Raw genomic sequence first — 115,343 nt, 5'->3', positions numbered from 1 at the left:
CTTACACCCTGCCGCCTGACCTCTATCAGAAAGCCCACGAGCGGCGCCGGATTCACTTTCGGTTGGACTTGGTCAACTTCTTCTATGGACTGTTTGCCCTGTGGCTTATCCTGCGGCTGAAACTGAGCGCGAAGTTTCGCGACTGGGCGGTTCACTTCTCGTCGCGGCGATTCCTGCAGGCCTGCATATTCGCTCCGCTGTTTGTTCTGGCTCTCGACATACTTACTCTCCCTATCGACATTTATGGCCAGATGGTCGAAAGGCGGTTCGGCATTTCGATCCAGGGATGGGGATCGTGGGCTGGGGACTGGGCGCTTGGGCAAATGGTCGCGGTGATTCTGGCGACCGTGTTCGTGTGGATTCTGTATGCGGTGATCCGCAAAAGTCCGCAACGCTGGTGGTTCCATTTTTGGCTGGCTTCCCTGCCGCTCGTCGTCCTGGTGACACTGATCACGCCCTGGGTAATCGATCCCCTGTTCCACAAATTTGAGCCTTTGCAGAAACGAGATCCCGCGCTTGTATCCGCCTTGGAGCAGATGGTGCAGAGGGCCGGCGTCGATATTCCACCGGAGCGCATGTTCTGGATGAACGCTGGTGAGAAGACTACTGCTCTCAACGCTTACGTCACCGGGATCGGCCAGTCGAAGCGCATCGTCGTATGGGATACCACGATCGCCAAGCTGAACGCGCCGCAAATCGTTTTCACCGCAGGTCACGAAACCGGACACTATGTTTTGCAGCACGTGCCTAAGGGCATTGCGGCGGCGGGCGTCGTTTTTCTTCTGCTGTTCTATGTCGGCTATCGTTTAGTGGGCTGGATGCTTGCGCGCTGGGGCGCGGGCTGGGGAATCCATGCGCTCGACGACTGGGCTTCGCTGCCGGTTCTGGTGTTGCTGCTCTCCATACTTCAGTTCGCAAGCAACCCACTTCTCAGCGGCTTCAGTCGCTATGCCGAACACCAGGCCGACCAGTATGGACTCGAAGTCACGCATAGTCTGACGCCCGACTCGGGCCAAGTGGCAGCACAAACGTTTCAGGCGATGGGCGAAGTCAACCTTGCCGATCCTGACCCTGATCCGCTTGACGTATTCTTGTTCTTTGACCATCCCCGCATTCGCGACCGTGTGCAGTTCTGTGTAACGTATGATCCGTGGTCGCAGGGTGGGGCGGGAGAGTTTATCAAGTAAGAAGAGGCTTCGAGCTACGTGCCGCGAGCTATCAATTCGCGCTACTGGCTGCTAGCTTCTAGCTGGTGGCAAGCAAAATCGGGAGTGTACTGTGAAGAAAATCGGACTTCTTTTTGGGATGGAGAATACGTTTCCGCCGGCGTTGGTGGAGAAGATCAACTCTTTGAATGCGGGAGTTGAGGCGGAGTTTGTGAAGATTGGCGGAATCCGGATGGATGAGCCGAAGAAATATGCGGTGATCCTGGATCGCATCTCGCAAGACATTCCGTTCTATCGCGCATATCTGAAGAACGCGATGCTGCAGGGGACGATTGTCGTGAACAATCCGTTCTGGTGGACGGCGGACGACAAGTTCTTCAACTACGCGATGGCGCACAAGATGGGCGTGGCGATTCCGCCGACGGTGATCCTGCCGCATCAGAAGCATCCGCCGGATACGACTGATCTGTCGATGAGGAACCTGATCTATCCGCTGAATTGGGAAGAAGTGTTTGAGTATGTCGGGTTCCCGGCTTTCCTGAAACCATACGCTGGTGGCGGGTGGAAGCATGTGTACAAGGTCGACACTCCGGAAGAGTTCTTCAACGCCTATAACCAGACCGGCGATCTCTGCATGACGCTGCAGCATGGCGTGGTATTTGACGATTATTTCCGGTGCTATGTGGTCGGTCAGGAAAAAGTGCACATCATGCGCTATGACCCGAAGGCTCCTCATCATGAACGATATGTGAAGGGGAATCCTGCGCCGGCGCCGGCCATGAAGGAACGCGTCGAGAAGGATGCTTTGGCTCTGTGCCGCGCCTTGGGGTATGACCTGAACACGGTGGAGTTTGCGGTCGAGGACGGCGTGCCCTATGCGATCGATTTCATGAATCCGGCGCCGGATGCAGAGATCACTTCGGTTGGTCCGGAGAATTTCAAATGGGCGGTTGAGAATGTCGCGGAGATGCTGGTGAAGACGGCTCTAAGCGACGAGAAGCCCTATGAAGAGATGCGCTGGGCGTCGTTTTTGACGGGGCCGAAGTGGGTGGATCTGAAGACGCCAAAGCCGCGGAAGAAGGCGTAGGGCCAGGAGTAGTTCTTTTCACCGGGGAGGCACAGAGAGAGTTGGAAGGCTTTGCGAACTTTCGCTGCAGTTTTGTTTGTTGTTTTGGCTGTTCTCGTGTTCTTGGCATTCCTTGTTGTACCTGCTTACATCGACGCGCGACACTGGTGGCCTCGCCGAAGGAAGAAATAACCTAGACCGATCTCTTGTCGGTCGATACAACGAGCCTGCCCTCACGGGCTGAAGCCCGCGTTTTTGTAGACCGATAGCGGCACGATTGAAATCGTGCCCTCCCGAAAACCTTTTGTGAGACCGGCTCTAGGCAATCTCAAAAATCTTGACCAGCCCGTTTTCGCACGTGAAAACGTGCTTCACCATCTGGTCGGCAAGCACAGAGCCGTCCATGTCCCGCACCACCTGGTGGACATCCACGGTGACTTTGTCGCCGTCAATGTGGAAGCCTTGCGGATCCACGCGTGGATTTACCTGTTTCCACTGGCGCGTCCAATACTCTCGTACGCCGGCGTGGCCGTGAACACTGCCTCCTTCCATGCCGTTGGCCCAGATCACATCTGGCAGCATGCCGGTCAGGCAGCGATCGATGTCGCGGGCGTTGAAGGCGGCGTAGAGGGCGGTTAGCAGTTGGTGTTGTTGGACTTCCATTAGATTTGCTCCCCCTGAAACTGCCGGGCTTTGCCCGGCTGGACAGGTCGGAGACCTGTCCCCACATGAGCTTAGCCAGGTAAGGCCCCTCCTAAACACTGTTATACTATCTGGACTTTGGCTGGCCCCCTCCGGCTGGCTTGTGGTGCCGCTATGAAACCTACGTTCACGCTGGGCATTGAAGAGGAGTATCAGACAGTCGATCCCGAGACTCGGGATCTGCGGTCGCACATTCATGCCGAGATCATCGAGAAGGGCAAACTCATCCTGCAAGAGCGCGTAAAGGCTGAGATGCACCAGTCGGTGGTGGAAGTGGGAACTTCGGTCTGCAACAACATTACCGAGGCCAAGGACGAGCTGAAAAAACTACGGCGCGACATGATCCGGTTGTCGCGGGAGAACGGGCTGCGGCTGGCGTCGGCGGCGACGCATCCATTTGCCGATTGGCGATTACAGGAAGTGACTCCCGACGAGCGTTACAAGAACATTGTCGAAGACCTGCAACTGGTGGCGCGCGCGAACCTGATTTTTGGACTACACGTACACGTTGGCGTGGAGGACCGCGAGACCGCGATCCACCTGATGAACCACGCGCGGTATTTTGTGCCGCATCTGCTGGCGCTGTCTTCGAATTCGCCTTTCTGGCTGGGGATGAACACGGGTTTGAAATCGTACCGCTGCAAAGTGTTCGACAAGTTTCCGCGCACGAACATGCCCGACTACTTTCCGAGTTGGGGCGAGTACGACAACTACATCAAGCTGCTGGTGAAGACGAACTGCATCGATAACGCGAAGAAGATCTGGTGGGACATTCGACCGCATCCATTCTTTAACACGCTCGAGTTCCGCGTATGCGATATCCCGATGCGGGTGGACGAGACGATTGCGCTGGCGGCGCTGATCCAGGCGACGGTTGCTAAACTGTATCGTCTTTATTCCGCCAATACCGGATTCCGCTTGTACCGGCGATCGCTGCTGATGGAAAACAAGTGGCGGGCAGCGCGCTACGGCTTGGATGGAAAATTGGTTGACTTCGGCAAACAGACCGAAGTGCCGGAACGCGAACTGATCGAAGAGTATCTGGAGTTTGTGGACGACGTGGTGGACGAACTGGGTTCACGCAAGGAAGTGGAGTACATCCGCCAGATCATGAAGATGGGCACGGGCGCGGACCGGCAACTGAAAGTGTTCCGTGAAACAGGCGATATGAAAGCTGTCGTGGACTACATCATTGAGGAGACTGAGGTTGGCCTGGGCGAAGAAGCGCTCGAACTCCCCACTGCCAGGGCCGTCTGATTCGTGGATGAAGACCGTAGAGACACAACCGAAACGACAACTCAACCAATTGGCATTTGATCCGGAACTCGCGCAGGGCGCGCGAAATGCCGTGCAAGTGTGCCTGCGCATACAACCTTCGGAAAAAGTTACCGTCATCACCGATGAAGTGACGCTGGAAATTGCAGCGGCGCTGGTACATGAGCTGGAAGCGTTGGGCTGCAAGTACAACTCCTGGGTACTGGAAGACTGGGCGACGCGTCCTCTGACGGATTTGCCGGCGCCGATAGTCGAAGATCTCGAGACCAGCCAGGTCAGCATCTTCGCCGTGCAAGCGCAAATGAACGAACTGAAGTCGCGCATGCAGATGACGGATGTTGTTAATCGCCAGAAAATCCGCCATGCGCACATGGTGAACATCAACAAGCAGATCATGCTGGAAGGCATGCGTGCGGACTTTCTGAAAGTCGACCGTCTGAGTGCCAAGGTGATCGAACGCGTCAGAAAGGCAAAAAAGATTCGTGCCACGACTCCGAGCGGCACCGACCTGACTGCGGACTTGAATCCCAAGTATCGCTGGGTGAAAACCAGTGGGATTATCAGCCGCGACAAGTGGGGCAATCTCCCAGGCGGCGAAGTGTTTACGACTCCGGGCGAGGTCAATGGGACATTCGTCATCGACGGTGTGGTCGGCGATTATCTGTGCGCGAAATTTGGCGATCTAAAGGCGAACCCCCTGACCATCAAGGTGAAAGGCAATCGCGTGGTCGAAGGGCATTCCTCCAATCGCGAGTTGCAAGACGATTTCTGGGCTTACACCCATACCGACGAAAACAGCGATCGCGTGGGAGAGTTTGCGATCGGGACCAACATCGAACTGAAGGACGTCATCGGGCAGATATTGCAGGACGAGAAATATCCGGGCGTGCATATCGCCTTTGGAAACCCGTACGGCGCCCACACCGGAGCGGAGTGGTATTCCGTGACGCACATCGATGTGGTCGGTCGAAAATTTGATATCTGGGTGGATGACGAACAGATCATGCGGGGCGGGCAGTTTTTGATTGAGGCGTAGGGGCAGTGTTTAGTGGTTGGTGATTAGTGGTTAGTCGGGATGAGCGAGGTCTCGCAAAGACTTCGGGAAGGCACGGCTTCAGCCATGCCGCTCCGATACTCACATCACAGCTGGCGAGGACGCCGGCGCTACGTTATGATTCCCTCCTTTCGGCAGGCCTTCAACTCGGGCTTCACTCCAGAAAAATACAAGGCATTTCGGCGCGAACTGGCTTCTCGATGCGGGATGGAAGTGCCGTTTCAGATTTCGGAGACGCCTTGCTTCTTTCCTTCTTCGCTCGTGGCGCGCCTCTGCGAAGACGGCAAGGATTTGATCCGGCAACTTGTGGACAACCCCGATTATCGGGCGCGTTCGGAAAATACAATTCCCGCGCACTTTCGAGTTCCGAATGAGGCATCGCACCCGATGTTCATTCAGGTTGATTTTGGACTGGTGCGCGATCCCGCCGGAGACTTCCATCCAAAACTAGTCGAACTGCAGGCATTCCCCTCTCTGTACGCATACCAGCCAGTTCTGTCGCAGACCTACATGGACGTATTCGGTCTCGACCCTGCGTTGCGGTATCACTTGAGCGGGCTCAATCCCGATTCGTATGCACGGTTGCTGCGCGATGCGATCGTCGCCGGTCATGATCCGGAGAACGTGGTGCTGATGGAAGTGCATCCCGAGGAGCAGAAGACGCAGCCGGATTTTCTGCTGACAGAAAAGTTGCTGGGCGTGCGGACGGTCTGCATCACGAAAATTAGAAGAGAAGACCAGCGTTTATTCTACGAACGGGACGGCCGGCGAATCCCGATTCATCGCATTTACAACCGAACGATCGTGGACGAACTGGAGCGGAAGGGTGTCGCGTTGCCCTTCGATTTTCGCGATGACTTGGATGTGGAGTGGGCGGGACATCCGAACTGGTATTTCCGCATCAGCAAATATTCAATCCCTTATCTGAAACATGCGAGCGTGCCTCGCACGTGGTTTCTCGATCAGATGCCCGCGGTCCCTGACGACCTGGAAAACTTCGTGTTGAAGCCTCTTTATTCGTTTGCGGGCTTGGGTGTAGTGATTGCGCCTTCGCGGGCGGATATTGACGCAATTCCTGCTGCTAAACGGGGCGAATACATTTTGCAGGAGCGAATCAGCTTCACACCAGTGATTGAGACTCCGCATGGTCCGACCAAGGCCGAGTTGCGAATCATGTACATCTGGCTGAAGGAACTCACGCCGGTGCTGATCATTGTCCGCATGGGACGCGGGCTGATGATGGGCGTGGATCACAACAAGAATATGGAGTGGGTGGGATCGTCAGCGGGGCTAGTGGGGTAAGGGCGTTGTCGGCGGTCGTTCGCCGTTCGCAAGGAGCAGTCATGATCAAGGTCAGCGTGTTCTATCCCAATTCACAGGGATGCAAATTCGACATGGCGTACTACCTCAAGCATCACATGCCGCTTGTGCAGAGGCTGCTCGGCACGCCGCTGAAGGGGATGGCCGTCGAAGAGGGTCTTGCGGGCGGAGCGCCCGGAGTGCCTCCCACGTACGTCGCCCTGGGGCATCTTTACTTCGATTCTGTCGAAACGTTTCAATCCTCGTTCGGGGAAAATGCGGACGCGATTCTGAACGACATTCCCAACTACTCGAACGTCCAACCGACGATTCAAATCAGCGAAGTGAAGCTGTGATGAGGGCGCCCGCGAACCGGACGCTCAGTTGACCCAACTCCAACGTCCGCCTAACATTACGCCTTCGCGGGCGGGGGCGCCTGCGCCACACGGATATCGCGCCCTCCGCTAGAATCAAAGGGCAACTGCAACACCAACAGCAACTGCGGCGGACGAGGGCGTCCGCCTTACACGTACCTCACTATGGACATGCTCGGCCAGATGGTTTCCCACTACCGCATTGTGTCGAAGCTGGGCGGCGGCGGAATGGGAATTGTGTATGAGGCCGAGGATATTCGGCTGGGCCGGCATGTTGCGCTGAAGTTCATTCCTGATCATCTTTCCAACGACAAGCGGGCGCTGGAGCGGTTTACGCGCGAGGCGCGGGCGGCGTCGCAACTGAATCATCCGAACATCTGCACGATCCACGACATTGAAGATAACAACGGGCATCCATTCATCGTGATGGAGAAGCTGGAAGGCGAGAGCCTGAAGGCGCGCATCAAGGGCAAGCCGATGGACGTGGATCACCTGGTGGACATCGCGCTGCAGGCAGCGGATGCGCTTGCCGCTTCTCATGCCAAGGGGATCGTGCATCGCGACATCAAGCCGGCGAATATTTTTCTCACCCCGAGCGGGCAGGTGAAGATTCTCGACTTTGGTCTGGCCAAACTCGCCAAGGTCGGCGAAGTGGGGACGACGACCGACAGTTCGCTGGAAGAATCGCTGACGCAGGTAGGAGTGATCCCGGGCACCGCCGTGTATATGTCGCCGGAGCAGGCGCGCTCGGAAACGCTGGATGCACGCAGCGATATTTTTTCGTTCGGCGTTGTCTCGTACGAAATGGCAACCGGTAAGAAGCCGTTCACCGGAACGAATGTGGTAACCACGCTGCACGCGGTGATGAATCAGAAGCCAGCCTCGCCTTCACAAATCAATCCATCGGTACCAACAATCCTGGAAACAATTATCGGCAAGGCGATGGAGAAGGACCGCGACCAGCGGTATCAGAATGTTTCCGAGATGAAGGCCGATTTACAGCGGCTGAAAAAGGAAACGGAATCAGGCGTCACGCGCAGCAAGCATTCCGCGCTGCCAAAATCGACCACGCATACGTTCCAGAAGAGAAGTTCAAAACAGATGTGGGTAATCCTGGTGCTGGTGGCGGTATTACTCACGGTCTTGACTGCGGTCGGTGCATGGTGGTTCCGGACGCGGGAAATTGCGGTCAAGTCGAGTAACCGGACGATTGCTGTCCTGCCGCTCCAAAACATTAACAATGACCCGAAGAGCGAGTTTCTGCGCTACGCGCTGGCGGACGAGATAGCGAATACGCTTACGTACGCTCGGACGCTGGAGATCCGGCCTTCATCGTCGACTCGAAAATACGCGAACGCCGAAGCCGACGCGGAAAAGATCGGGCGCGAACTCCAGGTGGGAACGGTTGTGACCGGACATTTCCTGCAGCAGAACAAGAAAGTCATGCTCACGCTGGAAGCAGTGGAAGTAAAGGACAACAAGCTGATTTGGACGAGTACGCTGACGGCACCCGACGACAACGTCATCGCTTTGCAGAGTCAGTTGGAAAAGAAGGTCCGGCAGGAACTCCTTCCGGCGCTAGGCGTGGCGCGCGCAGCGGTCGAGAACAGCAGCGCTCCCGCGAACAAGCAGGGCTATGACTGGTATATGCGCAGCTTGTCGATCGCCCATGAGGCAGCGCCGAACAAAGAAGGAATCAAGATGCTGGAACAGGCGGTGGCGCTCGATCCGAAATACGCGCCGGCCTGGGAGGCGCTTGGCCGGCGATATTATTTCGACGCGATCTATGCGAATGGCGGCACGGCACAGTATGAGCGCTCGAACAACGCTTACCAGAAGGCTTTGACCCTGGAGCCCGGAAGAGTAGGCGCAGCGGGCTTTCTCGCCGCCAATGAAGTCGAGATGGGTCAACTGGATAAGGCATACCGGAGTGCCCGCGACCTGGTGGCGCGGCGTCCGGACAACGCGTTTGCGCACTATTCACTGGCGTACGTATTGCGGTATGCCGGAATGCTGGATCAGGCGCAAAAGGAATGCGATGCTGCGGCGGCCATCGATCCGGGGAATTACAACTGGCGATCGTGCGCATTTGCGTTCTTTGAAGTGGGCAAGATGGCGTTCGCTAAACAGTATCTGGACAAGGACACGGGATCGGAATGGTCGAACGCGGTGATGGTGTCGGTGCTGATGCGCGAGGGCAGAATGAAAGAGGCGCGCGAGGCAGCGGACAAGTTGACGACCAATCCCACATGGATGCGCGAATTTCTTTTGGGCTGCTTGAACAAAGCTCCAGCGGAAGCAGTCCACAGCATGGCTGAGCGGGCGCAAGACGATTTGCTGTGGGAGCAGGATTCTGAGCTGAAGTATTACCAGGGCGCATTACTGGCGCAGTGCGGCGAGAAGAAGATCGCTTACACATTTCTGCGCAAGGCTGTCGAGCAGAAGTATTGTGCCTACCAGGCACTGCAGGCAGATCCGCTGTTGGCGGGAGTCCAGGGCGATTCGGAATTCCAGCAGATTGTGAAATCAGCGCAGGAGTGCCAGAAGAAGTTTATGGACTCGAGCGGAGCGCGGTGAATTGTTGTTGTTTTGTTGCTCACTGGTGCAAGGACATCGAGTCCAATGGAACAGCGCTGACACTGGAATTGCGACCGCTATTTGACGTCCGAGTGGGTCGCAGGACGACGGTGAAATGCTCGTAGCGAATATACTTGGTCCTTTCTTTGGGGAAACTCCATCACATGGGAATGTCTGATTTTGAGCTGCATGGGTCCAGAACTCTGAGCACTGGAAAGCGCGCGGCCACGGCGCTATGGGCGATTCTGCTGTTGCTGGCGGCCGTGCCATTTTCTTTCGCGCAGGCGTCCGAAACACCCACCACGGGCGATGACCGGTATTACGAACCCCTTCCACAAGAAACTGGAACAGCCGGGCTCAAGCTGATGCTGCGCCGGCTGCAGACAACCGGTCGGCTGATGCAGGTTACGGCGCATCCAGATGATGAAGATGGTGGCATGCTGACACTCGAGTCGCGAGGCAAGGGTGTCTCGACTTTATTGATGACGCTCACGCGGGGTGAAGGCGGACAAAATAAACTGGGCAGCAATCTGTTTGACGTGCTGGGCGTGTTACGGACTCTGGAACTCCTAGCGTCCGATCGATACTACGGAGTGGAACAGCGTTTTTCTCGCGTCGCGGATTTTGGATACTCGAAGACTCCGGAAGAGACCTTTCAGAAATGGCAAGGTCACGATGTCGCACTGGCCGATCTGGTGCGCGTGATTCGGACGTTTCGTCCGGATGTGCTGGTGGCGCGATTTTCAGGAACGGATCGCGATGGACACGGACATCACCAGGCATCGGCGATTCTAACGAAAGAAGCATTCCGGGCGGCCGCCGATCCGAAGCGTTTTCCCGAGCAGATCGCCGAGGGATTACAGCCCTGGCAGGCAAAGAAACTCTATAGCGGAAACGTGTGCGGCTTCTTTTCGAGCACGTGCGACGCGGCGAACTACTCCGTGCGGATCAACACGGGCGTGAAGGATCCTGTGCTCGGGACTTCATACATTCAGTTTGCGATGAAGGGATTGCGGCATCAGCAATCGCAGGGCACAGCGAACTGGACAATTGACGACGGGGATCGATTCACTCATTACAAGCTGCTCGACTCGGTGGTGGAATCTCCGAAAGATAAAGACGGACACGAGCAGGATTTATTTGCGGGGATTGATACGTCGTTGCCAGGGTTGGCGTCGGGTCTCGGAGAGGAAGAGAAGAAGGCTCCGTGGCTACGAGCGGGACTGGCTGAAATAAAGACGAAGCTGGAAGAGGCTGCGGCGGCAGCGGAGAAGAATCCTGCATCGGCTGAACCTTTTTTGGCGGCTGCGGCCGGCATGGTGCCAAAGCTGTTCAATCAAATTGCGGGCTCGGGTGTGTCTGCCGAAGCGAAAACGTATTTGCGGGTCCATCTGCTGGAAAGTTTGTCGGCTGACATTGAAAAAGCCCGAGCACTGGCGAACGGAGCGAATTTACATGTCGTGGTCGACGCACCGGCCGGCGCGAATCCTGAAGATGCCTTCATGGCTGTGCCCGGACAATCATTCGAAGTCACGGCGACTTTCACCGCGAGCAATTCCGCGGTGCGTACGACTGACCTCAGCCTGCAGCTTCCACACGGCTGGACATCCACCGTACTCGGCAGGGAGCATTCACCTCATGATGTCAGTAGGTTCAAAATCACCGCTCCTCTAGATGCCGCGATCACGCGGCCTTACTGGCATCGCAACGATCCGGAAACCGAGGCGCTCAACATCATTGATGATCCGCAATATCGTGGCCGGCCGTTCCCCCCGCCACCGGTAAAAGGAGTTGCAGCGCTGGGCAAGTCCGGCGTCATTTCGAGCGTGTGCGTGGTCCGGTACAAGGATTCTGCCGGGAATATTAAGGAACGGCCGCTGGCCGTCGCGCCTGCTTTTGCGGTCACCGTGCAGCCCTCGACGGCGGTCGTACCGTCGCACCAGAATGCCCGCACCACAGTCGAGGTGAGTGCGCGAAATCAAGGCAACGACACCAACGCCGACGTGGCGCTGAAAGTGTCGGACGGCTGGCGCTCGGATCCTCGCGACGTGCAATCGACGATCGCGAAGGGGCAATCAAAGGACGCGGCATTCGAAGTATTTCCGTCCGTGTCGAATGAGGGCCGCAAGGACATTCACGCCGAATTACGGAGCAACAACCACGTGTACAGCGAAGGCTACTCGATCGTCACTCGGGACGATCTGGGAACCGGGTACTACTACCAGCCGGCCGTGCAACGCGTTTCGATTGTCGACGTGAATGTGCCAAAAAATCTCCGGCTGGGATACATCATGGGTGCGGGCGATGAGATTCCGACCGTACTCCGGCAGATCGGCATGAATGTGACTCTCATCCCATCCGACAAATTGACCAATGAAGACTTGAGCAAGTACCAGACAATCGTGCTGGGCATTCGCGCATACGACAATGAAAAAGCTGTGATCGCGAATAACAAGAAGCTGCTGGCGTTTGTCGAAGCCGGCGGACGGCTGGTGGTGCAGTACAACGCTTCCGCGAGTGACTTCAATGACGGGAAGTTTACGCCGTACCCGATGACGTTGAGCCGGGCACGCGTGTCTGCGGAACAAGCGCCCATTGCGATGTTGGATCCTGCAAATCCGATCTTTCATTCGCCCAATGAAATCACTCAAAAAGATTTTGAGGGATGGGTCCAGGAACGCGGATTGTACTTTGCTTCGCAGTGGGATCCGAAGTTTACGCCCCTGCTGGAAACGCACGATCCGGGCGAAGGTGAGCAAAAAGGTGGATTACTTGTGGCGCAATACGGCAAAGGGAAATACATCTACACGGGACTCGCATTCTTCCGGCAACTGCCGGCGGGCATTCCGGGAGCGGTGCGTTTGTTCGTGAATGTGGTGAGCGGGGAATGAAAACGTGGTTAGTGGTTAGTGGTTAGTGATTCGCTCCTACGCTGATGGGCGCTGCATGGGAAATCAGATCCTTTGCTGCGCTCAGGATGACAAGTTCTTCAGAATGACAATTCCGAAAGATGACTACGACTCCTTCCTCCGCTAGCACGCCGGGAAACGGAACGCCGCTCGTGCGCGGCATTGGTCTGGGGTCGGCGACTGCGCTGAACATGATCGACATGATCGGCGTGGGGCCGTTCATTACGATCCCGCTTGTCGTCACTGCCATGGGCGGGCCACAAGCCATGATCGGCTGGATTCTGGGTGCGGGGCTGGCAATCTGCGATGGATTGGTGTGGGCCGAACTGGGGGCGGCGATGCCGGGATCGGGCGGATCGTACCGTTATCTGAAAGAAATCTACGGGCCACAGAAACTAGGGCGGCTGATTTCCTTTCTATTCATCTGGCAGATTTCGTTTAGCGCGCCGCTTTCGATTGCTTCCGGATGCGTGGGGCTGTCCCAGTATGCGGCATTCTTCTGGCCGGGCCTGGAGAAGGTTTGGGCCCAGCGGACATTCAGTCTCGACATGCCGTTACTGGGAAAGTTTCAACTCAGCTGGGTGGCCATGCCGGCCACACTGGTTGCGATCGGCGCTTGCCTGTTTACAGCATTCCTGCTGTACCGGCGGATTACGGTCATTGGGCGGATCTCGAAAGTGCTCTGGGTCGGCGTGATGGGGACGATTGCGTGGATCATTTTTGTCGGCCTAACTCACTTCAATGCACGGCAGGCTTTTGATTTTCCACCGGGAGCGTTTACGTTCTCCAAGGATTTCTTTGATGGACTGGGCGGCGTGATGCTGATCGCGGCCTATGACTACTGGGGCTACTACAACGTCTGTTTTCTGGGAGATGAGATTAAAGAGCCAGGCAAAAACATTCCGCGGGCGTTATTGCTATCCATTATCGCGGTGGCCTGTCTATATGTAGTCATGAACATCAGCATCCTGGGCGTGGTGCCCTGGCGCGAGATGGCGCAGTCGGGGGCTTCCAACAGCAAGCTCTACGTGGTCTCGACCTTCATGCAGCGGACCTACGGGCAAGGGGCAGCCGCCATAGTCTCGGCGCTGATCATGTGGACGGCCTTCGCCTCCGTCTTCTCCCTGATGTTGGGATATTCTCGCGTCCCTTATGCAGCAGCGGTGGATGGAAATTACTTCAAGGCATTTGCGAAAGTTCATCCAGAGCACAAGTTTCCCTACGTTTCCTTGCTGGCCCTGGCAGGAGTGGCGGCACTCTTTTGTTTCCTGCGGCTCGCGGACTTGATCGCGGCACTGGTGGTGATCCGGATTCTGCTGCAGTTCCTGGTGCAGAGTATCGGCGTCATCGTATTGCGGATTCGGCAACCAGACATGCCGCGCCCGTTCCGGATGTGGCTATATCCGGTGCCCGCGCTGGTGGCGGCTTGCAGCTTTATTTTTATTTTGTTTTCGCGCCGGGATTTTGGACGCGAGATTCGATACGCTGTTGTGATCCTGGTAGTGGGATTGGTCATTTATTGCGTACGAGCATTGCGGCGCAGGGAATGGCCGTTTGGTGGGGCGGTGGTTAGTGGTTAGGCGCTCGTCGTTGGCTATTCGTCCTTCGCTTAGCAGCGAAGCGCGAACGACGGATAGCGAACGACGTCCTTTTTATGGCTGAGATGATCAAGATGCCGATGGCGGAGCAGGAGGCGGTACGCGGAAACGCTTCGCCCTGGGCGCCGCTTGGCGAAGCTCTTTTCCGATCGCTGTGGATCGCCTCGGTCGTCTCCTACACGGGCACGTGGATGCACAACGTCGGTGCGGGCTGGTTGATGACGCAGATGACAACCGACCCGTTGATGGTCGGACTGGTACAAGCTGCGGGAGCGCTTCCGGTGTTCCTGGTCATTCTGCCTGCGGGCGCACTTGCCGACATGGTAGACAGGCGAAAATTCTTGCTGGTCACGCAGGGATGGATGGTCCTGGCATCGGCAACGCTAGGCATTCTGACGCTCACCAGTTGTGTTGGCCCATGGGTGCTTATCCTGTTTACGTTCCTGCTCGGCCTGGGCTCAGTGATGAACGATCCGGCGTGGCAGGCGATTACACCGGAGTTGGTGCCTCGCGAGCAGCACGCCTCCGCGGTGGCGCTGAACTCGGCAGGCTTCAACGTGGCGCGTGCGGTTGGGCCGGCGATCGGCGGGATCGTGGTCGGCGCACTGGGAAGCGGGACGACATTCTTGTTGAATGCGGCCTCTTTTTTTGGGGTCATCATTTTTCTCTATCGCTGGAGAAGGCCGATCGAGACTTCGCTCGCGCGACGCCGAGTATGGGCGGCGGTCGGTGACGGTTTCACCTACGTTCGCGGCAGTTCCCTGGCGAAATCGGTGCTGCTACGCACGGGCACGTTCAGCGTGGCGGCGGCTTCGATGCTGGCCCTGATGCCGATCATCGCCAAGCCTTTTGGAGCGCGCGGATACGGTGTGTTGCTCGCCTGCTTTGGGTTAGGCGCTCTGATCGGAGCAGCGGCCTTGCCCCGATTGAGAGAAAGACTCTCTGTCGATGGAGTGGTGGTGGTGGCGATCATGATTTTCGCGGGCATGACAGTGGCATCGGGACGTGCCCAGACTTTTGCGCTGCTCTGTGTCGTGATGCTGATCGCAGGCGGCGCATGGATTGGAATTCTGGCGTGTTTGAATGTTGCCGCGCAAACCATGTGTCCGTCATATTTGCGGGCGAGGGCACTCTCGTTATACCTTCTTGTACTGCAGGGTGGGATGGCAATCGGCGCAACGCTGTGGGGAGCGCTGGCGAAACAGATCGGAATCGCGAATGCCCTAACGGTAGCTGCCGGCGTGTTGGCGTGCGGAGTGCTGGCACTGCGCGGGCATCGAATCACAGCGACTGAACTGGAAATGTCTCCTGCCGTCGTACGTGACTGAATCCAATTCCCACAAAGAATTTTTCTAGTTTGCGATCCACAAATTGCTCGGGAGGCGACATGAAGAAGATTGCATTGATGTTGGCAGCAATGTTCGTGTTTTGCGGTTTAGCGCTGGCACAGGCTGCCGATGAAAAGAAGACGACCACGAGCGTGCTCGACGGCACGGTCAAGACCATTGAGAGCGAACTTGTTCCGGCTGTGGAGGCGATGCCGGAAGACAAGTTCGGATTCGCGCCAACCGGCGGCGAATTCAAGAAAGTACGCACCTTTGGAGAACAGGCCAAACATATCGCTGCCGTGAACTACATCGTAGGCGCATCGATTTTGGGCGAGAAGCCGCCCGTCGAACTAGGCGGAGAAAGTGGCCCAGACAGCGTGAAGTCAAAGGCTGACATCGTAAAGTTCCTGAAGGACTCATTCGCCTACGCGCACAAGGCTGTGGCCTCAATCAACGAAGCCAACGCGCTCGGGCCGATCAAGAATCCGTTCGGCGAAGGCACAGCGACTCGGCTGGGCATGGGCACGGTATTTGCCTGGCACGGTTTCGATCACTATGGACAGATGGTCGTCTATCTGCGGATGAACGGGGTTGTTCCACCCGCGAGCCGGTAGGGTTCATCTGATCGTCTGAGACCAATCAACGCCCCGCGCGACTGAGGAACCCAAAATGGTTTTCAGCGACGCGGGGATTTTTTCGTCTACTACGATCCGTGCTTCTTCTTCCAGTCGACGCCATCGCGACCGCCATGCGTCGCAATCTGGGTGAGCAGGAGTTCGGCCGGGAGACGGCGTTTCGCCAGGTGAGCCGCGATCCGTTGCTTGACTCGCTTGGGATTTGCCTTCGCATCCAGAAACACCAGCACCGATGGTCCCGCACCGCTGAGGGCCGCTCCCAGGATGCCGGATTCGCCAGTTAACTCCTTGATCGCGGGCAACAAGGGACAGAGCGGTGCTCGATAAGGCTGGTGGATGCGGTCTTCGAGCGCCGACGGCAGAAGATCGGGGCGGTCGTAAACAAACGATGCAAGCAGCAACATCGAATTCTGAATGTTGGTGACAGCATCGGCGCGGGAATACTGAAATGGCAAGGCGCGCCGCGCCTGCTCGGTGGAAAGCGGCGCTTCAGGAATGGCTAGCAGTAGTGGCCACTTCCCTTTCGGTTTCACTTCAACGATCTGCGCTTGTACTTGGTTGGCCATGCGAGCAACGGTGATCCCGCCCATCCAACAAGCGGATGCATTGTCCGGATGGTGCTCGCGCATGGACGCTTCGCCCACGATACGATCGGCCTTCCAGCGAAGATGTCCGTAGTGCACGGCGAGCGCGATGCCGGCCAGGCGGGCGCATGCTGAGGAGCCGCAACCCTTGCCGATCGGAATTTCGTTTTCAATATGAATGCTGAGAGGAACCACCTTGCGGTTCTCGGATTCGAGGACCTCGCGGTAGGTCGTGAGGACCAGGTGATCTTCCATCCGGCGGCAGATATGGGCGTCGCGGCCTTCAGCGGTGATAAAGAAATCGGGAGCGCGCTCGGCGTGCAGGCGCAGATAGAAGTCCATGGCCAGGGCGGCACTGTCGAAAGCCGGACCCAGGTTGGCCGAGGTCGCCGGCAGAGCCAGGCGGATGGAACGGTCCGAAGATGCGGGACGCGAAGGCATTTAGAGGCACAACCTCAGGGGATAGACCCCAAATCAATCTAAAGGAAGTGAAACCGAGTCTTATACACGTTTTCGAGCGGAACTGCTACGACTTTCTCTCAGCTGCTTCAAGGGCGCCAACGACGGCCCTTAGATCGGCATCGAGGACAATCGGAGCCCGCTGCAAAGGGCTGGAGTACGGAGTTGGCTGCTGGTCAGGCGTTCCCGCAAACAGGTCGCCACGATGGAACTTAATGGTGAAATCGGGGTCTTTGAGCAGGTGCCCGGTCAGGATCAGGACGACGCGATCGTTCCTCTTCACAAAGCCCGCCTTCGTCAGTTTTTTCAGTCCGGCCAGAGTAACGGCAGAAGCAGGTTCGCAGCCAATTCCATCGGCGCCAATTTCAGCTTTGGCTTCGGCGATTTCTACTTCGGTTACCTGCTCAACTTCCCCACCGGTCTCGCGGAGAACGCGCAGCGCCTTTTTCCACGAAGCGGGGTTGCCGATGCGAATGGCGGTGGCTTGCGTGTCGGCGGTCATAGGCTCGATCTTCGTACCGCCCAATTCTCTTACGCTGCGGTAGAAGGGGTTCGCGCCCTGCGCCTGGATGATAGAAAGTTTCGGCAGCCGCGATATGAGTTTCAGATCGCGCATTTCGAGCAGCGCCTTGCCGATCGCCGAACTGTTTCCCAAATTTCCGCCGGGAACAATGATGTGATCGGGCGGTTCCCATTCCAGCTGTTCCATCAGTTCGATGGCGGCCGTCTTCTGTCCTTCAATGCGATACGGATTGACTGAATTCAAAAGATAGACAGGCTTACGTCGCACCAGTTCGTTGAGGATCTGCACGCAGCCGTCGAAATCGGTGCGGAGCTGGCAGGTGAGCGCTCCGTAGTCGAGAGACTGCGAGAGCTTGCCCCATGAAATCTTCCCTTCGGGAATCAGCACCAGGCTGTGCATGTTGCCACGAGCGGCATAAGCCGCCATTGAGGCCGATGTATTTCCCGTGGACGCGCAGGCTACCCAACTAAATCCACTTGCCTTCGCGGACGACGCTGCAAAGGTCATACCCGTGTCCTTGAAGGATGCGGTGGGATTCATGCCTTGATGCTTGGCCTGAAGCGCATCGAGACCGGCAATACGAGCGCAGCGCGGCAGGTCGTAAAGCGGCGTGTTGCCTTCGCGCAAAGTGATCGCGTGCTCCTCCGCAATGCCAGGCAAGAGTTCGCGAAAACGCCACACGCCGCTCTGGTCAAGGGGTTTGAGGATAGTCTTGCGATTGGCCCAGAGGGACTTCAAGGCCTGGGGATCGTGACTGCGGTCAAGAAATACGAATTCGAGGAGATCGCCACAGCTCGTGCAGCGGAAATCCTGCGCGGCGGACGCGGGAGTCGCGCCGCAACCGATGCAGCGAAGAACTGAGGCCGTGATGACGGAAGTCAAAGACATTGTTGGCATCGGTGGCGCGAAGACGGTCTACCGCAGGTACACATCCGTTCCGCTCATCCAGTCGGCACGGGGCGGATTGAAGACATCGAAGTCAACGGTGTCTTCGAGCGCTTCCGCTTTGTGAGGCATGTTCGGTGGAATGGTCAGCACTTCGCCGGCATTGACGACGATGATTTTGCCGTCGATCCAGAACTTGAGTGCGCCCTCGGCAATGAACGTGAGCTGCTCGTTGGGATGGCTATGTTCCGGCACGATGCAGCCTTTCTTCAGCAACACACGCGCCAACATGACATTCTGCCCGACAATGAAATGACGCCCCAGCAGAGGATTCAGCGCTTCCACGGCCACTGAGTTCCACGGAACGTGGCGTAACTCGGCTTTCCGCCTGGCTTTTGAGACGGTGCCTTTGAGCGCTACTTTACTCGCTGGGCTCGTCGCTCTTCTTTTCGAGGCCTTGACGGCAGATTTTTTGCTGGCACGCTTCTTCGATTTCGTCTTTTTCATGTCAGTGGCTCAATGAAGGATACAGGCTAACCGCGGTGTCGTGAAGATAGGCATGCGCCATCTCGATGGCTTTAGCGTCCGTGATTTCGCCGGAGGAAACCATTTCGGCAAGCGCGGCTGCCAACGACTGGCGCGTGGAGACATTTCCAAGCCAGTAGCTCTCTTCCGATCCGAGAACATCGTTGTAGGGGAAGCAGTCCGTGCCGAACGTGATCTTGTCGGGGAACGTCTCAAGCCATTGCCGGAGGGAATTCTTGAACGCGGCTGGGTACATGATGATTTCCTGAATGGAGGAATCCATGTACACGTTCTTCATCGACGCCAGCCAGATGGCTTCGCGCTCGAGCGGGTATCCACCGTGAATCATCACGAACGTGGTTGCCGAGTAGCGCGGATCTCGCAGAATGTTCTCGAGTTGCATGATGTTGCTCTCGGAGATGTTGAAGTAGTCTCCGATGCCGACCGCGGAGTGGATGTGCACCGGCAACTTCAGGCGTCCGCCTTCGGTGATCAGGTAGCGGAAGATGTAGTCCTGAAACGTGCGGTACTCGGGTTCGGTGGGAACCCCACCTTTGGCGTACTTCTTATAGATGGCTTCAGCCTCATCGCGCGGCGGATCGTTGAAATGCAGAGTCCGAAAGTAGGCAACTTCAAACTTCATCGCGATTGCGTTCTTGTTTTTCTGATTGTCTTCGAGAGTCTGGGTGATGAACTTCAGGTAGTCGGCGAAGCCGGCGGGAAGGGCGCTCACTTTTTCCTGCTGCATCCAGCGCTTCAGCATCTTTTCCTGCAGCGGAATGTACACCTGTTGATCGCCGTTACGGGCCGTCTGCTGCGCGTTGTCGAACGGCCACATGAAGGCGTCGGAGAAGAAAACCCACGGGAACCGTTTGGCGTCGAGGTAATCCGGCATCATGGCGCGGTTGGCAACGCCGCGATCGAAATTCATCTTGTCGAGCAGCATGTTGAAGTAAGCGGTGCCGGGATACTGCTTCTTGATCTCGGCCTTTTTCTGGACGAGCCACTTGGCATGCTCGGCTGAAAAATCAGAATACGGATAACCCCAGAGCGCTCGGGCGGCAGCGACCAGTTCCGGATTGGTATCGCGCTCACGGAACGCGGAGCTGCCCGGAGGCGCGGCCATGGCGTCGACATCGGGATCGTCGGCGAAGCCGGGATGGGCGTGATGGTCAAACGCCGGGATGTTATTCACGATGTCCAGATAATGTTGGTAAAGCTGCGGAAGGTCAGCGCCCGGGTAGGGGCGTGCCTGGGCAAAGGCAGGGAGAGTCGCAAAGCAAAAGAACAAGACCCAAAGGGATTTCATTTGTGTCGCTCCAGAGCTCAGACCCTCAGGGGCTGAAGCCCTCATCATTTCCTGGCTCGATCGCAGCGCTGAAGCACTGCGCCACCCAAAGGCGGCTCTACTTTGTGGCCACCACTGATTGCCAAACGGCTGCTGCTTTGTGAATGCGCTCGACGGCTTCTTTCAAGATCGCCGGCGAGGATGCGAAGGAGAAGCGGACGAAATTCTTCCCCATGTCGCCGAAGGCCGCGCCGGGAATGCCGGCTACGCCCGCATCTTCGAGCATGATACGGCAGACTTCTTCGGCGGTGGTCCCGGTTTCTTCAATGTTCACCCACGCGTAGAACGCTCCCTCGGGCGGGATGCATCGGAAGCCGGGAACACGGTTCAAGTCCGCAATGAACTGATCGCGGCGCTTCTGGAATTCGCCGACCATGCGCGGCGTGGCACCGGTCGAATCGCGCAAGGCTTCAATAGCTGCATATTGCGTGAACTCGGCGGTACAGGTGTAACTATTGATCGCAAGCATCACCAGATGCGGCACGAGTGCAGGCGGCGCGATGGTGTATCCCAGGCGCCATCCCGTCATCGCAAAGCTCTTCGAGAAGCCGTCGATGATCATGGTGCGCTCGTGCATTCCGGGATAACTCAGCATGGAATGGTATTTCTGGCCGTAAATGATGCGCGCGTAGATTTCGTCGGAGATTACATATAGATCGTGCTGCACGGCCAGTTCCGCGATGCGGCGCTGGACGGCGTCCGAGTAAACGGAACCCGTCGGATTGCACGGCGAGTTCAGGATGATCGCCTTGGTTCGAGGCGTAATCTTCGCGGCGATTTCATCGGGATCGGGCTGGAGATTGTTCTTCTCCTCGATGCCGAACGAGACAGGGATGCTTTCGAAGCCGCGGGTAATGGACGCGTATCCCGGAAAGCCGGGGTCGGGCCAGAGAACTTCGTCGCCCGGCTCAAGGATCGTCATCAGCGCGAAGAAGAGAGAAAGTTTGCAGCCGGGGGCGACGACGACGTTCTCCGGCGATACGCTGATGCTGCGAGTGCGGTGGAGATAGGTGGCAATTTCTTCCTTGAGGGCCGGCAAGCCAGCCATCGGACAGTAACGGTCCTTGCCGTCGCGCACTGCTTTTTCGAGAGCAGCAATTACGGGCTCAGCGGGATGGAAGTCGGGTTCGCCGAGTTCGAGATGGATGATGGAACGGCCCTGGCGCTCGAGTTCCTTGGCAGCGAGGTAGACCGAGAGGGCTCCTTCGCCGGTGAGTACATTGAGTCGGGATGATAAGGGCTTCATGGTTCGCAACCAGTTTACACAACCGCCGCCTGCCGAGCTTCGCTCGGCTGGACAGGTCAGAGACCTGTCCCCACAACGGTCAGTGGGATGCGCAGAGCGTCTACGAAGCGGGGAAACAATTCGAAGGCCGCAGCGGTTGCAATCAGTTCGATGATTTGTGGGTCGGTGAAATTTTGCTTGAGCTCGGCGAAGAATTCGTCGGTTATTTCTGAGGCAGACTGGTGAAGGCGGTCGGCGGCACGGAAACCGATTTTTTCAGCATCGGTGAAGGGGCCGTTTTCAAAGTCGGCTTGGGCGGCGGCGATCTGGACTTCGTTTGCGCCCTTCTGACGGGCGGAGAGCGCGTGCGCTTTGACCGCGTATTCGCTCGCGAGATGGACGGAGAGGCGCAGAGCAATCAATTCTTTGTAAAAGCCGGGAAGCGCGCCGTCGCTGAGGAGTGCTTTCAGATATCCGGCCGTAGCCAGGGCGAGCGCTGGAGTGTGCGCCAGCGTCTTAAACATGTTCGGCACGACGCCCCGCGTTTTCTGCAGGACGTCGTAGATGTTCGCAACTTCGGGAGTGACCTGATCCCGCTCCAGGAGCGGGATCCGTGGGAGCGCCTCTCTTCCGCTCACTAGAACGAGTACCTCAACTGGAGCTGGACGAGACGCGGGGTTCCGACCGTACTGAAGATCTTCCCAAATGCGCCGGGGTTTTCAACATCGTTCAAAGTGGGGCTGGAGAAATTGGCGTGATTCCAGATGTTAAAGAAATCCGCCGTAAAGCGCAGGGATTGCTTTTCCCCAATCCGGAAGTTCTTGATCAGGGAGAAGTCCCAGTTCTGCTGGAACGGCCCTCGGTAGATGTTGCGACCGAGGTTGCCGAAAGAAGTGGTGCAAGCGGCGCCTGTCGGATCCGCGTTACAGCCAGCGGGATCGGCAGGCGGAGCAGGCACAAAATTCGCCGGGTTCAAATACTGATCGAGGCGGTCGTGAATGTCGCCGGAGGTACGTCCGGCGCCAATGGAGCCGCCGTCGGCGAGTTGAGCGCCCAGCGTGGCGGACGCGAGGCCAGCGCCGAGATAGGCCGTTCCCGCTCCGGAATCGGTCACCGAGAACGGAGTCCCCGACTGGAAGATGGTGATGCCGCTGATGGCCCAATCCGCCAGGATCCAGCGTTTCGCGCCGGTCGCCGAGGAGAAGAAAGGCAACTCATAACGATAGCTGACCGTGAGGCGATGTTTGCGATCGTAGTCCGAAAGGCCACGAGAGAAGCGCAAATCGCTTTCATCGTTGAATGCAGTGTTAAGAGCCGTGTTTCCACTCGACGTGGCGTCCGTTGACCGGGCGAACGTGTAGGCGCTCTGGAAATAGCCCGCGCCCCACCGCCGGGAGAGAGTGGTCTGGAAGGAGTGGTAGTGAGAGTAGGCGTCGTTGGCGAAGAGCTGCATCCCGCTGTAGCCGTTAACGCCCGTAAGGGTAGAGCGAGCGGGACCGTTCGCGGCAGTGCTGCTGGTGATGGTTGCCGGACCATCCAGAGTCTGAATGGTCAGCGGATTTGCAGCGGTCGCTAAACGAGCCTGCACATTGGTGCGAGTCTCGCGCAGGTGAATTGCGTGGGTTCCGATGTACCCGACTTCCAAGACCCAATTCTTTCCCAGATCGCGCTGCATCGTCAGATTCCACTGCTGGGTGTGAGGGGCCACAAAGTGGCGCGGGACGGCAAGAGCAAACAGGAATTGCGAGGGAACAACTCCGGGGCTGCCTGCAGCGCAGCCGATATTCGGGAATTGCGTTGTGTCTCCATCCGGAAAATTCTGGATTGTGCCAAGGCACGGCAAGAAGTTGGGATCGATGATTTTGGTACTGGCGGCAGGCAAGCCGTTCGGGTTGTTTGGCTGTGGATCGGGACAACTGTTGGTTGGAGTCCGATCGATCTTGAAAAATTGGGCCATGCATCCTGCGGGCCCGCCACTGAAGGCGATGGGCAAAATGGGGGCCTGGAAGGAGAGCTGGTCCACGGTTCCGACATCTTCGCGTACGAAGTAATCGCCGAAGCCGCCGCGAATCGTTGTGTTGTGATGTCCGAAGACGTCCCACGCGAAGCCGATGCGTGGTCCGAGGCCGGTGGAATAGTTATTTTTCAGCGTCGTGTCATTGCCGGATCCGGTCATTCCTTCGACGCCCAACTTGTTGGCGCAACCACCATAGATCAGCGGATACTGGCCTGCGTTCGCGAGGTCCAGGTCGAAGTTCCCGATGTGGCAGAGATTGTCGTGGAACGCGCCGATGAGCTCGGTGCGAAGGCCCAGATTGAGCGTGAACTGCTGGTTTACCTTCCAATCGTCCTGGGCAAAGAATGAGAAGTTGTTCGTCCGGTATTGATGGTTGTAAACACCACCGCCGCCAAAACTGAAGTCGACCTGGCCCGACAACAGTTTCTGAAAATCGGTCTGTCCACCGATGCCGCCGGGCACACCGCCATCAATGGCGCCAGCCGGCGGGGCTACGCCAGCGGTATTGACGAAGAACAGCTGTCCGTTGAAGACCTGCGGGAAGAGCTTGTCCAGATTGACGCGTGTGTATTCCCCGCCGAAGCGGAACGTGTGTTTGCCCTTCACCCAACTCAGCGTCTCTACGAAGTTGAAGTTGTTCTGGGTCTGCGCCTGGTCGGCGGGAGGGGTCGGGCCGATCTGAATTCCAGAACTGCCCAACGTGAATTTGTAGATTGAGTTCGTAATGTTGCTGGTCGGACGATCGATGCCCACCGCGTCGGCGGTCACTCCGCCAGGAGCGACATTGATCAGGCTGTTGTTGATGCGCACGAACCCGAAGCGAAAATCATTGACCAGAGCGGGCGAGAACAGATGCGTTTCCGCAATGCTGAGGAATCGGCTGTTCACCGGGAGATCGTAGGGAAAATTCAAATCGGTGGCGCTAATACTGCTGGCCAGCGTTCCGCCCAGGGAAGCCTGAAGTCCGCCCGCGCCGAAGGGCAGGAGCGATTCATTGTTGGAAAAGAAAAATCGGGCCCCCAGCTTGTCGTTCCCGCTGTTGAACTCCTTGTCCCAGGTGGTCGTGAACTGATCATCCGTAAATTTGCCGGGCTTGCTGATAATGAATTGCGCGGTGTTTACGCTCGCGTTGCAGGTTGCATCGTCCACGGTCACGCCCGGAGTGCCGGGTAACGATGGAAACAGGAATCCATTGGCATCGCCGCCAAACTGGCCGCTCTTCAGATTGAATAAAGCCAGACTTACATCATCGATGGAAATTGGATTCGCGGCACAGTTGGCCGAGGCAGGAGTGCTGAAGATGGCAGCCAGATTTTCCGGCGATCGGTCCGCCGGTAGGATCGGAAGGCTGGTGCTAATCAGCGTCCCCGGCGACAAACCGCTGCGCTGGCGCGTCCCCTGATAATTCACAAAGAAAAAACCAAACGGGCCGAGCGGCCCCCCCAGGCTGCCGCCAAAGATGTTCTGCTTGACGGGTGGCCGCTTGAGACCGGCGCGGTTGAGGAAAAATTCATTGGCATTCAATACGTCGTTGCGGAAGAACTCGTAGGCATCGCCGTGAAAACTCTTCGTGCCTGATTTGAGAATGGCGTTTACATTGCCACCGCTGTTGCGTCCCTGGCTGGCGTCGTAGAGCGAGGTCTGAACTTTGAATTCCTCGATGACGTCGGGATTGGGCAGCGGTACGTTGGTGGACTGCGACACGTTGTAGTCAGTGGCGCTGATGCCTTCGATCAGATAGTTATTGTTGTCTTCGCGCTGGCCGTTGACGATGACGCGGGCGTTGCCGCGTCCGAGTTGAGCGGAGGCGTTCAGTTCGCTTTGCGCTCCAGTGGAGAGCGTCAGTAGTTGCTGGAAGTTCTGCGAAGCGAGAGGCAATTCACGAATCGTCTGTTCTTCGATTGCCTGGCCGGTGGTCGCAGTGGTGGTCTCAATCGTCTGGACCGTGGCCTGCACTTCAACTTTCTCCATCACCTTCAAAGGCGCAAGCTTGGCGGTCAGACGGGTCGTTTCGGTGATGCGGACGGCGATGTCCTTGAAGTTCCCTTCCCCAAGACCAGTGGCGGCCACCTTCACGGAATACGTCGCAACGGGCAGCAAGGGAGCCGTGAACGCTCCATTGGCGTCCGTCTTCAGAGTGCGCGCGACGGCGGCGGTGTCCTGATTTATGATCTGGACCTGAGCGCCGGCGACTACAGCTCCGCTGATATCCGTGACGGTACCGCTGATCGCACCGGTGGCACCGCCTTGTGCGGCGGCAAGCGCTCCCAAAGCGAGCAGGGCCAACACACCAACTGTGAGTGATCTCAGATTCCGCATACACATACCCCCTGAAAAAGACTGTTGGAACTCGCCCAAATGCTAAAAAAAAAATGATTTCAGCGCACTCCGCCACATTGCGGGATAAGCAACTCAAAGCGCTCACGCCAGCCATGCATTGCATGGAGCTGTTTTTCTCATCCGCGTGTTGCGGATCATTCGCAAAATCATGTTCTGGATGGGCGAAAGCTTACTTTAAAACAACAAACGTTGCAATAGATTCGGGGCAATTCGCGAGCAGAAAAGTTGGAGCGACCGCGCAGCGAGGGGAAATAGTTTCCGCGAGTCACACTCTTGAACGCGGAAATTCAGTCGAGTGAATCGATTTTCCAAATAATGGATTTTCTGAATGCAATTTTTTACAGTCCTTTGTAAACACCGCCATCCACCAGGATCGTCTGCCCGGTGATGTAGGAGGCGCGGTCGGAGGCAAGCCATACGATGGTGTCCGCCAGTTCACGGGGATCGCCCAGGCGCTTGAGGGATGTATCGGCTGCAAAACCTTCAAGGATTTCCTTCTCCGATTTCCCGGAAGCGGCGGAGCGGGATTTCGCCAGGCTCTGCAGGCGATCGGTCGCGGTGAAGCCTGGCCCAACGTTGTTGACGAGGATGCCGTCCTTGCCGAACTCGTTGGACAGGCTCTTAACCAGTCCCACAACGCCGGCGCGAACAGCGTTCGAGTACACAAGGTCGGCGACGGGCTGTTTCGTTGATACCGACGTAATGGTTATGATGCGCCCCCATTTCTTCTTCTGCATGTGGGGGATCACCTGATGAGCAAAGTAAACCGTGCTCATGAAATTGACGTCGAAGGCGCGTTTCCATTCTTCGATCGTGGTCGCGAGAAACCCCTTGGCAGGCGGGCCTCCCGCATTGGTCACACAGATGTCGGCGCTGCCAAATTTGCTGACGACGGCGCTGACAAAATCGCGGACCGCACCAGCGTCGGTGACATCAAACGGTTCCGCCAGAACTTCGGCGTTGTGCTGTATACGAATTTTCTCGGCGGCGTCATTCAGCGATTCGCGGTTGCGCGCGCACATGGCGACACGGCAACCTTCGGCGGCAAATGCTCCGGCAGTGGCGCGGCCGATTCCCTGACTGGAGGCGGCGACGATGGCAACACGATTCTTGAGTCCAGTTTCCATAATTAGGTTCAGTGGTTGCTGCCGATTATAGAGAAGAGAAAAACGCTTTGTCTTGTCATCTGCCTTGCACCTTGCCGTGTTCTGGCTGCGGCAGGTAATCTTCTTAAAGAAGAAGTTAGCTTGTCTGAGGGTAATCATGGGAACAGCCCGTTATATCTGGATTGATGATTCTTTACGCCCTGCCAGCGAAGGCGTCGTGCCTTTTCTGAGCGCCGGTGTGCAGTATGGCTTCAGCGTGTTTGAGGGTATCCGTTGTTACTCGACTGACCAGGGACCGGCCGTGTTTCGTCTCGACGAACATGTGGAACGACTGCTGGACTCAGCGCACATCGTGGGCTTTCGCGATCTACCCATCAGCGCAGAACAGGTCCGTACGGCAATCCACCAGACGATTGCGGCCAATGAGTTTTCCGCGTGCTATATCCGTCCCATGATTTTTCTGGACGGCGCGCTGACCATGACTGTGGAAGCGGGCAAACCGCGCTTCATGGTGGCCGTGTGGGAGTGGAAGTCGTTTCTTGGAGTGGAAGCGAAGGAGCGCGGCATTCGCGCGAATATCGCGTCGTTCACCCGGCTGCATCCGAACATCATGATGACCAAAGCCAAGGTCTCAGGAAATTATGTGAGTTCGATTCTCGCGAAGACGGAATCGCAACGCGCCGGGTTCGATGAAGCCATCATGCTCGGACCCGATGGATACGTGGCGGAGTGTACGGGAGAAAATCTATTCGTCGCCCGCAACAACGTCATCTATACCACGCCGCGGGCGGGAATTCTGGAAGGGATCACGCGCGATAGCTTGATTACGCTGGCGCGGGATTTGGGGTACAAGGTTGTGGAAGAGCCGATCTCCCGCGATCAGCTCTATATCGCGGACGAAGTTTTCGTTTGCGGGACGGCCGCCGAGGTGATTGGACTGCGGGAAATTGATTTCCGGACGATTGGTTCGGGGAAAGCCGGTCCGGTAACGCGGGCGCTGCAGCAGGAGTTCGACAAACTGGTGGCAGGACGGCATGCGCGGTCGGCGGCTTGGTTTGCCCTCGTTCCAACGTCGAACACCGTTGGGGTTAAGTAACGCCGTCCACTCGACAACTGTCATCTTGAGCAAAGCGAAGGACCTGCTGCCCTGTGCTGCACAAGAAAGCAGATCCTTCGCTCGTCCTCGGCTCCGCCTCCGGACGGCTCAGGATGACAGTTCTATGAAAGTATTGCGATATTTCGGAGAATTCGACGATGAAAAAACACGAGTTCCATCAGGAAACCGAAGCAGTCCGCGGCGGGACGAGTTTGCACAAGAAAAACGGCCCCCTGGCGACACCGATCTATCAGACGTCGACATTTGAGGTCACCGATTCGCAGGAGCAGTTGCGGGCGACGCATACAGACCGGTTCTACACTCGTTACGGAAACCCGACACACACGGTGGCGGAGAATGCGATTGCCGAGCTGGAGGGAACGAAAGCGGCATTGCTGTTCTCCTCTGGGATGGCGGCGATCACGACTTCCATTCTCGCGCTGGTCAAGGCAGGCGATCATATCGTGGCGCAGCGCGACATCTATGGCGGCGTAACGAAATTTCTCTCGCAGTGGCTGCCGAAGCTCGGGATTGAAACTACATTTGTCGACACGAACGACATCGAGCAGCACGCTCGGGCAATCCGTCCGAATACGAAAATCATTCACCTTGAGTCCCCCACCAACCCGATTGTGAGAGTAGTGGACCTGGAGAAGATTGCGGCGCTGGCGAAAGAGCGCGGCGTGATCACGACGATTGACGCCACCTTTGGAACGCCGATCAATTGCCGTCCGGCGGAGTGGGGGATCGATCTGGTGCTTCATTCCGGGACGAAATACTACGGCGGGCATGGCGACATCATCTGTGGGATGGCGGCAGGGCGGCGGGATTTAATTGAGCAGGTGCATGGTCTGCGAACGACGCTCGGCTGCTGCATGGATCCGCACGCGGCGTTTTTGCTGCTGCGGGGAATCAAGACGCTGGCGGTCCGGGTTCAACGACAGAATGACACCACGCTGCGAATCGCGGAGTTCCTAAGTGGGCACCCAAAAGTGACGCGGGTGCACTACCCGATGCTGAAAGGGCATCCGCAGTACGAACTGGCGCGGAAACAGATGGCTGGAGCAGGCGGCGTATTGAGTTTCGAAATTGACGGTAGCGGTGAAGACGCTTGCCGGGTGAGCGAATCGTTAAATCTGTTCACGTTGGCTCCCAGTCTAGGCGGCGTGGATTCATTGGTATCGCTGCCCGTGCTAACCTCGCACGCCATGATCGACGCCGAGTCGCGCAAGAAGATGGGCGTGACGGAGCAGATGATCCGTTTGTCGGTGGGAATAGAGAACGTTGACGACCTGATTGCCGACCTAGGAAAAGGTCTCGCTGTGCTGAGCCGGAAACGGGACCAGGTGGGCGTAGCCGGATAATTGCACTCCCGATCGACTTGCATGCCTACCAAGTAAAAAGCCTGACCTCTCGCGAGGCCAGGCTTTTGTGTTAGGGAGAAATATTGGTCTAGAAGATGAACTTCGCGCCAAACTGCATGATGCGTGCAGCGTGAGCGGAAGTGGCCTCTAGGAAAGTCGAGCTCCCCAGGCCGGAGTCAATCCCATTGAACTGAGTGTGATTGAACGCATTGAAGAGATCCCAGCGGAACTCGAATGCGGCCTTCTCATGAATCGGGAAGAGCTTGAACAGGCTCAGATCGAAGTTGGTGCGACGCGGATTCAGCAGCGAATTGCGTCCTGAGTTGCCGAACGTAAGGCCCTGCGGCCCCTGGCAGCTTCCGTCGACAATCACGCCGCTTGGGTCTACCTCACACCGGAAAGCTGCTGGGTTGTAAAGCCGAGGCCCCGCATCACCGACATTTCGGATGACCCCTGAGTTGGGATCGCCAACCCGATCCGCAAAAGATGCCGTGCCCACGCCATTCCCTACTCCGGCAGCGTCCGCAAAGCTCGTCCCGTTGGTCACGCTAAAGGGCGTTCCCGTCTGGATAGTTGTGATTCCAGAGACTCTCCATCCGCCCAGAGCATAACTCCCGGCGGTTCCCCATTGCTTGAAGGCTGGCAAGTCATAGACGTAGCTGAGCGTCAAAATATGCCTTTGGTCGAAGTTGGAACTGGCTCGCGTACGGGCCAGGTCGTAGGAGTCGAAGAAGTTGGTGTCAAAGCGATCCGATGAATTGTCGATCGAATGCGCGTAGGTGTAGGCAACACTCAGATTCAGGGCGCCAACCGTGCGGCGGGCCGAGAACTGCAGTGCGTTGTAGTTGGAATTCGCGGTGTCTTCAATGCGAGTGATATCTCCGTACCCAGGATTGGGACGGAAGATGTTGGCACTGACACCGCAAGCTGCGACGGCAACGTTCTGCGCAACCTGCCCAGTAACGATATTGCCATTGACCACAATGTTGTTGAGGTCGCTGCAGTCCGTGTTGGAGCCGTCAATCGCCTGGCCTGCATTGTAAGGATTCTGCGCTGCAGGCACGGGATGGAGCTGGTTGAGGTTGCGCTGCAGCGTGAGGTGGGTACCCTTGCTGCCCACATACGACAGCGTGGCCACGATGGCCTTCGGCAACTCTTTCTGAATGTCGAAGTGCCACTGCTGCACGTAGGGCCAGATCGCCTTGTTGGGAATGGACTTCACCGCCAGCGGCAGTTGAATCGCGCCGCCAACGCCGTCATACGTGCCGACGTTGTTTTGAACCGGGCTCAACACCAGTGGTGGCGTACCTTCCAACGATTCGCTGTTACCCTCGTTGCCATTGGTGTGTTCGTAGAAGATTCCGTATCCGCCGCGGATCGCCATCTTCCCGTCACCCTTCGGATCCCAGGCAAAGCCGATACGAGGAGCGGGGTTCCAAAGGTGGCCTTCCATGCAGCCAGGCTTGGAACTGCCGCCCGATGCTGCATTTGGAAATCCCGCAACATCGACTGAGCCGCCGGGGCCGCCGCATTGCACGATGCCATTGAACGGGTTTCCAGGGCCGGGGATCAATGCCCCTGGTGTACCGGTGGCCTCGCCATCGACATCGATCACGGGAGCGTTGTCGATGTTGAATGCGGAAGGCTCAAAGCTGTATGCCTGCCGATATCGTTCGCGATAGGTTCCGAACAAACTCAGGCGCAGCCCAAGATTCAGGGTGAGTTTGTTGGTGATGTGCCAGTCGTCCTGCAGATAAGGCTCGACGATCTTGTAGCGGTTGTAATACTTGAGTTGCTGGTTCTCCTGTTGAAACTGGGAAACCCGGCCGATCAGGAGATCCGCAAAGGCATTGCCCGTGGTGACTCCCGACGTGTTGTCGGTCGTGATGAATCCGTTGTTCGAAGGTTCGAAACCATCCATTTCATTCTTCTGGCCGATAGCAAAATAGGCGCCGAACTGGAGGTTGTGTTTTCCGAAAATCTTGCTCACATTGTCACGGAAAGTGTAGGTCGGGTTAGAGTTCTTCCAAGGAATGTAGCTCGGATCCTCCCCAAAGCCGTCTCCGTAAGGCGCGCCGCCGTTGACTTGAAAACCGGGCAGCTTTCCCCCGAATCCGTTCTGGAACAAGCCGATATTGATTCCTTCCGGCCTCTGCCACGGGCCGCTATTGGTCAGCGTGATGTGATCGGTTGTGTAGCTGAAAACGAATTCATTCAGCAGCGTAGGCGAAACCGTGGCAGTAAGCCGCGTCACCAGGCTGACACCCGGCCCAAGGAAGTTGGTTTGGATAGTCGGGAAGTCGCCAGTGCTCCAGAGAGGAGTCGGCGTGACCGTGTTCCAGGAGTCATGGATGTAACGGAACGTGAGGCGCACCTTGTCGGTGACGTTGTGATCGACCTTGATCAGTTCTTCACGCCAGGTTGTCGGAGTAGAAACAGAAGCCTGATACGCGGGGAATCCGCCGTTGTCGGTGTTGGCTAGCGGAATCAAGGGGAGCAACGCGGCTCCGACCGGATCGATCGTTACCTGATTGTTCGCAAATCCGGAAAAAGTGGGCACGTTGTAGGTACCGTTGTTGGGACCCGCACCGCTGGCTGGACAATCGGGATTGACAGCAAAGCCCTCCGGAAGGCTGTCGTCGGCTACTCGAGCAAACTCGACTCCGGGAGCCGGGCAGAATTCCGTGAAATCTCCTGAGCGGCCCGCGTCGGACGGCACGTTGTGCAGAAACGTTGTGGGGTTACGCTCGCGCCGCCACTCCTGGGACCAGAAGAAGTAGGTGTGATCCTTCCAGATCGGGCCACCGATTGTATAGCCCCAGTCGTGTTTCTTGTACGACGGTTTGGGTGCGCTGTGGTCGTCAAAGTAGTTATAAGCGTTGAACAACTGGTTCCGGCCAAAGTAAGAGGCGGTACCATGGAACTTGTTCGTGCCGGACTTGGTCTCGACCTCGATGGTTCCCGAAGCATTCCGGCCATATTGCGCGCCGTAATTCGAGGTGAGTACTTTGACCTCACCGATCGCATCTGCGTTGGGATAAACGTTGAGGGTCGAATTACTGCCATTATCCATATTGTCGCCGCCGTCAATTTCCCAATTGTTGTATTCGACGCGGCCACCATTGATGCTGTAAGAGACGTTTCCGTAGATTCCGACGGTGCCTTCATCCTGGCCGGTCTGATTGCTCACGCCGGGCACCAGTGTGACCAACTGCGTGAAGTTGCGACCATTCAGCGCCAATTCGGAAATCTGCTTTCCGGTAACAGTGCCAGCCAGATCCGAGGACTGCGTTTCCACCTGGGCAACGCTCGACCCTTCGACTGTCACCTCGGTAGTGGCGGCCCCGACTTGCAGGGGCACATCCACGCGGGCCTTTTGGGCGACGCGCAGGACCACATCCTTCGCCTGGAATTTTTTGAAGCCCTGGACAGTTACAGCGATGTTGTAGGATCCGGGCGGAAGGGCTGCCACCGAATATTCGCCGTCCGAGTTGGTGGTGGTTTCCCGATTGATGCCGCGGTCAGCGGCGGAGACGACGACCTTCGCGTTCGCGACGCTCGCACCGGACGCGTCACGTACCGTTCCAGTTACGGAGGCTGAATCCTGGGCGTAAAGAATCGACGCCGAGAACAAAGCGATCACAAAAACGATTTTGTTGAAGAGACGGATGTTCATGCGTAACTCCCTGGAAGCATCGAGATGAAAACCGAGACCTCGGCGGATCGACTGCCAACGCCGACGAGTTGAGTTTGTAGACTGCATTGCAATTTTGCCTGGCCCGGCGTTCTGAGCCATTCCCCCACGGAATAGCAAAATCCCTTTATTAAAACGTATCAATACTGCGTTAGTTGGCTTTTCGTGTCAAGTAAAATGGCATACAGTTTTTGGTAGGCGAATCACTTCAGGCTACGGGTTGACTCGCGCACGATCAGGTCGGGCACGAGCTTTCGATGAATAGCACGGACGGGTTTCTTTTCCAGACCGGCGTTAATTGTCTCCACCACGATCGCTGCCGCGGCGGTTCCCATCGCTTCCATCGGCTGGCGAACGGTAGTGAGCGCAGGAGAATAGAGCGCGGCGGGAGCAATGTCATCGAAGCCGATGACGGAACATTGTTCCGGAACACGCACGCCGGCTTTGGCCAGCGCTCGAATCGCACCGAATGCGGTCATGTCATCGAAGGCCATCAGCGCGGTGAACGGACGGCGACGATGCAGCAATTCTTCAGTCAGTTTGAAGCCATCTTCGAAACTGGAAAAAGGATCGCGCGACTCGGGCAGATCGACTATCAGTTTGGGATCGATCGAGAGATCATGCTCACGGGCAACAGCACGTACACCTCGCCAGCGCGGTTCGGTATCGGATAGTTGACGCGGACCGCGAATGAAAGCAATTTTGCGATGGCCGAGAGAAATAAGATGCTCAAGCGCGGCGCGAGCACCCTGGGCGTTGTCCACGATCAGCGAACTGATATGGTCGTTCTTAAGTTCGCATCCGACAATCGCCGTCGGGATCTTACTTTTCTCGATGTCGGCGAGCACGTTGATGTCGAGAAAGAGCCAGTTCGCGAGCACCACCAGGCCTTCGATGCGGCGATCCAAAAGCATTTCCAGATAACGCTCAAAACGGCTGCGCTCGTTATGAACATCTGTAAGGATGGGGAGGAACGAAGATTGATAGAGCGAGTTTTCCATCCCGCGCAAGACCAGCGTGCAGTAGGGATCGGTCATGTCGGAAACCATGATCCCGACGGTGTGGCTGCGCTGGCTGCGGAGCGAGCGCGCAAACAGATTGGGACGGTAGCCAAGCTGGGACGCAGCGCGCTGGATGCGCGTCTTGGTGGTATCGGGAATATACCGGGCGAGAGGCGCGTTATTGAGGACGATAGAAACCGTCGCGGAGGAAAATCCGCTCTTCTCGGCAACATCGCGAATGGTTACTGCAGTCGATCGCGAACGCTTGCGGCCAGGCTCCGGTCGATTGGCAGCGGGTGGCTGTTTGGGAGATTTCGAATCAGTAGACCCCATGGACTCCTTGCTCTTCGGGCTCTTGCTGGCGGACACTACAGCACGATGAATCGAGTGTCAAGCGCGAGCGTTACGGCAGCTATTTTTCTGGCGCTTCTCTGTCCGCTAGAGATCATTGCACAGAAGGCAGGAGGAGGAACAAGTGTTCCTCCGGCTTCGGGTAACCCGCAGAAATTGTTTACCGCCGGCGAAACTGCATTGCGCGAAAACAAGTTGGAGGAAGCGGAACGTAATTTTCGCGCTGTACTCGCGCTCGACCCAGGGGCTGCGGGCGCCTATGCCAACCTCGGCGTGGTTCAGATGCGACGCAAGCAATGGCCGGCGGCAATCGCGATGCTGCGCAAAGCGGAGAAACTGGCGCCGAACGTTGCCGGCATCCGTCTCAACATCGGGCTGGCGTACTACCGGCAAAACGATTTTTTGTCGGCGATCCCGCCCTTCGAAAGCGTTGTGAAGCAGCTTCCGGATTCTTACCAGGCACGGTATCTGCTGGGGTTGTGCTACTTCTTCAATGATCGTTGGGCGGATACCATTGACGCGCTCGAACCGCTGTGGGGACAAGCGTCGAGTCAGGTCTATTACCTTTATGTGCTCGCGCACGCCGCCGAACAAGCGCACAACCCGGCTTTGGTGGAAAGAGCGCAGAGCCGGTTGGTCGAAGTCGGACAAGATACGCCACAATATCGCCTGATCCTCGGCAAAGCGCATTACAACCGCGGCGAATACGACGATGCGCTGCGGGAACTGGAAGCGGCAGTGCTTGCCGATCCCAAACTTCCGTTCGTGCATTTCAACCTGGGCTTAACCTATGTCCGAAAACAGGACTACGAAAGGGCCCACGCGGAATTCAAGAAAGATCTGGAAATCGATCCGGACGTTGCCTTTACGTATGAGCAGTTGGGGAGCCTGGAATCCACATTGCGGCAGGACGACGAAGCGTCAAACAATTACCGGCGCGCGGTCAAACTGGATCCGCGGTTAGCCAGCGCGCACATGGGATTGGCAAAGATCGAAGAGCGCCGCAAGAATTATCCAGCAGCACTTGCGGAACTGGACCAGGTAATCCGGCTCGACACGGCCAATGCGAGTGCCCGCTATTTGCGAGGACAGGTTCTGCTTCGCGTAGGACGTGAGAAGGAAGGACGTGAGGAGCTGGCGGCCGCTACGAAAATGATGAACCAGCAACGCACCGCGAGGCAAAAGGAATTGGAAGGGGAACGGGCGCCGAGTCCGGAGTTGGCGAGAGAGCCGGAATAGCATTCCGCTCGATCGATTGAGGGGAAGCTGGAGTGGTAAGATCGCACTCAACCACGGTGAGCATTTTGATTTCCGCGAAGAGCATTCTCCCGCGCCGAATGCCGGAATTGGACACACTGCGCGGAATTGCGGTGTTGCTGGTCCTTTTCTTTCACGGCTTCCATCTCACTCCGATTCATGCCGCGCATCCTTCCGCTGTGACACGTTTGTTCTTGCTGGTGACAGCGGGAGGCTGGTCGGGAGTACGTCTCTTTTTTGCGCTTTCCGGTTTCCTGATCACAGGAATCCTGCTAGATGCGCGCAGCTCGCCGCGCTATTACGCGGATTTCTACTACCGTCGCGCCCTCCGGATTCTGCCTGCCTACTACCTGATCTTGATTGTGCTGGCAGTGGTGAGTTACCTCGGAATTGCAGATCGTCGGGTCGGCTGGCCTTTTCTGGGACTCAGCGCAATCTACCTGGCAAACATGACGGCGTTTTTTGGCGTGGTTTCGCAATACTCCGTGCTCTGGTCCCTGGCGGTTGAAGAACAGTTTTACTTGTTGTGGCCGGGAGTGGTGCGCCTTTTCACGCAGCGAGGGTTGCTGGTCGTATGCGCGGTACTGCTGATCGGTTGTCCATCGCTGCGCGCCTATTACTACCTGCACGGATACGAAGCTGGGGCGGGATATACGTGGCTGGTTGCGGATTCTCTTGCCGGAGGAGCGGTGCTCGCGATCCTGGTTCGCGGATCGCTTCGTTCGCCGAAAGAGCTCGGATTCGTAGCCATCGGCGTGGGCATTGCAGCCGTTGCCATCTTCATGGCTGGAATTCCCTATGGCATCTATCTGTCGCGCACCATGGCGGGAAATGTCGTTCGACAGACTTTCCTGAACTTATTTTTCACGACTCTGGTCGCCGCTGCGCTTGCGCTCGGATCGACCCGATACGGCTACCTTTTCAGAATTCGGTGGCTGAAATTCTTTGGGGACATCAGCTACGGACTCTATCTGATCCACATGCTGACCTTCGATATGGTCGATCATTTTGGGCGACGAGTGGTGCCATGGGCCTACAGCACTGCACAGGAATTCCCCACCGTCGTGGTCCGGTTCCTGGTGGGAAGCGGGCTTTCCATCGCCCTCGCCTATTTGTCTCGCTGGTACTTTGAGGAACGTTTTCTGGAATTGCGCGACAGGGCAAAATCGACTCCGCCGGTTGCCATCCCTACAGTCGAAGAGCAACCGGCAGCTTCGTAGCAGGCCATTGTTGTTCCGATGCTCATGCCTGCATGCACGAGAGAATTTCCGCTTCGGTCAACGTGTGGTCGCTCGCCTTGGCGCGGCGGTAGATACGTTCGACCAGTTCATCAGTCGCGGGATAACCCCGGCGCTCCAACCAGAACTGCACATTTGATTTCCCGCTCATCGGACCCACGTCGATGATTTGCTCCATCCCGAAGACGTGCGAAGGAACGCCGGAATAGACGGTATTCGCAAGTTCGACATCCTTCTTCTTATAGGCCTTGATGAGCGCGGCGGCGTGCACGCCAGTGGCAGTGCGGAACGCATCGTCCCCGACCACGGGATAATTTACTGGGATCGCAACGCCGGTCGCGTCCGAAACCGCTTCGCAATATGCTTTGAGTTTGGTCAGATCCTGATCGTCCCAGGGTGCAATGCCCATGAGTTTCAAGTTCACCAGCATCTGATCCATTTGCGTATTACCGACGCGTTCGCCGAGGCCGAGCGCGCACGCGTGCACGCAACTCGCGCCGGCGACCAGCGCGGCAATTGAATTCGCAGTGGCCAGGCCGCGGTCACAGTGGCCGTGCCAGTCCACGCGAATTTTCTCGCCGGACGGCTTGACGACTTCTTCCATGACAAATTTCACCAGCGCGAGAGTGCCCATGGGAGTGGCGTGCCCCGCCGTATCGCAGAGGACGATGGCGCGCGCACCGTTGTTAATCGCCGCCGAATAGAGCCGCTTGATCATCTGCGGATCGCAGCGGGTCGTGTCTTCCGTGACGTACATGACTTCAAGACCAAGCGACACCGCGTATCGGATGGCCTTTTCCGTGGTCTGAAGCAGAAAATCATCCGTCCAACCTTCGGTATAGCGGCGGATCGGACTGGATCCGATGAAGGTCGCGGCCTCGATGGGCAAACCGGTCTTCTGAACAATTTCGGCAATCGGCCGGATGTCGTTCTCGTGAGTGCGGGCGGCACAATTCGCCTTGATCGTCATCTTGTGGCTGACGATTTCCCGGGCAAGAGCAGTGACATGCTCCACCGCGCGCGGACCGGCACCGGGCAGGCCGAGGTCGAGTGAGTTGATCCCTAACCCCTCCATCAGGTGAAGAATCGTAATTTTTTGTTCGATCGAAGGATCGCGAACGGACGGCGACTGCAGTCCATCCCGTAAGGTCTCGTCATTCAATAAGACCGGGCCGGGCGGATGGATCGACTTCGGGTAGAGAGTGTTCCAGTCGTAGATGAGTTCAGGATGATTCATGGCAACGGGCGATAGTCATTGTACCGATGGATGCGAAGTAGGCCCAAATCGCGGACGTTGCTCAGCCGAATTCTATGCGCGGGGCGGCCTGTTCGTGACCGACCCGTCCCGCCGAGATATCGGCGACAAAGTAGTTTTCGCCTTTTACCGGCACTTCTGCCAGTCGACGCAGCATGTTGATTTGTCCGACATGAGTGAGCGCGTCGGCTACGGGACCCTGGAACAGTTTTTCTTCGGGCACGTGGAGCGGCTCTTCGGAGGCAAGGTAGTCGTCGAATTTCTTTAGGGCGGCGAAGAAACGATCGACTTCCTGTTCCCACGGAAGGGGAATGGCGTTGTTCCATTTCTGTTGGCCTGCCGCGATGCTGAGGCCCCAGTCCATCAGATCGCCGATGTGAGCGAGAATCTGTCCAGGTGTGCGGGAGGATTCTCCGCAGCTGTAGTCGGCAAAGCTGGCAGGGGCGTTGCGGACGGCTTTACCTCCGCGATATGCAAGCGTCGCTACGGTGTGGCGCAATAAAGTACGGGCATCGGTCATGAGTCCTCGGTGTGTTGTGGCCTTCACCTCGCCAGTCTTGCCTCCAGATTGCGAAGGCTGGCGCTCCACTCGTTCAGGCCGTCGGCTTCGAGCCACAAATCTTTGAGTTCGGAATCCGTCCTTACCCTTTGGACCGCCCGGATCGCAAGTGCGCTGACGTCGGCCTGCGGTTGGGCGTTGTTGTTGTTCACCCACTCCACGATCGCGCGCGGTGCCGCCTCTGCCGGCGCGCCTTGCAGCGCGGCAATCGCTTCAGCCGCGGCCACGATGACGCTACTTTCGGGGGCTTCGAGGTAGTCGCTTCTGTCCGCACGGGACAGCAGAGTCGTCAGATCCCCTGCTGTCAGCTGAGCAAGCTGCTTCAACCATTCCTGTGCATCCTCGTTATCGAACGTACCGGAGCCCCACGCGGCCATGCATCCTCCCATTTCAAACTTCTGGTGTATCACGCGTCCCACATTGCCTTCCAGTTTCAGTTGCCCTATTTTACCCGGCGGCACCGAAGGGCAGAATGACCGAGATGACCGTGCGGGTCGAGACTAAGATTTGCGCCGCTCCAATTCGTCCAGAGGCGGAATGGAGTACGACGTCGTCGTGGCTTGGGCCGGGGGCTGCTTTCCAGTCTTGACGGCGTTCGCAAGAATTTCAATGGCCTGCCCGGCGAAGGGAGGAATGTAGATCGTCGCCGTGAGGAATCCGTCGCGCACCCAGGCCTGACCCGTCGCAGGCTGGCCGTCGCAACCTGTGAAGGGCAACTTCAACCAGCGTTGTTGCTCTTTCAGGTCAACGATTTCCTGAAAAGCCCTGCGGGACCCCATTGCCATCGTGTCATCCTGCGCACCGATGAGATCGATGGCTTGATTTTGCGAGGTAGCAAGTTTCAGCCATGACTGTACCGCCCGCCGGGCGCTTTCCTCGGTCCAGTCACCCTTCAGCGTTACAACCTGGATATTAGAAGGTTTCGTTTCCAGCATCCCCGCGCTTCGTTTCTGCGCGGAGGAACTCCGGGAAGGCCCTTCTAAATACAGGACTGTTCCCCCTTTGGGCAGCAGCGCCGCAAATTGCCGGCCTTGAATGCGGCCGATCTCGACGTTGTCCATGCCAACGGCGAACACTGCGGCGGTGCCTTTTAACCGCAGTTGCGCGATGTAGTCGGGCGTGCGATTCAAAACTGCCCAACCAATGCCGGCCGCGGCTGCAGCACCCGCAGCCTGCGGCAATGCGATGTTGCTCACGGGCTCGAGGATGATGGCATCCGGCCTGAACTCGGTCCGGCCCTGAATGGCATTCAGAATCTGCGTGCTCTGGGTCACGGCATCGCTATTGGCGTAGACGATTTCCAAATCGATGCCCAACTTGCGCGCAATCTGCTCAGCCGAAGATGCCTGGGCGATCTGGAAATCGTTATGGCTGGTATGAAGCGATAACAGGAATCTGAGTTTTTTCATGAACCTCACACGCCCCAGACGCCGCGACCATTCGCGGCTCGGTCAACTTCTCGGGCTGGACAAAATTGTCAACGCTAGACGGCAGTCCTGTCTAGGCCCAGAACGTGCGATCGAGGGTTCGGTACTGAATGGCTTCGGCGATGTGCTTTGGTTCGATGTTGGGGACGCCTTCGAGATCGGCGATGGTGCGGGCAACTTTGAGGATACGATCGTGCGCCCGGGCACTGAGTCCCTGCTGGGTCATGGCGCGTTCGAGCAGGCGTTCGCAATCCTGGGATAAGTCGCAGAAAGCGCGAATCTGCCGGGGTGACATCTGGGCGTTGCAGTAGCGTTTCTCGCGTCCGGCAGTGAAACGCGTGAGTTGGATTTGCCGCGCCCGGATGACACGTTCCAGGATCCGCGCGGAATTTTCCGGTTCATTCGTACTACGCATTTCTTTGTAATTCACTGCAGGGATATCGATGTGGATGTCGATACGGTCGAGCAACGGGCCCGAGATTTTCGAAATATAGCGTTGAATCATAGGCGGGGTGCAATGGCATTCGTGGGTGCGGTCATTGTGAAATCCGCAGGGACAGGGATTCATAGCGGCCGCCAGCATGAAGCGCGCTGGGAAGGTCAACGACATGGCAGCGCGAGCGATGCAGACAGTGCCGTCTTCGAGCGGCTGGCGCATCACTTCGAGCACATTGCGAGGAAATTCCGGGAGCTCGTCGAGAAAGAGTACGCCATTGTGCGCAAGCGAGACTTCGCCGGGACGTGGAATCATTCCACCACCAATCAGTCCGGCGTCCGAGATGGTGTGATGCGGCGCGCGGAAGGGACGCATGCCGACCAGCCCGGCGCGTGGATCGAGCACTCCAGCGACGCTGTGAATCTTGGTGGTCTCCAGGGCTTCTTCGAAACTCAGCGGCGGAAGAATCGTGGGAATGCGCTTGGCGAGCATCGTTTTCCCGGAGCCGGGAGGGCCGATCATCAGGATGTTGTGTCCGCCGGAGCAGGCAATCTCCAGCGCGCGCTTGGCAGTCTGCTGGCCACGGACTTCCTTGAAGTCCACGTGGAACTGTTGCGCTTCGCTCAGTAGTTGGTCGCCATCGACCTGCAGTCGGGCGATGCCGTTGCCGGAGTTGATGTAGTGGATCACATCGAGCAACGATTTGACTGGATAGACTTCCAGCCCCGTGACCATTGCGGCTTCGCGAGCGTTGACTTCCGGGACAATCAATCGCCTGATCTTCCGGTCTCGCGCTTCAATTGCGATGGGCAAGGTGCCGCGAATTCCGCGCAGCCCCCCGTCGAGAGAGAGTTCGCCAACGAACAAAGCATCGGTGATCTCCTTCTTGTTGAGCCCACCATAGGCGCCGAGGATGCCGAGTGCCATGGGAAGATCAAAACCGGAACCCTCCTTTCGTATATCGGCAGGCGCGAGGTTGATTGTTATGTTGGTGGCCGGAATGTCGTAGCCGCAGTTTTTTAGAGCCGCACGGACGCGGTCACGACTCTCGCGGACTGCTGCGTCGGGCAAGCCGACGGTATGGAAATAGTCTTCTTTCGTTTTTATGTTGGAAACATCCACTTCCACGTCGATAATGCTGGCGTCAATGCCGTACACGGCGGCACTGATGGTTTTGTAAAGCATAGGGACACCGGTGGGCACAGGGAGGGATGATGCAGGCGGGAGAGCCAGAAGCGATCATAGCAGCCGGCCAGCTATCCGGTGTGATCTCGGTCACTCGTTACCGTGATGGAACGTTGCGTTCGTCGAGAAGGATGTTCGATGCTACGCTAGTTTGACGTTGGCGGGAGTAGCTGCGCGATCCCCCGAGAATGTTTGCGCGCTTGCGAGGTATCCCGAATGCCCGAGCAAGGAAGTAACCCGGGTCAGCCGAACCGTCCGCCCACACAATTTGAGCGGGAGGAGAGCCAACTCTGGCGATGGGCGCTCGGCCTCATGGTGCTGCTCGCCACCGGCGTGGCAGTCCTTTCTTACGAACAGTTTCGAACTCTTCCCTACAGGCTGTGGGCAATCCCAGCTGGGCTGCTGATCCTCTCCATCCTGTTCGCGGTGTATGTCTCGGGGCGCAAACGCGAAGTCGGCGAACTGAAGCACCTCCTGAAGAATCTGCAGGACCGCGCCGGGGTGATGCCTTCGGACGAGCAATTGGATCAGCTGACCCAGATGATTGCGCGCTCGCAACGCAATTTCAAAGAGCTGATCGACTCCATTGAAGATGTGGCGCTGGCCATCTCGCTCGACGGGACGTTGCGCACGGTAAACCGCCGGGTCGCAGAAATTATAGGAGCAAACTACACCGAGATCGTCGGACACAAGCTGTCGGATTTTCTGAGCAGCGACCCGCGCACGGAAAGCGACGCAAGCCTGTCACGCTTTCTGGAAAAGCGTCACTGGTCGGGAGTGGTCGAGATCACCCTCAAGAACGCAGTGGCTCCGAAGTACTACGATTGCGTGGTCAATGCGATTGTCAAAGATGATGAGGTAGTGGGCGCGAGTGTCCTGGCCCGCGACATTACGGATCAGCGGGAAAAAGAACGCCGCTTCACTCAGCTCTTCGAGACTCTGCAGGAAGGCGTCTACTTCAGTACGCCGCAAGGAAAGCTCCTCGACGTGAACCCTGCCCTCATTCAGATCCTGGGGTATAGCAGCCGGGAGGAACTGCTGAGCCTCCCACCGGCAGGCCTGAACGTCAATCCCGAGGATGAACCGGTTCTGGGCAGAGCGGGGAGCCAGAGTGGGAGCACGCGCACTCGCGAAATCCGGATACGAAAGAAGAATGGCAGTGTGGCGATTTGCGTGGACACGTCCACCGGCGTGGTCGATGCAGGAAAAATTGTGCGTTACCAGGGCACGCTCGTCGATGTCACGGAAAAGCGAACTATGGAGCGGCAACTGCGCCGGCAGGAAGAATTCCGCCGCCACCTGCTGGAAAGTTTCCCTGACCTGATCCTGGTGCTCGATCCGAAGGCCACCTACACGTTCGTCAGCTCACGCATTCGCGACCTGCTGGGCTACGGCCCAGAGAAGTTGATGGGCAAGAACATCGAGGAGAGTAATGACAATTCGCCGGAGTTGGTAAGCCTGTACCGCTCGGTCGCCAACGGGCAGACCGCGCTGGCGGCCTCTGAATATGGCGCACGACATCACGACGGCAGCTGGCGGACCATGCTGGGCACGGCGAGTCCGATGCTCGATACGGAAGGCAAGCCGGCGGGTGTCATCATTTCGGTCCGGGACGTAACCACCGAGAAGAAACTGGAACAACAGATCATTCAGAGCGAACGCCTGGCTGCGATGGGACAGATGATCGGCGGCTTCGCTCACGAACTGAACAATCCGCTGACCAGCATTCTCGGCATGACCGAGTTGCTACAAGACCACGAGATCGCCGAGAACACACGCAAGCAGCTGGTGTCGTTGCATCAGCAGGCCCGGCGCGCGGCTGAGATTGTCCAGAACCTGCAGTACTTCGCGCGTCCACCAGCTCCTGGGCGGAGTCCGGTCAACCTTGGTGAATTGATACAGCGGACGCTGCATTTGCAGGCGTATCCACTTCGCAAGAGCAATATCACCGTGGACTTTCTGCGCGAACCGACGGTTCCGCCGATCATGGCCGATCCGAATCAACTGATGCAGGTATTTCTGAACCTGATCCTGAACGCAGATCAGGCGATCCGCGAGAGCCGCGACAAGGGTACGATCCGCATTCGCATGGGACGCAACCCGGATTCAGTGTGGGTCATGTTTCAGGATGACGGGCCCGGCATCGCCACGGAAGTCCTGCCGCACATTTTCGATCCATTCTTCACCACCAAACGGCCGGGGCGCGGAACCGGTTTAGGTTTGAGTATCTGCAAGACTTTGATTCGTGAGCACTCCGGAAACATCGACGCCTCGACCGCACCGGACGGAGGCGCCGTTTTCACGATCACTCTGCCCGTGTCGAATGGACAGGATCCGAGCCCAGAGCACGCGCCCCAAACCTAACGCAGCCGCTCCGGGCCGTCCAACAGGCGATTCCGGCTTTCGCTCGCAGGGCAGAGGGCCGTGCGGGTCCACTCAGTTAGCGCTCCACTGCCATCGCTACGGCATTGCCGCCACCGAGGCAGAGTGCGGCAATACCGCGGTGAACATCGCGGCGGATCATCTCATAGATCAACGTGACCAGCACCCGCGCTCCGCTCGCTCCGATCGGATGACCCAAGGCAACTGCGCCGCCATTCACGTTGACGCGGTTCATATCAAGGCCGAGTTCTCGAATCACTCCCAGGGCCTGCACCGAGAAAGCCTCGTTCAATTCGTACAGGTCCACGTCGTCTTTCTTCCATCCAGTCTTCTGCCAGATCTTCTGGACGGCACCGACGGGCGCCATCATCACCCACTTTGGCTCAACGCCGCTTGTCGCTTGCGCGACAATCCGCACCAGAGGAGCCGCCCCAAGTTCCTTCGCGCGGGCTGCGCTGGTTACGACGAGTGCCGCCGCGCCGTCGTTGACGCCGGGTGCGTTTCCAGCAGTGACGGTTCCGTCTTTCTTGAATGCAGGCTTGAGGGCGCGCAGCACTTCGATGGTCGTGTCCTCGCGTGGACCTTCGTCCTTATCGAAGATCACAGCCGGCTGCCCTTTCTTCTTGGCAGGGATCTCGACGGGAACGATCTGTGATTTGAAGCGGCATTCTTTCTGCGCTGCGATTGCCTTGCGATGAGAATTGACTGCGAACTCGTCCTGATCTTCGCGAGTCACTCCATATTTCTCTGCGACATTCTCACCTGTGATTCCCATGTGGTAGTCGTTGAAGATGTCCCACAAGCCATCGTGGACCATGGAATCGATCAGTTGACCGTTGCCGAGACGATAGCCTTTACGCGCGTTCGGAAGCAGGTAGGGAGCGTTGGTCATCGACTCCATGCCGCCTGCAACAACGATGGAACTGTTGCCGGTCTCGATCGCCTGCGCGGCGAGAGCGACTGATTTCAATCCGGAGCCACAAACTTTGTTGATTGTCATGGCACCTACCTCGGGAGCGAGTCCACCGAAGAGTGCGGCCTGACGCGCGGGATTTTGTCCGAGTCCCGCCGACACAACGTTGCCCATGATGCACTCGTCAACCAGTTTCGGATCGAGATTGGCGCGCTTTACCGCTTCGCGGACAGCCACCGCACCGAGTTGGGGAGCGGACATGTCACTCAGACTTCCCTGGAATTTTCCGATTGGAGTGCGACATCCGGAAATGATCACAACATCATTGGAACCAGCCATACATGCGCTCCTTCGCGTTCGTGCGTGCGTGCAGAATTCCTCCCATTATAGATGGAAGGAGTCGATGGAAAGATGCGAGCGATGCAAGAGGTGCATTGCGTAGCGGGCTTCACGCAATCCTGAGCGAGCGACGAAAGAAGGCGCGAAGAACGAATGCGAAACGCATTGAGTGCGTCGAAGTGTTGTCGTGAAGTTCGATTTTTCCGCTCGCGGATGCGTGCGGTGACTTTGGTACAGCGTTGCGCGACGCTCGCGCACGCATTTTTCTCTTGACTTCACTGTGTGCTGACTCTATACAATCAAACAGTTGCGACAGAAGATCGTTGCAAGATTCCATGAAAAATGGAAAGGGAGAATAGAAAACCATGGCAACCAAAAAGAAAGCAAAGAAGAAAAGCAGCAAAAAGCACTAAGCACTTGCAATAAGGCAACGACGGGGACGCGATGAGCGTCCCCTAAGTTTTTTGTGGTGAATTCTGATTTGCAGGTCGGGATCGATTCAGTTCGCGCGAGCAGGTTTTTTCTGAGGGGCGAAAATCGCCTTTTCAGTTTCTGGGCATAAGTTCCGATACGGGCAAAAGACGCAGTGGTAGCCCGGTTTGGCGGTAAACCTTCCTTCCGCAATACTCGCCGCAACCTTCTCAACAACCAATTTTGCCTCCTCCAGTTGCGCTCCATTGCGGGTCGTCGTGATCGCCGAATTGTTTTCCAGATTGTAGAAAACCAGCTCGGCGACACGATGTCCCCAGACTTGTTCGGCAGCGAGCGCGTACAGGGAGAGCTGTAGACTCTCGTCGGCTTCTTCCTGCGACTTTGGCTTTCCGGTCTTGTAGTCGACGATCGCGACCTGGTCGGAACCGATCCGGTCGACCCGATCGACTCGTCCCCTTAATTTCGTCGCGCCTACCTGCAAATCGAAATTCTGTTCGGTCTGGAGGACATCAGGCTGGGGAGTGGTCCGCGACAGCTCGAGAAACTGTTCCAGCTGTTCAGTTCCCTGCTTGAGATACAGCTCGTATTGATAGCGGTCGGGAATGCCCGCGTCCGCAAGTCCCTGCCGCAGCTGCTCGCGAAGATCAGCGTCGCTGATCGCACGCCCCATGCGGCGGGCGTCGTAAAACGTGCGCAGAACATCGTGCATGACCTTGCCGTAGTGCAACGACGCTGGCACGTCGCGCGGCAGGTTCCACTCTCGCTCCAACTTGAAGCGAAGCGGGCATTCCTGATAGGTCGTGATGGCGGATGCGCTGAGTCCGGTCACGAAACTTGCAGAGGGCGGCATACGCAGCCACCCGGCAACGTTGGAATTCTCGATGGCAAACTTCTCTTCTTCTGCGAACAGGTCGTCCTGTACCGCGGCAGCGGTGCGGAGATGCCAAAACGGCTTGAAGGCCGGGTTCGGGATGAAATCGCGCAGGAACTTCGTCGGCATCGGATCTTTCTTGGCGCGTCCCTGATGGCTGTAGATCGCGAGTGTATCCTTCGCGCGGGTCATCGCGACGTAGAACAATCGCCGCTCTTCCTCTTCATTCAAGGCTTTGTCATCATCCTCGTTCCCGGAAGTCCGCAGCTCGGGCGGCAGGTCAACGAGAGGCTCTTTCCAGCCGCAAGGGAAGGAGGGCGAGTAGGCTCGGATGATCGCAACATGTCTAAACTCGAGACCCTTGGCGGTGTGCACGGTCAGGAGCCGGACAGCGTCAGCAGTCGTCGGCGGAAGCGCGATGGTGCCCTTGGCTTGCGTGAAGTAATCCAGATAGTCAAGAAATTCCGCGGGGCTACCCGTTTCGACAATCGGCTTTCTCTGCCAAGTCTCCACAAACTTGAGAAACGCAGACGCGGGCGCTGAGTCCGCCAATGCGAACTGGCGCACGACGATCCTCGCCGCATCGATGGCCTGCACTCCATCTTTCTTTACCTGTTGATGTGCTTTATCGACTACCTCGAGAACAGCTGGCCCGCGGACGAGATTGGCGAGCACCTTGCGGAAGTCGAGTTCTTCACGCCTTACTGCCTTCATCGCAGCACGCAATTGATGGGGGTCGATGGCAAACTGCGGCAGAGCAGCCACACGAAACAAACTCGTCGCATCGGCTGGGCTCACGGCAGCCGTCAGGCACGCAATGACGTCACGGACTTCCGGAGTATGCAAGACATCCAATGCCTCGATGGAAAACGGGATGCCCCGCTCGGCGAACTCCTTGACCAATTCTTCGCGATGGCTGTGCTGGCGGTAGAGGACGGCGAAGTCGCTCCATGTGCAGCGCGAGTCACCAGTCTTCTCTTTGCGCTTCTTCTGTATCTGGCGCGCCAGATCGGCTGCCTCAACTTCTTTGTCTCCCCAGGTGACGATTTCAACTGGCAGCGCGATGATCGGTGTACCTTGGGCGACGGCCTGCACCTCGCGTTCCGATGCGAGCGGCGACCGCTGATAGGAAATCCCGCTTCCCTTCTTCGAGAAGACCGGTGGGTTGTCATTCACAATGCCGAACGCGCACCGCAGGATCGGCGAGAGCGAGCGCCGGTTCTTCTCCAGAACGACGAACTTCGTACCTGGAAAGTGTCCGGCAAACAATGTAAATGCCGCGCTGGACGCTCCACGAAAGCGGTAGATCGCCTGGTCGGGATCGCCGACGGCGAATACGTTCGCTGTGGAGCCGGCAAGCAACGCAAGGATTTCGACCTGCGCGAAGTTGGCATCCTGAAATTCGTCGACCAGCAGAAATCGTGTGCGAACGCGTTCGGCTTCCAGCAAGGCCGGATCGTCCTTCAGAAGCTGATAAGCCCGCGTGATCATGTGGCCGAACGTGCCCAGGTTGTTTTCCGCGAGCAGGCGTTCGACGGTGGAGAAGACCCGCCCAATCTCGCGGCAGCGCTCGAGCACTTCTGCGGGATCAAGCTCATCCTGCTTCTTGGACTTGGCGACACGCTGCACGGCAACTTCACCGCGCTCGACACGATCGACGAAGGCAGCGTATTGGTCGGGGCCGACTAGTTCGTCCTGGCACCGGCGCATGAAATCGAGCAGAGCATCCAAAAACTGCGTCACGTTGGCTGCGCGAACGAAATGCTTCAGCCGAAAATCGCGGATGTGCCGGCGTAGATAGATCCACAAGTCCTTATCGTCGAGCACCCCAAATTGCGCGCCGCGGCGATGCAGGAGGTCATTGCACCACGCGTGAAAAGTGAGGACCTGCAGGCCAGTGGTATCCCTGCCTTCAAGTTCCGACTGCACGCGCTTCTTCATTTCGTCGGCGGCGTTGTCGGTATAGGTGAGTGCAAGAATCTCGTCCGGCCGGGCGTGACCTTCGCGGATCAGGTGGGCAATTCGTTGCGTGAGGACAGTCGTCTTTCCAGTGCCGGCACCGGCTAGCACCAGCATCGGGCCGTGGACATGCTCAATGGCTTCCCGCTGGCGTTCGTCGGGAAGAACTTTCCTCGCTGCTACAACTGACAGACTCACTTGCCGGAGCATATCAGAGCTTCTTGTGGAAAGGATGCCGCTCAGATGTGGGGACAGGTCTTTGACCTGTCCCGGCCCGCAGGGCCGTGGATCTTATTGCACTGAAGAACAACTGGCCGGGCCTCAACTCATACTGGACAGGTCAAAGACCTGTCCCCACATTTTCAGACTGGACCACTACTTCGGAAAGCATCAAGCGCGAGGGCAGTCGCGACGATCGCGGCAGTTTCGGCACGGAGGATAGTGTCGCCGAGCGAGGCGGCGATCCAGTGGTTGTCGTGGAACCATCGCAGTTCGTCAGGTGCCCAGCCGCCTTCGGGGCCGACGGCGAGGACTACTGGGGACGGGCGGGAATCTAAGGTATCGCGCAGACGCGTGTCGTTTTCTGACTCGGCGAGGACTATCTTGCGGGCTTCGGCCGGCGGGTCGCCGACGCTACAGAAATCTCTCAGCTTGATTGGAGCAGCAATTTCCGGCGGAGCGGTGCGACGTGACTGTTCCGAGGCCTGCAGAGCAAGGCGCTGCCAACGCTCTCTACGTTTCGCAGCCGCTGTTGCCAGGTGTGAATCGGTACGCTGCGCAATGATAGGGATGATCCGCGTGACGCCAAGCTCGGTACATTTCTCGATTGCCCACTCCATACGATCGAATTTGAAGATGGCCAGGGCCAGCGTTAAATCAGGCGCTGGCGGGATGGAGTGTTCTTCGCCGAGCAAAAAGTCGACGCGAGTGTCGGAGATAGAAGTTATGGTTCCGCGCCGGACTGAAATACCGGTGGCAATGTCGAATTCCTGTCCGACAGAGGCGCGCAACACACGCACAAGGTGAAGTGCGTGTTCGCCGACCAGAGCAGCAGTATTTCCGTGGACTTCATCGGCGATCCAGCGGCGGCGGGTCATTGGGAACAGTTCTCAGTTCTCAGCGGTCAGTTCTCAGCAAAAGCTCTCCGGCCGGTCGGTTCCGATACTGAGAACTGGGAACCGGGAACTGAGAACTGCCTCACGCGAACATATCTTTCATTCTCCCCAGCAATGACCGGTTCTGCGGCTTGTTTTCGACGGGAGAGAGTTGTCCCAACTCGCCTAGCAGTTCGCGTTGGCGTTTTGTGAGCTTGCCGGGCGTTTGCACGCGGACTTCGACGTAAAGGTCGCCCTTGCCATGACCGTTCAGAACGGGTACGCCGCGATTCCGGATGCGAAATGATGTTCCAGACTGGGTTCCTTCGGGAACCTTGAGTGTGTATTCGCCTTCCATGGTCGCGACGACGATCTCGGTGCCGAGCGCGGCTTGCGGAAACGAAATCGGCACAACGCAATGAAGATCGTTACCCTCGCGCTCAAAAAAAGCATGCTCTTTGACGTGGAGGACAACGTAGAGATCGCCGGCTGGTCCGCCGAATGCCCCGGCCTCACCATATCCGGAAAAGCGAATGCGTGTGCCGTCTTCGACTCCGGCGGGGACTTTTGCTTCCACCGTGCGCTCACGCACTTGTCGCCCTTCGCCCTTGCACTTCGGGCAGGGATCAGTGATCACGCTGCCGGCACCCTGGCAGGTTGGACACGTGCGCGAGATGCTGAAGAATCCCTGTTGATAGCGTACCTGCCCACGACCATTGCAGGAGCGGCACTGGACCGGCGCTTTGCCGGGTGCAGCGCCCGATCCGCGACATGTATCGCAGGGTTCATGCCGCCGTACCTTGACGTGCTTTTCAACGCCGAAGAAAGCTTCTTCAAATTCGAGATTCAGATCCTCGCGCAGATCGGCGCCACGTTGAGCGCGAGAGCGTCCACGCCCTCCGCCGCCACCGAACAAGTCGCCAAAGCCAAAGAATTCTCCGAAGATGTCGCCGAAGTCCTGGAAGATCGCAGGATCGAAACCGGCTGCGCCGCCCGACGCGCCACCCAGTCCGGCGTGTCCGAAGCGGTCGTACAACGAACGTTTTTCGGCGTCCGCCAGAATCGCGTAGGCTTCGGTCAACTCCTTGAATTTGTCTTCCGCTTCGGGATTGTTTGGATTGCGGTCCGGATGATACGTCATCGCCAGCTTGCGGTAAGCGCTCTTGATCTCAACGTCGGTAGACGTACGAGTGACGCCAAGGACCTCGTAGTAGTCGCGTTTGCTCTTGTTAGCCAGATTGCTCCTTCGTCGAAACAGTGGTTAGTGGGTAGTGATGAGTGGCTAGAAAAACGACCTCAGCGTGCGGAAGTTTACTAGTCACCAACCACTATTCACTAATCACTGTTCTTAGCCACTCGCACCATCGCTGGACGCAGCATGCGTCCTTTGTAATTGTAGCCACGCTGAAATTCGTCCAAAACCTGGTGGTCTTCCACGTCTTTTGTCTCTACCATTTCGACCGCTTCATGCACACGAGGATCGAACGGCTTTCCGACCGCCTCGATGGACTGCACTCCGAGTTTTTGCAGCGCGTCCTGAAATTGACGGTAAATCAGTTCCAAGCCGCCCCGCAGATCATCTGCATTCGAGCCGCTGGAAGGCGTTTTCAGCGCGCGCTCGAAGCTATCCAGCACCGGCAGGATGCTCTTGATGACGTCAGCAGCGGCGAATTCGCGGAAGTCCTGCTGCTCGCGCACGGCGCGCTTGCGGGCATTGTCAAATTCCGCCTGCAGTCGCGCCAGCCGATCGAGCAACGCGTCGCGTTCCGCTCGTACTTTATCGATTTCGGATGACGCCGAGCTATCTAACGGGGTTGGGTCAGGCCGCTCTTCTCCGCCCTCTGCGGGCGGCAACTCGTGTTCCACATCGAGATTCCTGGTATCGGTCTTTCCGTTTCCTTTACCCATACTTCCCAATTACTCCGATTCATTTAACAATTTGTCGAACAGCCTCGCGATATACGAAACGGCCGACATGGTGTGCTGATAGTCAAGGCGGGTCGGCCCAATCACAGCGAGCGATCCCATCACTTCCCCTCCGACTCGCGCCGGAGCGCCGATCAGCACAAAATTCTGCATGGACGGCATCGTGGCATCGAGCCCGATGACGACGCGCACTGCTTCCTGGCGCGTGTCGAGATACGCGCCCAGCAGCTTGACGACTTTTTCTTTTTCTTCCAGCGTTCGCAGCATGTCCTGCAGGCGTTGCCGGTCTTCCTCTCCGGTCACGAGGTTGGCGGCCCCTTCCACAAATACCGCTTCCGGCGCGTCGCTGGTGGTCAAAGCACCTTGCTGATAGAGCTGCGCAATCGATCCCATCAAGCGGTCATATTCGCTGCGTTCTTTGTCCAGACGCCGGGCAATCTCGGCGCGCATATCTTCCATGATCCAGCCGCGAAAGTTTTCATTGACGTAGTGAGCGGCCAGATCAAGTTCCGATTGCGGCAGATCGAGGCGCAGGACGCGATCCCGAACCACTCCCGACCTCGTCACCACGACGGCCAGAACTTTCTGATCCCCCAGCCGCGAAAAATAAACGTGCTCCAGAGCGTTACGCGGACCACTCGTAGCCACCGTGACTCCCACACTTCGCGAGATCAGCGAGAGCACATGCGACGTCCGCTCCATGAACTCCTGCACATCGGTGACGCCGGTGAGACTCTCCTGGATGATGCTTTCGTTTTCGTGCGACAGCCGCGTCTCGCCACTCAGTTGCTTGACGTAGTAGCGATACGCTTCCGGACTCGGAACGCGCCCGGCTGACGTGTGCGGCTGTTCCAGAAAACCTGCATCCGCCAGATCTGCCATCACGTTACGGATGGTGGCCGCGCTCAAACCTTCACGACTGGTACGCGCAAGTGTGCGCGAGCCTACCGGTTCTCCGGTGGCGATAAAAGTCTCGACGATGGCAGTCAGGATTTCGCGTTCCCGACCGCCGGCTGGTCCCGGTGGCATGTTGTTTCGAATCTGGAGCCGGAGGCTCTATCTAAATACTTTAGATGCAGAGGCTTAGAATGTGGATTCAGAGCCTCTTTTCGATTCTAGGGAGCGCCGGGAAGAACTGTCAAGGCGCGGCAGGGGGTTAGCAATACATAGGGAAAAGGTGATACAACCCCACCCGGGTTGGGTTTTGAGACTTGTGCCGGGACGCGCGCTCTAGCGAGTGGGGCGAGATGGGGTGAGAGCGATCGCACAGGCCGGCGAGCGAGGGATTCGCAGAGTAGTTGGTGTAATCGCCTGTTAACGTCAATCATCCTGACCGACGTAGACAAAACCATCTTCCTGCTGTGAAATGAACCACATGAAACGAGAGCTTTCCTGGTGGCGATTGCTGCTAGGCGTACTGCTCGTATATATGAACGTTAAGTTCCTGCTATTTCCTCAGACCCGCACGCTTCAACCTGCAAATGCAAGCGAAGCGACTGGAATGTTGACCGTGACATCGTGTTGATTGCAGTCGGAGTTTGGCTTCTCGGTACGTGCTAGCAGGACTCCGCGAGCGGCAGGGCGCAAATGAATGGGTCAGTAAGTGTAATCGCCTGTTAACAACAGTTATCATTGAGAGTCGGCTTAGTCCCCAACGCGCCATGCTTCGTTTCCTTGCCATTCTCGCCATGAGTCTCTCGGCGTGCGCCGCAGGCCAAGCAAAAAGCACCAACGATGAGATTCACCTCAGAGCGAGTGTGCAGGCCGTCGTCCCGCTCACGGATTTTTCAGGGCAGGTCACGCTCGTTGATGTTGACCCGAGATTTGCGTTGACCGTGCATATCGAATCAGCCGTTCCCGCCGTCGCGAATTTTTCTGCGGGTGCTGTCGTTGTGTTGGCCATCCACAGCCCGTCGCGGCTTTTTGCAGGGGAGTCTCCGAATGGCAAGACTTACGACTTTGCGCTGCACCGAACGATGGAAGGTGGGAAGGCGAGATTTGTCGGACTCACCCGCAAGGTGGTGGGGCAGGATGTTCGCAGGGCTCCCGCAGTCGATGTTTCCGCGCCGAACCGTGTTCTAGAACAGAGCGCAAGCGATGTGTGTAGCGTAGACTTCCGAAACATTCGCATGTTTGGCGAAAACGCGGACTGGAGCGCAGACCTAAAAAATGGGAAATATGAGCGGAAGTCCGACTCAGGCTATGAGTCGGCCAGACTCGACCATGTTTTCTGTTTTGACTACACGAACGGTGGTGGGCACCATACCTTAGTGATGACAGACTGGACCGACTGCGGCGGCAGTTGCATGAGGACAGGAGTCGTGCAGTTGTTCGTAATTCGGGCGGCCCATCCAGTGATAACGCAGCAGTTTGTCTATGATTCACACGCGACAGGTACAGGCGCAACGTTCGACGAGAAATCCCTCACTTTGACCATCACCGGACGCAGTGACGATGGCAGCCCGAACTGTTGTGCGAAGAATTTCGACGTGGTGACGTATCAATGGCAAGAGGGCCAGTTCGTACAGTGGAGCTACAAACGTGTCCCGGCAGCACCGGCACAGGGCGTGGTGGGTGATCCCAAGCCGCACATTCCGTGATAACTGGTGAAAAATCGCCATTACACCAACAACAGAACCTAGGAACGACTTGATGGAGCTCGCACTATTCCGGCCAGTTGCGCCAGCGCGACTAGGTCCCCGTTCCCAACAATGTAACTTTCTGCGGACTGGCGCCACCGTCGTCGGAGATTTGAAGCGATCCCCTCCGCGCGCCTTGGGCGGACGGTGTGAAGTTCACCGTGATTGTGCAACTGGCATGGGCTCCAATTCCCGTTCCACAAGTATTGGTTTGTGAGAAGTCTGCCGCGTTTTTTGCTTTGATCACAATCTTCGAAAAATGCAGCGGCGTGCCGTCCAGGTTCGTGAGTGTGAACGTTTGCGACGCACTCTTGGTCCCTACGGGCTGGTTCCCGAAATTCAATTTCTTCGCTGAAAGCGAGACGGCCACACCGGTTCCGCTCAATGACACCGTTTGTGGACTGCCCGCGTCCGAATCACTGATTCCGAGAAGTGCCGTTCGGCTCCCTCTTGTTGAAGGAATGAACGCGACCGAAATCGTACAACTCGCGCCCGCGGCGAGTGAAGAGCCGCAAGTGTTGGTCTGGGTGAAGTCACCCGGGTTCGAACCGCCGAAATAGATTTGATTGATGGTGATAGTGTGCGTCCCGGTATTGGTCAAGGTGGTCTTTTGAGAAACGCTGGTTTGACCAATGAGTTGTAAGGGAAAAGACAAGGTCGCGGGCGAGACGTTGGCAAAGGTTTCAGCGACCTTGGCGACAAACGCATTCGCGTACCCTCCACCTTTGAACTCCTTCTGAAATGCGAATGGAGTCGTAGGGAAGTTGTTCGAGCATGTCCACCCGACCATGTAGACGCTATCCGTCGAGTTAACGGCTACGCCAGAACCTACGTTGCTGTTGCAGTTTCCCCCCAGGTTGGTTGTGTAAACGACTGCGCTGCCGTCTGCTTTCATTTTGGTAACAAATGCGGTGTCGCCGCTGGGAGCTCCGTTGGCGCCGGTAACGTAGGCATCCCCCAAGGAATCCCTGGTAATGCCAAAACCTAGCTCATCGTCGTTCTCCCCAAGGTAAGTAGAGAAAACGAATCCGGTGCCGCCCACATTGATCCTGCTGACAAACGCATTTCTGTTGCTGCTGCCCAGGCTGGGTTGAATGGGATGGAACGTAGGGAAATTGGTTGACTGCGTGACTCCAGTGACATATGCATTGCCGGCCGAATCGGCGGCAATTCCAAAACCCTGGTCCCAGTTGCTTCCACCCAGGTAGGTAGAGTAAACAAGCGCAGCGCCGGCCGAATTGATTTCGGTCACAAACGCATCAATCACACCGCCGAACGTGGGCTGGATTGCATTGTTGACCGGAAAGTCAGCGGAGAGAGTACTCCCCGCAATGTAGGCATCCCCTGCCGAGTCGACTGCAATGCCTGCGCCGTATTCGTCATCACTGCCACCCAGAAAGGTGGAATAGACGAACGCGCTACCGGCCGCATTGATCTTCGTTACGAACGCGTCCCGCGCCCCTCCGCCAAAGGCAGGCTGGATGGAATTCTTCACAGGAAAGCGCTTTGATCCCGTGGTCCCAGCCACGTATGCATTTCCTGCCGAGTCCACGGCGATGCCTTGACCGTCATCTTCGCCGGCGGCGCCCAGATAAGTGGAATAGACAAGCGCATTGCCGTCAGCATTGATCTTGGTCACGAACGCATCCGTGTCCCCGCCACCATACCTGCGCTGGATCGGATTGACGGTCGGAAAGTCGCTTGAAAGAGTTGCGCCGGTGACGTACACATTGCCAGCCGAGTCGGTTGCGATGGCTTGTCCCTCTTCGCCGCCCGTGCTCCCGCCCAGAAATGTTGAGTAGACGAGTGCGCTGCCATCGGCGTTGAACTTCGTCACAAACGCATCGCCATTCCCGGCGTTGGTGGGCTGGATGGCATTCGCAGTGGGGAAATCGGTTGAGTTGGTTTGCCCGGTGACATAGGCGTTGCCGGCAGAATCCACGGCAATCGCGACACCAATGTCCCCGCCGGTCCCACTTCCACCCAGGTAGGTCGAATACGCCAGCACCGGATCAATGACTAGCGCTCTGCGTCGATCGTACGAACCGAGACGAAATCCTACTTCGTTGTTTCCCTTGATAACATACTGGCCGCGCACGATGTGGCGGACTCCATTCGCTTCCTGGTAGATATGCGGAGCACGGAGATAAAGGTCTCCGCCAGTGCTGCTCATGACAAGATCGCCGTGGTCGAGGTGGAGTTTGGCCGCGCCTTCAACCCCCAGTCGTATCGAGTTCGGGTTCGCTCCCGGTTGCAGCACAAAGTCGTATTCCAGTTCGCGCTGATGGCCGTAGTAAACCAGATCCACGCGCGGATATACATTTTCGTAACGCACTTTGCCGAACTGGGGCACGTTCGTCCGCCACTTGGTTGGGTCACTCCCTACAAAATAATTGCTCTTGCCGGGTAGTGGGCTTTCACCAACCAATTCGGTTTGTGCATTGGCGCCTAAGAGTTGGGTGCGAATCACGACCACATCATTCTTGGGGTTGGAGTTCCCTTCTGTTGCCCGCCCGCGCAAAGACAGCACCGCTTCGCTGGGCGTCAGGAACAGGCTGTAGCCTTCCCCGCGAGAGAAGAATTTGGCCCGTGGATCGGTCTGCCCGTGGTTCGCTTCAAAGGTCAGGGGAAGCTTACCGTAGCTCTTGAGCATCCTGGCTGAATCCGCTTGATTTACCTGAGCGGCAAGGGTCAAGGCCGCACTTAGATAGATGAAGAGCGCAAACGTGGCTTTCAAGGCAGGGCCTCCTACAGATGGGAACCTGGAATGCGGTTCAAGCCAATACGGGGGATATGGCTGCGGGAGATTGTGCTTCCTGTTACGCGGGAAGTCAAATGAATGGAGCATGAATACGCTCTCGCTGTCTGCTTTCAATCATTCCTGCTAGGAGACATCCCCTCTTCTTATGTATCGTGGAGGCTCCCTATGGACGGGACCGAAACTCCGTTGCGAAAGAAGAGCGAGGCGGCTGCACGAATCTCCCGCCGGCGAGCCTGCAAACTCGGGTTGGCAGCGGCGGCGACAGCGTTAAGCGGGGACCGACTCCACGGGCTGTCCGCCCGATCTGACAATCGAAATCCCAACAGGACTCCTCAATCCATGAATAACAAACCTCACATTGCAGTGATCGGCGCGGGTGCATTTGGCGGATGGACCGCTCTCTATCTTCTTCGTGGCGGAGCGCGGATTACTCTCCTCGATGCCTGGGGTCCCGGAAACTCGCGGTCGTCCTCGGGCGGCGAGACGCGCGTGATGCGCGGAGCGTACGGACCGAATCAGCCTTATACCCAGATGGCGGCGCGGGCCATGGAGCTTTGGCATGACAACGAAGAGCGCTGGAAGCAGAAGTTCTTTCATCGCATCGGCGTGCTTTGGATGGTGGAAGGCGATGGCCAGTTCGAGCGCGGATCGCTCCCCGTATTGAAAGACGCGGGCGTTCCGTTCGAACAGCTGTCGTCCGGCGAACTGGCGAAACGCTGGAAGCAAATCAATTTCGAAAAGGTCGAGTGGGGAATCTGGGAGCCACAGAGTGGATACCTGCTGGCACGCGCCTCGACGCAGGCGGTGGTCGAGCACTTCGTCGCCGAGGGCGGCGAATATCGGCAGGCATCTGTCTTCGAACAAGGGCTGGAGAGTGGTGACTGGAAGGAACTAACTCTCTCGGACAGCTCGAGTTTGCGGGCGGATCGCTATATCTTTGCCTGCGGACCCTGGCTTGGGAAACTATTTCCGCAAACCGTAGGCCCTCATTTCCTGTCGAGCAAACAAGACGTATTTTTCTTTGGGACGCCTGCCGGCGACTATCGCTACGACGAAGGCACTCTCCCCGTGTGGGCCGATCACAGCGATCACTTCATGTATGGAATTCCCGGCAATCAGAACCGCGGATTCAAACTGGCCGACGATACGCGTGGAGCGGCATTTGATCCTACTTCGGGTCAACGCGTCGTCGATGCAGACCGACTCGCGAGCGCGCGCAACTACATTACGTATCGCTTTCCAGGAATGAAGGACGCGCCGCTGGTCGAGACTCGCGTTTGCCAGTACGAGAATACGACGGACCATGACTTCATTCTCGACCGCCATCCGGCTAAATCCGATGTGTGGATGGTTGGCGGGGGATCGGGACATGGATTCAAGCATGGCCCGGCGTTAGGAGAGAAAGTCGCCAGGCTGGTGTTAAAGGATGAAGTGGCAGAGCCAGAGTACCGACTCAGCAGGTTCGCCACCCGTTAGGGCTGTGCTGCAAACCGCAAATGGGCCTCGACCTCAACCTGCTGCGTTAGGACGACATTGAAGCGCAAGGCTGCGTAGCTCTTCATACTGGGGAAACACGCCCAAGGTCTGAAGACAATTTCGGGAGAATTCCGATAACTCGGCTCCTGTCGCATCGTTGGGGTGAGCGGTCAATTCATGCGCCAACAAGTCCGCAACATAGAGCGCTGCCGAGGCATCGAGCCCGGAGTGAGGAATGCGGGTCGGACGGTGATGGTGGGCGATGGCCTCCACGGCAAGATCCGGAATTCCCCACAACCCTAGCAGGTATGCGCCAACTTCCGCGTGCGAGGTTCCCAGTAGTTTCTCTTCCGCCTCCACAATGCCGTGTCCATCTCGAATGTCTTTCGCCTCCGAGGCGACAAATTCTGCCGGCATCTTACTGGCGAGCACAAGCCTGCCAATGTCATGCAGGAGTGCAGACAGGATGGTAACGTCCCGGATCTCGCGCGCGACCGGCAGAGTGGCCGCGATGGCCGCCGTCAATTGGGCATGTTGCTGGATGGACTCGACTACCGATGGCGGGATGCGTTTGTCCGGGACAAAGACGCGAAAGGTCTCCGAAGCGAGCGCCAGGTTCTTGATGGTTTGCATTCCCAGATGAACGGCGGCGCTCTGTAAAGTCGTGACCCGCTGTGCCAAACCGAAAAATGCCGAATTGACTAATTGCAACACCTTCGCAGCCATCGCGATGTCCTGTGCGAGAATCTGCGCCACCGCATTGATCGACGAATTCGGATCGTTCACCGCCCGTGTCAGGGATTGGTAGGTAATGGAAAGCGACGGTAGTTCTCCGATGGTTCCAATTACGTTGCGGATTTCGGGCGTGCACAGGACGTCCTGGAGTGTGCATACACGTTCAATCATGGAGCAGAGGTCGGCGGCAGTACAGGGCTTGGCAAGGAACCTGTGCGCGACGTGTCCTGCGCGCACCGCGAGTGACGCTTCTGAGTATCCGGAAAGGATAATTCTGGCGGTGGACGGATAACGGGCCTGGAAATGGCCAAGGAGCGTCGCTCCGTCCATTCCTGGCATCCGCATATCGGAAACGACGACGTCGAAGGGTTGCGCCTCGCAGGCGAGCAGCGCAGCTTCACCGCCCAGGGCAAACTCGGTTTGCCAGCGGTTCCGTTCCGCGTACATCATGCGGCGGAGCCCGTCGAGAACCTTGCTTTCATCATCTACAAATAAAATCCGCTTCATGCCGAACCCGCTTCTGCGGACAAGGTCTTGTCAGTGCGGGGAAGGCGAATGATGAAAGTCGTCCCTTTCCCGACTTCCGTCTCGAATTGGATAGTTCCCTGATGCTTGTCGACGATCACCGAACGAGCAATGGCGAGCCCCTGCCCGGTCCCCTTGCCGATTTCCTTGGTCGTGAAGAACGGATCGAAGATGCGCGGCCGGACCTTGTCGGGAATTCCCGCACCATTGTCCTGAATGCGGATTTCGACCCACTCTCCGGAATTTCGGGTTTGCACTTTGATATTCCCCTTTTCAGACGCGCCCGTCTTGATCGCCTCGGCAATGGCATGCGCGGCATTCACGATCAAGTTGAGGATCACCTGATTGAAGTCGCCGGGCAGGCACGAAACCATGGGCAACGTAGGATCGAAATCAGTCTCGATGTCCGCCACGTACTTCCATTCATTGCGGGCGACCGTAATCGTGCTTTGAATCGCATGGTTCAGATCGAGGTGAATCTTGTCCTTGGTCCCCGGATGAGAGAACTCTTTCATCGCGCTGACCAGAGCCGCTACTCGGCCCACTCCCTCGAGGCTCTGATCGATGGCTTTCGGGATTTCCTCCAGCAGGTACTGCGTGTCGGTGCCTTTCACGGCTGCTGACATCTGCTCGATCTGCTCGCGAGATTGGTTGCTGTTGGGGGCTGCCGAGAGCAGTTTTTGATAGGTCGCGACTAGCCCGCCCAGATCATGGAACGCATCCTTCAGGAAGCGTATGTTGTCTCCGATGTACTGGGTGGGAGTATTGATTTCGTGTGCGATGCCCGCTGCAAGTTGGCCGACCGATTCAAGTTTCTGCGCCTGACGAAGTTGTGCTTCGAGGTTGGTGCGGTCGGTCGTGTCCGAACCGATCACGAGGAGCTTGGTCATGTTCTGGTCAGTGACGTGAACGGGTGTGATGGTGAGCCCCAACAATCGGGACTCACCATTCAATTCAAATGGGGCCTGGTCGCAACGCCGGGCCTCGCTTCCAGAAAGCCACGCCCGAATTTCGTCGGGCATGTCGGGCCGTAGCCAATGGATGCCACAGTCGGTCAAAGATTTCCCCACCGTTGCTGTGTCGGACAAGCCGAACACACGGGCCGCCGATGAATTCCAGCGAGTGATCGCGGATTGACGATCAAGGCCAATCAGAATGGACGGAACTGCATTGATAAAAACCTCCGCCTCCTGGCACGCCATCCTCAGTGTTTCCCGCTCACCGCTCAGACGCGTCGTGACCACTCGCATTCTGCGCTTTGTGATCACCGCCGCGACGCCTGCGCCCAATAGACCTCCGAGCACTACGCAAACGGATGCTAGCCCCACGCCGCGCGAGCCCTGATCGACGACCCAGACCACTAAGGCAACGATCAGTCCGAAGGCTAGGCCTAAAGGAAGCACGGCCTGAACGAAGCCAGAGGCGCGCACATTGGGGAGGTCACCACTGTGTCGCCCTCTCCGTTTTCCGTTATCCGAGCCCCGCTGATCTCCGCCCGACAGGCATTCATTGACCACTGGTAGCGCCCCTTCACCCGATTTCAAGTCCCATGCCACGCCAGCGACATAAGCGAGGTGCAGGGATCATCGGCAAAGTGCGCCACTCCGATTACTGCACGTCCACTCCCCTGTTCCTGATCCGGGAATTGCACACAAATTCAATGGTTAAGCCAACAATGCCGATTGTTGTAAATGGAGACTTAAAGGAAAGTGCGCGATCACCCCCCAGAGCAAACGCACCGAGGAGCAACATGGCTGAAACGATACTTCTGGTCGACGATGACGCAAACCTGCTCGCTGGATTCCGCCGCATCTTAGGCCGCGAGTTCCCCTTGGACATTGCGAACAGCGGACAGGAAGCCCTCAAGATGGCGGGTGAGAAGGGGCCCTATGCGGTCGTAGTTTCCGACATGCGCATGCCGATCATGGATGGCATTCAGCTCTTGAGCAAGATCAGAGCGCAATGGCCGGATACGATCCGGATCATGCTCACCGGCAATTCCGACATGGGCACGGCGGTGGATGCCATCAATGAAGGCAGCATTTTCCGTTTCCTTACCAAGCCTTGTACCCACGACGTGATGGCAAAAACCTTGACGGCAGCGGTCGTGCAGTACCGGTTGGTTACGGCGGAGAAACAACTGCTGGAGCAGACCCTGAGCGGGAGCATTCAAGTACTCACCGATGTACTCAGTCTGATCAATCCCGCCGCCTTCAGCCGCGCCGAGCGCACCCGCCGCTACATCCACCACATCGTGAGAGCGATGAAGCTGGCAAACCCCTGGCAGTATGAGGTCGCCGCGATGTTGTCCCAGCTCGGATGCGTGACCCTGTCTCCGGAGACAATTGACGCCGTGTACCGCGGAGAAACACTCGCGGGAGACGAGCAGGCACAATACGACGCGCACCCCACCGTCGCCGCGGAGCTGCTTTCGAAGATTCCGCGCCTCGAACCAATCGCATGGATGATCGATCACCAGGACCGCCCTGTCCCCGACATTGCGGGCGCTGCTATGCCTGATATGCGATTGGGGGCGAAAATCCTGCGGCTGACTCTGGCTTATGAAAAACTCATTCACTCGGAAACGCCGAGAACAGAAGCAGCCCACACTCTCGCCCTGCAAAACCGGGACTTCAGCCCGGCGTTCTTTCAGGCCCTGGTCGAACTTGATCCCAATTCCGAAGAGAGTGGGCAGCGGAAATGCCGTATTCAGGAACTGTCTCCGGGCATGATCATCCAACAGGATGTGCGCACATTCCAGGGAACCCTATTGGTTTCGACAGGTCAGCAGGTTACAGCGCCGCTTCAATCCAAGCTCAAGAACTATCACAGCCGCCGCACGATCGCGGAAGACGTAATGGTCTCGGTGCCGACGACCATGCGTGCTGTGGGGACAGGAGCTTCCTAGCAGCGCCATTATCCGGCCAGCGACTCGATCGCCTGCACCGTCTCCACCGGGAGGGTAAGTTCGCGGCTCGCCAAGTCCTGTTGCATGTGGTCGACATTGGAGGTCCCGGTCATCGGCAACATCCCTACGGAACGCGCGAAGCTGAAGACAACTTCGGCAAGCGTGGCATTCGCGCGCACGGCGGCATCTGCAACCAGATGATGGCGCAGTACATCAGTATTCGCCGTGAGCAGTGAGAAGCCCTGATAGATGATGTTGCGTTCACGACAGAACGATCGTACGTCGCGGTCCCAGCCGGTTCTGGCGAAACATCGGTTCTGCACGAATGTGGGGACTTCAGAGTGCGCGACTGCCATCTGCTCGAGGTGTTGCAGAGACACGTTGCTGACTCCAAGAAGGCGCGTGCGTCCTGCAACGCGTTCTTTTCGCATCGCTTCCCAGACTTCCGCGTCCTCTTCCGTCCAGCCATAACCTGACGACGGGCCGTGCAATACGTAGCTATCCACGTAGTCGGTTCCAAGATGTTCGAGCGAACTTGCCATCGACTGCGCAACCTGGACCGCGAGACTGGCCGCAGGATCGTAGGGGAGCCGGTGATCTTGTCCGCGCTGGTAGGTGAATTTCGTCTGCAAGAACAAGTCGGAGCGTGTCACGACGCCGCCGCGATACGCAGCCGCCAACCCTTGACCAACTCCCTCTTCGAAGTAATGACGCCGCTGGTTTGCAGTATCAATGGCACGAAAGCCGGTACGGATCGCAAGCTCCGTCAATGCCGCCGTGCGGTCTTCCTTCCAGGCGGTGCCGTAGAGAAAGTCGGGGATGGTTGGAGTCGTCATGCGGTTTTCTCCGTGCCCCTTTGACCTCCGTGGTTGAGAAAGCGTGAACCACAGAGGTCGCGGAGGTTACAGAGAAAATGTTATTGGATCTGGACCACGCTGGCGGTACTACTGGCCTTAACTTCTTCCACCCGCTCCACCACCTTGCGGGCAAATGCGTAGAGCGATTTCGCGTGGGCCGAATCCTCGCCTTTGAGTACTGCCGGAGAACCACTGTCTCCCGCCCTGCGAATTTCAGGATCGAGTTCCACGCTACCGAGGAAAGCTACATCGAACTGAGCGGCAGTCTTCTCGGCTCCGCCACGGGAAAAAATATCAACTTCGTGCTGGCAATGCGGGCACACGAAGTAACTCATGTTCTCCACCATGCCGACGATGTCCACCTTCATCTGGCGAAACATCTCGATCGCTTTGCGCGCATCCTGCAAAGCCACATCGGATGGCGTCGAGACTACGATCGAACCCGTCAACGGGACCGTTTGAATCAGCGAGAGTGCAACATCGCCGGTTCCCGGAGGAAGGTCGATGATCAGATAGTCGAGTAGGCCCCATTCCACCGACCCAAGAAATTGCCGGATGATCGAATGCAGCATCGGTCCGCGCCAGATCAACGGTTTGTCCCCGGGATTCAGGAAGCCGACTGAAATCACCTTGAGGCCATGCACGCTCACTGGCTCGATGCGATTGTCGCCCAAAACTTTTGGCTGTTCCGCTGTACCAAGCATCAACGGCACGTTCGGGCCGTACACGTCCGCGTCGAGAAGGCCGACACGATGCCCCATCTTGCTCAGCACCAGCGCGAGGCTGACTGCGAGCGTGGTCTTGCCAACTCCGCCCTTGCCGGAACCCACGGCAACAATGGCGTTAACGCCCGGTATCGGTTGTGGGGTCGGTTGCTGCTGTCCGGCGTGCGAATGAGCGCTCAATGAAGACCTCTCTTGAAAAAACTCTCTTGATTATACGGGAGCGAAGGCACGCTCAGACCGCGAGGTACCCGCCATCCACGGGATAGATGGCGCCCGTCACCCAACTGGAGGCGTCGCTTGCCAAATAGACTGCCAGTCCGGCGATATCTTCTGGCTTGCCGAGACGCCCGATGGGATGTACGGCGATGCGTTCACGGCGCAGCCCTTCGGGGTCGGGCGCGACATTCACAAACGCCGCCGTGAGATCAGTCTCGACAAACGAAGGACAGATCGCATTGACCCGGATGTTTTCGTGCCCATGGTCGATGGCCATGCACTTGGTGAGAAGAATTACCGCACCCTTCGACGGCGAATAGGAAGCTCGGTTGCGTGCGCCGTTGATCCCTAACACGGAAGCGACGTTGATGATGTTGCCTCCACCAGCCTTGCGAAAGTGCGGCAACACTGCGCAGGAAAGCTGCCAGACACTTTTTACATTCACTTGAAACGTCTGATCCCACTGTTCTTCTGTGATCTGCTCGGCCGTACCGGGGAACAGAATGCCGGCGTTGTTGACGAGGACGTCGATGCGCCCGAAACGCGCAGCCGTTTCCGCTACCGCGCGTTCAATCTCAGACTTCCGCGAGAGGTCCGCCGGAACTACCAGCGGAGATCCACCACACGCTTTCGCAACCTCTTCAAGTTTTTCTCGACGGCGTCCAACCAGGGCCAAGCTCGCACCTTCGCGAGCGAACGCCAATGCACAAGCACGGCCGATCCCGGTACCGGCCCCAGTTAGAAGAATGGTTTTGTTCTGGAGAGAGTTGGTCATGGGTGAAAAGCACTCAGCAATCAGCCGTCAGCGGTTCCGTCCGGCATAGCATAAAGGAATCCGAGTGCTGAATGCTGATTGCTAGTAGTGTCCTTCTCCCGCCTGAACTTTTCCACGAAACATACGGTAGAGAAATACGAAATACGCAGTCGCCAGCACGAAGCCGATCGTCCACCAGGCCAGGCCGACGCTGAGGCCGTGATTTCCCGCGGCAGTGTTGTGAATCGTAAGACTGAATTGCCGGTCGCGTGCCGGCAACACTACGGGATAAAGCGCAAACGCCGCGCCTACCAGCATCCCCGTGATGTAAAGGCTGGATGCGATGAACGCGAGCTTTTCCTTGCCTTTGGGATTTGCCCACAACAGCACCGCGAGACATCCGAACACCAATACCGGAACCAACAGGCCAATCTTGTGTTTGTCGTAGTTGTTCATCACCTCGGGACGAATAAAGTAGGTCGCCACCAGGCTGACGATTGTCAGGAAAAATTGCAGGGGCCAGCACAATAGCGCCACGCCTTTCGCGCGTCGGCCGAGATCGTCATCGGTCTTGACCGCAACATAGAGCGATCCATGAGCAACCAGTGTCACCAGCGCCAGCACTCCGATCAGCACCGTGTACCAATCCAGAATGCCGGTTTGTGGACCGAGGTTAAAGAAGTTCGTCCACAGTGGTTCAAAGAAATATCCGGTGGCATCGAGCGGCACACCGCGCACAACGTTTCCCAGCGCAGCTCCGAAGAAGATGGTCAGCAGGATACTGGCACCGCTGAACACAACGTCAAAGAAATTCTGCCAGACAGGGTTGCGGACATGGGCGCGGAATTCAATGCCGATACCGCGCAGGATCAGCAGCCAGAGAACCATGTGCAGAGGCAGATAGAAGCCGCTGAAGCTGGATGCGTAGAGTTGCGGGAACGCGAAATACAGTGTGCCGCCCGCTGCCAGCAGCCAGACTTCGTTGCCGTCCCACACCGGCCCAATCGAGGCCAGCACTCGGCGGCGCTCTTCATCGGTCTTGGCGACGGCAAGGTAAATTGCGCCCGCGCCCAGATCGAAGCCGTCCAGGACGACGTAGGCGGTGACCATCACTGCGACAATCCAATACCAGAGGGTTGGCATATCTACTTTGCCTCCTTGCCGTGCAGGATTGCCGGCTTGATCTCGCCGCCCGGCCCAGTCTCCAGTTCCCGTCGCATCAGAAACAGGAAAAGAATACCGAGCACGGTATAGAGGCCCATAAATCCAAGCAGGGTAAACATTCCGTTCCCTGCCGACACCGTTTTAGAGTAGCCGTCCGCGGTGCGCATCAATCCATACACCAGCCACGGTTGACGCCCGAGTTCAGCGGTCATCCAGCCGGCCGTATTTGCAATGTAGGGGAAAGGCAGCGACAGCAGGAGAATCCAGAGCATCCACCTGGTTTTGTAAAGACGATCGCCATACAGCAGGAAGGCGGACACTGCCATGATCGCAATGAAAGCCGTCCCCAGTCCCACCATGATGTGATAGCTGTAGTAGAGAAGCGGGATGTTATCCGGCCAATCCTGTTTGGGAAAATCGTCGAGTCCCCGCACGTGCGCGTTCCAGCGCTTGTAGGTCAACATACTCAGCATGCCCGGAACTTCCACGGGATTGTCGATCTTCCCTTGCTGGTCATTGGGCTGGCCCATGAGCACGATCGGTGCGCTACGCTGGCTTTGAAATAGTCCTTCCATCGCGGCTAACGTTGCGGGCTGGTAAGTAGCGACCATCCTGCCCTGGCCGTCTCCGGTGGGGAATGCCTGCAGGATGCTGAACACGCAGCCCGCAACGACTCCGACTTTGACGAAGATGCGGGCATGCTCGGTGAATTTATTGCCCAGCAAATAAAATGCGCCCACCGACGCCATCACGAACGCTCCGGTGATCGCCGCTCCCATCATGGTGTGGGAATACTGCCAGGCCGCCCAGGGATTCAACACGAGTGCCCAGAAGCTGGAGAGCTGTACGGAGCCGTCCGCGGCAACGAAATAGCCCACGGGATATTGCATGAACGCGTCGGTCGCTACGATGAAGTATCCCGACAGCCACGAACCAATAAACACCGCGACCGCCGACCACCAGTGCGCGACGGGACTCAACTTCTTTTCACCGTAAAGGAACAGGCCGAGAAATGCAGACTCGAGGAAAAAGGCGAACATGCCTTCCATGCCCAGGGTCTGCCCGATCACGCCGCCAGCGAAGCGGGAGAAGTGCGACCAGTTTGTTCCGAACTGAAATTCCATCGGAATACCCGTCACCACTCCCAGGACGAAGTTGATACCGAAAATCTTCGCCCAGAAACGAGCAGCCTCGCTGTACGCCGGATCTTTGCGCCGGAGCGCGATCGTTTTCAGGACAACGATCAGCAGCGCCAAACCCATCGTCAGCTGCGGAAAGAGATAGTGGAAGGTAATGGTGAATGCAAAATGGATGCGGTGGATAAGGAGTGCACTGTCCATAGAAGAACTCGGGAATCAGATTTCACTAGGATCTTGAGCTACAGCCCCGGGGGTCGCCGAATGGTCGATTATCAAGTAACGAGCAATTGCCGACTGTGACGCCCATCACATTATTTCAGCACTGCGACTTCGTCCTCCGTGCATGCTCGGAGCGGCGCAATTCGCGGCGCCGCAGCGCGTCTTCATAGCGCCGCTTCTCCTCGGCAGTCTCGGGAATGACGGCAGCCACAGGAAGTCTCTTGCCACCGGTGCCATCAACCGCGACGAACGTCAGATACGCGGAACTCACGTGCTGGTTCGTTTCCGTGTGATAGTTCTCGACCCATACCTTCACGCCCACTTCCATGGACGTATTGAACACGCGATTAACCGACGAGCGCAGGATCACGATGTCTCCCACGCGCACCGGAACCAGAAAGTCCAGATGATCGACCGAAGCCGTCACGACGAACTGTCGCGAGTGCCGATGCGCTGCCATCGCGGCCGCAAGATCGATCCAATGCATGAGACGTCCGCCAACGAGAGCGTTGAGGGGATTGGCATCGTTGGGAAGCACGATCTCGGTCATCTCAGACTTCGAGTCGCCGACAGGACGAGGACGGGTTGGATCGTGAATGGTCATAAATTTTTCGGCCACGAGATGCTCCGCCTACGCAACGTTCTGTCCGGTGTCTTTGCGCATACGATAGGTTGCAAGATAGCAGTCCGCAAGCCGCTGCACACGCGCGTCGGCGTGAGGATCAGACCAATGCCCTTGGATCGTATCGAAAACCAGCTTTCCATGTTCGACCGGTGCGTGCCCTAACTCGCACACATACCAGAGCGTGATCTGTTCAGCACCTGCACGTGCCACCGAGAAGCGAACCGCATCCCACTCGCGCTCGCGTGGAAGACTCGGGCAGGCGGCCGCATTTCCCAGATTGCAGAATTGGTGCAAAGCATGATCCGACGGGGTCATCGCATCGTGCGAGGCACAACATTGCCCGTTCCATCCCGCTCCCAGCGGCAATCGCGCAGGATGGAGCCATGAGCCGTCATTCAAAATCTCAAGCGGCACAAAATAGGGACAAGCCAAGTCGCGATCTCCAAGAGAAACGATATTGTAGCGCGGGGATTGGCACCTGGCATTGAGCAATTGGCTGTTAATCTAATGCCTGAGACCTGACACCTAAGACCTGAGACCTTCTTTTCACTATGGACCGCATCGCCCTACTCACTGAAATTCTCGCCACCGATCCCGCCGACGCCTTTGCACGCTACGGCCTCGCGATGGAATACTCCAACTGCGGGAAGATCGAAGAAGCTTTGCAGGAATTCAAGACCCTGATCGAGAAAAATCCCGACTACGTCCCCGGATACTTCATGGCCGCCCAGACCCTCGAAAAAGTCGGCCGCATCGACGAAGCAAAAAGAATGCTGGTAGACGGCATCACTTCCGCACGCCGCACCGGCAATGCCCACGCGCAGTCGGAGATGACGGCGATGCTGGATGGTCTGTAAGTCAGAGGTCTTCTGTAAGGTCAGAAGTCTGAGGTCGGATTGCAGAGGTTAACCCCCTTAAAAAACTGTCATCCCGAGCGAAGCGAGGGATCTGCAGTTCGCCGGCCAGATGCAGATCCCTCGCTTCGCTCGGGATGACAGTTTCTTTAGGCTTTCACCTCTGACCTCTCGCCTCAAACCTCTGACCTCACTTCGACCTTAGGTGTAAACTCTCGTGTTCCGCGGAGATCACGTATGCGCCGTCTGATTTTTGCAATCCTCCTCTTTACTCTTCCCTGTTTTTCTCAAGCCAAGCACCCCTTCACCTTCGAAGACATGATGAAGTTGAAGCGCGTCGGCGAGCCGGTGCCGTCGCCGGATGGAAAGTGGGTGCTCTTCAGCGTGGTCGATGTCGATCTCGCCACCAATAAGAAGACACCACACATCTGGATCGTCCCGCTGGCGGGCAGTGTGGGGACAGGTCTTCGACCCGTCCCGGCGGGGCAAAGCCCCGCCTCCACACCAGCAGAGCGCATCCTCATCCCCGACCAGGATGGCGACCGTCCGCGCTGGGCCCCGGACGGGAAACGGTTTGCGTTTCTCTCGAACAAACAGCATGGTTCGCAAGTGTGGATCGCCGACTTTGATACTGCAAAAGGGACGGTTACTGGCACATGGATGCTGACTTGGCTGACCACTGAGGCCTCCGGCGAACTCTGGTCCCCGGATGGCAAGAACATCATCTTCATCTCTGACGTCTATCCGGAGTGCACGGGGACACCTGCCGAAGCAGGGGCTTGCAACGAGAAAAAGCTGGATGAAGCCAGCAGGTCGAAGGTCAAGGCGCTGATCTTCGACCGCCTGCTCTATCGTCATTGGAATGCATACAAGGAGGGCAAGCGCACTCACATCTTCGCGGCTGCGGCTCCGACTGAAACACCAATAACGCAATCCATCGGTATGGAGGCAGCGCGCGCCCGCGACCTCACTCCCGGCGACTACGATTCGCCTGTGTTCTCACTCGGCGGACAGGACAACTACGCATTCTCGCCCGACGGGCAGGAGATTGCCTACACTTCGAATCACGACAAAGTCGAAGCTACGTCCACAAACAACGACCTCTGGACCGTCCCGGTGACGGGCGGGCAGGCCAAGAACATCACCGCTGACAATCCCGCCAGCGACTCGACGCCGCTCTATTCGCCCGATGGCAAGTACATCGCCTACCGCGCCCAGTCGAGACCGGGGTACGAGAGCGACCGCTTTCGGCTGATGCTGTACGACCGCAAGACGGGGGAGAAGAAGAATCTGACGGAGGGCTTCGATCAATGGGTCGGAACATATACGTGGTGGGGGTCGAGGTGGCTTTTCTTCGCCGCCGAGGAGAATGGAAGTGCCCGTGTTTATTACACGGAACTAGACTTCGTGAAGCCGGGTGTCGTGAAGACCTCCTTACACGGCTATGACGACGACCTCGTTATCACGAAAGACGACAAGTTTCTTCTTTATACGCAAATGTCGATAACCGCTCCGTCGGAGTTGTATAAGAGCCCGATGATTGTCGTTCGCACGCCTCACTGCGGCGAAAACAGTGGCGATATTTGCAGCAGCCAAGATCCTAACTTCAGGCTCACCCACCTCAACGACGCCGTCCTCTCCCAAGTCGCCATGTCCCCGCTCGAGACCTTCTGGTTCCCCGGCGCGAACGGCGACAAGGTCCAAGGCTTCCTCGTCAAGCCGCCGAACTTCGACGCCAGCAAGAAGTATCCCGTGAAGTTCCTCATCCACGGTGGCCCGCAGGGCGCCTGGGGAGATGACTGGAGCTATCGCTGGAATCCCGAACTTTTTGCCGCCAGCGGATACGTGGTCATCATGATCAACTTCCACGGCTCGACGGGCTACGGACAGAAGTTCATCGACGCCATCAACGGTGACTGGGGCGGCGCTCCGTTTGAAGACCTGATGAAGGGCCTCGACTACGCGGAGAAGACGTACCCGTTCATCAACAAAGACCGCGAGTGCGCGCTGGGCGCAAGCTACGGCGGATACGCCATCAACTGGATCATGGGCAACACCGATCGCTTCAAGTGCCTGGTATCGCACGATGGCATGTTCAACGCCGAGTCGGCCTGGGGTACGACGGAAGAACTCTGGTTCAACAACTGGGAGTTCAAGGGCACGCCCTTCGACAACCGCGCCAGTTATCAGAAATGGTCTCCCCACCAGTACGCCAAGAATTTCAAGACGCCGACGCTGGTCGTCCACGGACAGCTCGACTACCGGCTCGACGTCAGCGAAGGCTTCCAACTTTTCACCACGCTGCAAACCATGGGCGTGCCGTCGAAGATGCTCTACTTCCCCGACGAAGGCCACTGGGTCCTGAAGCCGCAGAATTCGCAGCTCTGGTATAAGACGGTCAACGACTGGATCGATCAGTGGACGAAGAAATGATTGCCGCGCGTCGGCCGGGTAGACAACTTACCCGCACCGATGCGCATCGCATCCGTTGTAACCTGCACGCTCGGGCCCTGAACACAATTGCCGCATGGGGGACTCCGTGACGCGATTTGGATTCGCTCTAGTATTAAGCTTGCTCTTAGTCGCCGTTGGGTGCGGAAGCAGCAATCCGCGACAACTGCTGTCCATCGACATTTCCGCTTCTTCCTTAATTGACTCCGTTCAGTTTGTTTCGACGGGTCATTTCAACCAGGCGCCAACCTCCGTTTCTCCTTTGCCTGTGATGTGGGTCGTCTATCTTCCTCATGGAGAGTCTGGTCCGACCATCGATCAGACTGGTCTTGCGCAGTGCCGAGCGGGAGTCTCGGGAACATTCACGATTCTCGCTTACGCGCCTGCCGACCCGAATATCCCCGTAAAAATCCCTCTCCCGCCAGTGAAGACTGTGCTCGGGACCACAACGATGAATTGTCCTTGATGGAAAGAATAAAAATTGAGAGGCGGTCGGCGGAGACGGGGCAAGCCCCGTCGCTACGGTAGAGCGGAGCTACTTCCCGCCCAAGCCTCCCATGGGTTCCACAACTTGTAAGTCAAACTGCGACGACGCCATTCCAGCGGTGAGCGCAATCATCAGGTCGCAATATCCCTGAACACCGGCGACATTCGGCACCCAACTCGCAATTCCACCGTCTGCGGTAGCAACTTTCACTTCATAGGTTCCGAGAATGATCGGCGACCCTCCTCCGTGGCCGCCGCGCCCACCGCCTCCGTCATCCCCGCCTCCGCCTCCTCCACTGTCTTTCGGTATACGGACAATGGTGACGTCGAAGACCAGGTTCGCGCCCATCACCGGATTCGCGGGCGACGCGCTATCCGTGATGCGCAGTGCCATTGCCTGAAATGGTTGGCCTGCAACGATCACCTGCGTTGTCCCGCTGACATTTTCGATTCTCCAACTCGATGCGGGCGTGGCGAACATTGTGAACGTCTGGCACGGCGTGTTGTTCGGAGCGACGCAGGCCGTCACCTGCACATCCGAAGCATGGTTGGCGAGATGAAGCGTCGTAGACGCGAATCCAGTGTTGCCGGTCGTGCCGGTAGGGGACGACAGGCTGCCCGCTCCCTTGGAAACTCTGAAATTGATGACGATGCCGCTGATGGGCGCTCCCATGTCGAGCAAGCGCACAGTGATCGGAACATCGATCGTTGCACCTTGTGCCACCCATTTCGTCGGCGCCACTGCCGCCAGGTCAACCGCGGACGCCGTCCCCATCACGCTCGCCGTTTTCGACTGCGGCGGCGTATACGAAGCGGGAGCAAGCGCAGCTGTGATGACGCTCGTCCCCGTGGCGGCAGGAGTCACCTGGGTCGACGCGAACCCAGCCTGATCGCTGAGCACGGAGCAGCTCGACGCCCCGCCGCACGCGGAAAGACTGGCGCCATTGGTTGTCGACCAGGTTACGGTCGCGCCATCGACAGCCGTCTTTCCATCCGCTGCCACGACCCGTACGCGGATCGGATTTGCAGCTTCGGCTCCGATCGGTGTGGACGGCTCAGTTCCCTCCAACAGAAGGAGGAGGTCGGTCGAAGCTGCGCCGTAAGTTACGGCGTCCGTCATCAGCGAGAAGCCGCCACTCGCAGAATCATTGACGCTTACTGATGCCACTCCATCCTGATTGACCGCCGGCAACGTAGCCTGCAGATCGTTCGCGAGGACAGAAAGCATCGTGCCGCTGGCCGATCCGACGGTGACCTGTAATCCGGGATGGAACCCGAATCCATGGAGCGTGACCGGGCCGCCGCGCAAGCTGACCCGCGCCGGAGTGATGGTGTCCGAGTAGAGAACGTTGGCGGAATAAAAATAGTCCGGACGCCCGTCGCCTCGAAAGTCCGCGACACCCAGCCGGAAGGTACCGCCTGAAGTGAACTGCGCGTCGAGTCGAGTTGTCGCCGGAACTAACGTGTTGAAAGCTACCGGAGTGGCGGCCGGAGCAGGACCACCGCTCTGATCACTCAACGGCCATATGCCAATCACCGGCGCAAGCTTGTTCTGCGTGGGATTCCCGAGTTCGTCGAGAGCAGTTACGGTTACGGACGCTGTCCGATTGCCTTGCGCGGTGAACTGCAACCAATCGGCGACTCCGTAGCCCGAAAGCCATGCACCCCATCCTCCCCCTTGAGGAAGATTCACCGGGTTTGCGTAGGAACTGCCGCTCGCGCGATCAACCTGCGCGATTGCACTGGCCCGCATCAACACATCCTGCGCGATGTCGGACCCCGGCTGAACCGTAATCACCACGGGAGTGAACGAACCGGACGACGCGACCTGTGCAGGCGCATACGGCCTCACCCCCTCTGACCAATTCGCATCAAGAGACTCGACGCTGAGCTGATACTGGGCGCTGCTGCCGTTTGGAATTTCGAGTCCGGCAAGTTCGAAGGTGCCCTCGACTGCCAGATCGTTGGATCCGAAATAATCAAAAGGCAAGCCCTTGACGTCGACGAAACCGTTCACCGTGTTGCCGGCGTTACCGCGGAAAGTGAATCCAGAAACTGACGTCGCAACAAACCTACGCGACGGCTGGCCAGACTCGATGCGACGCGCGACTACGTCTAGGCCCTGCATCGGCTGCGCGGCGTTTCCGGCGGCGTCCGTGAAGAACACGCTGCCGTGAATCCTAGCCGTACTCGCATTCGCCGGATAGAGTCTCGCCATGGCAGCGCGGTCATCCATCTTCGGCACTTCGGCGTCGGGATAGCAGATATTGATCGGCACGCAGGCGATGGGATCGAGAAAATGCATGACTGGAAAACCCTGGAAGTCGTCGGGAGCAGGAATTGGGTTGCGCGTGATCACATTCAGATTCGCCTGCGCCCATCCCAGACCCAGCACGCGGCCAAGCGTGCGTGTCAGCCGGTAACGAACGTCGGGCAGCTTTGAAGTATCGGCAACGCTGACGCCATTGATCACCACCAGTGCATGCACAAGATGCGCGTCGAAACTGAAATCGTCTGGTCCTCCGTAGACAGCGTTGTTGAAGCAAAAGTCCTGGCTGCCGGCGCCCGCGCCCAGCAGCGCATCTGTAACTGTGCCGTCGACGTCATACACAATTCCGAGCGGCGTCGCAACTGCGGCGGGTTGAATGTCATCCGGAATCGAGTAGGTGCCGTCAGGAAAACCGATGACGTTGGCGCTGCTGACGTCTTCAGCCAGGTGTCCGGCGAAAGTGGCGGAGACGGCAGCGCTGGGAATTGTGGTCCAGTGCGTGAATACGTCTGCAACCAGAACGTCGGCTTGTTCACCGGTGAGGATGGGACTCAAGTCGCCCTGGTCCGTGAAATATTGCAGATTTCCGCCAGCCCAAATGATCGTTTGACCCTTGGTTGCGGGATCAAATCCGGCGCCGGCGACGTAGGCCGGCCCTCCGGCGGTGGCCGGAACAACGGTGCAGAGCACCAGAACGCAAATCGACAAAGTTCGTAAGAGCATGCGTGCTCCTTATTTTCCGTGAGCGTTGCGGATCGCCCGTGCCAGTTGCTGCAAGGTGATTCGGTGAAAGTGGCTGATGGGTGCACAGTCCGCACGCTCCTGATTCCTTGCGGAGCAGCGCTTCAGTACGGCGATTGGCGGATTCTCCTTTTCGCTGGCCTCGAATTCTGGGAGTGACGACATGATCAGGTCGCCGCGTGCGTTGAGCACTACCTGTCCCTGTCTCCCGCCCACCGGGCTCGTCAATCCCATGCGACTCGGCGGGTAGAGGAAGATGAGCAACCGCTCTCCCGGACTCATCGCGCGATGCATCGACCACGCTCCGGCCCACTCCCTGATCGCGATAGTCTGACCCGGCTGGACACCGACAATCGCCTCATTCACCCGAAACCTGATGACGGCAATGGGCAGCGGATTCTGCTTACCGGTTGGTTCGGCGGCAACACTGATCACAGTCCCGGTAAAGACCGTCCCCGAGGCGCGAGACATGTGCCGCCAGTGTGGACCGAGCACGCGCGTCACATCGGCCGGATCGAAGACCTGCCCAGCGCAAAAACTCGCCAGGCAAACGAATGCCAGCAGAGAAATTCTTCTGAATGCAGACATACCACATCATTTCTGGAAGGAATGGACCGGTAGCGGCCCTGGGAGTGGAATCAGCCTACCGCATTTCCCATTGCAGGGATGTGCGCGGGGTCACTGTGAATTTGTGATGAATCAAGAGAGTTCGAATTGCCAGGCGTCTCTCGATATCTACGCATTAAATCGGCGCCTGCCATGCCTTTGCCCCGTACTGAAACTGTCATCCTTCGCGAAGTGGAGGACCTGCTGCCTCGGCGAACGCGAGGAAAGCGGATCCTTCGCTCGTCCTCGGCTCCGCCTCCGGACGGCTCAGAATGACAGTTCTAAGAAGCGCACTCGAAGGAAAAATCTCTGGCTAGTGAATTGTCTTAGTCTTGCGCGACATGTAGTCCATCAGCAGATACTGCCCCAGCGTATACGGCGTGGTGAAGTATGCTTTGCCGCGGCACATCTCCGTCACCTTCTGCACGAACTGCACCAGCCCGTAATCGGACGCTAGCATGAAGGTGTTGATCAGCACACCGGCGCGTTTGCATTTGGAGACTTCTTCCAGCGTTTGGCTGACGACCAGCGGGTCGAGGCCGAAGGCGTTCTTGTAGATGCGCCCATCTTCGAGCGTGAGCGCGGACGGCTTACCGTCCGTGATCATGACGATCTGCTTCATGTCCTTGCGTTGCCGGTCGAGAATGCGTTGCGCCATCCGCAGGCCCTCGCGGGTGTTGGTGTAATAAGGACCAACCTTCACGCGCGCCAGTTGCGAAAGCGGAACTTCTTCCGCGGAATCATGAAAGAGCACGAGCGACAGCGAGTCCCCCGGATACTGCGTTCGAATCAGATGCGAAAGCGCCATCGCAACTTTCTTTGCGGGCGTGAAGCGATCTTCGCCATACAGGATCATGGAGTGCGAACAATCGAGCATCAGCACCGTCGCACACGAAGACTGGTATTCGCACTGATGCACCTGCAAGTCGCGATACTCGATGTTCAGCGGCAATTCCAACCCTTCGCGCTGGATCGCGTTCGAGAGCGTGGCCGTGATGTCGAGATTGAGCGTGTCTCCGAACTCATAGGTCTTGGACGATCCGCTGGTCTCGATTCCGGTTGCCATGTCACGCGTGTCGTGGCGGCCGAAGCTGGACTTTCCCAGCGATCCCATGAGATCGCGCAATGCCTTGAATCCGAGGAAATCGAGGCTCTTGTCGGTGATCTCGAATTTTGCCTGCTGCTGTGATTCTCCAACCTGCCCGCCGACGCTCGAATTCTTCGCCGGATCGTGTGGCTGGTCGATCGAAATGTAATCTTCCTCCTGCATGCGCTGGATGAGCTGTTCGATCAGTTCGCCGAGGTCTCCTTCCATCTGCATCTGGTCGAGACGGTCGCGCATTTCTTCATCAAACAGGTCGCCGTTGAGTAGCGCCTGCTCGATGGCGCGCCGCAGGGCGTCCATGGATTGCTCCCCCTCGGGCATCTCGTACCACATGTTTTCCTGGTATCCGCTGCGCAGCAGGTAGTCCGAAAGCGCGCCCAGCAATTCCTCCAGGCTGATATCTCCGGCTGGATCGGGAACGTATTTGGAATATCGAATGCGGCGCATAGGGACGTCGTTGGTCGCTTGTCGTTGGTCGTTCGCCAATCACTTTTTGCGAAGGACGAACGCCGAACGACGGTTCTAGTTAAACTGTTTTCTCGGACGAAACGGCAGATCGTCTTCGTCCTGAATCGGTTTTTCGTTCTTCTTCGGATGCGGCTGCTTTTCTCCCGCGCCGAAGACTCGCTCTTCGTTCCGGCCAATGCGCTTGTGGGCGTGCAGGCCTTCCAGGATGAACTCCGCTGCCGACACCTGTTTCTCCGCCGTGTCCTTCGGGCCTACGTTCACCTTGATGATCTTGTCCATCAGCCCCTGGATCCCGCGTAACGACGTCAGTGCTTCGCTGGCGCCGGCCGAGTCGGTAAGTTGTATCTCACCGCCGAGATCGAACCATTGCACGATCTGATTCATCTCGTTGTTCTTGAAATAGCCATCAAAAGCTTTCGCAATCGCGCCGCGGATCAGTTCCCTGCTGACGAAATCCGCGCCCTTCATTTCGCCTTCGTATTCCAGTTCCAGCTTGCCAGTGATCGCGGGAAGCGCCGCGTAAATGTCGCTGATTCTCGGGACGATCACTGTCTCCTGGTGAGTCAGCGCGCGCCGTTCCGCATTCGAAATTACATTCTCCATCGCCGAGATCGGCAGGCGCTGGCTGACGCCCGAGCGCTTGTCGATTTTCTTGTCGTCGCGAGCGAGGAACGCGATCCGCTCAATCACTTCCTGCACATATTTCGGGATGTGCAGCTTCACACCGTCCCGCTGTACCCACGCTTCCTGCGCAGTAATCGCGATACCTTCTTCGACTGTCGCTGGATAATGCGTCCGAATCTCAGATCCGATGCGGTCCTTGAGCGGCGTAATGATCTTGCCGCGCGCCGTGTAGTCCTCGGGATTCGCACTGAAGACGATGGCAACGTCGAGCGGCAGGCGAATGGGGTAGCCCTTAATCTGTACGTCACCTTCCTGCATGATGTTGAACAGGCCGACTTGAATCTTGCCTGCCAGGTCGGGTAATTCGTTGATCGCGAAGATGCCGCGATTGGCGCGCGGCAGCAGTCCATAGTGCACGGTAAATTCGCTGGAAAATTCGTGTCCGCCCCGCGCCGCCTTGATGGGATCGATGTCGCCGATTAAGTCGGCAATCGTCACGTCGGGCGTAGCCAGTTTTTCCACGTAGCGCTGCTCGCTCGTGAGCCAGGCGATAGGAGTCGCTTCTTCTTCGCGTGCAACCAGTTCGCGGCAACGCCGGCAGATCGGCGCATAGGGATTGTCATGAATTTCGCAGCCCGCAACGTACGGCATCTCGGGATCGAGGAGCGTAGCCAGAGCCCGCAGGATGCGGCTTTTCGCTTGTCCGCGCAAACCGAGCAGGATGAAATTGTGCCGCGACAGGACAGCATTCACGATCTGCGGCACCACCGTATCGTCGTATCCAACGATGCCGGGAAAAATCGGGCCGCCTTCGCGTAACCGCGTCATCAGGTTCTCGCGCAGTTCGTCCTTGACTCTACGGGACGCGAGGCGCTGTTCGGAGAAAGGACTTTCGCGCAACTCGCCGAGAGTCTGGGCACTGCTCATGGAAGGAACCCCCAAAAAACACAAACTGCCTTAAGCGGATTATAACGCCCGGCGGGCCGCCCGTTTCAGAAGCCCGCTTTCCATGAGATGCATGCCAAGGCCTAAGGATGAATTGTGTTAGCCGGGGATAAGCCCGGCGTGCGCGAGGGGGACGAGTTCGGTGCTCAGGCCTTGCGCGATCCCCTTCCGGTAGCGGCTCTAGCTAATTGTGGAAAGAGATTGCGCCGAACAGCGCATGTTTCTCGTTGGCTGCACCGGCGGTGAAGTAGAGAGTGTTGCGATCGCCGCCGCCGTCGTTGCGGAACACCAATGCCCACAATCCAGGATTGACAATTACTTTGCCCGATCCATCTGCCAGCTGGCCGAGAAAACTCCCGGTGGCTGGGTCGAAGGCATTGATCGTCCCGTCGCCGAAGTTGCCGATCAAAATGTCATTGCTGAAAGGACCGAAGCTGGAACTGGCCTGGACCACACCCCAGGGCGCGTTCAATGGACCATTCGACGCAAACCGGCGCAGAAAAACGCCCTCCTGGTCGAAAACATCGACGATGCCATTGCCGGGACCAACGATCGGGTCGTGCTTGGCGTCATCCTGCACTGCGTAGGTCACGAACACTTCGGTCCCGATTTGTTGGATGTTGAATGGTGCGTAACCCTGAGGGAGATCCGGATCCGTGAATGTTCCCAGTGTTGCGATCCTCTCGAAGACAACGCCAAAAGTGGCCACGATTCCATTGTGAAAGTCCGTGAGCGCCAGAAATTCGCGGCAGCAGTCGGGAGTCAAAATGGCGAGTCCCTTATAGACTGCGCCGCTGGCGGATTCGTCCACTGCCAGGGATGCGCTGGTCGGAAAACCGCCATTGTTTGTGGACCAGGTCGAAATCGTGCCGTCCTCGGTGGCAAATACAAATTGCGCGGGGTTATCGCGGAAGACAAAGTCCTCCGCAATCGGATTGAAGACCACGCCGGTGGGCGCAGAAGGAACCGCCCCTCCCGCCGGAGGTGGGATGACGAAACCCAACGGGATCTCCTTCGTTCCTGAAGCGTCGTAGACCCTGGCCGCGCCGGATTTGTTATCAGCGATGAAAAATGACTGCCCGAGCATGAAAGCAATTCCCCAAGGATTGATCAGCGACGGGTCAGTATGGGCCGCTTTGCCGGCAACGTCGGAGACCAGGTTGGCCTGCTGAAAGCCAGGGCCGGACTGCACGGACGCGGACTTGTATGCGCCGCCACAACCTAGGAATGCTCCCGTTAAACAAACGATAGCGCAGAGAAACGAAATCTTCGGGCTCAAGCGTCACGCCTCCTCGAACTGTGTTGAGAAACTGAAGGTTGTGCGGAGTTCCCCGTTCGGAAACTCCGCTCTTCGAAAGGACTGCGTTTGCGACCTCTTAAGCCTCGAAGCCGCAAAACTCTGGCCACCGGCTTATTGGGCCCGGCGCAGTGGTCCCCTGTCGTCTGCAAAGTTGCTGGTGTTCAAAACCTGGATACCCGCAACGTGGTCTCCATCGAACGGCGTAGTACTGTTCGGACATCCGACAGCGCCCGCCTGTACCGGATCGGCAAACCAGATCCCGAGATGATTCAGTGCGACTGGCACCGCGGGGGCGCCGGGGTTCAGGATGAACGTTTCGCTATTGAAGATTCCAGTCACGTCTACGACACCGTTGCCCTTGGCGTTGGTCGTCAGGTCGCCTTGGTACCACGCAGGAACGAATGGCGCTTTCGGAGTGTCGATGACGAACAAGGTGAAATCCGTATTTGCGGGGAGGGCGAACACTTCAACGTGCATATTCTGCACTGATCCCAGACTGCTGATCGTGACCCGTCCACGAGCTGCGGTGCTAAGGCAGGGTGCGGCACCGGCGGATTTGACCATGTTGAAGCTGGTGCTATCGTTTGCTGCCGCGAGTGGGACCAGCCCAATCGAACCGATAGTGACTGTCAAGGCGATGCTTGCTGCAAGCAAGTTTCTCTTCATTGCATTACTCCTTAAATTTAGGTTGTGTAGGAAATCGCTGTCGTGCAACTCGGATGAATGAGCTGAGATTCAATTTCGTACAGCTACGTCATTGGAGTAGTGCAGGGGCAGTTGGGATGTGCAGGCATTGTCAACTGATTGTTAAAGATTGCTGACAAATGAAGTGTGATGTTTCAGGGTTCTAGCGGCGGAGACGCCGCACTTCCGCGGGCGGGTTACTTCTGGCCTTCTGCAGCCGTTTTCTCTCCCGGCAGTGCTGCATAGAGAGCAGGATCGGCGCAGACTTCGTAGTAGCGACGGTCCGTCCAGTGCAGAAGAGAAAAATCGCGAACATCCACCTGCGCGACGCGGCTCTTTCGAATCGCAATCTTGCGAAACGCTCCGTTGGCGAGAGGCACGGTGCCGACCAGGAGTTCTCCCTGATCGTCGAGCCACTTCTTTTCTGAGGTGGTGCTTTTAAGATTAACTTTCCAGGGTGCGAGAGAAATTTCCTGTCGCAGCTTTTCAAATGCCGGCTCACTCAGGCAAATTCCTCCCACGTTGTAGTTCATGGTGATGTCGTCGGAACTGGAACCGCCGTCAGAATCTGCGTTGGCGCTGATCTGCAAACGGTAAACACGGAACAGGCCCGCATCGGGCGCGAGCTTTTTGCGGACCCGCTTGTTGCAGGAGGAAAGGCGGTCGCTCTCGTTGATCGCGTCGGAGATCATGATGCGATGATCGCCGTCCATCAGATAGAGAGGCGCGGAATCCTGATAGGCGATGCCGAGGCCAAGTTCCATCTGCGGCAGTCCGGATCGCTCCAGCAATTCGTTGTAACCGCGCACAAGGCTCAGAATTTCCCATGCCAGTACGCAGGCTCGGCTCACCGCCAACATAGCTTCGCCTTCGCGTTCCAGTAACGAGACGATGATGGCGTCCCCTTCGAGAAAAACTTTGCCGGCGTTGTACTTGGTCAGCAATTTGTTGACCGGCTCGTAGAAATTCAGACTGAAGTAGGACGCCGCGTTCATGCCCTTTTCCATCAGGGAGCGCGTCAAGATCGAGGAGTCGCGCACGTCGGCCTTCAGGATGACGTGATGATGGACTCGATCTTCCGAGACGCGCTGGTCCTCAGGGGGCAGGAACTCATAGAGCATGCCGTTCAGGCTGGAAAGTTCGCGGACTTTTTCGTCCGAGATCAGGTTGATGCTGTCGAGGCCGCTGGTGATGGCTTCGAGTCCGCGCCGGTCGCGGTGATAGCAGAACAAGTCGCGCAGAAGCCGGGCGCTGATGCGTGAGCGTTCCGGACCGCGTGCCGATGCAACGCGTCCGATCGCGGCGTGCAAGCGGTCGGAGGGAAGTTTTCCTTCGGCAATGATTTTTTCGACGCGGGCACATTCTTCGCGCGAGATCAGCGCGTTCTTCAGTTGCTGCGGATTCACTCTCGGCGTGTATTCGCCCAGCAGGGCGACCGCTTCGTAGGATGCGATGACGTAGTGAAGAACATTTTCCTTCTGCAGTACGCGCGTCCACAGATCGAGGCGGTCTTTCGCGCCGCTGTCGTTGCTGGCGGCGTCGGTTGAATCGCCTGTACCCACCAGCGTGGCGGCATTTTCAGGCACGTTCAGCGCCTGCTCCAGCAGCGTGTCATCAGACGGTAGTTCGTACCCAAGGTCGCGAAGAAAATTCAGCGCGAGCTGACGAAGTGTATAGAACGTATCCGGATCCTTGTCGAAGTTTCCGAACATGTAATAGTGCTCGGCGCAAAGATAATCGTCGCGGCCATCCTCGGTGAGGATCAGTGGATTCAGAAATAGGCGATAGCAATCGTTGGCAGTTTCTCCGAAGAGCGAACGGCGGGTGCGTGCGAGAGTTTCTTTTTCAATTTCCCGCAACAGGCGAAAGATTTCCTGTCCGGCTTTGCGCTGGATGATTTTTTTGCGCACCTGGAAACTGGCGACCAGTTCCTGGGTCTCCATCATCTTGGCCTGGCGCAGGCCTTCCAGAGACTTCGATTTCATCCGGCATTGCTCGAGGATACGTGCGAATTGCGCCTGCATTTCTGTACGGATGAATTTGAGGACGGCGAGGCGTCCAAGGACATCCACCGAAGGATTACCCGCAACCTTGGCGCGATTCAGGATGGCCTGGTGAATCGAAACCAGCAACGCCTTGAGATCACTGGCGCCCGCCTTGCGGGCCTTCGACGGGCCTTCGACGGGGTCGCGTTGAAATGAAGCGCGCGAAGCCGTGGGCGTTTCCATTTCGAAGAGCGCTTCGACTCCGCCAAATAGCCGGATGTAGCGGGCCAGATGCGCACCCAATTCTTCCGTCACTCGCTGACTCAGGTGGACGTCGTAACGAAGATTGTCGACCCCCAATTGGAGGTCGTTAAGAATCAGAACGAGCGATTGAAACTGGAGATCGGGGCGAGGCGCCGGTGCGGAAGATCCAAAGCGGAAGATAGGGAGCTTGGGCATCGGCCGTTGGTTGCAAAGCAGAGGCGCGATGCAAGCTGGATGCGTGGAGGCCCACGCGGGCAGCCAGCTTGCAACTCACTGAATCTGCAACACTAAGGGCAAGGTTAGCATGGGGTGAGGGGCGTTCAAAAGTTACCCTAGTTTGGCGGACTTCCGGGCGTCTGGGAAGCGTGACGTCCCTTGCAGGACTCGCTCGTATGATGTGGCGTTCCCGACACTTACGTGCCGGCCCCTACGGTCCAGTTCTACTGGCTGGACAGGCGGGCTTTTTCAAATTCGTCGCCCTTTTTCCAGGTGACCTGGGCGGACTGGTTGGCCGCTTCCCATCCCAAGGCGAAACCGAAGCGAGCCATGGCGGCGTCGGAGGTGTAGTCCATGCCGGGATGGTACTCGTCGCTGGGCTGGTGATAACGGTGCGCGGTGTAGTCGTCGTTCTGCGCCAGACCCCAGGCTTCGTCGTGATGCTTGAATTTCATTCCTTCGTTGATCGAGAAGGCGGGGATGCCGACGCGCGCGAGGCTGAAATGGTCGGAGCGATAGAAGTGTCCGGCTTCAGGACGGGCGTCCGGGCGGATCGTGAAGCGGAACTCGGTGGCCAGCGATTGCACGACAGGATAGAAACTGGTGCGCTCGGCGCCGGCGACTTGCACTTCTTCTGGAGAACCAAGCGGCTTCACGTCATCGAAATTGAGATCGAGTTGAATCTTGCTCGCGGGAATCGGAGGATGCTTGCCGAGATATTCGGAGCCCAGCAGTCCTTGTTCTTCTGCGGTGACAGCGGAAAACAGAATTGAGCGGCGCGGCTTCTGTCCAAATTGCGCGTAGGTGCGGGCGAGTTCCAACACGATGCCGCAGCCGGTGGCGTTGTCCATCGCGCCGTTGAAGATGTTGTCGCCTGACATTTCGGGACGAATGCCAAAATGGTCGTAGTGTGCCGTGAACATCACCGCTTCGTCTTTGAGTTGAGCGTCAGATCCGGGAAGGATCGCAACCACGTTGTTCGATTCGAACGGACGAACCTTGCTCGCCATATGCGCGCTCAAGTGAACATTCAGCGGGACCGGTTTGAAGTCGCGCGAACGGGCGTCGGCCATCATCTTGTCGAGATCGAGTCCCGCGGATTTCGCGAGGCTTCGGGCGATGTCGAGATGAATCCACGACGCCGCCTGCAGTTTCGGCGTGCCATCGAGTTTGAGATACGACTTCTCGCCGGAGTTCGAATTGCGGACAACCTCCCACGGATAGCTTGCCATTTCCGTCTTGTGGACGAGGATGGCTCCGATTGCGCCTTTGCGAGCGGCTTGTTCGTACTTGTAAGTCCAGCGCCCGTAGTAGGTCAGGGCTTTGCCGTGAAAAATCTTGGGATCATCGTCCGGCTGGTTGACCAGCATGAGCAGGACTTTGCCTTTAACGTCAACGCCTTTGTAGTCGTCCCAGTTGTATTCGGGCGCCTCGATGCCGTAGCCGACAAAAACAATTTCGGCGTCGATATCGGATGAGGGCTGCTGCGTCTGATCGTAGGCGACGTATTCGTCGAGGGGCTTGAGTTCCCGAGGCTGGCCGCTCGCCGGGACAAGCGAGAAACGCGTGTCAGCGCCGGGCGTGATGCCGACCATTGGCACCTTCTGCATGTAACTGCCCTTATCGCCGGCGGGCTTCAATCCGTAGAGAGCAAATTGCGTGGCGATATATTCGGCGGCGAGGTCGCCTCCCCGTTGTCCAGTGCCGCGGCCTTCGAGAAGATCGTGCGACAGGAAGCGGACGTGCGTCTCAATATTCTCCGGCTTGATGGCCTGAATGGCGGCGACCGCCGGACTGGCCAGGCGATGAGGAATCGACGGAGGACGAGACGGCGTAGGCTGAGCAGTGCTCATGGCAGCCATGGACAGGGCAGCGGCGAGCACAACCATGCGGCGAACAATCATGCAGAAACCCCTGAATTTATCGAAATCGGATGTGGACCGATTGTAAAGGATTGGAGTGCGGGAGCGAGTTACGGTGGTAGTACGGCGGAGGAAATCAAGACCTTGCACTGCCGAGACGCAAATGGCGCCGAGCGAGAGGCCAAAGGGGGTAGTTGGTGCTAACGCCTGTTAACGTCAGCGGCGAGAAAGCGGTGAAACCGTGCTGCCTCCTCATTGCTTCGTTGGATGAGTAAACACGATCAAACCAAACCACACCGCAAAGACCGAATAAACGATTGCCCCCGCGACGATGTCGCTGCCCCTGGACGCCCCACTGGCGATTGCCTTCCACACAGTGAGCCCCACGATACCGAAGTGGAGGAAGTTGCCGAGTGCTACCGGACGCGCATAAATACCGCCGATGAGGATGTCACGGGCCATCCAGTTCAGAACGGCGAACCCCAGATACAGCGCACCCACAACTTGCAACAGCAAGACACCTAGTCGACACCTAGTCCACTCGAACGCGCCCCATAATGGGCCAGAATTTCCTGCGGCATAAAAGAAGCTGCAAGCCCCAGAATCCCAAGAAACAACGAGCTTAGGCGCATGAGCATCTTCGTATGCACGGGATGGCTTCTCCAAAATGGGGTTTGAAATCTGATTACACCCCGAGACTAACAGCCTTCTGCGACGGTGGTTGACGTAACATCGCGATTACACTCATTGACCGCACCCCAGGATCTGGCGATGGCTGCTAACACGCGGGCTGAGCCAGAGTAAGGGATTGGTGAGCGGAAATTCCCGCCATAACTCCATCAGCAGCGGCCCACGAGGCGTTGTGCCCCGGACGGGCTGCATCGCCCGCAGCGTAAACACCGCGTACGGTGGTCTGCTTATCCGCACCCGTGCGGATAAACGGCCCAGACGGGCCTTCTTCAAATTCGCAACCAAGCTGTTCAGCGAGCGGGCTGGCCATACGGGTGCAAGGGCTGATAAAGACTGCATCGACGGGAGTGATGCGCCCGTCGTCCAGGCGGAGCCCCGAGAGAGCCGGTGCGTCTCCGAGCAGGCCAACCACTGGTACGTCTTCAACTGAAACTCTGCGTGTGCGTAGCCTAGCTAGTTGCTCAGGGCTCAATGTAAGCACGCCGTTGGTAAAGAGTGTGACGTGCTCGCTCCAGTCCGGGAGAAGCATTGCCGTCTGTAAAGACCGATCATTAGCCGCTAGAACGCCAAGGCGTCGTCCCGCCACTTCGTACCCATGACAGTAGAAACAGTGGAGCATGCTAATGCCCCAGCGCTCCTGCAACCCTGGAATAGTTGAGAGATCGTCACTCACGCCGGTGGCCAGAATCAAGCGAGAGGCAGTGTGCACCGTGCCATCGGCCGCTGTGACGGTATATTCCTTACCGATGCTGGCTGCATCGGTTGCCAGATCTCCGGCGAATGAAACGGTACCGTAGGAGAGCAGTTGCGACCGTGCGTTCGCGAGCATGGCTGAAGGCGGCTGTCCATCGTGGCCGAAAAAGCCGTGAGCGAATCGTGCGAAACGGTTGCGCGGCTTTCCGGAATCTAAGACCAGCACGCGCCTGCGCGCGCGCGCCAATTGAAGAGCGGCAGACAAGCCCGCAAAACTGCCCCCAACAACGATTACGTCATAACTCATGGCAACCCAGATTTCGGGAACAACGTCACCGATTCCCGACGATTGTGGACCATTTCTTGGCAACTCGACAACTAGGAACCTTGCCTCGTAGTTGGCGAAAAATCGCCATATCACCAACAACTGGCACGAGCGAACCGGGCGAGGTCTTAGCTCGTGTGATCGCCAGATCATGGCATGGATCGCAGCGGTGAACCGCTGCGCCACCCAAAAGCAAGCCCAGGTTCGTTGTGGACTCGTCGAGCATTGACGCCTGAACGCGAATCGCGAGCGAAAGGGAAACGCGGCAAGCCGCGTCTCTACCGATTGTTTCTTTTCCTTGTTAGGTGGTCCCGCGACCGCGGGATTAGTTTTTAGAGCCTCAACCAGCGCGGAAGTCGCGGACTTCTTCTCCGGGCTTGAAGAGCGCTGGTGGCGGGGTCTTCTGCAGGTCTGATAGTTTGCGGTTCAGGTCTTCGACGTCTTTCTTCACCCATCCAACGCTGGAGATTTCAATTTCGCCGTCCTGTCCGATGAGGAACCAGGTGGGGACGTTGGTCAGGCCATAAGCATTCGAGACGGCATAGCCCTTGGGATCGTCGAGTAGAGTCGGGAAGGTGATGCCGTACTGCTTCAGGAAACTGCCGGTGTTGCGCTTGTCGTCCTGCGAAATGCCGACGATGGCGATGTTCTTATCGCCGTGGGCCTGGTGGAGTCGTTCAAAAAATGGAAACGCGTACTGGCATACCGGACACGAGATCTTGAAGAACACGGCCACCACCGGACCCTTCTTCAGTGCGTCCTGCAAAGAAAAGGTTGCGCCATCAACAGCGCTCAGGGTGATATCCGGCGCTTTCGTTCCGGCGGACAATGCGGCCATGCTTTTGGAACCTCCGAAAATGCGATCGAGAAAAGTCATAGGAGCAGGTGCCAGGTCTTAGGTGTCAGGTATCAGGAACTCTTGTTAATCCCCGTTCCTTTAGATGATCCCGGCTGCTTTTAGGATTTTACGCGTCAGGCCGGTGATGGGGAGATCGGAAATTTTTGCGATTGCGACCCACTTGCCATGGGTGGCGCGTCCGCGGACTACGTGGACGGTGTAGTTGGTGGTGGTGATGGAATGGCGAAAGGTTCTCCAGGGGGCGGCGGAGAGTCTCTTTCGCCCGTTTGGGGCTTTGTCATGACCCGCCGGTGACCCACGGCTTGCGCCGTGGGCTGTAGGCTTGCGCCGCTTCGCGGCTGGCTTGGCGGATCGGGTTGTGGAGTTGAGAGCGTCGCCGTTAGTTGCATCGACCTTGGTGCCTGCGCCGGACTTGGATCGGGAAGCGACCGTCGGAAGTGCCTCAGGTAACTCCCACATGCCGGCCATGAGGGACACGTTCGCGGGGCGCTGGATCAGACGAAGGCGTTGGCCGCGTTCCTCCAGCGTGTACCAGATTTCTTTCTTGGACTGGCCTGACTGCAGTTGGGTGCGTGGGACTTCGCCTCGTGTCGCACACCACTTGCGGATCGGACAGACATTACATTTCGGTTGACGGGATGTGCATACCAGTGCACCCAGTTCCATCATGGACTGGTTGAAATCTGCGGGGCGTGATTCTTCGAGCAAGGCCTGTGCCTGCTGCCAGAATTCTTTTTTCGTTCGTTGGCGGCCGGCGATGCGTTCGAGGACGCGTTCGACGTTGCCATCCACCACCGCTATCGGTTCGCCGAAGGCAATGCTGGCAATGGCGGCGGCAGTGTAGCGTCCAATACCGGGAAGAGACTGGAGGGCGAGCGACGTTGCAGGAAAACAGCCGCCATTTTCTTCCACGAGTTTCTGCGCGCACTGGCGCATCATGCGAGCGCGACGGTAGTAGCCGAGGCCGCTCCAGGCGGCGAGGACGGCGCTTTCGGGAGCGGCGGCCAGCGCTCTTATGTCGGGAAAGCGCTCCAGAAAAAGACGGTAGTGTTCGAGGACCGCGGCCACGCGTGTCTGTTGCAGCATGATCTCGGAGATCCAGATGCGGTAGGGATCCCGGGTCCTGCGCCACGGAAGATCGCGATGATTGGCGTCATACCAACGGAGAAGAGCGCGACGGAAGCTGGGGAGGTTCTTGCCAAGTGCGGGAGGCGCGGCACGCTGCGTCTTTACGGATGCAGTTGTTGGTGACGCTGACATCTACGGTTGGCTGGCACTGTGCGCGATGACCATCCATCCGGACTTGTGTTGATGCCACACGGTCATCATGTGTTGCGGGGACGGGATCGGCTGGCCGGCGGCAGTTCCGTTCAGGGTGATGCTGTAGGTCACGATGAAAGTCGGGCCATTCATTTCGGTCTTCATGTCACCGATGGAGTAGTCAGTCAGATTCCATTGGCGGTACTGCTCAAGGGCAGCGGCGCGATCGAGGGATGCTCCCGGGGCGACTCCTACGTAGTTGGACGCAAGAATGCGTTCAATCTCGGTTCCATTGTGGGCTTGAATCTGCTTCCAGAAAATACGTTCCAGAGCTTCGCCGCCGGTGGCTTCTGAGAATGTGCGAGCGGGACGTTCTTTAGCGATAGTGCAGGCCAGTCCGAGCATCAAAGAAAGAAGGAGCGGAACCGCTGCGAGCCTCAGGCGCATGCGGAGATTGTAACTTAAGGTTAGAGGTGAGAGGTCGAATTGCGTAGGTAAAAGCCTCACAAGGCGGGACCGCATGGCTCCGGGAATTCTAACCTCTGCAATCTGACCTCTCACCTTTGACCTCAATGGTGGCGGATGGGATTCGCGGGCATTGACCCGGCGGGAGTGGGACACGATAATGAAAGTGCCTGGTGACCGCGACAACCGCGTGACGACTGACATATTCCGGCAGGACACGTATGACCGAATTCGACCGCAAGGTGGAAGACGCTTCCGCACGCTTCAATCGCTCGGTAACGAATATCGCCGAGACCCTGGAGAAAGAGACTGCCAATCTGGTTGTCTATCTCAACGACGAAGTGGTGCCGGCAGTGCGCACGCATTCCTCGAAGGCGCTGCGGACGGCAGCCGTGAAACTGGCCGAGTTCGCGGACTATCTGGAAACGCAATCGAAGCACCTCTGAGGTTTATTCCCAATCAACGTTGGGGCGTCGCGACTTCTACCCTTTTTCTGCTGGTGGTTACGGTTCTGCTCAGCGGTTGCGGGGGACACAAGAAGACGCAAGTTCGCGTGCCTTCGCCGCCCACTCTGCCAGCGCCGGCATCGACAACCGGAAATCCCCCAAGTGATTCGCCGACCGTCGCCGATAACGATAGAAATCAAGATAGCGATGATCAGGACGAGCGCCTCGCGGTTCCGGCGGGAACTAAGCCCGTCTTTGAAGAGACCGGGATGGCGAGCTGGTATGGCGCGCCGTACCACAACCGGCGCGGGTCAAACGGCGAAGTCTACAACATGCATGCGATGACTGCGGCGCATCTGACGCTGCCGCTGGGATCGATTGTGCGCGTGACCAACGTAAAGACGGGACACGCAGCGGTGGTGCGCATTACGGATCGCGGACCATTTGTCGAAGGACGCATTCTCGATCTGTCGCTGGCTGCGGCGAAGGCGCTCGATGTCTATCAGCCGGGCGTGGCACGAGTCCGACTGGAAGTGTTGCAGGTTCCGGCTCCGCTGGATACGGGCGGGCGCTGGGCGGTCCAGATCGGTTCCATCGGCGAAGAGAAGAACGCGACAGACTTGATGGAGCATCTACAGCGTCGGTATCGGACAGCGAAAGTGCTGCACTTTGCGAGTCCGGCGGGTGGATGGTGGGTGCGAGTGCGCGTATTAGACGATGATCGCGAACGCGCACAAACACTGGCACGCGAAACGGAAACTTCCGAGGGCGCGGTGTTTCTGGTTCGGTTAGACTAGCAGGACAGGCACCAAAGGACGCGTTTGTACCTTCCCCCAGGCCACGTTGAAAGGGCCCCAACATCTTCCAAGGATGGACGTGCTATGGCTGATTGTTTGTTTTGCCGCATCGTGCGCGGCGAAGTTCCTTCCAAAAAAGTCTATGAAGACAAACACACGCTCGCATTCGACGATATCAACCCACAAGCTCCCACCCACGTGCTGGTCATTCCGAAGAAGCACATCGCCGGACTGAAAGAAGCTAGTGCTGAAGATGCAGAACTGGTTGGCTATTGTCACCTCGCAGCGGCAGAGATTGCCCGGCAACGTTCGATTGAGAATGGATATCGAACCGTGCTCAACGTCGGTCCGGGAGCGGGACAATCGGTCTTTCATATGCACGTGCACCTGCTGGGGGGAAGACCGCTGCATTGGCCGCCGGGGTAGGTAAAACAGTGGCTAGTGGTTAGTGGTTGGTGACTAGCAAAAACGCCCTTGATCGCGGCGGTGGACTGGTACGCCACCCAAAGGGCATTTCTCTGCGATTGCAAATCTCTTGGCTTACAATCTACGGATGGCAAACCTGACGCTGGTGTATGGTCTGCGCCTTTTGCCGGCGGACGAATTGACCGAAGTCGGAGACGCGACCTTGAAGTTGAAAAATGGGCGCGAGGCCCATGTCACCATGCATACGCTGGAGGGCAGTAAGGCCGAGATCGAGAAGCAGTTAAAGACCAGCCTGGAAGCCTTTTTCGATTTTTATCCAGAAATCTGAACACATAGTGATGCGCTGACATCGGCGCCTGTATGAGACTGGTACCACTCGAAATCGAGAGCAAGCTGCGGGACGCCGGCCTGTGGCCTGATTCCCGCACAGCGCGTGCCGGTGTGTACGTGCTTGCCCTGGATATCGTCATATTTCTCGTCCAGTTGTTGAGTGGGCATCTGAGCCCAGCCGTCGCGAGCAGCCTGGGCGGCTGGGTCAGTTTCCTGAGTGGGCTGGCGATTCTCCTGTTCACCATCGTTGGGTTTCGCTGGCTTCGGTCCCAGATGTTATGGCGGCTGCGCAACCGGCTGATCGTGACCTACGTTTTTATCGGGGTGATCCCGGTCGTCTTGTTGGTAGTGATTTCTACCGTCACTCTTTACCTGCTCGCGGGACAGTTTGCCAGTTTTGTGGTCACGTCGGAAATGACCAGCCACTTGCGCAGCATGGAAGCGGCGAACCGTGCTATCGCCAATGAATTGAGCACGCAGTTCGATGGCAACCAGCGGCCGACGGGTGAAACCATCGCAGGAATGCGCTCCCATGATGCCGACTGGTCGCGGCGCCAGGTCTGCGCCTGGCACGGGAAACAGCTGCCGCCAAGTTGCTCGGGGCCTGCAGGTACGACTGCGATGTCATTTCCAGTCTTCCTGAAAGAAGACTTTCGCGAGATCGTACGCGACCACGATCACCTGTACCTGCGAGCGGCGAGCCAGGCAAAGACGAAAGCGGAGCCGGTTTACGTCGTGTCCAGTGAGCCCCTGGATCGTTCCCTGATGGAGGAAATTGCCAACAACCTCGGGGAAATCACGCTTTACGGGACGGTTGAAAAGCCGGCAGCGCCTGCGCCATCGACCGCTCCCCCACCCAGTCAAGCAACTGCGGATCCAAAACGCACCGGGCTTGATATCAGCCAGGGGCAGCCCAAAGTCACGGTTTCGGGCGAGACGCACCAACTTGGGCAGACATTCATTGCCGGAACGGTCCCGGCTTCGTCGAGCCTGTTCGATCGTGAAATCACCTTTGGCACGCCCCTGTCAGTGGTTGACTGGGGTGGCACGACCGGCGAACGGCAACGTGCAGGAGCGCTGGTGCGCGTACAAACGCGGCCGTCCATTCTTTACGACCGGCTGTTCGCGGCCTTGGGAGACCTTGCGCGAGGCGTCGAATACATCCTGCTGGTTGTGGCGATCGTTTTCGCAATCATCGAACTCCTGGCTCTGTTCATCGGAACACGGTTGACGCGCAGCATCACTTCGGCCGTCGCTCAGCTTTACGAAGCTACCAAGCACATCAACCGCGCCGATTTCAGTCATCGCATCCAGGTCAAATCAAACGACCAATTGGCGACGCTGGCCAATTCTTTCAATTCGATGACGGCTTCGATCGAGAAACTGATTCTCGATCAAAAAGAAAAGCAGCGGCTGGAAAACGAACTCGCGATTGCGCAGGAAGTGCAAGCAACACTGTTTCCGCAGAAGATTGAGCAACTGGAAAGCCTGGAAGTGCACGGGTTCTGCCGTCCGGCGAGAACGGTGAGCGGCGACTACTACGATTTCCTGTCGCTGCATTCGGACAAACTGATCCTGGCCGTAGGCGACGTCAGCGGCAAAGGAATTTCCGCGGCGCTGCTGATGGCGACCATCCATTCGGCGGTACGCGCGTACAGCCTGGAAGGTGTTCCCCTGCTGCGAGAGCCGGTCGCGGCAGGAGTGGCGGGCGGCGCCGATCTGATGCTCGCTTCGGAAATTAAAGGGGCGGAAGCATCGTCGGCGAATCTGCTGGGGCTACTGAATCACCAGCTTTACCACAGCACGCCGCAGGAAAAGTACGCGACGTTGTTCTTGGGAATCTACGATGGAGCCGACCGTCGATTGACCTACAGCAATGCCGGACACCTGCCGCCGATTCTGATATCGGAAGACGGCTCCTGCCAGTACCTGACGTGCGGCGGAACGGTGGTGGGATTGTTTTCGGATGTGCAATATCCAGAAGCAACCGTGCAACTTCGGCGCGGCGATATTTTTGTGGCCTACAGCGACGGCGTCACGGAACCCGAAAACGACTATGGGGAATTCGGAGAACAGAGACTGCTTGACCTGGTCCGCGAAAATCGGCACCTGCCGCTCGCAAGGATTACAGAGATTGTCACTGCCGCGGTCGATGACTGGATCGGCGACAAGGAACAGCCCGACGATGTGACGCTGGTGCTGGCGAGGGCACGGTAGGGCAGCCGTTAGCACTCAGTCGCTCCGCACTCAGAAATAGCCCTTAGCCACTGGGCTTACCCCTTGTGAGGCGCCTCACTCGCCGAGGTGCTGTCTGTCACTGTGCACTCCATTTTCGCGGCCTTTAATCGGTTTGAATCCAGCAGTCAATCCTCCACTGGAAGGGCGCGGGTGAATCCCATCATGACGGACCAAGGCGCAAAGATTGAATGTCCATTGTGTGAAGGCCACGGCACACTGACGCATGCACAGTTGTCGGATCAGGTAGCGCTACCGGAACTCCGCAAGAGGCTCGATGCACGCATCGCCAAGATTCTGGAAGAAGCAGAGCTGACCGGCGTGGGTGCTCCCGTGCGCAATTTCGAACGGGAAGTCCACCAGTGGAATCCGGCGTTGCCGATCTGGCGGCGGAGTCCGAAAGAATAGAAATCTACAGACCTGCCCGCGTTCGAGCGGGCGCAACTGGCAATGATCGTCCCATGACATGGAATCATCGTGCCAGCGAGGCGGATGGATCGAATCGGATCCATCCGTTCTTCTCGTTCGTGTGTCTTGCGGACTTTGCGCGATCGGGCAACGACTCGCTATACTTCTCTAGCGCACAAGGGCGCATCCGGTCCGCGGAAAGGGATTTTCCCACCTCTTCGAATCCTGCAGTTGCTGGACCTTCTTTCAGCCCGTTATGCGGACGATGGGCACGATTTGAAAGGAGGTCGTATGCCGACCCAATCCGAAGTTGTCCGCCACAATCTTGAGTTCTACCGCAAGCAGGCGAAAGCGCTGCTCAGAGCCAGCAAGGCTGGCGATTCCAAAGCAACGCAACGTTTGCACCTTTACTCGCCGAAACTGAAAACTAGCGCAGTCCCCGCGCTCCACGATGCACAGCTAGCCGTCGCCCGAGAGCAAGGCTTCGCGAGTTGGCCACGCTTCCGGGCGTTCCTCGTCGAATCAAACCTGAATTTTCAGGAACTGGTAGCCGCGTTCATCGACGCAGCCGTTTCTGACTTGCAACGCGCGGAGGCACTACGCGTAGCAAATCCGAAGGTTGCCAATGCCGGGTTCTATGTGGGACTGGTCCTCGGAGATCATGTGCTGGTCGAGCGCACAGTCACGGAAACGCCGGCGCTTGTCAATGCAAAGAGCGGTCCGCAAGACTGTGTGCCGCTGCTCTACGTCTGTTTTTCCCGTTACGCCAATGGGCAATCCGTGCGGTCTGCGGGCCTGTTAGCAACCGCTCAAGTCCTCTTGCGTCATGGCGCTGATCCGAATGCCTCTTTCACGCCCGAGGATTTGCCCGACAATCCACTTTCCTGCCTATACGCGGCAAGTGGCATTAACAATAATCCTGCGCTGACTTTGGCGTTGCTGGAAGCGGGGGCGAACCCGAACGACAACGAGTCTCTTTACCACTCGACCGAGCATCACGATCTAGCCTGTATGAAGCTGCTGCTCCGGCACGGTGCAAAGGTTGATGGATCCAATGCGCTCAAGCACATGCTGGACCGCGAAGATAGCGAAGGACTGCAACTTCTACTGAATGCGGGCGGCGACCCGAACGAGACCAACGAACAGGGCAATACCGCGCTGCACTGGGCGGTCTGGCGTGGGCGAAGCGTCAAGATCGTCACGACCCTGCTTGATCACGGCGCCGACCTGAATGTCCGACGACACGACGGACGGACCGCCTATGCGCTTGCCGTCCTAAGTGGTCAAAAAGAGGTGGCCGCATTCCTGCAATCGCGCGGGGCAAAGACAGACCTATCTGCGCTCGATCAATTCGTCGAGCAAGCGGGCCATGCCGGTGATCCACTCGCGGCTCTGCCTGGTGTGAGTTCCCAGCCTGGATATCAAAATCTGATCCCGCACCTGGCATCCGTTCACAACACGTCGGCCGTCCGCGGGTTGCTGGCAGCCGGCCTGCCGGTCGATGCTCGAGGAGAACACGGCGGCACCGCCCTGCACTGGGCTTCCTGGAAGGGATACGCCGATCTGGTGAAACTGCTGCTCGATCACCACGCGTCTCTGGATATTAAGGACCAGGCGTTTCACGCGACTCCGTCGGGATGGCTGCATCACGGAACGCGAAACTGCGGCGAACCGGGCGGGGATCATGCCGAAGTCGCTCGGCTACTGATTGCGGCGGGGGACTCCATGAAAGACTGCAACACGCCAACGGGGAATGCGGAGGTAGACGCCGTCCTGCGGGAACACAAGCTACTTGAATAGAGAGACGAGGCAAGCCCCGTCTCTACGGATGAAGTTCGATCGGGCCGCCGCCTCGCCGGGGATGGTGTGGCTGCGGCCCGTTTTTGCTAAATGCCAGTGCTAGTGCCGTTCTCTAAACCAGGCCCTGGTCCAGCATCGAATTGGCCACTTTCAGGAAGCCAGCGATATTGGCGCCGTTCACATAGTTGCCGGGCGTGCCGTATTTTTCGGCCGTTTCAAAGCAGTTTTTGTGAATGCAGATCATGATCTTGTGGAGACGATCGTCCACTTCTTCACGCGACCAGGAGATGCGCATGCTGTTCTGTGCCATTTCCAGTCCTGACGTGGCCACGCCGCCGGCATTGGCTGCCTTGGCAGGACCATAAAGGACTTTCGCTTCGAGGAACAGTCGTGTGGCTTCGAGGGTGCTCGGCATGTTCGCTCCCTCGCTGACCACATAGACGCCATTCTTAATGAGATTGACCGCGTCTTTTGCGTTGATCTCATTCTGCGTGGCGCTCGGGAACGCGCAATCCGCTTTGATCGCCCACAGCCAGTTGTGATCGAGTTTCCGGTCGGTCGGGCTGTAGATGGCGCTTCGGAATTTCTCCGTGTACTCCTTGATGCGTCCGCGACGATTGTTCTTCAACTCCATCACGAAGGCGAGTTTCTCCCGATTGATACCGTCAGCGTCGTAAATCACGCCGTCGGAGTCAGAGAGAGTTACCGGCTTCGCACCCAGATCAAGAAGTTTTTCAACTGTGTACTGCGAGACGTTGCCGCTGCCCGAGACTAGACAAGTCTTGCCTTCGAGGGTCTGGTTCCGGGTCTTCAACATTTCCTGGGCGAAGTAAACGCAACCGTAGCCGGTGGCTTCGGGACGAATCAGCGAACCGCCCCAAGCCAGGCCCTTGCCGGTCAGGACGCCCGAAAATTCGTTGCGCATGCGTTTGTATTGTCCAAACAGGAAACCGATTTCGCGGCCGCCCACGCCGATGTCGCCCGCGGGCACATCCGTGTTCGGCCCAATGTGGTGCGCCAGTTCGGTCATGAAACTCTGGCAGAAACGCATCACTTCGTTGTCGCTCTTTCCCTTGGGATCGAAATCGGATCCACCCTTGCCGCCGCCCATGGGCAGCGTAGTCAGCGAGTTTTTGAAAACCTGTTCAAAGGCCAAAAACTTCAGGATGCCGAGATTCACTGACGAGTGGAAGCGCAGGCCTCCTTTATAAGGTCCGATGGCGCTGTTCATTTCGATGCGGAAACCACGGTTCACTTGCACGTTGCCGCGGTCGTCGAACCAGGGGACGCGGAACATCAGGACGCGTTCGGGTTCGGTGATGCGTTCCAGAATTCTTGCTTCCTGATACTCAGGATGACGGTCGAGCACGAGCCGCAAGGAGTCGAACACTTCCAGGACGGCCTGGTGGAATTCAGGCTCGGCTGGATTCTTGGCTTTCACGAGACTCATGGTTTGAGAAATGTATTCCGCCGCGAGATTCATTTTGGGCGGTTCCATCACGGTAGTCATGGGCTGTAGCCTCCGAATTTTTTATTTTGAGAATGACAGAATGTCAGTCGTCAGGGACACCGCAAGAAGTGCGGCTGCGAACATTGAAAGCCTGCGGGAGAAGCTCTGCCGTGATAGGCGTCACGCCCAATCGTGACGCAGTCGCGCTGTGCTTTGGGCACGCGAAAACCCCTATCCATCCACCCGTCCGGGCGGCAGACAGGTTACTTCGCGGGAGAGGTTTTTACAATGGCAACTTTGGCCGTAACTTGCTGGCCTTTTTCCATGCCGCCCACGATTAACAGACCCCGGCGGGTTACGAGAAGACCGCGGGCATCCATTACCGGATCGGGAGTATTTTCGCTGATCGTTTCCCACTTACCGCTCTTCAAGTTAAAGGCAAATGTCACCGGGGAAGGCTCGGAAGGCTGTCCGTTATAGCCAATGCCATCATAGTTATAAGGATTGTCGGTGCCCCCTGAGAAGTAGATCTTATTGTCGGCGGCGCCGGCCGCAATGCGATATCGGGCTGAACCGGGATGTTCGGGCAATTTGGTCCATTCAATCTTGGTGGGATCGGCCTTCGCGATCTTGCCGATCCAGCATTCGCTGGATGCAATGTACTTGGGGTTCGGGCCGTTGGGATTCTTGTACGCACCATCCACGTAAACAATGGTGTCGCCAACGACTGTCCCGGAATGCCCGAACACCGGTGTACCGGGGATAGGTGTTCCTTCCATCCATTTATTTTTCTCGGTGTCGTAGATCTGAACCTTGCGGGTCGGTTCGGTCTTTGACCATCCACTTACCAGGTAAACGTAGCGCTCTCGATAAACGCCGACTACGGAATCGTCCACGGGAGTCGGAGTATCCTCGCCGCGATACCAACGATTCTCGTCGGGGTAATAAATGTTGACGTCGGGAACGGTCACTTCTCCACCTTGGCCATCGACGACATAACCACCGATCAGAACGATCTGGTCACGGAATGAAGCGGCGGAAGCAGCGAGGCGTCCGGCCACTCCGGGAACCGATCGAACTTCGGTCCACTTGCCGGTGGGGAGGTCCAGGGAAAAAACCTTGTTGGAAATATCGTTCCACGTCTTCTTGGCGCCGATACCCATGAAGGAAAGAATTCTGGACTCTTTACCAGCGTGAGTCATGACCACAGCATTGTTGGATAAGGCGACGGGCAATGGACTGAGCTTGGTCTCTTCGGCGGCTTGAAGCGCCACGGCCAACAGAAGACAGAGCAGCGCTGGACGAAGTTTCTTCATTGGGGAGATTCTAGCAGCGCGGAGGTCATGGCAGAACCGCGCTTGGTGTCTTCCTTCGACCAGCGGGCGCACGATGCCCCCGCGACAGGCGGAGGGACGCCGGCGCTACGACTACTGCGGTGGCGGCGCTATGGTCAATAATGGGCTCGAAGCTGGCGCGACTGGCACTGGAACCGGCAACGTCAGAGGTGCAAGAAAACGGCGCTGATACCAGATCATCTCGCAGGCTCGCTGCCAGAGACGCGTTCCGAATCCGAAGAGGACGACCAGTTCCAAAATCAAAAATGTCATTTGGGACCGCGCCGGAGGCATCTTTGCCCAGATGTAGAGGCCCAATGCCAGTACGAGCCATCCGACCAGAGAGATGCGGAAGTACATCCAGAACAAGGATCCGAAATTCTTGAAAGTGAGTTTGAAGGCGCGGCCTGCGTTGCGCCACATGCGTGTTTCTTCTTCGACGACAGCACGGACCTGGGCCATGTCGAACCACAGGCGGATGCACATCAGGACCAGTATGATCAGACCGAGTCCACCGAAGAGAAGCCAGAATCCGGTCTTTTCTTGTGCGGCACTCATCATCATTGTGGTCGGCTTATCGGTCACCACTTTCAACAACATCAGGGGCGGAATCATCACGATGACCATCATGACCAGCAAGCGCGCCCAGCGCCAGAAATAACTGCCCGATGCTTCAAAAAACTCGCGAGTGGTGAGCGTGCGGCCGGAACGATAGGCTTCGAGAATTCCGCCGGTCAAAAAAAGAACGATCACGAAAAAGAGCAGGCTGAACGACATCGAAACGCCGGCAACTTCGAAGAGCTTGACCTCCGGATTCGATTCCAACGCCGAGTACGTGCCATAGTCGAACATGGCGGTGAGGCGCAGGGACTGCAAGCTGTGATCGGTGAACCCTTCCAGCTTGTGCGTGATCGCGCCAGCGGAAAAATGCCCGAGCACGAGGCTGATTGCAAACATGAACCAAAGCACGCGCTGGTACTGCCAGACGCGGGAGAATCCTTCACGCAATAATCCGGGTTGATCGGTCATAGGTCTCAGTTCTCAGTAGGCTCCGCGCTTCGAGCTATGGGCTGCGAGCTAACCATTCCGCGGCAGCGTATTAAGTTGCTCGAAGCTCGTGGCTCTATGCCAGCATCGACAAACATTGCGACAGCATCTGCACTACCCAGGTCCAGTAGTTGATGATCTTCCATTTCGCGCCGCCGTCTTCTTTCTCGACATAACTGTTGTTGAAATAGTTCCGGTCGAGGAGGACGGCGTGTTCAGGATCAATTTCTGCCGAGACTAGTTTCGCTTTCTTGTCATAGGTATAACGCACCCAGCGATCCTTGCCGTCCCAGTGTTCGGTGACTGATTCGCCGTTGTCGAACTTGATCACAACATCCACCGGGAAAATAAAATCGCCTTTGCGATGAACGATGACCATGGTGCGATACATCGTCTCGCCTTTCTTTTCGTCTGGCTGTTTTTCCACATACCAGTCGAGACGGTCGGAATGAGCGCGCATGATTTCATAGTCCAGGACGGCAGTACCGTACACGGCCTGATCGAAATACCAGCGCAGATTTTGGCCGCTGACTTCTTCGACGGTCTTGAGAAAATCTTCCTTGGTGGGATGCGTGAAGCGGTACTTCATGAAGTAGGTGTGAATCGCGCGCTTCAGCGTTTCCGCACCAATCACTTTTTCGAGCGTGTATAAGACGGTCGCGGTCTTGCCGTACGTGATGTTGCCATACGATGAGCCATTCACGTATTGATAGGCAAAACGCGACATCGGATCGAGGTCGGCGGCGGAAAGGTAGCCATTGCGTTGCTGCGAAACGTCGTTTTCCGTAATGTGCCACAAATCCATCGCGGAATTGTCTTTGCCAAAAATGTCGTCGAGGATCTTGCACTCGGTATAGCTGTTGATTCCTTCATCCAGCCACGCATCTTCAAACTCGTTGGAACCGACCATGCCGTACCAGTACTGATGTCCGAATTCATGCTCGACGACTTGCTCGACGAAGCGCAGACCGTCGGGCATCCACCAGGTGGTGTCGCCAGTGATTAATGTCGGGTACTCCATGCCGCCGGCACGAAGGTTGCCGGGATCGACCACAGTGATCACCTTATAAGGATAGGGGCCATACCATTCGTCGAAGCGCTTCAAGGCGTCCTGCATGATGCGCATATGACGATCGGCCTGGCTCACATGGCCGGGTTGCATGAGCAGGCGAATTTTCACCTTGCCCATGCTGCCATTGAAGTCGCTCTCGAAAACCTTGTAATCAGGCTGGGCGGTCCACGCGAAGTCGTGGATGTCTTCACCACGGAAGACGAGGGTCTGGGTGCCATCGCTGTTAGCGGCTTGGCTGGTCAGAACTCCACTGGCGCCGACGACTTCGTTCTGCGGCACGGTGAGCTTTACGTCATAGGTGCCGTAGTCGGCGAAAAATTCGGTGTTCGCGTGGAACTGATGGCAATTCCACGCGCCCTGCCACCAGACGCCAACTTTCGGGAACCACTGCACGCCCATCATAAAGTTTCCGTCGTAGCCAGTGCGGGCGAAGACTTGGCCGAACTGATCGTGAAAAGTGATCTTGAATTGGACGGAATCGTTGGGCGCAACCGGGCGTGGCAGTTTGACCTGGAACACAGTGCGATCGTCCGGGTTGCCGTCATCCGGCGATACGAATTTGATTTGCGAGGTGAGGTCGCCCATCCCGACAACCTCCAGCGATTTCACTTCAGCGGAGGCTTTGTATTTTTCTTTCCACTTGAATTCCGAGCGGTCGCGACGCTCTTCCTTCAGAAACGTCGAAGTTGGGTTAAACGCGTTCAGATAGAGATGGAATGGAAAAGTGTCCTGGGGCTGGCCGGTGAGATTGCGATACGTCAGGATCTCGGTGGCGTCGACGGTGTGCTTCACGGCGTCAAAGCGAGCGTCGATCTGATAGTCCACGACGCGCTCGGACAACGCCTTGTCGGCGAGCGTGGCGATCGGCGCCGGAGCGGCGGGTGCGGTTTTGGGCGCGACAGCCGGAGCAGAGGCCGCATACGCCGAACACAAAAAGAATGTCGATAACAGCGTCACGGATGAGATTTGGGACAAGCGCATGTAGTCGCGTCCTTAAACGGAAAGGGTGAATTGCGAAGCTTACACCTTCGCGTGGCGGGATTGGAAGTCGAAGTGGGTCATCCGCGGTGGATCAGTGCAAACGTGCCCACTCCGCGGAGCGCGATGCCCGCGATGGCGGTTCCGATGGCGAGGTCTTCAGTCGTGCCTCCGGCACTTGAGAGCCGTCATGAATTCCTGACCCGCCAGTGAACTGGCGGGTTATTTTCGGGCGTCCCTTCGCCCTCTGACCATGGCCCTTTACTTTACGTGGCCTTGTCGGACGGCATGAACGAAATCAGTGTAGGCGGGTTGAAGTCCGGCGGCGCGCATTTCCAGGGCGACTTGTCCGCGGTGATAGGCCGAGTGCATCAAGACGTGGGTGAGGATGTCTTCGACACGGCTCGACCAGGGCTCTCCCTTGCTGTTGTGGTACTCGATGGCTTGCTCGAATCCGGCGGGACATAAACCGGAAAGAAACTTGGTCCACGAGGCAAGCATTTCATCGGCAAGGGCGAAACACTGGTCGATGGTCGAGGCAGGCCAGACGGCAACACTCTGATGGACTCCCTGCATCCGTTCGAACCAGAGTTTTTGAGCGGACAGCGTGTGGGCAAGCAGGCGCAATACTTTTTCTGGCGGGGGAACTATCGAGCGCAGTGCGGACAAGCACTCGCGAGTAGCCCAGTCATCGTAGTGGAACATCTTGAGATAGTGCTGATTGGTATTCACTGCCAACTCTCCGTTTGAGTATTCGCAAATTGCGGTGCGCCTTGGAAAGGCGATACGATGACCAGCAGAGGCAGGTCATGGCTTTCCGCGTCCGGCGCGCCATATTCTCAGACGCTGCGCTTGCCATCCCAATCTTCTTGATGCTCCGAGCCCCGGTCCTCGTTTCAATTATTCTTGCGGTGTTGTGCCCGGCGGCCGCGGCGCAGACGCAGGCAGAGACTCGCGAGCACATGTTGCACCTGGTCGAGGACGGAAACGTGCAAGCAGCGGCGAGACTCGGCGAACAAGCCGTTATGAAGTGGCCAGAGGACGGCGAGATTCATCATTGGCTCGGTTTGGCGTACTTCAAAACGGGACAACTGGCGCTTGCGCAATTGCAACTCGAACGGGCTCGCGACCTCAATAATAAAGATTCGCGAACGCATTTTGACCTCGCGCTGGTGTACCTGAGTGGACTGAACTATGTGGGCGCAGCGAACGAGCTTGAGACAACCGTCAAGAGCGAACCTTCGAACGCGCTGGCGCACGTGTTGCTCGGCCGCGCGTACTTGAATTCAAACCGCAGCGTACAGGCCATCGACGAGTTCAAGTCAGCACTCCGCATTGATCCGGCAATTCGCCTGGGCCACTATCACCTGGGATTTGCTTATGGAAGCCTCGGACGCACCGATGAGGCGATCGCGGAGTATCGGATCGAGTTGCAGAAATCGGGCGAACATCCTGAACTGATCTACCAGCTTGGGCATTCGTTGTGCGAGTCGGGAAAGCATGAAGAAGCAATTCGCTATCTGCAACGTGCGTCGGAGATGGACGCTCAGAATCCCGATGTCTGGTACAACTTGGGAAAGGCGCAATTGCTCAATGGACAACCCGCACTGGCCGAACCATCTTTACGTAAGGGAATTGTGTTGAATCCAAAAGATCCGAGCCTTCACTATCAACTGGCCCGCGCCTTGGAAAAAATGGGTCGCGGCGAGGATGCGCGCGCAGAACGGGAACGATTTACAGAACTCAAAAAGGCACAGACTCCGACTTCGGGAATGGCCACCGGACGCGATCAATAATGAGAAGACGCCTGCGACCTCTGATGGCTTTTGGATTGGCGATTGCACTATCCAGCAGCGTATCCGGCCAAACGGTTCAGTCTGCCGCGCAAAAGAAGACGGCATCTGCATCGTCGAAAACCGACGCAAAGGTGCCCGTCGCGCGACCAGCGACCCAACCATCGAAAATCCAGTCGAAAGACTTGTTCGTAGATGTCACGCGAGATGCGGGCATCAAGTTTCATCTCATTTGTGGCAGCAAAGAAAAGTTGTACATCCTGGAAACACAGTGCGGCGGTGCGGCCGCGTTTGACTATGACAATGATGGCTGGATGGACATCTTGCTGGTGGACGGTTCGACGATCGAAGACTATCGCGCGGGCAAATGCCATCCGCCGCGACTCTATCGCAACCAGCACGACGGCACATTCGTGGACGTATCCGCGAAGTCGGGACTGAACTTCTGCGGCTGGGGCTACGGAGTTGCGGTGGGCGACTTTGACAACGACGGCTGGGAAGACGTCTACATCAGCGGCTTTCACGGATCGGCGCTCTACCACAACAATCACGATGGCACGTTCACCGATGTCACCTCCAAGGCAGGCGTCGCGAACGCGGATCGCTGGGGAACGAGCGCGGCGTTCGGCGATTACGACCATGATGGAAATCTCGATCTGTACGTCGCGGACTACGTCGACATCGACATCAATGACCTGCCTAAGTTCGGGGATGGACCGTTCTGCCAGTACCGGGGGATTCCGGTGAATTGCGGTCCGCGCGGATTGAAGGGCGACCGCGACCGCCTTTATCACAACAATGGCGACGGCACGTTCACAGACGTCACGGAAAAACTTGGCATCGATCCTGACAAGTATTACGGGCTCGGAGTGCTGTGGCTCGACTACGACAAGGATGGATGCCTTGACCTGTACGTAGCGAACGATTCATCACCGAGCCTTCTCTATCACAACAACTGCAAGGGTGGATTCACGGAAACAGGCGCTGAAGCTGGCGTGTCCTACAGTTCTGACGGACGCGAGCAGGCGGGGATGGGGATCGATGTCGCCGACTACGATCGCGACGGTTGGCCTGACATCGTCAAGACGAACTTCTCTGACGATTCGAACAACCTCTACCACAATGACCACAACGGCGAGTTCACCGACAAGGCGGGAGCATCCGGAATTGGAAGCATCAGTATTCCTTATTTGGGCTTTGGCGTGAAGTTTCTGGATTTCGATAATGACGGATGGCCGGATCTTTTTGTCGCCAACGGACACGTCGATCCACAAGTGGAAGGTCAATCGTTCGGAGTGGGATACGCTGAGCGTCCATTTCTGTTTCGCAATTTACAGAATGGAAAGTTCGAGGAAATCGGACAGCAGGCAGGAAAAGCACTCCAGCAAAAGTATGTCGGCCGTGGAGCGTTGGTCGCCGACTTCTGGAATCGCGGCCGCCAGGATTTGCTGATGACAAATCTGGATGGCTCTCCCGTTTTGTTGCGCAACGAATCAAGCACGCCCGGTCACTGGCTCCGCATCAAGACCATCGGAGCGAAATCGAACCGCGACGGCTTCGGAGCGAAAGTTGAAATCACCGCAGACGGACTCATGCGCAGCGCCGAAGTTCGTGCCGCAGGCAGCTTCGAAAGCTCAAATGATCCGAGGTTGCATTTTGGACTGGGGATGGCAACGACGGTCCAAAGCATCGTGGTTCGCTGGCCGAGCGGGCAGGTTGACAAGATCGGACCGACAACAGCGGACCAGGAACTGATAATCAAAGAGGGAGAAGGACTGGTTGAGAAACGAGCGGCGGTTCAATAAGTCGCACCTGTTGCGTAGAACGTCCCAACACAGGATTGAGTACACATCCGGGAATCACATCCGAAACATTCTTCGTATAGTTAAGCGAATCTATTGAATTCAGTATTTTCGGATTGACTTCGCCTTCCGATCCTCATATTGTTAACGTCCTCGATGACTCTAACTAATTGAAAATGATTATGTTTATCTTTGGCTTCCCAAGTGCCTTTAGTAACGCAAGACTGTCGCTGTGGGGCTGTCTCCTGGGCAAGCCAAGTAGCTTGAGTTCAGCAGGCGTCGGTCAAAAGAATCAGTAAGATAGCTTGACAAGAGATGACGCCAAGGCGCAGAATTTTGCGACTTCAAGGCGGCCAGATAAAGAAACAACAAGAAAAGTGTCAAGTGTCAGCCCAATTCCGAAACGGCATTCTTGCAACATTGATTTCCAAAAGGTTCCGTGCACAAACAAAACCACACGCAACAAGATTTACAAGGGGGTAGGTGAATGAGAAGACTGCAGTTTTGCCTGGCAGTGTTTGCCCTTCTGGCTCTGACATGTAGCGCTTTCGCACAGGTCACGAACGGCCAGCTAACCGGTACAGTGACCGACCCAAGCGGCGCGGCGATTGCGAACGCTAAGATTACGGTCACGAATCCAGCAAAGGCCTTTAGCACTTCCACCACAAGCAACGCGAGCGGCAACTACACGGTAAGAGAAATTCCGGTCGGCACGTATAAGGTCGCAACCGAAGCGTCTGGCTTCAAGACCGTCGCTAACAACGACGTGGTCATCAATGCCGGCACGATTGCTCACGTTGACGTCAAAATGACGATGGGCCAGGCAAGAGAAATCGTCGAAGTGACGGGTGCCGCGGCCTCGGTGAACACCGAAGACTCCAAGCTGGCGACAACGGTAAGTGGCGCACAAATCGCGAACCTCCCTTTGAACGGGCGCAACGTTTTCGATTTGATGCAGATGAGCACGGGCGCGGTCAACGTGGCGGGTGTTGATTTCGAAGCCGGGCATGGCACGGTGGTCAACGGCGTGCGCGAAGACTTTAACGGATTCCTTATCAATGGTGTATCGAACAAAGGCTTGAGCGGCGGATCGATCAACGTTCCCATTCAGGACTCGGTCGAGGAATTCCAGCAATTGCAGCTGAATATGTCAGCGCAATACGGCAGCAGCGCGGGCGGCTCCGTGAACCTGGTCACCAAGTCGGGCACCAATGCGTGGCACGGCAGCGGCTGGGAATATATCCGCAACAACGCTTTGGATGCGAACGACTTCTTCCTGAATCAATCTCAAACCAAGCAACCGCCTCTTCATTTCAATCAGTTTGGTATGACCATCGGCGGTCCGATCGTGCGAGACAAGCTTTTCTTCTTCCTCTCGCTACAAGGCGACCGTTTCAAATCGAGCGGCACGCCGATCACGGAACTTCAGGAAACGAAGGCGTGGCGTGATGCCGTCATCGCTGCAGATGACGCCGCGAACGCAACCGGCGATCCAAATATCGTAACGAACTCTACGGCAGCCCTGCTCTACAAGAACTTTGCGCCCTCGGTCGCGGGCATCAGCGACAACGGGCTGACCGCAGATGAATATATGAATGCGTTCAACGGAGTGCCATTTGGTACGCCGAACCCGGACTACACCCCCTTCCTGTGTGGGGGCGTTGGAACCCCGCTGCAAACGCAAAAATGGATCAACATCTTCGGAGTCAACGCAACGGAATCTGCGGCTTGCGAGATCCCGGAAGTGACCGGAACACTCAACCGAACCGACATTATTCAGCAGAACAGCGTCGCCATCTTCAAGACGCAGGTCGGGGGCTTGGCCAATGCCAACCTGTTCAACGGCAATGAGGCCTCGCTTCGCGTGGATTACAACTGGAATGCCAACAACCGCTTCTTTATCCAGTACAACTACAACCGTCAGACCGATCAGTTTGGTCCCTGCAACGCGTCATGTACGCGTGGTTTCTCCAATCCGCTGCGGAATAACTTCCCGCAAGGATCGTTGAGTTACGTACACACCTTCAGCCCCTCCATTCTTAACGAAGCTCGACTCGGCTACCTGCAGAACAACGCCAAGATCACAACCAACACCGGTGGTGTCCCCGCCATAGCTTTCACCAACGACGGTTCGGCTGGCTTTGGCTCCTACAATGGCTATCCGCAATCCTTCAAAGAGAACGTTTACAGCTATTCCGACCTAGTTTCGATCAGCCACGGAAACCACAATATGAAAGTTGGCGTGGATTTCCGGCGCAACATCGAAAACAGCGAATTCAACGTCGCACGCCCCTCCTATTATTTCTACGACCAGGTGTTCTTCGCCGGGGATGCACCGTACGCACAATTCGCTGGCGTGGACCCTGGCATCTGTAAGGCTCCCTGTTCCGCCGGTTCTTTCAATCAGATTCCATCGGCACAGTTGAGCACCAACGTGCGGCACTGGCGGAATCTGGAAATGGGCGCCTTCTTCCAGGACGACTGGAAGGTGTCCAAGCGACTGACTTTGAATTTGGGTATCCGCTACGATTTGTACAAACGGCATACGGAAGAAGGTGACGCGGCCACGACCTTCATCCCAGGTCCGGGTGACAATATGCTAAGTCAGATCGGCCAGGCCAATATTCCCGCGGGCTCGACCGGTACCATCGATGGCGTTGCCTACGACTGCACTTCCGACTCATCAAAGCTGCTCTCGCAGCTGGCGGGGATTTGCGGTCCGGGCGGTTTCGCACCTGCGAAGGCCCTGGGTGCCGGCGACCACAACAACTTTGGGCCGCGCTTAGGCTTCGCGTGGGATGTGTTTGGCGATGGAAAGACCTCTGTACGTGGGGGGGTCGGCGTCGCCTACGAGGGCACGTTATACAACCCGCTCTCAAACTCTCGCTGGAACCTGCCGTACTATTCGTTTAACCAAATCATTCCGGGCGGGGTTGGGGTTCCGGGCGCGGACGTTGTTTTTGGGCCTTCGATCTGTACCGGCGCACCGCCAAATGGGATTTGTGCTCAGGATCGGACAACTGCCCCCAGATTTACCGGGGATCCAGGTCCGTCCCAGAATCAGGGCCCCCCGGGCCAGTCGCAGGCTCAAGGCAATATCAATGGGTGGGATCCGAGCAACCCCAACCTAGCTACCCTTACGGGAATCATTTTCCCGAAGGGAATCAAGGATCCCTACGTTTACAACTTCTACTTCAGCGTGCAACGCGAAATTCTGCCGAAAACCGTACTCCAAGTGGATTACGTTGGCACGGCCGGACACAAGCTGTTCCGCTCTGAAGACATCAACCGCCAGCCGGGATCGTTCCTGCCGACGGGTTCCACTGTCACCGATAACCTTGGCCGCGATTGGAACGGAAATTCCGGCCGTCTGAACACGAACTACGGCCGCCTGCGAAACTGGCAGAACGCCGTCAACTCCAACTACAGTTCGTTGCAGACTTCATTGAAACGCCAGATGAGCCACGGGCTGCTGTTCAACGTAAACTACACCTGGAGTCACTCCATCGACGAAGGCTCGACCTGGCATAGTGGCGCAACCACAGCAAACGGTGCCGCTGCCGGAGAAGGCTTCACAACGGATCAGACCATACCGGGCCTGGATCGGGGTAACTCGATCTTCGACGTCCGGCATCGGCTGGTTCTCAACTATGTCTACCAATTGCCCGGACAAAACCTGAAAGGCGTTTTGGGCTGGATAGTGGGAGGCTGGTCGTATAACGGCATCTGGTCGTTCCAAAGCGGGGCGCACTGGGAACCATACACGTCGCAAGCACCCAGGCTGCGGGAAATCAGCGATCCGACAGCAGGATGTACGGCGGCTGATGTTCCAGACAATTGCCAGAACCTGCGAGGCGACTTCAATCTGGATGGCGGCAGAAATGACCGACCGAACTCCAGCCGATCAGGAGTGAGCGGAGTAACTCACAGTCAATGGGCTGACGGATGGTTTGGCGCTGCCACTCCCGTCAACATTACATTCTCGAATCCGTGTTTGGCTTGTGTCGGTAATCTGGGCCGCAATACCTTCGTTGGACCAGGCTACTGGAAAGCTGACATGACACTGTCGAAGGTCTTCAAGTTTACCGAACGGGTCAACTTGAAGTTCGACGCCAATGCGTTCAACGTTTTCAACCACACCAACTTCGTCCTGGCCACCGCAGGCGGAGGAGCCCACAACCAGCCGCGCTTCGCCAACTTCGGTCAGGCGGCGGGCACGCTCGGTCCACGGCAATTGCAACTGGGAGTGAAAATCAGCTTCTAACCGCAGCTGCCCGTTTCAGAGGCTTGTTCCCTTCCGGGAGCAAGCCTCTTTTTCTTTGCGGTAACATTCATTCGCAGGGTCTTGTCCCATGATCATTGACCGGTCCGTCCTCTTGCTCTCCGTCGCCGCGTTGTGCGTAGTTTTCTGCACGGCGCCGCTGCAGGCTCAACGATCAGCGAAATTCGGAGCTATCGTGGGCCAAGTCAGGGTATCGAAAGGCGACTTTCCTTTCGTTCCGGTTCTGATCACGCTGGGATTCCGCGGATCGCCCGTCCAAAGCATGTACTGTGACGATCAGGGCCGATTCAGCTTTACCAGTCTCGTTGCGAACGAATATCGGGTTTCAGTGGACGATGACGCATATGTTCCAGTCGGCGACAATGTGAACGTAAACCCCGAAATTTCAACCTTGAACATTGTTCAACTCATGCTGGTGCCGCGTCTGTCAAAGAAAAAAGACGATCCTGCCAGCCGGGTAGCGGGAAGCAATCCATATCTGATCGATCCCGCCGAGTATTACCAGCGCTTTCCCAAGAAGACCCTGAAGGAGTTTGACCAAGGTGTGGAAGCTGAGAAGAAGGGGAAGACCAATGAGGCAATCCTGCACTATGAGAAGGCGATTCGCTATTCTCCGGACTTTTCTCCGGCGCACAATCACCTCGGGTCCGCCTATTTGAGCCTTCAGAAATTCGGGGAAGCAGAGAGCGAGTTTGCAGCGGCACTGAAAGCAAATCAAAACGACTCGCAGGCGCACTTCAATCTGGCAAATCTGCTGTTGTTAACCAAGCGCTACGATCAGGCCAGTACAGAAATTGAAGAAGGATTGAAGCGTGAGCCCAATTCCGCATTCGGCCAGTTTCTACAGGGGTCGCTGTACTCGCACACCAACCGTCCCGAACTAGCCGAAAAAAGCCTGCGAACCGCGCTGCAGTACGATCCAAAGATGTCGCAGGCGTCGCTGCAACTGGTGAATCTGTACCTGCAACAAAAACGAACGCCTGATGCGATCGCGGAGCTCGAAGCCTATGTCAAATCTTTCCCTGACACTCCGTTTGCACCGCAAGCGCGCGACCTCCTCAAGAGATTGCGGGGAGAGGAATCAGGTAGTGCGCAATGATCCGTGAACGTAAGCTTGCGTCCATGTCTGCAGTTGCTACGCCGACATGCATTCGCCAGCTTTCATCCGGGTGCGAATCCACCGGTGCTAAACTTTCCTTACTCTTATGTCCTTGATCCGCCGGTGGCTGTGCGTCTTCTGGCTGGTGGCAAACGCGGCGGCTGGAACGGTGAAGGCTCCGGCCGCGCCTCCCAACGTCGTTCTGATTACTCTGGACACTGTGCGCGTGGATCGTATGGGATTCATGGGATCGTCACGCGGACTCACACCAAACCTGGATACGCTGGCGCGTCAGTCCGTCGTATTCACCCGCGCGTATTCGCAGGTCCCATTGACAACGGCATCACACGCCACCATCCTTACGGGGACCTATCCACAGTTCCACAAAGTCAATGATTTTGGCGTGCCGCTGGCGGCCGACCTGCCTTATGCGCCCGACCTCCTGCGAGCGCGTGGATATCGCACTGCTGCATTTATTGGTTCCCTGATTCTCGATCCGGGTGCAAAGTCGGCTCCCGGCTTCGACCGTGGGTTTGAGACTTTCGATGCAGGCTTTCACAGGCGGCGACCGGGAGAGAACCGCTACCAAGCCATTGAGCGGCGCGGGGATGAAGTGGTGGCGCATGCACTGGCCTGGCTGGACCAGCACCCTCGCGGACCGTTCTTCCTGTGGGTGCACCTTTACGACGCCCATGATCCCTACGATCCGCCGGAACCCTTCAAGACCCGCTATGCCTCCGCGCCCTACGACGGCGAGATTGCTTATGCGGACTCGGCGGTCGGCAAACTACTGAGTCAGCTGCGCGTGCGAGGTCTTTACGAAAATTCCTTGATTGCAGTTATGGCCGATCACGGAGAAGCATTAGGCGAGCACGGAGAAAGCACACATGGAGTTTTTCTCTATGACGAAACCATTCATGTGCCATTGCTGTTCAAGTTGCCTGCGGAACGCTCTGCCGGCGGGCGCGTCAATGACCGCGTCGGGTTAGTGGATGTGCTGCCGACGATTCTGCGAGTTGCAGGATCGCCGGTTCCAAAGGAAGTGCAGGGGGAGTCTCTGGTCCCGCTGATTGGGCTCACACCGAATCGAACGGCTGCGGGCGCAGCGTCGGATCGACCGGCGTACGCGGAGAGCGACTATTCCCATCGCACATTCGGATGGAGTTCCTTGCGGGCGTTGCGCACGGGAAAATTTCTGATCATTGACGCACCACGCAAGGAACTTTACGACCAATCAGCAGATCCGCAGGCGCTGCACGATGTGTCGAACACTTCGTCCGCGGTGCTCCAGACCCTCTCTGGTCAGATCGAGGCGTTTCGCCAAAGGACAGTGGGATCGCGCGTAGCGCCCCCCACTCGAATGGACGCTGATCTACAGGAAAAACTGGGAGCGCTCGGATATGTGGCATCGACTGCCGGTTCGCCTACACTGCCCGGTGTAAAGGACACGGCTGCCGATCCCAAAGACAAAATCGAGATTGTGAACTTGCTGCATCGCGCGGAATTGCTTGAGGAGAACTCGCAATTTGCTGACTCGATCCCGCTGCTGGAAGATGCCATAGCCAAACAATCGGATATCCCCATTGCTTATCTGAAGCTGGGGACAGCATTGTCAATCGTCGGGAACTACAAGAAGGCGATTCCGGTCTTACGGAAGGCGGCGGAGCTACGCCCGGATCTCACCGTTCCGCGCTACCAACTGGGATCGGCATTATTTGAAACCGGGGACTTTGCCGGGGCTGCAGTGGAATACGAAACCGTGATCGCCCGATTGCCGGATTGGGGCGAAGCGCGTTTCTCCCTAGCTACCACTTACGCTCGACTTGAGCGCATGCCGGATGCGATCCGGGAATACAAGCAAGTGATTCAGGTGCGCCCGAATCACTATGGCGCTCACCTGCTGCTGGGTCGAGCTCTGGCTCTCACCGGAAATGCCGCGGAGGCTGTGCCTTACCTGACCAAAGCCTCGATGCTCCAGCCCAACTCTCCGGAGCCTCATGCGTTTCTCGCAGATGCGTTTTTGCAGTTGGGACAAGAATCCGATGCGCAACGCGAGCAAGCGGAAGTCTTACGACTCAGAGTACCAGGGAACCACTAAGACGGGGCCAAGGTTTGCCAACAACACATAGTGCGCCAGTTTCGTTGCGGATGGTATGCGAAAAGTAAGGGTATGCATGTAACTCGAATTCCGTTGTATCATGAAAACCCATGGAAGTATCTGCAGGAGGAAGGAAATGAATAGTAGTTATCCTACCTTGAAACCAATCATGCTCTTGCTGTTTATGTCTCTGTTGTTGACGGAGTTTGCAGCAAGCCAGGATTCCTCAGCAGCACTACTGACGTTACAGCGATCGCGAGCTGCCCTCGACATCAGCTCCAGTGCTAAACATGCCCGAGGCTTGGAAGGGATGACGTATGGCAATCCGGGAGATGTGTGGAGCTATCCGAACTCCCTTGCCTGCCTGGTGGTCTACGGGAACGGAAAGTATGTCCTCGAAAAACGGGACGAGCAGACTGTGGGCAAACCGAAAACTAAATCGGCTGAGGGAACACTATCAGCGGATGAACTCACGCAACTCAAAACGATCCTGGATGACGAAGCACTGAAAAAGATAACCACCCCTAAGATTCCAGACCTTCCTGAGGACACAGCGGCGTTGCGTGAGATCGAGAGCCTGGATTTGCAGATCGATCGTGCGGGAGCCACACAGCATTTCACAAGCATGAAGCGCCGGATCAAAACCGGAGCTTCCAATGGATCCATGACCGCTGGGGCATCGACCGGCATGGACACATTTCAAGACAACGAAGCACCCTTCAAGAAAACACTCAGTCCTCTGATGAAATGGTTTGAAGGCATGGAAAAGAAGAATAAGTCGGGACTGAAGGAATCGAAGCCACAATACTGCAGACCGATTAACGTAGGAATCGAGTAAGACGATGAGACGTCCAATCAACATTATTCTTGGTTTCGTGCTGGGAGCAGGCCTAGCGGCAGCCTCGGATCAGCCGCCGGCTAGTGCCTCTCTCCTTCGGCTTCTTCTTTCTGAAGTGCAAGCCGGGACAATGGCTTCGGAACAATACTGTGCTCTGGTGTTTGCGGACCGCCGAATTCACTTCGAAAAGGCAACCCGCAAAATGGGGAAAGACAAAGATCGCAAGGTTTATGAGAGCCAACTCTCAGAAGGCGACTGGAATGCACTGAACACGATCCTCGACGACAAGGGACTGCGAGAGCTGCGCCTACCTCAAGGTGTGCCACCCCTGGTCATCGAAGATGCGCATACCATCGCGATCAGCATTTCCCGCGACACGAAATATCAGAATATGGAGTTTCTCGACAACAAGAGCCGCAAGCCCTATGAAGCACGTTTGAAACCGCTGCTTGGATGGTGGAAGAGTCAGCGAAGCGGGCACATGACGGCTTCAACTGCCGCACCCGATCCGAAATGCTCCCTCGACAATGCGCATGGAGTGTTCAGCCAGTAGTTAAGGCCGCGATTGCGGGATAAGTTCGCAGTACCTTGGCTGTAGCCGGCAGGCCGCATCGTATTCAGCGCGAGCCTTATTCTCCCGCCCGACCTGTTTCAGTGCGAATGCGAGATTCAGGTGACTGTCCGCAAGACTAGCGTCCAGTTTCAACGCTCTCTCATAACTTCGAATCGCTTTTTGCAACTGGCTCGTGCGGTTGTAGCAAATTCCCAGGAAGTTGTGCAGGTGGGCATCTTCAAGACCGAGGGCGATCGCTTTCTCCAAGTGAGGTGCGGCGGCGGCGTAATCCTTTTTTTGGAAGAGCGACATGCCGAGTTCGCGTTGGCCTGCGGAAAAATTTGGCTGGATAGCTACCGCTTTTTCGTAGGCAGACTGGGCTGCCGGGAGATCCGTTGTCGCCGATAGCAAACCAATCTGATACCAGGCCCGGTAATTTTGGGGATTGCTCTTCAAAGCTCTATTCAGCCAGGCTTTGGCATCGTCCTCGCGGCCGAGTTTCGCCAGTGCCCGGGCAAGTCCGGTCATGGCGTTATCGAAATTCGGATTGAGTTCCAGGCACTGTTGTAGCTGTTCAGCCGCCTTCGCCCAGTCTTGCCGTCTCAATGCCGACTCTCCGAGCAAGAAGGGAATCACATAGATCTTTGGATCCCGCGCCTGTACGTCGCCGAGAAGAGCTTCTGCGCGATCGGGATCGTTGCGTTGGAATGCGTCTTGCGCTTTCAGGATGGCGTTGAATTCCCACAGCTTCTCTTTGGGATCGGCCAGGCCCGCTTTGATCTGCTCCGGCGAGATTGCAGCGCGGAATCCGAAGTAGCCGAGAGCGCGCAGTTTTTCCTGCGCATCCGGGCTCAGACTTCCTGCATTCGAGGCCTGCTGAGTAAAT

At 57.2% G+C, this 115,343-nt stretch carries 86 protein-coding genes (2 of these 86 cut by a window edge); 35 read left to right on the top strand and 51 right to left on the bottom strand.

The genetic code is table 11. The features are described 5' to 3' along the window. Positions 1 to 1,187, top strand: the 3' portion of a protein-coding gene (locus tag HY010_04155; GenBank protein ID MBI3474900.1) for a M48 family metallopeptidase. It extends 157 nt beyond the left edge of the window; only the last 1,187 of its 1,344 coding nucleotides appear in the window; its start codon lies beyond the left edge, outside the window; the stop codon is at positions 1,185 to 1,187. A gap of 91 nt (positions 1,188 to 1,278) precedes the next feature. Further along, positions 1,279 to 2,253: a hypothetical protein gene (locus HY010_04150; GenBank protein ID MBI3474899.1), complete on the top strand. Its 975-nt coding sequence runs from the start codon at positions 1,279 to 1,281 to the stop codon at positions 2,251 to 2,253. Positions 2,254 to 2,550: 297 nt separating this feature from the next. Here the strand turns inward: HY010_04150 and HY010_04145 are convergent, their stop codons facing one another. Next, positions 2,551 to 2,895 (bottom strand): nuclear transport factor 2 family protein, encoded by a 345-nt coding sequence (locus HY010_04145; protein ID MBI3474898.1) that lies wholly within the window; start codon positions 2,893 to 2,895, stop codon positions 2,551 to 2,553. 153 nt (positions 2,896 to 3,048) lie between these two features. Between HY010_04145 and HY010_04140 the strand changes: the two genes are divergently transcribed. From HY010_04140 to HY010_04100, 9 genes are all read left to right on the top strand, one after another. Continuing rightward, positions 3,049 to 4,191, top strand: a complete 1,143-nt coding sequence (locus HY010_04140) for a carboxylate-amine ligase (protein MBI3474897.1) — start codon at positions 3,049 to 3,051, stop codon at positions 4,189 to 4,191. Between the two features lie 7 nt (positions 4,192 to 4,198). Next, on the top strand, positions 4,199 to 5,245 hold the full coding sequence (locus HY010_04135; protein MBI3474896.1) for an aminopeptidase: 1,047 nt from the start codon (positions 4,199 to 4,201) through the stop codon (positions 5,243 to 5,245). Positions 5,246 to 5,380: 135 nt separating this feature from the next. Continuing rightward, positions 5,381 to 6,565, top strand: a complete 1,185-nt coding sequence (locus tag HY010_04130; GenBank protein ID MBI3474895.1) for a hypothetical protein — start codon at positions 5,381 to 5,383, stop codon at positions 6,563 to 6,565. A gap of 41 nt (positions 6,566 to 6,606) precedes the next feature. Then, the gene (locus tag HY010_04125) at positions 6,607 to 6,918 is read left to right on the top strand and encodes an EthD family reductase (protein ID MBI3474894.1); all 312 of its coding nucleotides are present in this window, start codon (positions 6,607 to 6,609) and stop codon (positions 6,916 to 6,918) included. 183 nt (positions 6,919 to 7,101) lie between these two features. Beyond that, complete coding sequence (locus tag HY010_04120; protein ID MBI3474893.1) at positions 7,102 to 9,513, top strand: protein kinase; 2,412 nt, start codon at positions 7,102 to 7,104, stop codon at positions 9,511 to 9,513. 170 nt (positions 9,514 to 9,683) lie between these two features. After that, positions 9,684 to 12,404 (top strand): PIG-L family deacetylase, encoded by a 2,721-nt coding sequence (locus HY010_04115; GenBank protein ID MBI3474892.1) that lies wholly within the window; start codon positions 9,684 to 9,686, stop codon positions 12,402 to 12,404. A gap of 119 nt (positions 12,405 to 12,523) precedes the next feature. Continuing rightward, positions 12,524 to 14,002 (top strand): amino acid permease, encoded by a 1,479-nt coding sequence (locus HY010_04110; protein ID MBI3474891.1) that lies wholly within the window; start codon positions 12,524 to 12,526, stop codon positions 14,000 to 14,002. 74 nt (positions 14,003 to 14,076) lie between these two features. Then, on the top strand, positions 14,077 to 15,348 hold the full coding sequence (locus HY010_04105) for an MFS transporter (protein MBI3474890.1): 1,272 nt from the start codon (positions 14,077 to 14,079) through the stop codon (positions 15,346 to 15,348). 59 nt (positions 15,349 to 15,407) lie between these two features. After that, positions 15,408 to 15,962: a DinB family protein gene (locus HY010_04100; GenBank protein MBI3474889.1), complete on the top strand. Its 555-nt coding sequence runs from the start codon at positions 15,408 to 15,410 to the stop codon at positions 15,960 to 15,962. 89 nt (positions 15,963 to 16,051) lie between these two features. On the opposite strand, the gene thrB is transcribed toward HY010_04100, so the two are convergent. The 8 genes from thrB to HY010_04060 all read right to left on the bottom strand — a co-directional run bounded on the left by thrB (position 16,052) and on the right by HY010_04060 (position 27,016). Then, positions 16,052 to 17,008, bottom strand: coding sequence for a homoserine kinase (gene thrB, locus HY010_04095; GenBank protein ID MBI3474888.1), 957 nt, complete (start codon positions 17,006 to 17,008; stop codon positions 16,052 to 16,054). Between the two features lie 85 nt (positions 17,009 to 17,093). Further along, positions 17,094 to 18,437 carry a threonine synthase gene (thrC, locus tag HY010_04090; GenBank protein MBI3474887.1) on the bottom strand — a complete coding sequence of 448 codons (1,344 nt, stop codon included), beginning with the start codon at positions 18,435 to 18,437 and terminating at the stop codon, positions 17,094 to 17,096. Between the two features lie 27 nt (positions 18,438 to 18,464). After that, a complete protein-coding gene (locus HY010_04085) occupies positions 18,465 to 18,941 on the bottom strand; it encodes a cupin domain-containing protein (protein MBI3474886.1) in 477 nt (158 codons plus the stop codon). A 1-nt stretch (position 18,942) separates the two neighbouring features. Further along, complete coding sequence (locus tag HY010_04080; protein MBI3474885.1) at positions 18,943 to 20,268, bottom strand: amidohydrolase family protein; 1,326 nt, start codon at positions 20,266 to 20,268, stop codon at positions 18,943 to 18,945. Between the two features lie 97 nt (positions 20,269 to 20,365). Continuing rightward, positions 20,366 to 21,553, bottom strand: a complete 1,188-nt coding sequence (locus tag HY010_04075) for a pyridoxal phosphate-dependent aminotransferase (GenBank protein MBI3474884.1) — start codon at positions 21,551 to 21,553, stop codon at positions 20,366 to 20,368. A 56-nt stretch (positions 21,554 to 21,609) separates the two neighbouring features. After that, positions 21,610 to 22,170 carry a carboxymuconolactone decarboxylase family protein gene (locus tag HY010_04070; protein ID MBI3474883.1) on the bottom strand — a complete coding sequence of 187 codons (561 nt, stop codon included), beginning with the start codon at positions 22,168 to 22,170 and terminating at the stop codon, positions 21,610 to 21,612. Next, the gene (locus HY010_04065) at positions 22,170 to 25,868 is read right to left on the bottom strand and encodes a TonB-dependent receptor (GenBank protein MBI3474882.1); all 3,699 of its coding nucleotides are present in this window, start codon (positions 25,866 to 25,868) and stop codon (positions 22,170 to 22,172) included. The genes HY010_04070 and HY010_04065 overlap by 1 nt, the downstream gene beginning before the upstream one ends. A 359-nt stretch (positions 25,869 to 26,227) precedes the next feature. Further along, a complete protein-coding gene (locus HY010_04060) occupies positions 26,228 to 27,016 on the bottom strand; it encodes an SDR family oxidoreductase (GenBank protein MBI3474881.1) in 789 nt (262 codons plus the stop codon). 136 nt (positions 27,017 to 27,152) lie between these two features. Between HY010_04060 and HY010_04055 the strand changes: the two genes are divergently transcribed. After that, a complete protein-coding gene (locus tag HY010_04055; GenBank protein ID MBI3474880.1) occupies positions 27,153 to 28,091 on the top strand; it encodes a branched-chain amino acid transaminase in 939 nt (312 codons plus the stop codon). A 158-nt stretch (positions 28,092 to 28,249) separates the two neighbouring features. After that, positions 28,250 to 29,455 (top strand): aminotransferase class I/II-fold pyridoxal phosphate-dependent enzyme, encoded by a 1,206-nt coding sequence (locus HY010_04050; protein MBI3474879.1) that lies wholly within the window; start codon positions 28,250 to 28,252, stop codon positions 29,453 to 29,455. Positions 29,456 to 29,543: 88 nt separating this feature from the next. Here HY010_04050 and HY010_04045 read toward each other — a convergent pair whose 3' ends face one another. Beyond that, positions 29,544 to 33,131, bottom strand: coding sequence for a carboxypeptidase regulatory-like domain-containing protein (locus tag HY010_04045; GenBank protein ID MBI3474878.1), 3,588 nt, complete (start codon positions 33,129 to 33,131; stop codon positions 29,544 to 29,546). A gap of 221 nt (positions 33,132 to 33,352) precedes the next feature. Further along, positions 33,353 to 34,483 (bottom strand): LacI family DNA-binding transcriptional regulator, encoded by a 1,131-nt coding sequence (locus tag HY010_04040; GenBank protein MBI3474877.1) that lies wholly within the window; start codon positions 34,481 to 34,483, stop codon positions 33,353 to 33,355. A 45-nt stretch (positions 34,484 to 34,528) separates the two neighbouring features. Between HY010_04040 and HY010_04035 the strand changes: the two genes are divergently transcribed. Both HY010_04035 and HY010_04030 read left to right on the top strand, forming a co-directional pair. Beyond that, positions 34,529 to 35,740 carry a tetratricopeptide repeat protein gene (locus HY010_04035; GenBank protein ID MBI3474876.1) on the top strand — a complete coding sequence of 404 codons (1,212 nt, stop codon included), beginning with the start codon at positions 34,529 to 34,531 and terminating at the stop codon, positions 35,738 to 35,740. A gap of 56 nt (positions 35,741 to 35,796) precedes the next feature. Next, positions 35,797 to 36,978: an acyltransferase gene (locus tag HY010_04030; protein ID MBI3474875.1), complete on the top strand. Its 1,182-nt coding sequence runs from the start codon at positions 35,797 to 35,799 to the stop codon at positions 36,976 to 36,978. A 22-nt stretch (positions 36,979 to 37,000) separates the two neighbouring features. On the opposite strand, the gene HY010_04025 is transcribed toward HY010_04030, so the two are convergent. The 5 genes from HY010_04025 to HY010_04005 form a co-directional block, all read right to left on the bottom strand. Further along, positions 37,001 to 38,233, bottom strand: a complete 1,233-nt coding sequence (locus tag HY010_04025; protein ID MBI3474874.1) for a 2-isopropylmalate synthase — start codon at positions 38,231 to 38,233, stop codon at positions 37,001 to 37,003. 61 nt (positions 38,234 to 38,294) lie between these two features. After that, positions 38,295 to 38,771, bottom strand: a complete 477-nt coding sequence (locus tag HY010_04020; GenBank protein ID MBI3474873.1) for a hypothetical protein — start codon at positions 38,769 to 38,771, stop codon at positions 38,295 to 38,297. Between the two features lie 23 nt (positions 38,772 to 38,794). Continuing rightward, positions 38,795 to 39,187 carry a DUF4259 domain-containing protein gene (locus tag HY010_04015; GenBank protein MBI3474872.1) on the bottom strand — a complete coding sequence of 131 codons (393 nt, stop codon included), beginning with the start codon at positions 39,185 to 39,187 and terminating at the stop codon, positions 38,795 to 38,797. A 123-nt stretch (positions 39,188 to 39,310) separates the two neighbouring features. Further along, the gene (locus tag HY010_04010) at positions 39,311 to 40,219 is read right to left on the bottom strand and encodes a sugar ABC transporter substrate-binding protein (protein MBI3474871.1); all 909 of its coding nucleotides are present in this window, start codon (positions 40,217 to 40,219) and stop codon (positions 39,311 to 39,313) included. Between the two features lie 91 nt (positions 40,220 to 40,310). Continuing rightward, positions 40,311 to 41,858 carry a YifB family Mg chelatase-like AAA ATPase gene (locus HY010_04005; protein ID MBI3474870.1) on the bottom strand — a complete coding sequence of 516 codons (1,548 nt, stop codon included), beginning with the start codon at positions 41,856 to 41,858 and terminating at the stop codon, positions 40,311 to 40,313. Between the two features lie 216 nt (positions 41,859 to 42,074). Here HY010_04005 and HY010_04000 point away from each other — a divergent pair, with 216 nt between their 5' ends. Then, complete coding sequence (locus HY010_04000; protein ID MBI3474869.1) at positions 42,075 to 44,222, top strand: PAS domain S-box protein; 2,148 nt, start codon at positions 42,075 to 42,077, stop codon at positions 44,220 to 44,222. A gap of 76 nt (positions 44,223 to 44,298) precedes the next feature. Here HY010_04000 and HY010_03995 read toward each other — a convergent pair whose 3' ends face one another. The 6 genes from HY010_03995 to hrcA all read right to left on the bottom strand — a co-directional run bounded on the left by HY010_03995 (position 44,299) and on the right by hrcA (position 52,803). Continuing rightward, positions 44,299 to 45,492, bottom strand: coding sequence for an acetyl-CoA C-acetyltransferase (locus HY010_03995; protein MBI3474868.1), 1,194 nt, complete (start codon positions 45,490 to 45,492; stop codon positions 44,299 to 44,301). 499 nt (positions 45,493 to 45,991) lie between these two features. Next, positions 45,992 to 48,964 (bottom strand): ATP-dependent helicase, encoded by a 2,973-nt coding sequence (locus tag HY010_03990; GenBank protein ID MBI3474867.1) that lies wholly within the window; start codon positions 48,962 to 48,964, stop codon positions 45,992 to 45,994. A 152-nt stretch (positions 48,965 to 49,116) separates the two neighbouring features. After that, entirely contained in the window at positions 49,117 to 49,851 is a 735-nt protein-coding gene (locus HY010_03985) for a 16S rRNA (uracil(1498)-N(3))-methyltransferase (GenBank protein MBI3474866.1), read from the bottom strand. A gap of 100 nt (positions 49,852 to 49,951) precedes the next feature. Next, a complete protein-coding gene (gene dnaJ, locus HY010_03980; GenBank protein MBI3474865.1) occupies positions 49,952 to 51,085 on the bottom strand; it encodes a molecular chaperone DnaJ in 1,134 nt (377 codons plus the stop codon). A 98-nt stretch (positions 51,086 to 51,183) separates the two neighbouring features. Continuing rightward, positions 51,184 to 51,756, bottom strand: coding sequence for a nucleotide exchange factor GrpE (gene grpE / locus HY010_03975; GenBank protein MBI3474864.1), 573 nt, complete (start codon positions 51,754 to 51,756; stop codon positions 51,184 to 51,186). 9 nt (positions 51,757 to 51,765) lie between these two features. Beyond that, on the bottom strand, positions 51,766 to 52,803 hold the full coding sequence (gene hrcA / locus HY010_03970; protein ID MBI3474863.1) for a heat-inducible transcription repressor HrcA: 1,038 nt from the start codon (positions 52,801 to 52,803) through the stop codon (positions 51,766 to 51,768). 632 nt (positions 52,804 to 53,435) lie between these two features. Here hrcA and HY010_03965 point away from each other — a divergent pair. Then, positions 53,436 to 54,374: a hypothetical protein gene (locus HY010_03965; GenBank protein ID MBI3474862.1), complete on the top strand. Its 939-nt coding sequence runs from the start codon at positions 53,436 to 53,438 to the stop codon at positions 54,372 to 54,374. Between the two features lie 91 nt (positions 54,375 to 54,465). Here HY010_03965 and HY010_03960 read toward each other — a convergent pair whose 3' ends face one another. After that, entirely contained in the window at positions 54,466 to 57,150 is a 2,685-nt protein-coding gene (locus tag HY010_03960) for an SBBP repeat-containing protein (protein ID MBI3474861.1), read from the bottom strand. Between the two features lie 363 nt (positions 57,151 to 57,513). Here HY010_03960 and HY010_03955 point away from each other — a divergent pair, with 363 nt between their 5' ends. Then, the gene (locus HY010_03955; protein ID MBI3474860.1) at positions 57,514 to 58,650 is read left to right on the top strand and encodes an FAD-dependent oxidoreductase; all 1,137 of its coding nucleotides are present in this window, start codon (positions 57,514 to 57,516) and stop codon (positions 58,648 to 58,650) included. 33 nt (positions 58,651 to 58,683) lie between these two features. On the opposite strand, the gene HY010_03950 is transcribed toward HY010_03955, so the two are convergent. Then, entirely contained in the window at positions 58,684 to 59,892 is a 1,209-nt protein-coding gene (locus HY010_03950; GenBank protein MBI3474859.1) for an HDOD domain-containing protein, read from the bottom strand. Continuing rightward, positions 59,889 to 61,340, bottom strand: a complete 1,452-nt coding sequence (locus HY010_03945) for a PAS domain-containing protein (protein ID MBI3474858.1) — start codon at positions 61,338 to 61,340, stop codon at positions 59,889 to 59,891. Before HY010_03945 ends, HY010_03950 begins: the two co-directional genes overlap by 4 nt. A 320-nt stretch (positions 61,341 to 61,660) precedes the next feature. Between HY010_03945 and HY010_03940 the strand changes: the two genes are divergently transcribed. Further along, positions 61,661 to 62,818 carry a response regulator gene (locus tag HY010_03940; protein ID MBI3474857.1) on the top strand — a complete coding sequence of 386 codons (1,158 nt, stop codon included), beginning with the start codon at positions 61,661 to 61,663 and terminating at the stop codon, positions 62,816 to 62,818. 8 nt (positions 62,819 to 62,826) lie between these two features. Here the strand turns inward: HY010_03940 and HY010_03935 are convergent, their stop codons facing one another. The 7 genes from HY010_03935 to HY010_03905 all read right to left on the bottom strand — a co-directional run bounded on the left by HY010_03935 (position 62,827) and on the right by HY010_03905 (position 68,949). Then, positions 62,827 to 63,654, bottom strand: coding sequence for an aldo/keto reductase (locus tag HY010_03935; GenBank protein MBI3474856.1), 828 nt, complete (start codon positions 63,652 to 63,654; stop codon positions 62,827 to 62,829). An 80-nt stretch (positions 63,655 to 63,734) separates the two neighbouring features. Continuing rightward, positions 63,735 to 64,514 (bottom strand): Mrp/NBP35 family ATP-binding protein, encoded by a 780-nt coding sequence (locus tag HY010_03930; protein ID MBI3474855.1) that lies wholly within the window; start codon positions 64,512 to 64,514, stop codon positions 63,735 to 63,737. A 118-nt stretch (positions 64,515 to 64,632) separates the two neighbouring features. Continuing rightward, the gene (locus HY010_03925; protein ID MBI3474854.1) at positions 64,633 to 65,391 is read right to left on the bottom strand and encodes an SDR family oxidoreductase; all 759 of its coding nucleotides are present in this window, start codon (positions 65,389 to 65,391) and stop codon (positions 64,633 to 64,635) included. Positions 65,392 to 65,472: 81 nt separating this feature from the next. Next, positions 65,473 to 66,513 (bottom strand): cytochrome d ubiquinol oxidase subunit II, encoded by a 1,041-nt coding sequence (gene cydB / locus HY010_03920; protein ID MBI3474853.1) that lies wholly within the window; start codon positions 66,511 to 66,513, stop codon positions 65,473 to 65,475. A gap of 2 nt (positions 66,514 to 66,515) precedes the next feature. Then, the gene (locus tag HY010_03915; GenBank protein MBI3474852.1) at positions 66,516 to 67,874 is read right to left on the bottom strand and encodes a cytochrome ubiquinol oxidase subunit I; all 1,359 of its coding nucleotides are present in this window, start codon (positions 67,872 to 67,874) and stop codon (positions 66,516 to 66,518) included. A 115-nt stretch (positions 67,875 to 67,989) separates the two neighbouring features. Beyond that, complete coding sequence (locus tag HY010_03910) at positions 67,990 to 68,496, bottom strand: acyl-CoA thioesterase (GenBank protein ID MBI3474851.1); 507 nt, start codon at positions 68,494 to 68,496, stop codon at positions 67,990 to 67,992. Between the two features lie 27 nt (positions 68,497 to 68,523). Continuing rightward, positions 68,524 to 68,949 carry a hypothetical protein gene (locus tag HY010_03905; GenBank protein ID MBI3474850.1) on the bottom strand — a complete coding sequence of 142 codons (426 nt, stop codon included), beginning with the start codon at positions 68,947 to 68,949 and terminating at the stop codon, positions 68,524 to 68,526. 119 nt (positions 68,950 to 69,068) lie between these two features. On the opposite strand from HY010_03905, the gene HY010_03900 reads away from it, so the two are divergent. Beyond that, on the top strand, positions 69,069 to 69,374 hold the full coding sequence (locus HY010_03900) for a tetratricopeptide repeat protein (protein ID MBI3474849.1): 306 nt from the start codon (positions 69,069 to 69,071) through the stop codon (positions 69,372 to 69,374). Positions 69,375 to 69,608: 234 nt separating this feature from the next. After that, positions 69,609 to 71,804: a S9 family peptidase gene (locus tag HY010_03895; protein MBI3474848.1), complete on the top strand. Its 2,196-nt coding sequence runs from the start codon at positions 69,609 to 69,611 to the stop codon at positions 71,802 to 71,804. A gap of 553 nt (positions 71,805 to 72,357) precedes the next feature. On the opposite strand, the gene HY010_03890 is transcribed toward HY010_03895, so the two are convergent. The 13 genes from HY010_03890 to HY010_03830 all read right to left on the bottom strand — a co-directional run bounded on the left by HY010_03890 (position 72,358) and on the right by HY010_03830 (position 89,651). After that, positions 72,358 to 75,300 carry an Ig-like domain-containing protein gene (locus tag HY010_03890; GenBank protein MBI3474847.1) on the bottom strand — a complete coding sequence of 981 codons (2,943 nt, stop codon included), beginning with the start codon at positions 75,298 to 75,300 and terminating at the stop codon, positions 72,358 to 72,360. A 9-nt stretch (positions 75,301 to 75,309) separates the two neighbouring features. Further along, entirely contained in the window at positions 75,310 to 75,906 is a 597-nt protein-coding gene (locus HY010_03885) for a hypothetical protein (protein MBI3474846.1), read from the bottom strand. A gap of 331 nt (positions 75,907 to 76,237) precedes the next feature. Then, entirely contained in the window at positions 76,238 to 77,476 is a 1,239-nt protein-coding gene (locus HY010_03880; GenBank protein MBI3474845.1) for a VWA domain-containing protein, read from the bottom strand. A 75-nt stretch (positions 77,477 to 77,551) separates the two neighbouring features. Then, positions 77,552 to 79,048, bottom strand: coding sequence for a magnesium chelatase (locus HY010_03875; GenBank protein MBI3474844.1), 1,497 nt, complete (start codon positions 79,046 to 79,048; stop codon positions 77,552 to 77,554). Between the two features lie 202 nt (positions 79,049 to 79,250). Continuing rightward, positions 79,251 to 80,345: a TIGR03118 family protein gene (locus HY010_03870; protein MBI3474843.1), complete on the bottom strand. Its 1,095-nt coding sequence runs from the start codon at positions 80,343 to 80,345 to the stop codon at positions 79,251 to 79,253. 132 nt (positions 80,346 to 80,477) lie between these two features. Next, positions 80,478 to 81,032 (bottom strand): hypothetical protein, encoded by a 555-nt coding sequence (locus tag HY010_03865; GenBank protein MBI3474842.1) that lies wholly within the window; start codon positions 81,030 to 81,032, stop codon positions 80,478 to 80,480. Between the two features lie 215 nt (positions 81,033 to 81,247). Beyond that, a complete protein-coding gene (locus tag HY010_03860) occupies positions 81,248 to 83,494 on the bottom strand; it encodes a hypothetical protein (GenBank protein MBI3474841.1) in 2,247 nt (748 codons plus the stop codon). Between the two features lie 245 nt (positions 83,495 to 83,739). Further along, positions 83,740 to 85,419: a M28 family peptidase gene (locus HY010_03855; GenBank protein ID MBI3474840.1), complete on the bottom strand. Its 1,680-nt coding sequence runs from the start codon at positions 85,417 to 85,419 to the stop codon at positions 83,740 to 83,742. 210 nt (positions 85,420 to 85,629) lie between these two features. Further along, positions 85,630 to 85,893, bottom strand: coding sequence for a hypothetical protein (locus HY010_03850; protein ID MBI3474839.1), 264 nt, complete (start codon positions 85,891 to 85,893; stop codon positions 85,630 to 85,632). A gap of 262 nt (positions 85,894 to 86,155) precedes the next feature. Then, a complete protein-coding gene (locus tag HY010_03845; GenBank protein MBI3474838.1) occupies positions 86,156 to 87,067 on the bottom strand; it encodes an NAD(P)/FAD-dependent oxidoreductase in 912 nt (303 codons plus the stop codon). 358 nt (positions 87,068 to 87,425) lie between these two features. Beyond that, on the bottom strand, positions 87,426 to 87,923 hold the full coding sequence (locus HY010_03840) for a TlpA family protein disulfide reductase (GenBank protein MBI3474837.1): 498 nt from the start codon (positions 87,921 to 87,923) through the stop codon (positions 87,426 to 87,428). A gap of 99 nt (positions 87,924 to 88,022) precedes the next feature. After that, the gene (locus HY010_03835; GenBank protein ID MBI3474836.1) at positions 88,023 to 89,204 is read right to left on the bottom strand and encodes an A/G-specific adenine glycosylase; all 1,182 of its coding nucleotides are present in this window, start codon (positions 89,202 to 89,204) and stop codon (positions 88,023 to 88,025) included. Then, a complete protein-coding gene (locus tag HY010_03830) occupies positions 89,205 to 89,651 on the bottom strand; it encodes a nuclear transport factor 2 family protein (GenBank protein ID MBI3474835.1) in 447 nt (148 codons plus the stop codon). 239 nt (positions 89,652 to 89,890) lie between these two features. On the opposite strand from HY010_03830, the gene HY010_03825 reads away from it, so the two are divergent. The 7 genes from HY010_03825 (at position 89,891) to HY010_03795 (ending at position 96,111) form a co-directional block, all read left to right on the top strand. Next, positions 89,891 to 90,115 (top strand): hypothetical protein, encoded by a 225-nt coding sequence (locus HY010_03825; protein MBI3474834.1) that lies wholly within the window; start codon positions 89,891 to 89,893, stop codon positions 90,113 to 90,115. Between the two features lie 269 nt (positions 90,116 to 90,384). Continuing rightward, complete coding sequence (locus HY010_03820; protein ID MBI3474833.1) at positions 90,385 to 90,912, top strand: septal ring lytic transglycosylase RlpA family protein; 528 nt, start codon at positions 90,385 to 90,387, stop codon at positions 90,910 to 90,912. An 84-nt stretch (positions 90,913 to 90,996) separates the two neighbouring features. Further along, positions 90,997 to 91,338 carry a histidine triad nucleotide-binding protein gene (locus tag HY010_03815; protein MBI3474832.1) on the top strand — a complete coding sequence of 114 codons (342 nt, stop codon included), beginning with the start codon at positions 90,997 to 90,999 and terminating at the stop codon, positions 91,336 to 91,338. A gap of 127 nt (positions 91,339 to 91,465) precedes the next feature. Then, positions 91,466 to 91,666, top strand: a complete 201-nt coding sequence (locus HY010_03810; GenBank protein MBI3474831.1) for an allantoinase — start codon at positions 91,466 to 91,468, stop codon at positions 91,664 to 91,666. Positions 91,667 to 91,698: 32 nt separating this feature from the next. Next, a complete protein-coding gene (locus HY010_03805) occupies positions 91,699 to 93,885 on the top strand; it encodes a SpoIIE family protein phosphatase (protein MBI3474830.1) in 2,187 nt (728 codons plus the stop codon). A gap of 183 nt (positions 93,886 to 94,068) precedes the next feature. Then, positions 94,069 to 94,311: a hypothetical protein gene (locus HY010_03800; protein ID MBI3474829.1), complete on the top strand. Its 243-nt coding sequence runs from the start codon at positions 94,069 to 94,071 to the stop codon at positions 94,309 to 94,311. Between the two features lie 291 nt (positions 94,312 to 94,602). Next, on the top strand, positions 94,603 to 96,111 hold the full coding sequence (locus HY010_03795; protein MBI3474828.1) for an ankyrin repeat domain-containing protein: 1,509 nt from the start codon (positions 94,603 to 94,605) through the stop codon (positions 96,109 to 96,111). 112 nt (positions 96,112 to 96,223) lie between these two features. Here HY010_03795 and gdhA read toward each other — a convergent pair whose 3' ends face one another. The 5 genes from gdhA to HY010_03770 form a co-directional block, all read right to left on the bottom strand. Continuing rightward, positions 96,224 to 97,594, bottom strand: a complete 1,371-nt coding sequence (gene gdhA, locus HY010_03790; protein ID MBI3474827.1) for an NADP-specific glutamate dehydrogenase — start codon at positions 97,592 to 97,594, stop codon at positions 96,224 to 96,226. A 230-nt stretch (positions 97,595 to 97,824) separates the two neighbouring features. After that, positions 97,825 to 98,877: a galactose oxidase gene (locus HY010_03785; protein ID MBI3474826.1), complete on the bottom strand. Its 1,053-nt coding sequence runs from the start codon at positions 98,875 to 98,877 to the stop codon at positions 97,825 to 97,827. A gap of 111 nt (positions 98,878 to 98,988) precedes the next feature. After that, positions 98,989 to 99,924 (bottom strand): hypothetical protein, encoded by a 936-nt coding sequence (locus tag HY010_03780; protein MBI3474825.1) that lies wholly within the window; start codon positions 99,922 to 99,924, stop codon positions 98,989 to 98,991. 94 nt (positions 99,925 to 100,018) lie between these two features. Beyond that, positions 100,019 to 101,995, bottom strand: a complete 1,977-nt coding sequence (locus tag HY010_03775) for a M1 family metallopeptidase (GenBank protein MBI3474824.1) — start codon at positions 101,993 to 101,995, stop codon at positions 100,019 to 100,021. Positions 101,996 to 102,253: 258 nt separating this feature from the next. After that, positions 102,254 to 102,724 (bottom strand): DinB family protein, encoded by a 471-nt coding sequence (locus HY010_03770; GenBank protein ID MBI3474823.1) that lies wholly within the window; start codon positions 102,722 to 102,724, stop codon positions 102,254 to 102,256. 77 nt (positions 102,725 to 102,801) lie between these two features. On the opposite strand from HY010_03770, the gene HY010_03765 reads away from it, so the two are divergent. From HY010_03765 to HY010_03735, 7 genes are all read left to right on the top strand, one after another. Further along, the gene (locus HY010_03765; GenBank protein MBI3474822.1) at positions 102,802 to 103,788 is read left to right on the top strand and encodes a tetratricopeptide repeat protein; all 987 of its coding nucleotides are present in this window, start codon (positions 102,802 to 102,804) and stop codon (positions 103,786 to 103,788) included. Further along, positions 103,788 to 105,590: a CRTAC1 family protein gene (locus HY010_03760; protein MBI3474821.1), complete on the top strand. Its 1,803-nt coding sequence runs from the start codon at positions 103,788 to 103,790 to the stop codon at positions 105,588 to 105,590. Before HY010_03765 ends, HY010_03760 begins: the two co-directional genes overlap by 1 nt. 484 nt (positions 105,591 to 106,074) lie before the next feature. Next, positions 106,075 to 109,851: a TonB-dependent receptor gene (locus tag HY010_03755; GenBank protein MBI3474820.1), complete on the top strand. Its 3,777-nt coding sequence runs from the start codon at positions 106,075 to 106,077 to the stop codon at positions 109,849 to 109,851. Between the two features lie 193 nt (positions 109,852 to 110,044). Further along, a complete protein-coding gene (locus HY010_03750; protein ID MBI3474819.1) occupies positions 110,045 to 110,968 on the top strand; it encodes a tetratricopeptide repeat protein in 924 nt (307 codons plus the stop codon). A 106-nt stretch (positions 110,969 to 111,074) separates the two neighbouring features. After that, positions 111,075 to 113,066 carry a sulfatase-like hydrolase/transferase gene (locus tag HY010_03745; protein ID MBI3474818.1) on the top strand — a complete coding sequence of 664 codons (1,992 nt, stop codon included), beginning with the start codon at positions 111,075 to 111,077 and terminating at the stop codon, positions 113,064 to 113,066. A gap of 136 nt (positions 113,067 to 113,202) precedes the next feature. Then, the gene (locus HY010_03740; protein ID MBI3474817.1) at positions 113,203 to 113,904 is read left to right on the top strand and encodes a hypothetical protein; all 702 of its coding nucleotides are present in this window, start codon (positions 113,203 to 113,205) and stop codon (positions 113,902 to 113,904) included. 4 nt (positions 113,905 to 113,908) lie between these two features. Then, a complete protein-coding gene (locus HY010_03735; GenBank protein MBI3474816.1) occupies positions 113,909 to 114,457 on the top strand; it encodes a hypothetical protein in 549 nt (182 codons plus the stop codon). Here the strand turns inward: HY010_03735 and HY010_03730 are convergent, their stop codons facing one another. Further along, positions 114,458 to 115,343, bottom strand: the final stretch of a protein-coding gene (locus tag HY010_03730; GenBank protein MBI3474815.1) for a sulfatase-like hydrolase/transferase. 1,238 nt of this gene lie beyond the right edge of the window; only the last 886 of its 2,124 coding nucleotides appear in the window; the start codon falls outside the window, past its right edge — the gene reads right to left on this strand; its stop codon occupies positions 114,458 to 114,460.

This window comes from Acidobacteriota bacterium, from assembly GCA_016196065.1.
GTDB lineage: Bacteria > Acidobacteriota > Terriglobia > Terriglobales > Acidobacteriaceae > Acidiflorens.
Note: the sequence above shows the minus strand (reverse complement) of the source record. Positions and strands in the feature narration are given on the sequence as shown.

Excerpts from the sequence above, each read along its gene's own strand:
- HY010_04145 (MBI3474898.1), bottom strand. The coding sequence starts at position 2,895 with ATGGAAGTCCAACAACACCAACTGCTAACCGCCCTCTACGCCGCCTTC.
- HY010_04140 (MBI3474897.1), top strand. The coding sequence starts at position 3,049 with ATGAAACCTACGTTCACGCTGGGCATTGAAGAGGAGTATCAGACAGTC.
- HY010_04135 (MBI3474896.1), top strand. The coding sequence starts at position 4,199 with ATGAAGACCGTAGAGACACAACCGAAACGACAACTCAACCAATTGGCA.
- HY010_04130 (MBI3474895.1), top strand. The coding sequence starts at position 5,381 with ATGATTCCCTCCTTTCGGCAGGCCTTCAACTCGGGCTTCACTCCAGAA.
- HY010_04125 (MBI3474894.1), top strand. The coding sequence starts at position 6,607 with ATGATCAAGGTCAGCGTGTTCTATCCCAATTCACAGGGATGCAAATTC.
- HY010_04120 (MBI3474893.1), top strand. The coding sequence starts at position 7,102 with ATGGACATGCTCGGCCAGATGGTTTCCCACTACCGCATTGTGTCGAAG.
- HY010_04115 (MBI3474892.1), top strand. The coding sequence starts at position 9,684 with ATGTCTGATTTTGAGCTGCATGGGTCCAGAACTCTGAGCACTGGAAAG.
- HY010_04110 (MBI3474891.1), top strand. The coding sequence starts at position 12,524 with ATGACTACGACTCCTTCCTCCGCTAGCACGCCGGGAAACGGAACGCCG.
- HY010_04105 (MBI3474890.1), top strand. The coding sequence starts at position 14,077 with ATGGCTGAGATGATCAAGATGCCGATGGCGGAGCAGGAGGCGGTACGC.
- HY010_04100 (MBI3474889.1), top strand. The coding sequence starts at position 15,408 with ATGAAGAAGATTGCATTGATGTTGGCAGCAATGTTCGTGTTTTGCGGT.
- thrB (MBI3474888.1), bottom strand. The coding sequence starts at position 17,008 with ATGCCTTCGCGTCCCGCATCTTCGGACCGTTCCATCCGCCTGGCTCTG.
- thrC (MBI3474887.1), bottom strand. The coding sequence starts at position 18,437 with ATGTCTTTGACTTCCGTCATCACGGCCTCAGTTCTTCGCTGCATCGGT.
- HY010_04085 (MBI3474886.1), bottom strand. The coding sequence starts at position 18,941 with ATGAAAAAGACGAAATCGAAGAAGCGTGCCAGCAAAAAATCTGCCGTC.
- HY010_04080 (MBI3474885.1), bottom strand. The coding sequence starts at position 20,268 with ATGAAATCCCTTTGGGTCTTGTTCTTTTGCTTTGCGACTCTCCCTGCC.
- HY010_04075 (MBI3474884.1), bottom strand. The coding sequence starts at position 21,553 with ATGAAGCCCTTATCATCCCGACTCAATGTACTCACCGGCGAAGGAGCC.
- HY010_04065 (MBI3474882.1), bottom strand. The coding sequence starts at position 25,868 with ATGCGGAATCTGAGATCACTCACAGTTGGTGTGTTGGCCCTGCTCGCT.
- HY010_04060 (MBI3474881.1), bottom strand. The coding sequence starts at position 27,016 with ATGGAAACTGGACTCAAGAATCGTGTTGCCATCGTCGCCGCCTCCAGT.
- HY010_04055 (MBI3474880.1), top strand. The coding sequence starts at position 27,153 with ATGGGAACAGCCCGTTATATCTGGATTGATGATTCTTTACGCCCTGCC.
- HY010_04050 (MBI3474879.1), top strand. The coding sequence starts at position 28,250 with ATGAAAAAACACGAGTTCCATCAGGAAACCGAAGCAGTCCGCGGCGGG.
- HY010_04045 (MBI3474878.1), bottom strand. The coding sequence starts at position 33,131 with ATGAACATCCGTCTCTTCAACAAAATCGTTTTTGTGATCGCTTTGTTC.
- HY010_04040 (MBI3474877.1), bottom strand. The coding sequence starts at position 34,483 with ATGGGGTCTACTGATTCGAAATCTCCCAAACAGCCACCCGCTGCCAAT.
- HY010_04035 (MBI3474876.1), top strand. The coding sequence starts at position 34,529 with ATGAATCGAGTGTCAAGCGCGAGCGTTACGGCAGCTATTTTTCTGGCG.
- HY010_04025 (MBI3474874.1), bottom strand. The coding sequence starts at position 38,233 with ATGAATCATCCTGAACTCATCTACGACTGGAACACTCTCTACCCGAAG.
- HY010_04020 (MBI3474873.1), bottom strand. The coding sequence starts at position 38,771 with ATGACCGATGCCCGTACTTTATTGCGCCACACCGTAGCGACGCTTGCA.
- HY010_04015 (MBI3474872.1), bottom strand. The coding sequence starts at position 39,187 with ATGGCCGCGTGGGGCTCCGGTACGTTCGATAACGAGGATGCACAGGAA.
- HY010_04010 (MBI3474871.1), bottom strand. The coding sequence starts at position 40,219 with ATGAAAAAACTCAGATTCCTGTTATCGCTTCATACCAGCCATAACGAT.
- HY010_04005 (MBI3474870.1), bottom strand. The coding sequence starts at position 41,858 with ATGCTTTACAAAACCATCAGTGCCGCCGTGTACGGCATTGACGCCAGC.
- HY010_04000 (MBI3474869.1), top strand. The coding sequence starts at position 42,075 with ATGCCCGAGCAAGGAAGTAACCCGGGTCAGCCGAACCGTCCGCCCACA.
- HY010_03995 (MBI3474868.1), bottom strand. The coding sequence starts at position 45,492 with ATGGCTGGTTCCAATGATGTTGTGATCATTTCCGGATGTCGCACTCCA.
- HY010_03990 (MBI3474867.1), bottom strand. The coding sequence starts at position 48,964 with ATGCTCCGGCAAGTGAGTCTGTCAGTTGTAGCAGCGAGGAAAGTTCTT.
- HY010_03985 (MBI3474866.1), bottom strand. The coding sequence starts at position 49,851 with ATGACCCGCCGCCGCTGGATCGCCGATGAAGTCCACGGAAATACTGCT.
- grpE (MBI3474864.1), bottom strand. The coding sequence starts at position 51,756 with ATGGGTAAAGGAAACGGAAAGACCGATACCAGGAATCTCGATGTGGAA.
- hrcA (MBI3474863.1), bottom strand. The coding sequence starts at position 52,803 with ATGCCACCGGGACCAGCCGGCGGTCGGGAACGCGAAATCCTGACTGCC.
- HY010_03965 (MBI3474862.1), top strand. The coding sequence starts at position 53,436 with ATGCTTCGTTTCCTTGCCATTCTCGCCATGAGTCTCTCGGCGTGCGCC.
- HY010_03955 (MBI3474860.1), top strand. The coding sequence starts at position 57,514 with ATGAATAACAAACCTCACATTGCAGTGATCGGCGCGGGTGCATTTGGC.
- HY010_03950 (MBI3474859.1), bottom strand. The coding sequence starts at position 59,892 with ATGAAGCGGATTTTATTTGTAGATGATGAAAGCAAGGTTCTCGACGGG.
- HY010_03940 (MBI3474857.1), top strand. The coding sequence starts at position 61,661 with ATGGCTGAAACGATACTTCTGGTCGACGATGACGCAAACCTGCTCGCT.
- HY010_03935 (MBI3474856.1), bottom strand. The coding sequence starts at position 63,654 with ATGACGACTCCAACCATCCCCGACTTTCTCTACGGCACCGCCTGGAAG.
- HY010_03925 (MBI3474854.1), bottom strand. The coding sequence starts at position 65,391 with ATGACCAACTCTCTCCAGAACAAAACCATTCTTCTAACTGGGGCCGGT.
- cydB (MBI3474853.1), bottom strand. The coding sequence starts at position 66,513 with ATGCCAACCCTCTGGTATTGGATTGTCGCAGTGATGGTCACCGCCTAC.
- HY010_03915 (MBI3474852.1), bottom strand. The coding sequence starts at position 67,874 with ATGGACAGTGCACTCCTTATCCACCGCATCCATTTTGCATTCACCATT.
- HY010_03910 (MBI3474851.1), bottom strand. The coding sequence starts at position 68,496 with ATGACCATTCACGATCCAACCCGTCCTCGTCCTGTCGGCGACTCGAAG.
- HY010_03900 (MBI3474849.1), top strand. The coding sequence starts at position 69,069 with ATGGACCGCATCGCCCTACTCACTGAAATTCTCGCCACCGATCCCGCC.
- HY010_03895 (MBI3474848.1), top strand. The coding sequence starts at position 69,609 with ATGCGCCGTCTGATTTTTGCAATCCTCCTCTTTACTCTTCCCTGTTTT.
- HY010_03890 (MBI3474847.1), bottom strand. The coding sequence starts at position 75,300 with ATGCTCTTACGAACTTTGTCGATTTGCGTTCTGGTGCTCTGCACCGTT.
- HY010_03885 (MBI3474846.1), bottom strand. The coding sequence starts at position 75,906 with ATGTCTGCATTCAGAAGAATTTCTCTGCTGGCATTCGTTTGCCTGGCG.
- HY010_03880 (MBI3474845.1), bottom strand. The coding sequence starts at position 77,476 with ATGCGCCGCATTCGATATTCCAAATACGTTCCCGATCCAGCCGGAGAT.
- HY010_03875 (MBI3474844.1), bottom strand. The coding sequence starts at position 79,048 with ATGAGCAGTGCCCAGACTCTCGGCGAGTTGCGCGAAAGTCCTTTCTCC.
- HY010_03865 (MBI3474842.1), bottom strand. The coding sequence starts at position 81,032 with ATGAAGAGAAACTTGCTTGCAGCAAGCATCGCCTTGACAGTCACTATC.
- HY010_03860 (MBI3474841.1), bottom strand. The coding sequence starts at position 83,494 with ATGCCCAAGCTCCCTATCTTCCGCTTTGGATCTTCCGCACCGGCGCCT.
- HY010_03855 (MBI3474840.1), bottom strand. The coding sequence starts at position 85,419 with ATGATTGTTCGCCGCATGGTTGTGCTCGCCGCTGCCCTGTCCATGGCT.
- HY010_03845 (MBI3474838.1), bottom strand. The coding sequence starts at position 87,067 with ATGAGTTATGACGTAATCGTTGTTGGGGGCAGTTTTGCGGGCTTGTCT.
- HY010_03840 (MBI3474837.1), bottom strand. The coding sequence starts at position 87,923 with ATGGCCGCATTGTCCGCCGGAACGAAAGCGCCGGATATCACCCTGAGC.
- HY010_03835 (MBI3474836.1), bottom strand. The coding sequence starts at position 89,204 with ATGTCAGCGTCACCAACAACTGCATCCGTAAAGACGCAGCGTGCCGCG.
- HY010_03830 (MBI3474835.1), bottom strand. The coding sequence starts at position 89,651 with ATGCGCCTGAGGCTCGCAGCGGTTCCGCTCCTTCTTTCTTTGATGCTC.
- HY010_03825 (MBI3474834.1), top strand. The coding sequence starts at position 89,891 with ATGACCGAATTCGACCGCAAGGTGGAAGACGCTTCCGCACGCTTCAAT.
- HY010_03820 (MBI3474833.1), top strand. The coding sequence starts at position 90,385 with ATGGCGAGCTGGTATGGCGCGCCGTACCACAACCGGCGCGGGTCAAAC.
- HY010_03815 (MBI3474832.1), top strand. The coding sequence starts at position 90,997 with ATGGCTGATTGTTTGTTTTGCCGCATCGTGCGCGGCGAAGTTCCTTCC.
- HY010_03810 (MBI3474831.1), top strand. The coding sequence starts at position 91,466 with ATGGCAAACCTGACGCTGGTGTATGGTCTGCGCCTTTTGCCGGCGGAC.
- HY010_03805 (MBI3474830.1), top strand. The coding sequence starts at position 91,699 with ATGAGACTGGTACCACTCGAAATCGAGAGCAAGCTGCGGGACGCCGGC.
- HY010_03800 (MBI3474829.1), top strand. The coding sequence starts at position 94,069 with ATGACGGACCAAGGCGCAAAGATTGAATGTCCATTGTGTGAAGGCCAC.
- HY010_03795 (MBI3474828.1), top strand. The coding sequence starts at position 94,603 with ATGCCGACCCAATCCGAAGTTGTCCGCCACAATCTTGAGTTCTACCGC.
- gdhA (MBI3474827.1), bottom strand. The coding sequence starts at position 97,594 with ATGAATCTCGCGGCGGAATACATTTCTCAAACCATGAGTCTCGTGAAA.
- HY010_03785 (MBI3474826.1), bottom strand. The coding sequence starts at position 98,877 with ATGAAGAAACTTCGTCCAGCGCTGCTCTGTCTTCTGTTGGCCGTGGCG.
- HY010_03780 (MBI3474825.1), bottom strand. The coding sequence starts at position 99,924 with ATGACCGATCAACCCGGATTATTGCGTGAAGGATTCTCCCGCGTCTGG.
- HY010_03775 (MBI3474824.1), bottom strand. The coding sequence starts at position 101,995 with ATGCGCTTGTCCCAAATCTCATCCGTGACGCTGTTATCGACATTCTTT.
- HY010_03765 (MBI3474822.1), top strand. The coding sequence starts at position 102,802 with ATGGCTTTCCGCGTCCGGCGCGCCATATTCTCAGACGCTGCGCTTGCC.
- HY010_03760 (MBI3474821.1), top strand. The coding sequence starts at position 103,788 with ATGAGAAGACGCCTGCGACCTCTGATGGCTTTTGGATTGGCGATTGCA.
- HY010_03755 (MBI3474820.1), top strand. The coding sequence starts at position 106,075 with ATGAGAAGACTGCAGTTTTGCCTGGCAGTGTTTGCCCTTCTGGCTCTG.
- HY010_03745 (MBI3474818.1), top strand. The coding sequence starts at position 111,075 with ATGTCCTTGATCCGCCGGTGGCTGTGCGTCTTCTGGCTGGTGGCAAAC.
- HY010_03740 (MBI3474817.1), top strand. The coding sequence starts at position 113,203 with ATGAATAGTAGTTATCCTACCTTGAAACCAATCATGCTCTTGCTGTTT.
- HY010_03735 (MBI3474816.1), top strand. The coding sequence starts at position 113,909 with ATGAGACGTCCAATCAACATTATTCTTGGTTTCGTGCTGGGAGCAGGC.